We start from the raw sequence: 115,343 nt of genomic DNA, 5'->3' as shown, positions 1-115,343 counted from the left end.
GGGCACACAGACTAAATTTGACTTTGTTCCTGAGCAATCTACCGACTTTATTTTCTGTACGGTAGGTGAGGAGTGGGGTTTTGTCGGTGGTTTTGTCGTTCTGGCGATTTACCTGATACTGCTGACAAGGCTCCTGAACCTGGCTGAAAAACAGAAAAGCAAGTTTGCGAGGATTTACGGCTATTCTGTAGCCAGTATATTTTTCTTTCACCTGCTGGTTAACATCGGGATGACCATCGGGCTCATGCCCGTAATCGGGATTCCTCTGCCGTTTATCAGTTATGGAGGGTCTTCTTTATGGTCGTTTACCATTTTGCTGTTTATTTTCCTTAAACTCGACGCTCACAGAAGCTACAAAGTTTAGGTCAACGGAATCTGAAGGATCACTTTGGTGCCTTTGGGTTCGTTGTTCTGGTCGTAAAGGTCTTCAAAAGTCAGGCTGAACATGTTCCTGTAGTTCTTGGCAAAGTTGGTCAGCCTTTCCCTGGTCAGGTCAATGCCTATGGATTTTTGTTTCAGCACCTTTTTCTGCTTCAGTTCAGCTGATTTAGCCCTTCCCACGCCATTGTCGAGCACTTCAATATTGATGTATGAGCTACCGACGTTTTTGATGTTGATGTGGATGATCTTTTCTCCTTCTTTTGTAGACAGACCGTGCCAGATTGAGTTTTCCAGGAATGGCTGGAGAATGAGCGATGGGATCTTGATGTTGTTCAGATTCAGGTCTCTGTCAACAGTAACCCCATAGTTGATCTTGTTTGAAAACCGGAGGTTTTCAATGTTGATATACAACTCCATCGTTTCCAGTTCATCGGCCAGCGATATTTCTTTTTCCTGAGAGCTGGCCAGGATGGTACGGATCAGTTTGGAGAATTTATTGAGATAGTAAACCGCTTTCTCCTTGTCGTTGTTGATGATGTATAATTTGATGGAATTCAGGGAATTGAACAAAAAGTGAGGGTTCATCTGGGAACGCATCATCTGCTGCTCCACCAGTAAGAGCTTCCTTTCATTTCTTAGCTTGTATTGCCTGTAAATGATAAATAATAAGCCGACAAACAATAACATGGTCAACCCGATAAAGATAAGGATCTTGTTGTTCTGGGTCAGTTTTATCTTGACGATCTCATTCTCTTTTTCCAGCAGTTCTATCTGGTTTTTCTTTTTCTCCGTATCGTATTTGATGATGAGGTCGGAGGTATACTGAAGGTTTTTTTCGTTGAGTATTTTTTCGTCATACTCATGATATTTTTTCAGGTACTGAAGAGCATCATTATAATTCCCTTCCTTTTCCTTGAGATTGGAGAGCTGATTGTATGAATCTGCTATCGAAGCCTGGAGGTTGTGCTGTAAGGCCACTGAGAGGCCTTGTTTGAGGTATTTCTCGGCTTCCTTGTAGTCACCTAAAGTAGCGAGGGCCCACCCCGTGTTGATATTGGCCATGGCGATGTAAAAATTATCTCCGAATTCACCGGCTACTTCGATCGTGGGTTTGATCAGGGCGAGGCCTTGCTTGGGTTTATTTTGTTTCAGGTAGATCTGCCCGATGCTGTTATGGCAGATCATGATGCCTAATTTGGAATCAATTTCCTCATTGTATTTGAGTGATTTTTTGTAATTCTGAAGGGCTATGTCCAATGAATCCTTGCCTTCCATGACGTAGCCCAGGTTCTGGTAATTGATGGCCAGCCCCAATTTGTTGTTCAGTTGCTCTTCTATTTTAAGGGCCTTTCTGAATTGTTCTTCCGCGAGATCAAATTGCTTGAGCGTCAGGTAAATATTGCCAATACTATTGAGCGATACTGCCGTGCTTCTGAGGATACTCTCGTGCTTACTCGGCGTATTTTCTGCAATGCTGAGGGCCAGCTTATGATAATCCAGGGCCGACCTTACGGCATCCATCCGGCGGTAGGTAACCCCCATCATATTTAAGCTCATTACCCTGAGGTCAACGCTCTTGGCTTTTTCAGCCAGCGACAAGGCCATTCTGTGGTAGTTGATGGAGACATCGTAAGAAGACTTGTTCCTGGCCTGTACCCCAAGCATATTGTACGCAAAACTCTGCCCGGTATAGTAATGGTTTTTAGCACTTTCTTCGGCGAGGTACTTCATTTTAAGGGTGTCCCGCTTAAAATTGTTAAAGAGTTCATCCACTTCAGAAAATGAACTTGGTTTCTTTTCTACAACGACGCTGGTGAGCGAGTCAAAATTGACCGTCTGACAGACCGCAGTGTTTAGAAACAGGCATAGGAACAAAACAGCCGGCAAGCTGCCGGATCTGTATGCGTAATGCAGTAATGATGTAAATTTCAATAGGCTGAACATCAATAATAGCTATAGTTTGTCCATAAAAAATGATTTCTTCTGTCTCGATACCGGAATCTGCTTGTTGTTGGTCAGCACCAGGTATCCGTCTGTTTTCTGATATTCCCTTACCTTGTTTAAATTTACGACGTAGGAATTGTGAACCCTGTAAAAGATATCTTCCGGCAGTTTGTCTTCTATACTTTTGAGGATTTGCGTGATAAACAGCTTTTCGCCGTTTTCGAGGAATATCTTACAATAATTGCCGTCGCTTTCACAATACATGATCTCGTTCGGATCAAGGAATACGATTTTTCCGTCATAAGAAATACCGATTTTTTTGGGTGATCCGGAGTGCTTTGAGGTGATCCTCAGTAAGGTTTCTTCCAGCTTATCCTTCAGTGAATTCTGTTTTTTGAAATTCCTGATCCTCTCTACTGCCTGGATCAGGTCATCGGAGTCTATCGGTTTCAGCAGATAGTCGAGGGCCCGTTCTTTCAGGGCATGGATGGCATACTGGTCATATGCAGTGGTGATGATGACGGCAAACGCCCTGTCAGGAAAGAAGTCGAGGAAACGGAACCCATCCATCTGGGGCATCTCAATATCCAGGAAAATACAGTCGATATTGTCGTTTTTAGCCACATAGGTCTGAGCCTCGGTCGGGTTGGTAAAAGAAGCCACAATGGAGATATCCTTGCAGAAACTGCTCAGTTCCCATTCGAGACTTTGAATAGCTTTAGGCTCATCATCAATGATTATGACGTTCAACATACTTAATGGCTTTATTGAATTTAAATGTACAAAAAAGCTGATGAATATTTAAGGCGTATTGTGTAAGTGGTCAGAATTTGTAAATAATCGGTAGAGCCCGGAGGATTAAATGAACCGGACAGCGGAGTGGTGAACAGTATGACATTCCCGATTATTTGGAAAAACATTCAGTCTGTACAATACTACTAACCGTTTATTAAAATGTTTAAATTCTGATTTTTTTAATGATAATATTTGTACCGGCGAAAAACAGAATGATTGACCTATATAAATTTTGCATGAGAACCAGTAAATACATTTTAGCTGTTGCATTCATTTTTCTTTTTAAGGTCATGTTTGCACAAAGTACCGACATGACAGGCACCTGGGAGGCTGTGGGCGAAGAGAATTACGGAGATGCCGAAATTAAACTCATTCAGACCGGAGAAACGATTATCGGGGAATGCTATTACCCCAAAACAGGATTAAAAGGAAAAATAAGTGCGACGATGATCGGCCAGAACCAGGTCATAGGAGTGGAGAAGTTCCAGTCGGGCGTCAATAATGAGTTCAGATGGAACGTGAAGGGGAATTCTTTCCAGGGGGTCATTTCCCATGAAAAGAAACAAAACAAAACAGCGGTGAAAGGAAGTAAAAAGAGTTCTTCCATTCCAGTATTCAGCTATCTGTGATAGCTGAGATCCGGACTGACAGTTTAGGTTATTTGAGAAATAGATGGTTGAAAAGCAAAAATAGCTGCCGATGGCAGCTATTTTTTTTATTTCTTAGGCTTTGGAGCCAAAATTACTATCAGTCTTTTACCTTCAAGTTTAGGTGGTGCCTCAGGTTTTCCAAGGTCCTCAAGGGCCTTGACAAATCTTTCCAGCAACTCAAATCCCTGATTTTTAAATACGATCTGACGACCGATAAACTGAACGTAAGCTTTCACTTTCGAACCTTCTTTCATGAAGTTTTCAGCGTGTTTCAGTTTGAAGTCAAAATCATGATCATCTGTCTGAGGACCGAAGCGGATCTCTTTGATGACGGTTTTAGTTTGCTTGGCTTTGAGCTCTTTTTGTTTTTTCTTGAGCTCGTATTTAAACTTTGAATAATCAACAATTCTACAAACAGGCGGATTCGAATTAGGCACTATCTCAACTAAATCCAGATTCTGTTCCCGGGCTATTTGAAGGGCTTTGGCTGTTTCAAAAACGCCTTGTTCTACGTTATCTCCAACCAGTCTTATTTCAGGAACTCTGATTCTTTCATTAATTCTGTGCTCGTCTTCTTTTCTAACCGGCGGACGATAACTACCTCTTCTAAGATTTTTTGCCATTAAAAATTGCTATAAATTGTTTTTTTGTTTAACATTTTCCAAAATTATTATTTTGTTTTAATTATTTCCAAATTTTGGAATATTTTTATTTATTTCCTGCTGGGCGTAGGCTACGAACTCATCAATTGTGAAACTTCCAAGATCGCCCTCTCCCTTTTTACGAAGTGAGATTTTACCTTCCTCCTGCTCTTTTTCACCGATAATGATCATCAAAGGTATCTTATTTATTTCAGCATCCCTGATTTTTCTGCCTATTTTTTCAGCACGATGGTCAACATACCCCCTGATATCGTTTTCCTGAAGGGCCAGGAAAACATCATTGGCATACTCTTCATACTTCTCAGAAATCGGTAAAACGGCGATTTGCTCAGGTGAAAGCCACAACGGGAAGTTCCCGGCAGTGTTTTCGATCAGTATGGCGATGAATCTTTCCATTGACCCGAAAGGGGCACGGTGGATCATCACCGGTCTGTGTTTCTGATTGTCTGCACCTACATATTCCAGACTGAATCTATTAGGTAACTGATAATCAACCTGAATTGTTCCCAACTGCCATTTACGACCCAGGGCATCCTTCACCATGAAGTCAAGTTTTGGTCCGTAAAACGCGGCTTCGCCATATTCAATAACGGTATTCAGTCCTTTTTCCTTGGCTGCTTTCTGGATGGCAGATTCTGCTTTTTCCCAGTCCTCGTCCGATCCGATATATTTGCTGCGGTCTTCACGGCTTCTCAGTGAGATCTGGGCACTGTAATCCTCAAAACCAAGCGATTTGAATACATAAAGCACCAGGTCGATTACTTTTTTGAACTCATCTTCTACCTGGTCAGAGCTACAGAAAATATGGGCATCGTCTTGTGTAAAGCCCCTTACGCGGGTCAGACCGTGAAGTTCACCACTTTGTTCGTAACGGTAAACGGTCCCGAACTCAGCCAGACGCAAAGGCAGGTCCCTGTAACTTCTTGGTCTTGCCTTGAATATCTCACAGTGGTGAGGGCAGTTCATCGGCTTCAGCATAAATTCTTCGCCTTCTTCTGGAGTTCTGATCGGCTGGAACGAATCCGCTCCGTATTTTTCCCAGTGACCTGAGGTTTCATACAGGGCCTTGCTTCCGATATGAGGGGTTACCACCTGCTGATAACCTGATCTTACCTGGGCTTTTCTCAGGAAGTTTTCCAGTCTTTCTCTCAGCATGGCTCCTTTCGGTAACCATAACGGCAAACCTTTACCTACTTTATCAGAAAAAGTAAACAGGTCAAGCTCCTGGCCCAGTTTACGGTGGTCGCGGCGTTTGGCTTCTTCCAGTACAACCAGGTATTCTTCCAGTTCTTTTTGTTTAGGGAAAGTAATTCCGTAAACCCTGGTCAATACTTTATTGTTCTGATCGCCTTTGAAGTAAGCTCCGGCCACATTCATGATCTTGGCAGCTTTGATGTAGCTGGTGTTCGGAATATGCGGCCCACGGCAAAGGTCAGTGAAATTGCCTTGTTTATAGAAAGTTATCTGTCCGTCTTCCAATCCCTGCAGAAGGTCCAGTTTATATTCGTCCCCTTTTTCTTCGAAATACCTGATGGCATCACCTTTTGGCATCGGAATACGCTCAAAGGCATTCTTCTGTCTGGCCAGTTCCAGCATTTTATCTTCAATTTTCTTGAAGTCTTCGTGCGAGATCACCTGTCCGTTGGTGTCAATGTCATAATAAAAACCGTTCTCAACAGGAGGCCCTACCCAGAATTTAACGCCAGGGTAAATGGCTTCCAGGGCTTCAGCCATCAGGTGGGCAGAAGAGTGCCAAAAGGTAGATTTGCCGTCCGTATCATTCCACGTCAATAATTGAATTGAGGCATCTTCCTCAATCGGGGTGTTCAGGTCTCTGACCTGTCCGTTAATTTTTGCCGCGAGTACATTTCTTGCTAATCCCTCACTTATTGACAGGGCCACATCCATCGGAGTTGCTCCCTTCTCAAATTGCCTGCTGCTTCCATCCGGAAGTAAAATGTTGATCATAACTGGTTTAATTAATGATTGAATGTTTTTAACCTTTAAAAAGGCGTGATAACATTGAAGGTGCTTTGAATTTTTGCGTTGACACGAGCCAGGTCACTTTTGACCATGTAATCATCGGGCTTGTATTTGAGTGATTTCTCATAATATTCTCTGGCTCTGTCCAGATCACCCACACCTTCCTTGCATTTACCGGCCATGTGGTAGGCTGCTGCATTTTCAGGAGAGGCGGCGATCAGTTTCTCAAAGTTACTCAAAGCAGCCGGAAAATTCTTCTTTCTGAAGTAAATTGAGCCGATATTTGCTAAAACTTCTGTTTTTGAGGGGTTAACCTGCAGATATTGTTCATAAACAATCCGGGCACTGTCGAGCAGGCCGGTGTTTTCAAGGATCTGGGCTTTGTTAAAAATCATCTCTTTTTTGAGCGGAAATCTCCTGATCGCCATTTCGTTGATCACCAAAGCCGAATCTATGTACCTTTTCCTGTTGTAAATCTTAATGAGCTGATCATACGGTGTAAAAACCTGGGGTTTCAGGCTGATGGCCGAATAAAACAAACGTGTGGCATTGAGTGTATCTCCTCTTTTAGCAGCTAAAACCCCTTTATGATAATCCAGGTCGCCGTTTTTCGGATAGATGCTCTCGGCTCTTTTGAAGTATTCGTCGGCTTTACCGTAATTGCCGGCCTGGGTAAATAGCTCTCCCAGTAAAACGTACAGTCCGGGCTCCTCAAAATCCAGAGCTTCTGCATTCAGTGCAAACCCCAGGGCTTTTTTGTCTCCCAGGTTTTTCAGTACCTGGCTTTTAACAAAATAATACTGGGCTTTGTTGGGTCTGAGTTTGTCGGCACGGTTGATATCTGTCAGGGCATCTTCAAAAGCCTCTGCTTTCAGATTCAGTATCGCTCTTTTGTAGTAATTGTCTGCTACACTCGGATTGTTTTTAATGACCTCGCTCAGGGCCGAAATCGACGCGGCAAGTTTCACCGAGTCGGGTTGAGCAGGGGGCGAAGGTATGGTTTTCTGGTCCCTCGCATTTTTAACGCAAGCGAGGTGCACAAAACACAACATGAAAAAACAAAAAACAAGCCTCATCCGGATGGATTATTTGTGAAAATGCAAAATTCAGAATTTTTTAACAAAACATGAAGGGTTTTCCTAAAAAGCTTTGTAATAAGTGATAAAACAGGAAAACTTATCAGGAACCTGAGGCTATCTTAGTCAGATAAATGATCTTGCGGACCTGGGAGAAACTGGCGGGCGTTTTCTTCTTTTTTCTTGATTTGGCGGTACTTTCGTCCTGGTTGTCATTGACAGAAATGGCCTCGATCTTGTTCCTGGAGCCGTCGGCTATAAAGTAATTGTCGTACCAGAACCTCACTTCCTGATAAGCAGGGATATAGTTTCTGTTGGCAGCGGTCATTTCATCGTTTGACAACTTGTAAAGTATAGGCCTGTTTCCGATTTTGAAGTTTTTGGCGGCCAGGTTTCCTTTTACACAATAAGCCACCGCACCGTTGATGTTATAAGAAAGCGTCTGACGCAACTGCGGGGACACCTGGTTGATGTCTATCCGGTTATGTTCTTTGAGGCTGCCATCGAAATCAAACATGGCCACAAACCCGCTGAGGTAATTGTATCCCGAAAAAACCTGCCGGGTCTGGGTACGGCTTGAGTTGCGGCCAAACAAACCGTTGTTGCGGCCGTAAGGGTCACTGTAATAAGGATCGTTGTTATTTCGTTCTGAAACCGATTTGAATTCTGTTTTGTAGAAAACACCTCCGAATGTGATCGTACCGTCACTTTTGATAGGGTCGTTGGGTAAGAAGTTATAAGCAGCTGTTATTTTCCTGAGGTCAGAATCACTGTATTCGGGCTGACCAGCCAGAAGCTGTGCGAAGGAATAAAAAACGGGATCGGCTTCTTTACCTTCTCCGATTTTTGCAAAATAAATGCCTTTTTCGCCCGTGTTGGACTGGTAATTACCCATAACTACTTTCTGGCGGTCATTAAGGGTGACCATCTTGCCTGATACCGGGAACTTGCCTGTACGCTGGCTTATTTTTACTTCACGAAGTGTTTTTCCTGAAGTGTCTATTTCTGCATAAGTCACAAAAGAGTCCTTGATAAACTCACCTTTTTTCTTTTTTTCGTTGGAATATCCTACGGTTTTGATGGCCCAGACACTCTCAATCAGTTTTTTTGAAGGATTATATTCAAAGAGCTGGGTATTGGTTTTGCCTTCAAAACCTGACTGTACCAGGCGGCCTTCCTTGGTATCAAAATTATAAATGTAATAGGCTCCGCCTTTTTCGTTGGCTCCGGCCATCATCAGTGAGTTGTCCAGGAAAATATAATCCTGATCCACGAAATATTCCCTGAGCTCAAAACCATGTATTTTTACGTCTCCGGTAGTCAGGTTGACCTTAAAAAGCTGGTAATACATACCCTGAGATTCGCGAAACAGGAAAGTGACATGGGAATCACTGAAGGTGTAGGCGGTAGGTTTACGCTCAACGTCCAGGTAGATTTCGGTTTCCCAGAGTTTGGACAGCTGGTCGTCAAACATGAATAGTTTGGCTTTGGTCATGTCGGTTTTGGCAAACAGAAGCACCCCGTTGGGTCCCATCGGGATGATCATCTGCCATGAAGGCTTACCGACTATTTCAAACTCCACGTTCTTTTGTACCTGGGCTTCAGCCAGCTGACAAAAAAGCAGGAATAACCAAACGAGTTTTCTCATGGTAGCTTAATATGGAATTTTATTGACGAAGAAGACGGTCTTTTTGCGGCCTCCTGCATCCGCCACCTTCTGCACCCCCCAGTTGAGGAAGAAATTTCCAAACCAATATTCTGTATCTTCGTAATCTCCGTTTCGCGGTCTCTGTGTCTTTTCATTGGGCTCTTCTATAATCTGTCCGTCTTTCAGCTGGCCGGTTTCACTGAATTCATTCACCACTATCTTGTTGTCTCTTGAGTATGCCGCCAGTGTTGAACCTTGTTTTGTCGTGACCTTTATGTAGTTTTTGAGGTCATACATCTTGAGGTTTTTGTACGGAATAGAGTTATCCCATTTCAGTTTTCCTGATTTGTCAATGGAAATGATCAGTCCCTGAATGTACTTAAAGCCGTCGAGGATTTGTGAGCCCCTGTTGCCGTATCCCCACAGGTTGGGATAGTAGTTCCAGACATTGTTGTAAAACGGGTAACGTCCGTAGTAACTATAAGGATACATGAACGAGTTGCCGTACATCGGCGACATCATGTTGTTGTTCCTGAACTCGGGCATAAACACCTCTGAAGCGATGATGATTTCATTGTCACCTTCGATCAGGTCATGGATATGGGCCCGGTAAGAGGTCCTGAATTCGCCGCCTTTTTCTTTCTTTTTGGCGACCTGCTTTTCGATTTTATCCTGCTGCTTTTCGCTCATGAACTTAAAGAAGTTCTTGAAATCGGCGAAGCTGTAATAGTTGACCTGCGTAGCGTGGTTGTCCGTGATCCTGGCGACATAAATTCCCTGTGAATTGGTGCCTCCGTCGCGTTCTGTCATTTTATAACCATAATTTCCGATGATCAGGTTGCTTTCGGCAGTTCTGAAGAATTTCGACGAAAGAAAATCAAATTCGGGCTTTGGCGTAATGGTGGTGGTATATAATACCTTTCCGTTGCCACTGTAGGTCCTGAGTATGGCCTCCGATTTCTTCTTGACTTTGTTCAGGAAGCTGACGTGAACCATATCGTCTTCAAAATCAATGGTTTGTAAACCTGATTCTCCTTTGAGGTTGGTAGAAATGATCTTGGGGATCTGGTTTCCCAGCTCGTAAAAGAGCAGGATGGGCTCACCTTTCACACTTCCGCCCACACAGGCCACGTCATCTTTGACTTTGAAATGGGACATGTCAAACTGGGGGACGCTCCTCAGCGGGAAACGCTGGCTGGCCGCAAAGCTGACGGAAATCCTGAGGAGGTCAAACTCTTTGCTGGAGCGGTTTTCCATCAGGAGATAAAGGAATCCTCCGTCGGCATAATGCTCCAGGAAATCACTTTTCTGGCCTATTTCGGCATTGGATTCCCAAGCCAGGGCCAGGTCACTGTCATACTTTTTGATGTTCAGCCAACCTTGCGGGTCTTTTTGAAGGATAATCACACCTTTTTCATTCAGATTGATAAGGCGGAATGAATTGGCACCATTATCTGCCGGAATTTCCATCCGGGTTTGAGCCTGGGCTACAGAAAATAAAAACAGGGAAAATAATAGAACTAATGTGTTACGCATGTGCTAAGGCTAATATCCGGTCAAACTCCTCTTTCTTGACGGGTTGTACGGATAGTCTCGATAATTTTACCAGGGCTATGTCAGCTAACTGAGGATCTGCTTTGATCTCCTTTAGAGTGACTGGCCTGGGTAATTTTTCTACCGGACTGAGGTCCACTACCACCCATCTCGGATCATCTGAGGTCGGGTCAGGATAAGCTTCTCTGACTACTTTCGCGATCCCGACAATTTCCATTCCTTCGTTAGAGTGATAGAAAAATACGAGTTCGCCGAGTTTCATCGCAGCCAGGTTATTCCGGGCCTGATAGTTTCTGACACCATCCCAGTGATCTCTGCCTAAACCAACGAATTTATCCCACGAATATTTAAAAGGTTCTGATTTTACCAGCCAATAATTCATAGTTTATTTATTTTAAGGTGATGATCAAGGGAATTTAGGGAATTTCTTAAAGTCAGGTTTTCTCTTTTCCATGAATGCATTTTTACCTTCTTTGGCTTCATCCGACAGGTAGTAAAGCAAAGTAGCATTACCGGCCAGCTCCTGGATACCCGCTTGTCCGTCAAGCTCTGCATTGAATGAAGATTTCAGCATTCTGACAGCCAGGGGTGATTTTTCCTGTACTTTTTTCGCCCACTGGATGGTTACTTCTTCCAGCTGATCCAATGGTACCACTTTGTTGACCAATCCCATCTGAAGGGCATCGGCAGCGTCATACTGGTCACACAGGAACCAGATTTCACGGGCTTTTTTCTGACCTACAACCCTGGCCAGGTAAGAAGCACCGAAGCCACCATCAAAACTACCTACATTAGGGCCCGTCTGTCCGAATCTTGCGTTTTCAGCCGCGATAGACATGTCACAAACCACATGAAGCACATGGCCGCCGCCAATGGCCCAGCCCGCCACCTGGGCAATCACCACTTTAGGAATAGACCTGATCATTTTCTGAAGGTCAAGTACATTCAGTCTTGGTACATAATCGTCGCCTACGTAACCACCATGTCCTCTTACCGACTGGTCACCGCCCGAGCAGAAAGCTTTTCCGCCTTCGCCGGATAAGATGATCACGTCAATGGAGGCTTCGTCGCGGCAATAGTTCATGGCTTCGATCATTTCCTTGACGGTCAACGGCGTAAAAGCGTTGTGTTTTTCCGGGCGGTTAATGCTGATTTTGGCAATGCCTTCGAAATATAAAAATTTGATTTCTTTGTACTCTTTGATGGTTTCCCACGCAATGTTGCTCTGCATATAATAATTGTTTAATCTAAATCTATAAAATCTTCTCTTTCTTCTTCGTTCAGAAACTCCACTTTCCAGGTATGATCGGCTAGTAAAAATACCTTCGCCAGGAACTGGTTATAAGGGAATTTACGGCCCCATTCGCCCGGACTTACCATTGAAAGCACGTCCGATCCGTCACTTTTTTCGTATAAAAAATAAGTATGGTTAATGATGGGCTCAAAACTCATCTGGGCGTCATAAATTCTTTCAGACACTTCAATCCTGTTGTTGATTTCCCTGGCTTGTTGTCCCAGCAGTTCTATCTGTCTGTAAATTTTATGGAGCTGGTCCTGGGTCTGCTGCCTCATGGCCATCTGGGCCTTTCCTTTGGTCTTTCCGATGTCTTCCGGCTTAATGACGGCACTTCCGGCGGTATGGCCATATTCCAGGAGTCCCGGATTCATGGCTACATTGAGGTTATTTTTAGCGTTACTTTTCATTACTATCTCCTTTTCTGAAAAATCTTTTCTTTTCCCGGCCGCCGGGTTTTATTCTTTTACTATTTACGGTCAAATGAAAGCAATTAAAACATTTCAGGTTGCAAATTTAAGAAAAACTATCCTGAAGAAGTGCTTTCCTTTTACCCGATTAAACCGGAATACCTGTTCTTTTTCATGTCCGGCTTACATTGCCCCGGCATCTGTCAGTATTTTTTCAATGGCTTCGTGTTTCTTTAGTCTTGCCCAGTTTAACGGTGTCGCCCACGGAGCCCCGGCTTTACTGGGATCAGCTCCTTTGGATAGCAGGAATTCAACCATTCTGACGTGTCCCCACCTTGCCGCCAGGCCCAGCGGGGTAGATTGATATTCTTCCTCTACCGGATCGATAAATGCCCCGTGTTTTAAAAGCAAGTCAACTTTGGGGATATTGCCTTTCTGGGCCATATCGTGTAATATAGTAACATGATGCCAGCTCATTGTGTTCGGATTCATGCCTTTTTCTATCATATAAACAGCCCCGTCGTTATGCTCAAAGTAGTAGAACTGGGTCCATTTCAGGATGTCCGGGACTTTAGCCCCGTACTGCATCAGAAGATCAACCAACTCCCGGTTGTTTTCTTTAGCCGCAAAAGTTAAAATTCCTTCACCCCAGAAAAAAGTTTCATCCAGGGCAAATTCCGGATGTTCAGTCAGTATCTGTCTTATTTTTTCCAGGTCTTCCTGCTCAACAGCCTGCTCAAATTCTTCTTCTGATTCAGTTCTCGCATAATGGATTTGCCCGTTATCTCCTTTGTACAGGCAACGTTCAGGATGATCAAGGTATTCTCTCAGCATCGTGGCAATCTCTTCATGACCCCTGTCTTCTGCTATGGTCAGTAAAGTGTCTCTGAAAGGATAGGTGACATAAGAAGGGTCGAGTGCTCCTGAACCAAGCAGGAATTGAACCAGGGCCGTATGGCCTTCGCGAACTGCCAGATGAACAGGTGGCGTATAGTTGTATTGAGCATAAATCAGCTCAGGACACTCGTGCAGTAATTGTTTTACGGATTCCAGATCGCCGCTTCTGCTTGCCGACAGAATTTCCCAAACCTTTGTGGTAGTGGAAAAAACGTCGTTTGCCACTACCATCGGCAAATCCGTTTTTAATTCAATTGGCTGTATCATGATCCCGGTAGCTCAAGTTTGTGCCTGTTTAATGAGGCACAACGTTAAAATTTGCGTAAAAATAACAATTCGTTTTATAATAGCTGAATTTAAATCAGATAATCTGTTTGAATCCTATGACAACAATAGTATCTTGCAAAACGTTTTTCCCAAAAAAGAATTAATCATGGAGATAATTGAACCACAAAATGGCTCTGTTAAGCCTGTCAACACAATAGATAGAAAAGATTTCATGAAGCAGGTTGGTCTGGGTTTCGGGGCCATTATGCTTTTGAACTGTCTCCAGAGCTGTTCAGGTTCTGAGATTCCTGACCCTGATCCTGATCCGGGAACTACGGGGAAAGACTTCACAGTAGATTTCAGTTCGGGAACCAACGCCGCTCTCAAGACCAAAGGTGGGTTTGCCGTAGTTCAGGGGGTCATCATTGCCAGGACCCTCAGTGATACTTTCATTGCTGTGTCTGCTGTGTGTACCCATGAAGGATCTATCATCAATTACAGACCTTCATCAAACGATTTTCTTTGTCCTAATCATTTATCTGAATTTTCTGACACAGGTGCTGTTAAAAAGGGTCCTGCTACTACCGCATTGAAGAAATATAATCATTCTGTTGATCTCAATGCCAATACCATCAGGATATTTGAATAATAATGCTGTTTGTCTCAAATTATAATGAAATAATCAATACTGACAGTTCCAATCCCTATTATGCCAAGGTATTGAAGCTGATCAATGACTGGGAGTCGGGTACAGAAACTTTCTCTTTAATGACCTCGGGTTCTACCGGTGTGCCCAAAGAGTTTGTGATTACCCGTGAGCAAATTAAAGCTTCCATTCAACAGACCCGTAAGAAATTCAAACTGACGGACCAGGACCTGCTGTTCTGCTGTCTCAATGTGGAATATGTGGCCGGGATGCTTATGGTACTGAGGGCTTTGGAAATCGGTTGCGAGCTGCTGGTGTCGGAGCCCGTCTCCAATCCTTTTGCCTTGCTCAAAAACCAGGAATACCTACTCAGAATCAATCGCGGCAAAAACTTCTTTGCTTTTGTACCGATGCAGTTTCAGACGCTGCTCGGAAGTGAAAAAAACATAGAACTGCTCAATACCGCCAAGGCGATCATTGTCGGTGGGGCAGGACTGGATGAACAAAGCATCAAAAAGGCGAAAAATCTCAATGCCCCTGTTTATATGACTTACGGGATGACGGAAACCGTCACCCACGTAGCCCTGCAGAAGATCAACGGCATGAACAAGTCGAAGTACTTCAAGGTACTGGATGGCGTAGAAATAGAGACGGATGCTTATAACCGTCTCCGGATCAGGTCAGAAGTAACTTTGAATCAATGGATTCAGACCAATGATATCGTTAAACTTAAAAGTAAAAACGAGTTTACCCTGATAGGGCGTGCCGATAATATCATCAACAGTGGAGGTGTAAAGATCCAGCTGGAGAAAATAGAGGAAGAGGCCAGGAAATGGATGCCGCAACCGGCCCGTTTTTTTGCTTACGGACTACCTGACGGGGTTCTCGGACAAAAGCTTATCCTGGTCATTGAAAGTATCGACAAGGGGCTGTATGAAAATTTAAAGAAACGAATCCCCGAAATTTTCACTAAATTTGAGCGTCCGAAGGACATTTTTATCCTGTCAAAATTTAAAGATACACCGACAGGGAAAATAGACAAGATAAAAACAGTCAATGAATTCATTCTCCATAAAATACCAAACTTCTGACCTGGTTCCGCCGCCGTTTGCTCATGCCATTGAGATAAACGGCAAGATCGATAAAAACAGCACCCTGCTTTACGAGTTCGAAATCACTTACCTGGGCAGGGAAGACCTGACGGAAGATGAAATCCTGGGAGAGGGTTTTTCCTTGAATGATGATTTCTCCATCAAAGGCTCATTACCTAAAGTCTGGACCGATCATCTGTCCGATCTGCTTAAAGCTACCAACCCGCTTTATCTCAAAGAAATCAACGACACGCAGGATTACTGGCAGATAGAATCAGGCGACAAGCCGTTTTATCCGGCCAAAACCGAACGCTGGAAGACTTTCCTGGAAGAGTTTCAGCAGGCGGCTTATGAAGACAATCAGTGGGAAGCCCCCCTTAAGATCAAGATTCTGAGACTTGGTGATGGTGCTAAAGAAAGATTGACCATCAAAGGGTCGTTTCTTAACCGGAAACTTGAAACCGAAGTAGAAATAAACCAGGAGAAAAATCATAAGACCCTGAAGTTTACAGAACTCGATAATTTGCTGAGGAAAGTCTACGGAGGAGAATACCTGATGGAAAAAGCTGACAAAAAAGCCCCTTCAAAAATGGGTATTTATGTTAACCTCGGGGATGAAATCTGGTTTGAAGTTGGTAAATCGCTGATGATCCAGCCTAAAAAGCTGACCAGCCTTTTTGAAAATTAAGATCTAAGTCTGCTGATCTCTGATTTAAGTTCGTCTACCAGGCTCTCTACATTACTGAGCGAAACAACCGGCTTTGGCATCGAGAAACTCACATAAGCAACGGCTTTCCAGATTTCCAGAACCTCCCGCACGGGAATCTCCGAACTGGCTATTTCGTGTTTGTCGCTGCTGAGCAGTAAGCTGCCTTTTAATTCCGACTGATCATAAGCCCTTCTGTACAAAATGCCGTTTTTCCTGGTCACCAGGATATAGTTGTGCCCATTTTCAAGGGCCTCAACCTGCTTTACGTAAGAGCAGATGATGGTGCTTCCGGGGGTCACAAAATCTTCTGCGGATTCAAAAGCCCTGTATTCTCCTTTCGGAAGATTCGGGAACTGAAAGGAAGGAAGGTTCAGTAAAAAAGAAGCATCATTGTACTGGTTGACATACTGATGGAAAACATCACGGCTGACCAGTTTGAAATGATCTGCCTGCATACTGTCTGATAACTCACGGATCCGGCTTTCCACTTCTTCGTCACGGACTCCCGGCTTTAAGCTTTCCGATGTTACCGGTGGCTCCTTAGCCTGTTCTGCTTCATTTTTGAACAGCGAAGGGAAGGCATTCTCTTTGTAAAACGGCTGATTCAGCAACTGATCCAGGGTAATGTTACAGACTCTGGAGATTTTGAGGAGGTTCTCGGTCGGAGGGGTGGCCCGGCCTTCTTCGTAAGCCCCGATCAACGATCTTTTGACGCCCACGAGTTCAGCGAATTTTTCCTGGGTCAGACCCATTTTTCTTCGTAATATTCTGATATTTTCGTTTACTAGAGGCATTGATGCTGGAAGAGGACAAACTAATTTAAAATCTATCAAATTTATTAAATCATTTTGATAAATTGCTTAACAAACTCAGCAAAACCTTAAAATTATGGAGAATCAGGATTTAGAAAAACTCTTTAACCTTCAAAAGGAAAACCTGCACCAACTGGCTCAGACTACTACAAAGGAAAGAATCAGGAAAATCAAAAAAGTTAAAGAGTGGATACTGAGTCACCAGGAAGAACTGCACCAGAGTCTTTATCTAGATTTCAGAAAATCAATGATGGAAGTGAAGGTGGCAGAGGTTTTACCGGTCGTTGGTGAGGCCAACTATATCATCTCGAACCTCAAAAAATGGATGAGGCCCGAAGTAGTGGACACTCCTTTAAAACTGATCGGGACAAGTAGTAAAATTTACAGGGAGCCTAAAGGCAACTGCCTCATCATCAGTCCCTGGAACTACCCGGTCAATCTGAGCATCAAGCCACTTTTACAAGCCATCGCAGCCGGGAATGCCGTTATTCTGAAGCCTTCGGAAATGACGCCGAATACCTCCCTTTTTATGAAGAAGATGGTCAATGAATTGTTTGATCCTTCAGAAGTGGAAGTGGTTTTGGGTGACGCCAAAGTCGCCATGGAATTACAGAAACTGAAGTTCAACCATATATTTTTTACGGGAAGCCCTGCAGTAGGTAAACTGGTGATGCAGGCTGCTGCTAAAAACCTTTGTTCTGTTACACTGGAACTGGGTGGTAAATCGCCCTCTGTGGTAGATGAAAAGTGTGACATCAGGTCAACTGCTAAAAAACTGGCTTGCGGCAAGTTTCTTAACAATGCCCAGACCTGCATTGCCCCTGATTACCTGTTGGTGCATGAGTCCGTCAAAAATGAGTTTCTTACAGCACTTAAAGAGGCTTTTGAGGAGTTTGGTGGGGGTGATCTGGCGGCCTCTCCGGACTATTGCAGGATTGTCAACAATCAGCATTTTCAAAGGCTTGAAGGGATACTTGAAGATGCCAAAGGCAAAGGTGCCAAAGTGGCATTTGGAGGAAAGGTCAACGGTGAAGATAATTTTATAGAACCTACCGCCCTGGCTGATGTGACGGATGATATGAGAATCCTTCAGGAAGAGCTGTTCGGGCCGCTGATCCCGATCAAGACATTCAGCCATATCGATGAGTGTGTGGATTACATCAATGCCGGGGAAAAGCCCCTGGCTTTGTATTACTTTGGTAACAAGTCTGGCAATCTAGACAGGTTGATTCAGGGCACTTCTTCAGGAGCGGTCGTGGTCAACGATACGGCCATTCACTATTTACATTCAGGATTACCTTTCGGAGGAATCAATAACTCCGGCATCGGTAAAGCCTTCGGCTGGTATGGTTTTATGGAGTTCACGAACCTTAAGCCGGTCATGAAGAATCATTTTTACATGACCAACCTCATTTTTCCGCCTTATGATAAAACGCGGTCGAAAGTGATTGATTTGTTGATTAAGTATCTGGCTTGATACTGGAGAAAGGGAAGACAGAGAAAGCAGAAGGAGAACGCACATTATGCACTGAGATAGGGTTTACGAATTGAAGGTTATTGGGGTTTTATGTGGCTGCAAATGGCCTTTTTCCTTTCTCCATTTTTCCATCCTCCTCAGCCCAAAAAATATTACCTATGATTTTTGATTTCAGATTAAAAGTATTTTATACGGTGGCCGAGAAGCTGAGCTTTACGAAAGCGGCGGCTGAATTGTTTATTACCCAACCGGCTGTCACCAAGCACATTAACGAGCTTGAGTCACAACTGGAAACCCGTTTGTTTGCCAGGAACGGCAGCAGCATAGCTTTGACCCCCTCCGGTGAGATGCTGCTGAAATATGCCCGCAGGATTTTTAAACTGTATGTCGATTTTGAAAATGAACTTTCGCAACTGAAAGATGTTTCAAGCGGGGTGTTGAAAATAGGAGCAAGCACGACTCTGGCCCAATATGTTTTGCCCGGTATTCTGGCTGTTTTTAAGCGGACATATCCTGCCATCCATATCCACCTGATTATCGGGAATACTGCTTTTGTAGAGCAGCAGCTTATTGCCCAGCAAATAGACATGGCCCTGGTAGAAGGGATTTCAAGGCATCAGCAGCTGCACTATGAGCCGTTTGTCAAAGATGAGATCGTTCTGGTGGCCCGTACCGGCAATAAGATATTTCAGAAAAATGAAATCAGAGCGGATCATCTGCTTCAGATTCCCCTGGTGTTCAGAGAGCCGGGCTCGGGTACGCTCGACGTCATCCACAAAGCACTTCAGAAGTCCGGTATAAATCCCCAGGACTTATGGGTGGATATTCACCTCGATAGTACAGAAAGTATAAAGCAATACATCCTTAATGCTGAATGTGCTGCATTTCTTTCCATCCACGCCATTGAGAGAGAACTGCGTCAGAACGAATTAACGGTGATCGACATTAAGGGGGTTGATATCTTCAGGACTTTCCAGTTTATTCAGCTTCACGGGCAAGCCGAGACGCTTCCTGCTCTTTTTAAACGGTTTTGTCAAAATCATTATAACTTTAAGTAATAGGGTATAAGATTTTATGATTGGCGGCCAATGAGAGTTAAGGCTACCTTTGACCTATTAAATATTGGTTTGAGGCTTTCTATTAGCCATTTTATCAAATCTTATAAATTACAATAAGTTATGATCTCTACAGATATATGTATCATCGGAGCAGGCCCGGTCGGACTGTTTGCAGTATTTGAAGCCGGTTTGCTAAAAATGAGATGCCATTTGGTGGATGTTTTACCACAGGTAGGTGGCCAACTCTCTGAAATTTATCCGCAGAAACCCATTTATGATATTCCGGGATACCCGAGTGTCAAAGCCCAGGAGCTCGTCGATAACCTGATGGAGCAGATATCTCCTTTCAAACCTGGTTTTACCTTGGGTGAAAGGGTTGAGCGTATCGAAAGGCAGGTGGATGGCTCGTTGCTGGTCATTACTTCTGATCATACCGCGATTCTCTGCAAAGCCTTGGTGATAGCCGGAGGTCTGGGGTGTTTTGAGCCCAGGAAACCGGAAATTGAAGGTCTGGAGAACTTTGAGGGTAAAGGCGTGAATTATTGGGTCAAGAATCCTGAAAAATTCAGAGACCAGGAAATTGTTATCGCCGGAGGCGGCGATTCTGCCCTTGACTGGACGGTATTTTTGTCGGACGTAGCGGCTAAAACCACGCTTATTCACCGCGGCGATACTTTCAGAGGGGCTCCGGATTCTGCCGAAAAAGTATTCAGGCTTGCTGAGAAAGGGAAAATAGACCTCATTCTGCAATCCAATGTGCTGAGTCTGAGGGGCGTAGATCACCTGGAGGAGCTCGTGGTGCAGGGAAAAGATAAAATCAGTAATACCCTCAATGTCGATTATTTTATCCCGCTTTTCGGTTTGAGTCCGAAACTCGGGCCGATTGCCGACTGGGGGCTTAACATCAGCAGGTCGGCCATTGAAGTGGATACACTGGATTATTCCACCAATGTCGAAAGGATTTATGCCATTGGCGATATCAACACGTATCCCGGCAAGCTGAAACTGATCCTCACAGGATTTCATGAAGCGGCCATGATGTGTCAGAGTGCTTTTAAATATGTATATCCTGACCAGCACCTGAGTTTTAAATATACCACTGTAAACGGCGTCAACGCATTTTAAGATGATTGCAATAACCATAGAAGACCGGAAAGGAGAGAGGCAGGATATTGAAATTCCGGAAGGCATCGGGCTGAGTCTGATGGAAGTCATGAAGGCATCGGAATATCCTATTTTAGCCACTTGTGGCGGTATGGCCCTGTGTGCCACCTGTCATGTGGAGGTACTGGATGGCGGAGAACACCTGCCACACATCAGTGATGCCGAACTGGACATCCTGGACACCTTGCCGGATGCCGGCAGCAACAGCAGGCTCGCCTGCCAGTTAAGAGTAGATGAATCCATGCAACATACCGTATTCAGGATCAGAGGAGAGGAAGGTTGAGGAAAAGTGAATCCAATGAATAAACAAAAAGGGCTGAAAAGCCCTTTTTGCATGATATAATACGGTAAAGTCAGTTATCAGATACCGAAAGCTGCCTGTACTTTTTCTACATAATCCAGTTTCTCCCAGGTAAACAACTCCACTTCCGCGGTGACTTCTTTTCCTGAGTTGTTGAAAGTTTTGGTCACCACCTGAGACTCTCTGCCCATGTGACCATAAGCTGCGGTTTCAGCATAGATCGGCGTTCTGAGTTTCAGACGCTGCTCAATAGCGTAAGGACGCATATCGAATACCTTTTCAACGATCCTGGCGATTTCACCGTCCGTCAGTTTTTTGCCGTTAGCACCTTTTACTTTGGCTGTTCCGTAAGTATCTACAAAAATACCGCAAGGCTCAGCCACACCGATGGCGTAAGATACCTGTACCAGTACTTCATCTGCTACTCCGGCCGCAACCAGGTTTTTAGCGATGTGACGTGTTGCATAGGCTGCAGAACGGTCTACTTTGGATGGGTCTTTTCCTGAGAATGCTCCACCACCGTGTGCTCCTTTGCCACCGTAAGTATCTACGATAATCTTACGGCCTGTAAGGCCTGTGTCACCATGAGGACCGCCGATCACAAATTTGCCCGTAGGATTGATGTGATAAGTGATCTGGTCGTTGAAAAGCTTCTTAAGGCTTGGTTTCAGCTTGGCTTTTACACGCGGGATCACATAAGAGATCAGGTCACTTTTGATTTTGGCCAGCATGGCTTCGTCTTCATCAAAATCATCGTGTTGCGTTGAAATAACGATGGTGTCGATCCTGATCGGTTTGTTGTTATCTGAATATTCTATGGTTACCTGTGACTTGGCGTCAGGTCTCAGGTATTTTATTCTTTTGTTTTCTCTTCTGACATCAGCCAGCTCCTGCAGGATTTTATGCGATAAATCCAGGGCAAGCGGCATGTAGTTGTCTGTTTCTTTTGTAGCGTAACCAAACATCATCCCCTGGTCACCGGCTCCCTGTGCATTCGCTTTTTCTTCGAAATCGTCCGAAGCTTTTCTGTCTACACCCTGGTTGATGTCCTGAGACTGTTCGTGGATAGCTGAGATAATACCGCATGAATTGGCTTCAAACATGTATTCCGCTTTGGTATAACCGATTTTCCTGATGACATCTCTGGCGATGGATTGTACGTCAAGGTAAGTGTTGGTGTTCACTTCACCTGCCAGGACTACAAGACCGGTAGTTACCAGGGTTTCACAAGCCACCTTTGAATTGGGATCAAAAGCCAGGAAATGATCAATCAGGGCATCAGAGATCTGATCCGCTACTTTGTCGGGATGGCCTTCTGAAACGGATTCGGAAGTAAATAAATAAGGCATTTTATTTTAAATTAATCTTTTTGTGAAAAATCTGAAAAAGAGAAATGTCAGATAGGTAGATTGCCGAAACATTTTTGGCCTGGCGACCCACATCCATTTGACCACCGTGGTGTTTCCGCCCGGTTGGTTCCTGTTTTAAGAGGACTCTTGATGCATTACAAAATTGATGATTTTTTATTAAATTTAATAATTAAAGTGAAAATTTCTTTCAAATGTTATTTGGTTAGAGAATTTATCTATTTCCATTGATTTTTGCAGACTCCGGCAAAAAAAATATCTGCTACTTTTTCCGTCGGGACAGCCTCAATCTTAAAACCTCAAAGGCTGCGGCCATGAATTTGAATACGGGTGTGCTGTTCATGATCCTGATTTCCTGCCAGAATCCGGTTTCTCCATCCAGAAAACTAAAGATCATGGAGGCTTTATTTCTGCCGTAAAGTCTGTCGAAAACATCTCCTGCGGCATGCCTTTTTCTTTTGAGTACGTTGAGTATAATCGAAGCATACAAAGAGAACCGCCGGTCAGCCCAGCGGCTTTTCAGATAAGGACTGCCATGGATTTCAAGGGCCCTGACCATCTCTGCCAGTCTTTTCTGGGTGTAGCGGAAGGTGTAGCCGGTAGACGGGTTGGTGTAGCCTCCAGAAGTCCCGATCCGCACAATCCTTTTGCCCGGAAATTCCTCCGTGGGCTCATCTGACATCGGGATGACGCCGGATTCTTCTTCGACAATTCTGAATGACTGAATGCCTGATTTTTGAATGTAATCCAGCAGGGCTTCATCGTATTCTTTTTCATGAAGTAGGTGCTCAGAAAAGACGGTATATTCAATCAGTGCCTTGTGGTCTGAAAAGGGGAGGACATAAATAAAACGGCATTCCGAGTTGATCTGAGGGACACTGAAATTCATCATTTCAGGTTTTTCAGGATCAAAAGCAGGCTCAGCGGTTTCAATCACATAGCCTTTGAAATGCTGCAGCAGGTTGTGATTTTCAGGGCGATTGAGCGAAAGCCTGAAGGTGCTGTCAAAGACATAAGCAGCAGTGAAATCTGATCCTCCGGCGGTTGTGACAAGGGCTTTATCATCTCCGTCCTGAATTTTTTCGACGGCATCCTGCAGCCGGGTAATGTTGGGATTGTTCTTTATCTCATTCAGAACATGATGATAAAAATCGATGCCTCTTAATAATTTGTACCGGTAGGGATAAATGTCCAGCGTTCTTTTTTGCCCTGTTTCGTTAATAAAATCAAGATGATCCCAGGTCCTGGTTAATATTTCTTCAAACGGCCCGGTCTCTTTTTCCCAAAAAGCCCAGGTACGGTCGTTTTTGTTTTTATCATCAGGTTCAATGATAAGTATTTTCCTGTCTCTGAGGGCAGAGTGATTCAGATGCCAGGCCAGTGACAAGCCGGACATCCCGCCGCCGCAAATGACGAAATCGTAGTGCTCAGAAACCGGCATATTTCATGTTAAAAAATAAAGCCTTACAAATTTGATTTCGCAAGGCTTTAATTGATGGGGAAAGCCCGCCCGGCGTGACCGTCAGGTCGGACGGGGAGAATGAAAAAAGGCGTAAGCTGTAATAGGCTATTGTTCTTTTTTATTCTTCAATATCCACTTAATTGATATTAGTAAAATGTTATTTATCAAACATTTACGTGTCTTTCAGAGTGGTAGCTGGACCTTACCAGCGGTCCTGATTCCACATATTTCAAACCTGCCTTCATGCCCTCTTCTTTATACATCGCGAACATGTCCGGATGGATAAATTCGATCACTTCATGGTGCATTTTGGTGGGCTGAAGATACTGGCCTAAAGTAAGGATATCGCAACCGTTCTGAGCCAGGTCATGCATAGCTTTGATGACTTCGTCTTTGGTTTCGCCGAGGCCCAGCATGATGCCGGTTTTGGTGCGTTTTCCGTATTCCTTGGTCCTTCTGATCTGCTCCAGGCTTCTTTCGTATTTAGCCTGAGGTCTTACCGGGCGATAAAGTCTTTCCACCGTTTCCATGTTATGCGAAACCACTTCCTGGCCTGCAGAAATCATCCTGTATAAGGCCTCCCAGTTGTTTTTTGTATCCGGAATCAGGGTTTCAATCGTCGTTCCGGGGGAGAATTGTTTGGTCAGCACCACGGTCTGGTACCATATTTCCGCTCCGCGGTCTTTCAGTTCATCACGGTTCACAGAGGTAATCACCGCGTGTTTTACACCCATCGTACTGATGGCTTCCGCCACACGCAGGGGCTCATCTTTGTCATATTCGTTCGGACGTCCGGTGGCAACAGCACAGAAAGTACAGCTGCGGGTACAAACATTACCCAAAATCATGAAAGTGGCCGTTCCCTCTCCCCAGCATTCGCCCATGTTCGGGCAGTTGCCGGATTGACAGATCGTATGAAGCTTATTTTTATCTACAATTTCTCTGACTTTCTTGAAGTTCTCACCGATGGGCAGTTTTACCCTGAGCCAATCGGGTCTTTTGACACGTTGTTCAGCCGGAGCCACAACAGGCAATTCAATCATCTTATTTCTTCTTTTTTAAAAGTTTCTTGTTTCCGAAATACAAAGTTAAGTAGGCAGAAACAAATACCTGAGGATTTGAGGTAAATTTAGAGGCAAGTATTTCAGGCTTTCGGGCAAAAAACTCTATGGTTGTACCCATTTCGAAACCTGTAACATTGTCTCCGAACGTGCTCATATCCAGATTGGCGGCGGCTTTGACGTGAGCTCCCGGATTGACTTTTATGCCTGTAAACAGCCCTTGGAGAATTCCTGCAGAACCCGCGATATTGTTGATATCCGTATGAATGTCAGGATTATAAGCCACAGCCTGGGGCGTATCGGAATTCTTGCTGGCGTATTTGATATAGTAAGGTTTTTCAAGACCTAGTGAAGGGCCGAAGGCGAGAATTCCGCTTAAACCGATGCTGTTTTCGCCGGTTTTAGGGAAAAAGTACCATTCACGTCCGTACTCCGGTCTTACAGAGAAAAAATAGTTGGTCTTACCATATACAAACCGGGTACCGTAAGCTCCGATGATGCTTTTTTCCTTGGGATGTTTGATGTTAACGGCTTCAATGGCCAGGTAACGGTGTACCGCCTTGTATTTGTTATTGATCTTAATCGGTGTAGAACTTCTGACCACCACACCTCCTAATAAACCACTGTTCGTATTGGTAGTTACTCCATACCCTAGTGTTTTGGTATCCTCAATTTCCTTTGGTTCCTCTTTACTTTTTCGCTGTGAAAATGAAAGATGCCCCATCAATAAAAATGCAATTATTAGCAGCCTCACTTGAATAGTATTTCGTTTATTTTTTAAATATAACAGATTTAATATATCAATGTTACACTTTCCTAACAAATTAATGTCAGAATTGTTCAGATGGATAACGCCTGATTTTTATTAATAATTTATGCCGCAGGCGATTTAATTATATTTTTATTTGGGAATTATCCGATTTTGCCAAAGTTTTCTGTGATCAGATTGCAATTATTTGATTTTTTTTTGATATTTGGACCTGATTAATACCCACAGCAAACGGGAATCGAAAAGCAATTTTTTGGTTAATTGCAACCGTGGTTCTGTTGATGCAATGAATTCGATTAAACAACAGGCTGTTTTTAATTTTTATTTTAGACTCCACTCATCAGACTCTACCAATATTTTCCTTTGTTCGAAACGATCAGTTTAATTCCGCGGAAAGCGATCTGAACATGTGCCCATAGCGTTCCCAATAAGCCGAAATGGTTTTTCAGAACGATGAATCTGTCGGCCAGTGATTTCTTTAAATGTTTGTTCGAAATGCCGCCTTCCAGGTATCTGGCAATGACCCCGTCAAAGAAAAAGGCTTCTCTTGCATTTTTCAGGCACTTGATTTCCCAATCGATATCGGCACTCAGGTTATCAGTCAGAAATGGCGGTGCCACGCTTCTGCGGGCGATAAACGACTGGTGACAAACCAGCATACCCAGCCTCATGTTCTTCCAGTGGAGGTTCTGCGGGAGTTTATGAGGGGTGATGGCCGATCTCAGCCCCCGGATTTTGCCTTGCTCATTGACAAAAAAAGTATCGCCGTAAATGACATCCGTTTCAGGGTTGATGCCCTCCAGTATTCTTTTGATTACATCGGGGCGGGCTATTTCGTCGCCGGCATTCATAAACCATACAAAATCACCGGTGGCAAGAGCCATGCCTTTGTTCATGGCATCATACAGGCCCTCGTCTTTTTCAGAAATAATGCGGTCAATGTGTGTTTTGTATTTTTCGGCAATGGCCAGGGTGCCGTCTTTGGAACCTCCGTCAATCACCAGGTATTCATAATCATCAGAAGTCTGGGATATGATGCTCTGAATGGTCCTTTCCAGGTACTTCTCCGCGTTATAAGTAATGGTAATGATCGATAATGAAGGCATTTCTGACGTATTGTTAAGGTAATGGCTTGCTTTTCCGGTGACAAATTTAAGGGAATTATCCCATATGCCGTCAGCCGGACGGACGTTTGTGTTCAAATGCTGTTTTGAGTGCCCTGAACGCCTGTTTTAACAATTTGTTCGGAGGATATAAATGTAACAAATCTTAATGTATTATCTTTGAAGCCATCATTAAAGGATCGGATTCCAGGACGTGGAGATGCGTCATCAGTCTAAAACAGCAAAGTAATGCATGACCTTGTCTTAAAGTTTACAGATTTTGTACTTGATTTGTTTAATTCGGCCCTGTCGTTTGCGAAGATCCTGGTGCTGTCCAGGCCGACAGGCAATACAAACTCCGGAAATAAAAAGGAAACAGCGGTTATTTTAGGAAACGGGCCTTCGCTGAACACCGACCTGCCGGAATTGATCAGGATAAGAGAACAGGTAGAGTTGGTTTGTGTCAATATGTTCAGTAATTCGCCTTTGTATGAGCAGTTGCAACCTGAAAATTATATCATGCTGGACGATGCTTTTGCCGATGAAAACCATGCCGGGGCCAGTTTATCGGTTAAAAACATCGTAGAAAAGACCCAATGGCCTTTGAAATTGTATGTCCCGGTCAGGTTCAGGAAAAAGGAGCGTTTCAGAAATATCACCAATTCAAATATCAGGATATATTACTTCAATTATACGATTTTTGAAGGATTTGAAGGTTTGAAATTCTGGTTGTTTGATCGTGGCATAGCCATGCCGCAGTGCCAGAACGTTTTGAACGCCACGGTGTTTTTATGTGTCAGGAAAGCCTATGAGAGGATTATATTGCTGGGGGCCGATCATACCTGGCATGAAGACATCAGGCTGAACGAAAACAATGAACTGAGGGTGTATGATACCCATTTTTATGAAACACAGGCCAAAGATATTTCCGGGATGTTTTTGTATACCGCCGGGTCGTATCTGAAAAATGCCTTTCTGAACCTGCACAAGGTGTACAGAAGTTATGAGATCATCGCCCGTTATGCGGCGTACCGTAAAGTGTTGATTATTAATTCCAGCAGCAAAAGTTATATAGACGTATTCAGAAAAGTAAAATTGGAAAATGAATTTAAAGGATAAAAAAGTATTGGTTACCGGTGCTGACGGGTTTATCGGCAGCCACCTGACGGAAAGGTTATTGGCAGAAGGGTGCCTTGTAAAAGCATTTGTGTACTATAACTCGTTTAATTCGTGGGGATGGCTGGATACGCTGGCTCCTGAAGTCAAGGAAAAAATAGAGATATTTTCAGGCGATGTCAGAGACCCTTTTGGTATCAGGAAAGCCATGGAAGGCATCGATGTCGTTTTTCACCTGGGGGCCCTGATCGCGATTCCTTACAGCTATCATTCGCCGGGATCTTATGTTGACACCAACGTGACTGGAACACTGAATGTGCTGCAGGCGGCCAAAGAATTGAAAACCGAAAGGATTTTGGTGACTTCTACCTCAGAAGTCTACGGTACAGCCAGATACGTCCCAATCGACGAAAACCATCCGAAACAAGGCCAGTCGCCTTATTCAGCTACCAAAATAGGGGCAGATGCCCTGGCTGATTCGTTTTTCAGGAGCTTTGATCTCCCGGTTACGATCGTCAGACCGTTTAACACTTATGGACCTAGACAGTCGGCCCGTGCGGTAATCCCGACCATCATTACCCAGCTGCTTAACGGCAAAACGGAGATCAAACTGGGAGCGGTTCACCCGACGAGGGACTTGCTTTTTGTGAAAGATACGGTAAAAGGTTTTCTCGAAATTGCGAAGTCGGAGAAGACGATCGGAGAGGAGGTCAATATTGCGATGATGGAAGAAATCAGCATTGGCGATTTAGCTCAGAACATCATCAACCTGATCAACCCGGCGGCAAAAGTCATTACCGATGAAGAGCGTCTGAGACCCGGCAAGAGTGAAGTGGAACGCCTTTTCGGCAGCAATATCAAAATAAAAGAGCTGACCAGCTGGCAGCCGGATTATTCACTGACTTCAGGATTGGCTGAAACGATAGCCTGGTTTGAAAACAAGGAAAATCTGAAACAATACAAAGCAGACATTTACAATATATAAGCACAATGATACCATTATCAGTACCCAACCTGGACGGAAATGAATGGAAGTACATCAAAGACTGCCTGGATACCAATTGGGTGTCTTCGGTAGGTTCTTATGTGAACAGGTTTGAGGAAATGATTGCAGAGTATTCGGGAGCTAAATACGCGATCGCTATTTCGAATGGTACCTCTGCTCTGCACATTTCGCTGATGCTGGCCGGGGTGGTCAGAAATGACCTGGTGATTGTGCCGAACATTACTTTTATAGCTTCGGTCAACGCCATTACGTATTGCGGAGCAGACCCGGTTCTGATGGATGTCAAAGGCGATACCTGGCAGATGGACCTTGATTTGCTGGAAGAATTTCTATCGGAACAAACGGCGGTCGTTGATGGGCAGTGTATTCATAAAGCTTCAGGAAGGACCATCAGGACCATTATGCCCGTGCATGTTTTGGGCAATATGTGTGACATGGACAGGCTGACGGAGCTGGCTTCAGAATACGGTCTGAACATCGTGGAAGATTCAACCGAGGCTCTGGGTTCTTTCTATAAAGGTAAAAGTGCCGGAACCTTCGGGTTGCTGGGTACTTTCAGTTTTAACGGCAACAAGATCATCAGTACAGGCGGCGGAGGAATGGTCGTGACGAATGACGATGTGCTGGGCAAAAAGGCCAAGCACCTGACTACCCAGGCCAAAGCCGATCCACTTGAATATTATCATGACGAGATCGGTTATAACTACCGCCTTGTCAATATACTGGCAGCTATGGGTGTGGCCCAGATGGAGCAATTGCCCGGGTTTGTCAACAGAAAACATGAGATCAGCAAATTATACAATGACCAGCTCTCCGGATTGGAAGGTGTAGCTGCCCAGAAGATGGGCGAACATGTGGAGGCCAACCACTGGCTTTACACAGCTACTTTTCCTCAGCAAAGGGACCTGCTCAATTACCTGATTGCCGCCGGCGTGCAGGCCAGGCCTTTCTGGGTGCCGATGAACCAGCTGCCGATGTTCAGGGATCAGCTGTATTTTACGAAGGAAAATGTGTCTGATAAAGTATATGGTTCGTGTATCAGTCTGCCGTGTTCAACTTCTATTACTGACGATGAAATCATGACGGTGACAAACCTTATAAAGGACTTTTATCACAAAAAAGGATGAAAAAAATAATACTGATCGGCGGCGGCGGGCATTGCAAATCCTGCATTGAGGTCATCCATTCCCAGGGCCTCTATGAGATTGCCGGGATACTGGACGGAGCCCTGGTGGCGGGCAATGTGCTCGGATACCCCGTGATCGGTGATGATGATATGATTGAGGCTCTGGCAGCTGATGGACATTGTTTCCTGATTACTGTGGGCCAGATAAAAAACAGCGGCATCAGACGCAAACTGTTTGAAAAGGTGAAAGCCTGTTATGGTGAATTTGCTGTGGTAAAAGCCTCAACGGCCTATGTTTCTGAATATGCTTCTGTGGGTGAAGGCACTATACTGATGCACGGTGTTTTTGTGAATGCCGGGGTCAGCATTGGCGTCAACGGGATTATCAACACAAAAGCCCTTGTTGAACATGATGTAGTTATCGGCAATCATTGTCATATCTCGACCGGAAGTATTATCAACGGGGATTGTGTCGTTGAAGATAATTGTTTTATCGGTTCCGGAGCGGTCATCAGGCAGGGGATAGTTATTGCTGAGAAAACAGTGGCCGGAGCTGGGGCAGTGGTGGTCAGAAATACGGAATATGAGGGAGTGTATGCCGGTAATCCGGCAGTTTTAATGAATAAATAATGGAGAAGAAGGTTTTAATCATCGCTGAGGCAGGTGTCAATCACAACGGGAGTATGGACAACGCCCGCAAGCTCATTGATGCGGCAGTGGTGGCAGGTGTGGATTACATTAAGTTTCAGACTTTTAAAGCGGATAAACTGGTTTCAAAAAAAGCTGAGAAAGCGGAATACCAGAAAAAGAATGCTTTCAATGATGAAACCCAGTTTGAAATGCTCAAAAAACTGGAGCTTTCGCATGAGCAGCATCTTGAACTGATAGCCTACGCCAATCAGCAGAAAATCAGGTTCCTTTCGACGCCGTTTGATTTGGAAAGTATAGATTTATTGGTTTCTTTGGGTATCAAAACAGGGAAAGTCCCTTCCGGAGACATTACCAACCGACCCTATCTGAAAAAGATGGCGGAGAGTTTTGAGGACATCATCATCTCTACCGGGATGGCCAGCCTGGAAGAAATCGGGGAAGCCCTGGATGTGTTACTAAGCAGTGGTCAGACGAAGGAAACGATTACGGTTTTGCATTGCAACACAGAGTACCCGACGCCCATGAGGGATGTTAACCTGAAAGCCATGCTGCAGATAGGCTCAGTTTTTGACGTAAAAACAGGGTACTCGGATCATACGCTGGGCATTGAGGTACCGATAGCCGCAGTGGCACTGGGAGCGGAGGTGATTGAGAAGCATTTTACGCTGGATAAAGACATGGAAGGGCCTGACCACAAGGCCTCGCTTGAACCCGGTGAACTGACTGAAATGGTCAGAACTATCCGGAACATTGAGGTGGCTTTGGGCTCAGGAGAAAAAAAAGTAACCGAATCAGAAGCAAAAAATAAGGATATTGCAAGAAAGAGCATTGTCGCTTCCCGCAGAATAGAAAAAGGAGAGGTTTTCAGTGATGAGAATCTGACGACCAAAAGACCGGGAGACGGCATCAACCCGATGAGGTGGCTTGAGGTGACCGGGAAAGTGGCGGAAAGGGATTTTGCAGAAGATGAGAAAATAGAGATATGAAGAAAATTTGTGTTTTTACCGGAACGAGGGCTGAATACGGCATTCTGCTGCCATTGCTGAAGGCATTGCGGGCAGAGCCTGCCGTAAAGTTACAGCTGCTTGTTTCAGGAACACATTTGTTGGTGGAGTTCGGCGAAACCTACCAGGCCATTGAAGCAGATGGTTTTGAGATCAGTGAGAAAGTGGATATGTTGCTGGCGTCAGACTCCGGCGTGGGAATGGCGAAGTCTACAGGACTTGGATTTATATCCTATGCCGACTCATTTGACCGCCTGAAACCAGATTATGTGGTGATCCTGGGTGACCGGTTTGAGGCCTTTGCAGCGGCAGGGGCTGCTTTTATGTCGGGTATTCCGGTCATTCATATTTCAGGAGGCGATAGCACCGAAGGAGCCCTGGATGATGCCTTCAGGCATTCTATCACCAAGATGTCCTATCTCCATTTTGTAACTACGGAAGCCTATAAAAACCGGGTGATACAGCTGGGCGAATCTCCTGAAATGGTGCACAATTTCGGCTCACTGAGCATTGACAACATCAAAAGCATTGCCTTGCAAAGTCTTGAAGAACTGGAAACTTCTGTAGGATTCAAGCTGACGGATAAATTCTTCCTGGTGACTTATCATCCTGAAACACTGGGAGACGGTGATGTTGAAACCCTGCTGGGTGATTTTTTGAAAGCACTGGATGTATTTACGGATTATAAAATATTGATCACCCTCCCTAATGCTGATGCCAACGGAAGGAAAATGATCGGTATTTTTAAAGAATATGAGAGGAACCAGCCGGAAAGGGTAAAAGTAGTAGCCAGTCTTGGGCAACTGAGGTATTTGTCGGCTATCAGACACGCTGCGGCTGTGATCGGTAATTCATCAAGCGGTATTATTGAAGTACCGTCGTTCCAGGTACCGACGGTGAACATCGGTGACCGGCAGAAAGGCAGGCTCGGAGCTGAGAGTATCATTCATACGGGTTCTTCTTTTGAAGCCGTGGTGGAAGGAATCAGGCTGGCGGTTTCGGATGAATTTAAAGAAAAATGCGGAGAGGTTAAGAATATTTACGGAGACGGAAACGCCGCAGAACAGATGATGAAGGTCATCATGGACTTGCCTGAAAAGGTAAGTCTCAGGAAAAAATTTTACGATTTAAAATGAAGCAATTTCTGAAGTTTGTGTTACCCGCTGCCGCGACAGGCAGGGATGCCCTCAAAATGCTGGACAGTAACAGTGCGGGCATTACCGCCCCGGTGTTGTTTGTAGTGGATGAAAACAGTAAAATAGTGGGTTCATTGTCTGACGGGGATATCCGCCGCGGACTATTGAGCGGCAAGAACATAGACGATAACGTACAGGAGTTTATCAGGAAAGAATTCAGATATGTGCCAGAAGGCGAGTTTAACCGGGCCGAACTGAGGAAGTTGAAAGACCTCAATATACGTTTTGTGCCGGTACTTAATGCTGACAGGGAGCTGGTAGATGTTATTGACAATCATTTTCTGAAGTCGGTGGTGCCGTTGTCGGCCCTGCTGATGGCCGGTGGAAAAGGGGAACGTCTGCGACCGCTTACACTGACCACACCGAAGCCTTTGCTTAAAGTAGGGGATAAACCTATTATCCAGTACAATATTGAGTTGCTTTCCAGTTTCGGCATCAAGGAGATTTTTATTTCAGTCAATTACCTCGGAGACCAGATCAGGGAGTTCCTGGGAGATGGCAGCCGGTTTAATGTCAATATACAGTACATCGGGGAGGATTTCCCGATGGGAACGATCGGACCGGCCAGGAAGATTGAAGGTTTGTCAAACAAGCACCTGCTGCTGATGAACTCCGACTTGCTGACCAACATAGATATCGAAAGCTTTTTTGATAGTTTTATAGAGCAGGACGCCGATCTGGCCGTGGCCAGCATTCCTTATCCTGTCAATATTCCTTACGCGGTGCTGGAGCTGGATGAAGACAAGCGGGTGACCAGTTTTAAGGAAAAACCCAAGTATGTGTTTTATTCCAACGGAGGGATTTACATCTTCAAAAAGGAACTGATTGACCAGATTCCTGAAAATGAAAAATACGATGCCACAGAGTTTATGGATAAACTGCTGGAAGGTGGACATAAGATCATTTCAGACGCCATTCGTGGTTATTGGCTGGATATCGGTAAGCCTGAGGACTTTTACAGGGCACAGGAAGATATTAAACACCTGAGATTCTGATGGATACATTATTTGTGATACCGGCCCGCGGAGGCTCCAAGGGCATTCCCGGAAAGAACATCAAACTGCTTAACGGTAAGCCCCTGATTCAGTATTCGATTGATTATGCCCTGCAGTTTGTGCCGGCCAGCCAGATATGTGTCTCTACTGACAGCACGGACATCGTCGAAGTGGCGGAAGCATGTGGTGTTCCGGTCAATTTTATCCGTCCGGGCCAGCTGGCTTCTGACCATTCAGGCACCTATGAGGTGCTGATGCATGCTCTGGAGCATCACCAGCCGGGCAAAGAATGGAAAAAGCTTGTTTTACTTCAACCCACTTCCCCCTTCAGGGAAAGGAGACACCTGGAAGAAGCTATGGCTGAAATGTCGGACGATCTGGACATGGTGGTGTCGGTAAGTTTATCCAAAAATAACCCGTATTTTAACCTTTTTGAGGAAGATAAAGAAGGGTTTCTGCAGGTCTCCAAAAAAACAGAAGGGATCACCAGACGGCAGGATGCTCCTGAGGTCTACGCCTACAACGGCTCCATTTATGTGATACGGGTGGGTGCTTTCTTTGAATACCCCGGATTTGCTTCTTTCCAGAAGATCAGGAAATATGTTATGGAGCCGGAATATTCCGTTGATCTGGACACCCCTCGGGACTGGGCTTTTGCCGAATTTTTATTTACCCAGGAGTTTCTTCACTGATTGCAGTCCTGAATCAAAGGTTTCGTTCAGGTCTTTCGAGATTCTGAAGTAGATAAGAATACCTGAAAATACAGCCAGGATTACGCCTGATTTTATACAGACATCTGCAAGTCTGATCAGCACATGTCCGTGCATCACAGGGATCTGTAAGCCTGCCAGAAGAACAAGGATTCCGATGGCCAGTATTTTGATTTGTTCAGAGCTGAAAGGATGAATGCCGAAAAACTTCCAGACCAGGAAAGTCCTCAGTCCGTTATAATAAACAATCGCTAAAATGGTGGCGAAGGCGGCTCCGTTCATGCCATATTCCGGGATCAGCAGCTTATTAAACAGGTACAGGATCAAAATAAAGCTGATGATGATGGCTGAATCAATTTTGTAGTATTTGGAGTTGCTGAGAATGAGCCCGTTAATGCTGTTGACTAAATCGAAAAGTTTACCGACGCCGATCAGGATCAGGGCGGTTTTGCCCAGGGCATATTCCGGTTTTATAAAAGAATAAATATTGTCGATATTCACCCACACGATGATCAGGATTCCGAAACCGAACGTAAACAGAAAGACACTGCTTTTTTTGTAAATGGATTCAATCCTGAAATATTCCTGTTTGTCAATGGCATCGACCACTATGGCAGAGGAGGCTTTGATCACCGCCATATAGGACATGGCCATCACGCTGCCGAATAACAGACAAAATCCATAAATACCGCTTTGACTCATGCCGAGCAGCTTATATACCATGATCCGGTCGATCTGGGAAATAATGATGGTCGACATGCCTGTGATGGCACTGTAGCCTGCAAATCTGAAAAACTGATTTCTGAAACTGGTCGATTCAAAAAAGAGGGGGTTGTATCGCAAAGAAAAATGACCCAGCTGATAACTTCTGTAAACCATGAAGATACTGGGTATCGAGATGGCTGCTACCCAGTAGTAGATGAATTCATTAAATTCCACCCAGGCAAATATGATCAGCAGGACAGCAATCAGGACGAGGAATCTTTGGAGAAACTGGCTTAGAAAACTTCCCCAGACGGTATCATAAAGATTTTTGGCGTAGTTGTCAAATAGATTGAATACCAGTGTCGCAAACGCAATAGGCAGGATAAAAGAATAGTAATTGCCAAAAAGCTCGGTGTCTGCCTTTTTTCCGGGAAGGTCAACGCCACTGCTGGAGATGATCCAGTCCTTAAAAACGATGAAAATTATAGTAGCAGCCGCGAAACCCGCCAGGTTGATGACCATTCCGTTAAATAGAAAGCCATTGTGCCCGTTGGAAGGATTTTTAAAAAAGGGGAAGTATTTAACCCCCGCAGAATTAAACCCTAAACTGGCAAGCTGACAGAAGATGAACATATAGGCCATTAAAAGCCCCAGAAGCCCGTTTTCTGCCGGTGTGAAATAGCTTGGGATCAGAAAACCCTGAGTAAGTGTGCCGATGGCGACACCCATGTACGAAAAAACAGTATTAAGAATAGATTGTTTTTTGATAATGCTCATCCAGGAGAAAAATTGAATTGGGGTCAAAGATAGTACTTTTCAATGAAAAAGCCGGAGCAGGTTAGCTGCTCCGGCCTGATCAGTCATATTTTATTATTTTCTGTGAGAATCCACCACGGCTATCGCTACCATGTTGACGATTTCACGGACTGAAGCTCCTAATTGCAATACCTGTACCGGTTTTTTAAGACCTAGTACGATTGGTCCGATCTTCTCGATACCTGCTACCTCTTTTACGATGTTATAAGCGATGTTGGCAGAAGAAAGGTTCGGGAAAATAAGGGTATTGGCACCGCCGTCCACCAGTTCGCTGAACGGATGGTTTTCACGCAGCAGGTCTGTATCAAAGGCCAGGTGAGCCTGCATTTCTCCGTCTACGATCATGCCCGGATGTTTTTCTTTCAGGATTTCTACGGCCTTTCTCATTTTGATGGCAGCAGGTCCGTCGGGCACTGATCCGAAGTTGGAATAGGTCAGCAAGGCGATACGCGGCTTGATGTTGAATTTCTCCACTTCTTTGGCAGCCAGTTCGGTGATTTCAACCAGTTCTTCGATGGTCGGGTCAAAATTGATGGTGGTATCTGCCAGGAACAAAGGACCGAAACGGCTCATCAGGATGTACATACCCGAAACTTTTTTGATACCGGGCATGGGTCCGATGATCTGAAGGGCAGGACGGATCGTGTCAGGATAGTTCCTGGTCAAACCACCGATCATGGTGTCGGCATTGCCGGTTTCCACCATCATCGCTCCGTAATAACTCCTTCTTTTCATCAAGGTATGAGCCTCAGGCCGGGTATATCCTTTTCTTTTTCTTTTTTCAAAGAACAGGTCACCGTACTGATTCAGTTTTTCTTTCTCATCCTCATTCTTGGGATTCATCGGATCGATCATTATGACGTCATCCGGTAATTCGATAGAGTTCTGAGACAGCAGTGATTTGATGCTTTCGATGTTACCCAGTAAGATCGGTGTAGCGATTTTATCATCAATAACCTGCTGAGCAGCTTTCAACACCGAAAGATTTTCTGCATCGGCAAACACCACTCTTTTCGGAGATTGTTTCGCTTTGGTGATGATGACTTTCGTCAGGGTGTTGTCGAGTCCTAATCTTTTTGAAAGCTGGGTTTCGTAAGCGTCCCAGTCTGTGATCGGAAATTTAGCCACGCCCGAATCCATCGCCGCTTTAGCAACCGCGGGAGCTACCGAAGTAAGCAAACGCGGATCCACCGGCTTGGGAATGATATAAGTTTTGCTGAAAGTCAGGTTATTTTCGCCGTAGGCCATGTTCACGATGTCCGGAACAGGTTTCTTGGCCAGTTCGGCCAGGGCCCTTACGGCCGCCAGCTTCATTTCTTCGTTGATTACCTTTGATCTGACGTCAAGAGCTCCCCTGAAGATATAAGGGAATCCCAGTACGTTGTTGACCTGGTTAGGATAGTCAGAACGGCCTGTGGCCATGATGATGTCTTCACGGGCTTCTATGGCGTCTTCGTAAGCAATTTCAGGTGTTGGATTGGCCATCGCAAATACGATGCAATCTTTAGCCATCGGCTTGATCATTTCCTTGGTCAGTACATTGCCTTTCGACAAACCGATAAAGACATCTGCATCCACAAGGGCCTCACTCAGGGTGGTTTCTGCCGGAAGGGTATCATTGGCAAATTCAATCTTTTTGCCGTCGAGGTTGGTTCTTGAAGGGTGTATAAGCCCCTTGCTGTCAAACATGTAGATGTTTTTCTTGTCAGCTCCCAGAGAGTTATACAGCCTGGTGCACGAGATAGCCGAGGCTCCGGCACCGTTGATGATGATCTTGATCTTCGAAATATCTTTCTCTACCAGTTCCAGGGCATTCAGCAATGCGGCTGCACTGATGATGGCCGTGCCGTGCTGGTCGTCGTGCATGACCGGGATATTCAGTTCTTTTTTGAGTCTTTCTTCAATTTCGAAACACTCGGGAGCAGAAATATCTTCCAGGTTTACCCCGCCGAAAGTCGGTTCCATGATCTTGACGGTCCTGACAAACTCGTCTACATCCTTGGTATTCAGTTCTATATCGAAAACGTCGATGTCTGCATAAATTTTAAAAAGGAGGCCTTTTCCTTCCATGACAGGCTTGCCTGCTTCCGGACCGATATCTCCCAAACCTAAAACCGCTGTACCATTACTGATCACGGCTACCAGGTTACCTTTGGCCGTATATTTATAAACATCATCAGGATTTTCTGCAATGGCCAGGCATGGTTCTGCGACGCCCGGAGAATAGGCAAGTGATAAATCTCGCTGGTTGGCATATTCTTTCGAAGGTATAACTTCTATTTTACCAGGTCTTCCTTTCGCGTGGTAATAAAGAGCATCTTCTTTAAGATTTTTTTTATTGCTCATAAATGGGTTTAATAATTTGGATACGAAGGTAAACAAGAATATTTTTTTTATACAGCCATTTTTCTAAATATTTTAGTTTTTCTTTATTTTTAAATTAATAAAATATTTGGTTTTATGCCTATGTATTGATAAAATTTAGTGATTTTATCCTGTGTTTTAAGATTATTTCAAATGATTATATTGTTTTTTTGAGATCCTGCCATATTAATTTCAGATATGGCTTTTCAAGTCCTCAACCCTTAAATCCGGCTGAGAAAATCATTTTTCTTAGAAATACTTTTACTTTTAGCTGAGAACCAGCGGTTTTTCAGGGTTGATTTTAAACCATAAAAGAGCCGAAACCAGTAGACAACCCGAAATGATGTAAAGCGGGATATTGAAGTCATTGGTCTGGTGCACGATGGTTCCGAAAAGAATGGTAATGAAAAATCCTCCCAGTTGCCCGGCAAAGTTCATAGAACCCGCCACAATCCCTGAATTGTTTTTACCGATGTCGACACAGGTTGCAAAAGCCACCGGTAAAGCCAGGTCTTTCGATAGTACACAAGCTGCCAGTAAATAACCGGCTATCTGGTTGTCTTTGACAATGGCGGAGAGTAAAAACAAGACGCTGCTGATGCCGAGTCCTGAAATGGCCACTACACGTCTGCCGAAAGTCAGGTTGGTCTTTTTGACCAGGTAATCGCTCAGAAAGCCCCCGATAACGCAGCCGATAGCCCCCAGGAAATAAGAAAGGGATACGAATTTTTTGGTGTCGTCTTCCGTCATTCCCCTGCCTTCTTCAAAATAAGTGGCTGACCAGTTGGTAAAGAAGTAGGCGGCATAAAAGAACAAATGGCACATCAGCATCAGGTAAATGATGTTGGGTTGTTTCATGATTTTATGCCATGGGATATGTACATGGGCCTGGAAATCCTTCCGGCTGTGTTTGATTTCTTCAAGTTCCTGAGCACTTATTCCTTCTTTTTGTGAAGGGTCGTCTCTGAACCAGAAATACCAGGCGGCAGCCCAGACGGCTCCGATGCCTCCGAGTACAAAAAACGCCATCCTCCAGCCTACAGAATGCACCAGCGGAATCACGATCAACGGCGTAAGGGCTCCGCCGATCCTGGCTGCAGCCCAGATCAGGGATTGTGCCCGGCCGGTTTCATAGACCGGAAACCACCTGGATATGACAATGGAAGTGTTCGGGTAGGCCCCGGCTTCACCGATCCCGAATAAAAACCTGGTGATGAGTAACTGAATAAAGTTAAAAGCAGAGCCTGTCAAGGCGGTAAACGCAGACCACCAGAGTACCACCCTCGTCAGTACTTTTCTGGCTCCGAGGCGATCGCCCATAGCCCCGGTGGGCACTTCAAACAAGGCATAAGCCAGTGAAAAAGCCCCCAAAATGTATCCGAACTGCTGATTGTTGATATCCAGGTCTTCTTTGACATATTTGCTCACCACATTCATACAAACCCTGTCCAGGAAGGTGATGATAGAGAGAAGAAAGAGGAATATCAGGACTTTGTTTCTGGTTTTCATGGGCAGGGGTTCAGGGTATTTCAGGGTTTATCTCTCTCGAACTTAAGAATTTTAGATTCAAAAACGCTTCCCACAAGAATGGTTTTTCCCTGTTTCCGGTCATAAACAGCGGCCACGCTTGATCCTGAAAGCGGATCACCATCATTGAGGTACTGAAGGTTCTGGGAAAACTTGCCGCTGTACTGAGGTTGATAAATAACTTCTAATACGGCCGAAGGAGATCTCTCAGACGCCTTTTTGACGTGTTTCAGAAACCTCAGGGTTTTCGGATGACAGGCTATCCATAAATGTCCTTTTGAGTCCACATCGATGTTGTCCGGCGAATATCCCAGGTCATAGCTATAGACCGGTTTCAATTCATAGGTTTCCATAGCAGGCTCGTAGGCCAGAATTTTGTTGGTTGTGGTGGACGTGACAAAAATCGTTGTCTTATCCAGCGAAATATTGATACCGTTGGCATAAGGAATCCCTTCTGAAACCTGCTTGGCCCGTGTTCCGTCATAATAAAGTACATTGCCGCTCGGAAACTGTATAAAGTCACCCAGGGTTCTGAGAAGGTCTTTCTTCCGGGTATGGTCATTGGTGATATAAAACTGGTCCTGCCCGATGGCCAGCAGGTCGTTAGGGCTGATAAACTGTGAGCTGGAGTAGTTTTTGATATGCTTCAGAGAATCGCCTTTGATTTCAAACTGTTCCACCACATTCTTGTTGTCTCCATGACTGATCACAAAAAGCAGTTTTTTGCCCTCCGGAGTTTTCAAAAACGATATACCGTGTGGCCTGAAATCCTTCTTAGGGAAACCGGCTGTCAGGTTTACCATTTTACCTGTAGAATCATTGAGGTTCATCAGGTAAATATCTCCCCTGGAGCCGGGCTTTCTCCGGTCTTCGGAGGAAAGGTAGGCAAACCCCGTTTCGTTGTCAATGGCGATGTCTTCAATACCCGGCGGACTGGCAATGACGGCTTCTTTTCCGGCATTAACAGGCTCAATGCTGGTGAAAACACCCGCCTGGTCCAGTATCCTGATGGTATTATAAGTAATGATGATGATAAAAATCAATCCGATGATCTTGAGTCTTTTCATTTCCGGCCAAAATTGTCTTTTAAAATATCTTCTGTTTCATGAACGGTGCGGAAAGCAATTTTCATTTTATTCCTGTCAAATTCTTTTTCGTTGTTGGCGATCCAGATCGTCGCTACGCCGTTACCGATAAAGTTGGTGATCGCCCTGGCTTCGGACATAAACCTGTCGACCCCCAGTAACAAAGCCAGTCCTTCCACAGGGATCACCTTGATGGCTGAAAGGGTGGAGGCCAGCACCACAAACCCGCTTCCGGTAACCCCTGCGGCTCCTTTGGAAGTGATCATCAGTATGCCGATGACGGTCAGTATTTGCTCCATGGATAGTTGAACTCCATAAACCTGCCCCAGGAATATGGTAGCCATAGATAAATAGATGGTCGTGCCATCCAGATTGAAAGAATATCCTGCCGGAACCACCAACCCTACGACAGGCTTGGAACAGCCCATTCTCTCCAGTTTTTCCATCAGCGACGGCAGCCCCGCTTCTGAAGAGGAGGTGCCGAGTACCACCAGCAGTTCTTCCCTGATGTACTTCAGGAAGCCCCAGATGCTTATTTTGTAATACCTGAGGATGAAGTTCAACACCACGAAGATGAACAAAGCCATCGTGGCATAAACAGAGACCATGAGCTTGCCTAAAGGCAGCAGCGTGTCTATTCCGAACTTGCCCACCGTAAAAGCCATGCCGCCCAAGGCACCGACCGGGGCAAAGAACATCACAAGGTGCAGGGCTTTGAAAACATATTTGGAAACAGGTTGCAAAACATTCAATATGCGTTGTTTGCCACCGTATTTGCTTAGAAATATCCCGAAAAGAATGGAAATGATCAACACCTGTATAGTCAGGTTATCTTTAAGGAATTTCAGCCAGCTGAATTCAGCCGATCCTTTGGTGTAGGCAGAGATATCTCCGCCCTGGATGTTATTAGTCACTACGCCGTCACCAGGTCTGATCAGGTTGGCCACGATGATACCGATGAGTAAGGCCAGGGTAGTGACCACTTCAAAATAGATCAGGGCTTTGCCACCCACTTTACCTACTTTTTTGAGGTCGCCCATACCGCTGATACCCATACTGATGGTCAGGAAAATGATGGGGTTGATGAATAATTTGACAACATCAATAAAGGTGCTGCCCAGTATTTTAAGTTTGACGGCATTGTCAGGGGAGTAATGCCCCAGCAATGCACCGGCTGTAATGGCAGTTAAAACCCAGAAAGTGAGGTTTGTAAATATTTTTTTCATTAAGCAGGTTTAGGGGTAAAAAAAATGCCTTGCATGGCTACAAGGCATTTCAGATGATATCAGGCAAATTTAAATGACTTCATATAATCAGCGTCCGCTTTTGCTGCGGCCAGAGGGGTAGTATTGTCGAAACGCTCCTGTTCAACGATAAAATACTCGGCACCGTTTTCTTTCGCGGTTTTAAGGATTTGCGGGAAATTGATCTTGCCCTGGCCTACGATGGTTGAAGCTCCGATCGGCCAGAACGGATCCGGTGACTTTTCGGTTTTTTCCAGTTCAGCTACTTTCGTATCGCTGTAAAGGTCTTTCACATGGCAAAGTCTGATCCTGCCTGAGTATTTTTTCATCCAGGCTTCAGGGTCTTCCTTCGCTTTTACGGCCCAGTACAGATCCAGTTCAAAATCAACCAGTTCAGGATTGGTGCCATCAAAAAGTATTTGCTCAGGAGAGATGCCGTTCGGGAACTTGACGAACTCAAAATGGTGGTTGTGGTAAGCGGTTCTCAAACCTGCTTTTTTACAGATTTCGCCTTGTCTGTTCAGTCCTTCAGCCGCTTTTTTCCATTCATCTTCTGTTTTCAGGCTGCCCAGGAAGGGGTTGATCAGGTATTTCATGCCCACACTAGCTGCGTCGTCCACCAGTTTTTTATACTCGTCTTCCGTTTCAGGCTTCATGGTATAATCCGGGTTACAGTGGCTGCTGAAAATGTTCATGCCCAGATCGTCCATGTATTTCTTGAAATCGGCCGGAGTCAGACCCCAGAAAATGCCCTTTTCCCCCTGGAAACTTTCAATTTGTTTATAACCATATTCAGACAATGCCTTTAACGTTCCTTTGGTATCTTTAGCCAGGTCTTCTTTAACGGTCCAGAGCTGTATTCCGAATTTATCTAGGGAAGTTCCGGAAAGTTTGTCAGTGACTGTTTTTTCGGTGCTTGTACCTGAGCTGCAGGCTACGAGTTGGTTAAACAATAGGGGAGTAGCAGCGGCAACGCCGGCATTTCTTAAAAACAAACGTCTGTTAAGTCTCATGTTTATAATTGGTATTAAGGTATTTAGATAATTACCCGCTTCAGAGATATGAAATGTCCTGGCAGGCCTTTCACAGGTGATTAAACAAAGATATTAAAAATATTGAATGTGAGACCCAGGTATCTGTCGATTTCGTTTTTAAACAGGTATGTTTTCTGTCCTCTTTTGACTATTCCGATTGCTTTAAGGCGGACTATGAAATTCGGATTTCTCTGAACCTGCCCTTCAACACCTCCGATAAAGGAATTCTGCAGATCTGTGATTCTATCCAGGCGGTGAAGTCGAAAGACTTTAGGAGCTGGTTTTCAAAGATGTCTCCCCTGATTTCTGTCAATTCCGGTTCGGTTTTCTTCCAGGTTTTTTCCCGTTCCCTGGGCAGGCTTATTCTTTTTTCCTTGCCCAGGAAACTCAGCATCATCCTTTCTGAACGATAGGCTTTTTCTACTTTGGATATCTCTCTTCTGATGGACCGGCTTTCAAACTGAATTACGTCATAATTACCTAATTCATAATGGATAATAAGGTTGACAAGCCGGATGGTCCGGTAAAGCGGGAGCATGTAAATCTTATTTCCACGGATGATTTCATTCAGCAGGGTCTTCTGGGCTGCCCTGAAATTTTTGAACCCGATGTGGGTAATGGAAATATTGAGCGAGATTTCAGCCCTGAGTGTCAGGCTGAGGCTGTCCATTTTGGAGAGCAGCGTGTCTTTATGTTGATCAATCAGTTTCCTGGAAGATATAAAGTCCCCGGTATCGATAAAAGGGTACAATTCGTACAGAAAAATAAGGGCCGCCACCTGGTTCTGGAACCCTTCTGTAGATGGCTGTATTTTTCTCAGGCGGTCAATGAAATAGGGCATTTCGTCATAACTCTTTATGCTTCTCAGGTTGTCAAGGATGCCTTCCAATACCGATACATAATAAAACGGCTGCGATGCCCAGTACATCTGGTCGCTTTCAAACAGCGTATTGAGTTCTTTAAACGACTGCAGTGCTGATTTGTAATCACCTACCCCGATCAGGTAATTGGACTGGAAAAGCAGGTGCTGTTTCTTGATCTCAAAACTGTCCCTGTGCGAAGAGGTAATGCTCATTTCACTGATTACCAGGTCATTTAAAGCGTTTTTCTGTTGCTGCGAACGGATGTTTCCTTTATAAATGATCCTGTGCTTCAGCAGTTCATAGAGAGACGAGTGTTCATTTATTTTCCGGATATTCTTCAGGATTTCGTTGACCTGGAAATGTTTGTTAAGCAAGGCAGTCTCTGAAATATCCGGCAGATTCAGGAACAGCAAATATTCCAGTTCGAGACGTGAAGCATAAAGCAGGGCAATGTGATTTTCATGTTTGACCGCTTTCTTTTTGATCAGCTCGAGGTTTTGAAAAGCTTCTTCATACAGCGATTTTTCAAACAATATCCGGGTCTTCAGGATCTGGTTAAACAGCGAATAGTGACTGTCCTGGTTTTCACGCAGGCTCAGAAGTGTGTCAAGCAGCAATTTGTAGAGATATGAAACCGTCACGTTAAAATTGGCGTCGCTGCGTTTTTTTTCAAAGGCGGTTTTCAGGTCCTGTGAAGAAACGGAACCTGATTTTTCAATAAGATCGTACAAGACCCCATAGTCGGTTTCCTTTTCCTTTCTGTTCGATCTGAATTTCTTTTTTTCCGGTTTTGTAAGCGAATTTATCAACAAAACCAGGGCATCTGCTTGTATCATAAGTCTTCCTGAATTCCTTTTGTCAGGCTAAAGTACGATTTATAGTACTTTTTTGTTTATTTTTTGCACTCTGAAATTCATTTTAAATTATTTTATTGTGTATTGTATCTTATTTTAATTTATTGATAATAAGTGTATTAGTTTAATATAATGTCATTTTGTAATTATTATTTTATCTTATTTATTGTCAATTTGCTATTTCTCCCTGCTTTAAGTTTGCTAAAAATTTAATACTAATTATCAATTTAATACAATTGTGAAGAAAATAGTTGTAATAGGAAGTTCTAACACGGATATGGTGATCAAGGCAGACAGGTTGCCGGTTCCAGGAGAAACGATCATCGGCCACCAGTTTATGATGAATCCGGGAGGTAAAGGGGCAAATCAGGCAGTAGCCGTGGCCCGGATGGGGGGAAAGGTTTCTTTTATTACCAAAACAGGCAATGATCTTTTCGGCAGACAATCCATCGAATTATATAAGTCTGAAGACATTGGCACAGAGCATGTTTTTTCTGATTCGGACCATCCCTCGGGAGTGGCCTTGATTTCGGTGGATGCCAATGGTGAAAACTGTATTCTCGTGGCTCCCGGAGCCAATGCTTACCTTACCGTAAAGGACATTGAGAAGTCAAGAGAAGAAATTGAGAAGGCAGATATCCTGCTGATGCAACTGGAAATACCGATGGAAACCGTAGAATATGCCGCTGAAATTGCCGCTTTAAACCAGGTAAAAGTGGTGCTGAATCCGGCACCTGCCCAGACCCTCCCGAATGAACTGCTGAAACGCCTGTATGTCATCACCCCCAATAAAAACGAGGCCGAAATCCTTTCGGGAGTGAGGGTGACAGACTGGGAGTCAGCCAGGAAAGCGGCCGACAGAATCAGCGAAAAGGGCGTGGAGGTAGTGGTGATCACCCTGGGCTCACTGGGAGCTCTCATCAAAGACGGCAATCAATACCATGAAGTGGAAGCCGAGAGCGTAGCGGCGATGGATACCACGGCGGCAGGTGATACTTTCTGCGGTACCCTGTGTGTGGGTCTGTCAGAAGGCCGGGATATTGTTGAGGCGGTTAAACTGGCCTGCAAGGCTTCGGCCATTACCGTGACCAGGATGGGGGCACAGGCCGCCATACCTTATCGACGCGAAATAGTATAAAATCTGATTCAACCTTAATTATTAATACGTATGAAAAATTCTATCATTTTTGTTACACTGCTGTTGTTTTTGGGAGGTAGTCAGGTGTTTGGCCAGAAGGGCAGCACCCGCACCGGACAGGTACCGACCATTATTTTCGAGACTGATATCGGGAATGATGTGGATGACGCCCTGGCCCTGGATATGATCTATAAATACCTGGATGCCGGTAAAATAAAGCTTCTGGCAGTATCATCCAATAAACAAAGCCGGTATTCCACGGAATATGTACACCTGATGAATCACTGGTACGGTTATCCGAAAGTTCCTGTCGCTAAAGTCGTAAACGGGATTGACAGCGAAAACGACGCCCGGAAATATGCGGAGCATGTCAGCCTGATGAAGGACGATAAAGGGAAAGAGTTGTTTAAAAGACCGAAGTTTAATTATGAGGCCGTTCCTGAAGCCGTCGCTTTATACCGCCGGATTTTGTCGAAACAGCCGGACAACTCGGTGACCATCGTTTCTGTGGGTTTTTCTACCAACATTTTCAGACTTTTGCAGTCGCCTCCTGATAAATACTCCAAACTGAGTGGAAAAGAGCTCATCGCTAAAAAAGTAAAGATGCTTTCCATGATGGCCGGGAGTTTCGGCGAGAAGAGGCTGGCCGAATACAACGTCGTCAAGGACATCCCGGCAGCCCAGCTGATTGTCAACGAATGGCCTACGCCCATTGTTTTTACTCCTTTTGAGGCCGGAATAGCCGTGAAATATCCCGCAAAAAGTATAGAGAACGATTTTAAGTGGACGCAGCACCATCCGGTGGTGGAAGCCTACAAATATTACCTCGACATGCCCTACGACCGCCCGACCTGGGACCTGATCGCGTTGCTGTATGTGGTCGAAAACTCTCCGGAATATTTCACGATAAGTCCCTGGGGGCAGATTCGCGTAGACGACAAAGGCTTCACTTCCTTTACTTCCGATGGAAAAGGCAGGCAGGCGTACCTGGAACTCGACAGCAAGCAAGCCGACACCGTGAAAGAGAGGTTCGTCGAACTGATTACGGCAAAGCCCGGGAAACGATAATCCTATTTACTAACCATTAAAATCAGAGTGTTATGTTTACAGTCAACAGTTATTCACTGGCCGTTTTGTTCTGCATTATCACGATGCTTTGCTGGGGTTCATGGGGCAACACCCAGAAGCTGGCCGGGAAGTCGTGGCGATATGAGCTATTCTACTGGGATTATGTGATCGGCATTTTGCTGTTTTCGCTTATCTCCGCTTTTACCTTAGGAAGTTTCGGTGAAACAGGCCGCAGTTTTATCCCTGATCTGCAGCAGGCAGAGTGGGACAACATAAAGAGTGCTTTCCTGGGAGGGGTGATTTTCAATGCCGCCAATATTCTCCTGGCAGCGGCCATTTCTATAGCCGGGCTTTCGGTGGCTTTTCCGGTAGGTATCGGCCTTGCCCTGGTTCTGGGTGTTATCATCAACTACATGGGTTCGGAAAAAGGAAATCCGACGCTCCTGTTTGGGGGTGTTGCCCTCATCACCCTGGCCATTATATTGAACGCCATTGCTTACAGCAAACAGGCAAAACAGGCCAGCAAAGTGTCATCAAAAGGACTTTTACTCTCGTTAGGAGCCGGCTTTCTGATGTCATTTTTCTATCGCTTTGTGGCTGCTTCGATGGACCTGGACAATTTTGTGGATCCGGCAGCAGGTAAAATGACGCCCTATACGGCGATGTTTATTTTTGCAACAGGCATTTTCGTCAGCAACTTCATTTTTAATACCCTGGTGATGAAACGCCCTTTCGAAGGATTACCTGTCAGCTACGGCGAGTATTTCAAAGGAGGTTTCAGCATTCACCTGGTGGGTGTTTTTGGGGGATTGATCTGGGGGCTTGGCAATGCTTTTAACCTTATTGCTGCCGGTAAGGCCGGAGCTGCCGTTTCCTACGGTTTAGGGCAGGGGGCTACACTGGTTTCGGCTTTCTGGGGGGTATTTATCTGGAAGGAATTCAAGGATGCTCCCAAAGATACAGGCCGTTATCTTTTCCTGATGTTCGTACTTTTTATCATCGGCATAGGGCTGATCATCGCCGCTGGATCTAACTGACTTTATGATTATGAATTAACCTTAAATTAAAAATATATGAAAAACGGGTTGTTTTTTTTAGAGAAAACAAGGTGGAGGAACCTTGTGCTTATGTTATGCGTCTTCGGATGTTCGCTTACCGTTCTGGCACAGCGAAAAGTGAGCGGTACTGTAACAGATATGCAGGGTGAACCCATCGTAGGGGCCAGTGTACACGAAAAAGGTACGGCTAATGCAGCAGCCACAGACCTGGAAGGGAAGTTCACCCTGAATGTGGCTTCAGGGGCTGTTTTAGGGGTGTCGTATATAGGATATGTTATGCAGGAAGTGACGGTTGGAAACCAGACCAGTCTGGTGATCAGGCTGGAGCAGGACAACAAGACACTGGATGAAGTAGTGGTGATCGGTTATGGTACGGTGAAGAAAAAAGACCTTACCGGAGCTGTTTCGGTGATTAAATCCGAGACCTTGCGTGATCGTAATTCGCAGGATATCATAGGGGCTATGCAGGGACTTACTTCCGGCGTGAAGGTCACTTCAAGCGGTTTGCCGGGTCAGCAGGCGTCGATCGTTATCCGTGGTTTGGGTAGCCTTACCAATAACTCACCCCTGTTTGTCGTAGACGGGATGATCGGCGGGGAAGCCCACCTTAACCCTGCAGATGTGGAATCCATCCAGATTCTGAAAGACGCGTCGTCAGCTGCGATCTACGGTTCTAGGGCGGCCAATGGTGTGGTCATTATCACGACAAAAAATGGAAAGGAAGGGCCGATGAAGGTGCAACTGGATGCAAATTTCACCACCACCAGGTTGCCGCAATATGACCTTATGGATGCAGAAACCTGGAAAAGATATGATGATATGGCCTACGACGAGGCCATTAAAAGAGGTGTGGCCGGCGTGGTAAGAAGACAAAACCACTATGACGCCAACACAGACTGGCAAAAGGAAATGCTGAGCACCGGAATCCTGCAGAATTATAATTTGTCGTTTTCAGGAGGTTCCAAATCAGGAAAGTATTTTGTGTCGCTGAACCGCCTCGAAGATAAAGGAGCACTTTATAACACCGGCTATGACAGATACGGATTCCGTGTCAATACAAGCGGACAAAAAGGTATTTTTTCGTACGGTGAGAATATTTCTTACACGAAAACCAACCGGAAAAACCTGAACGGGAACCCGTGGGCAGATTTTATTGCCATTTCTCCTACTATTCCTGTAAAAGATCCGGCCAATCCCGGAGGATACGGGTATGGAAACCCGGACAGGGCCAACAATTACGGACGAAACCTGGTGGCCATGCAGGATCTGCTTTCTCAGAAAAATCCTGAAAATATCCTCAAAGCCAATATTTTCGGCCAGGTGTCATTGTTCAATGCCTTGTTTGCAAAGCTTAACTTTGCTTATACCAATTATTCGGGTGTGACCAACACACTCAGGAAGTCAGGTAACTGGACGATGGGGCAGGGCAGTGATGCCGCCAGCATCGGGGTTCAGAATTACAGAAGTGATGATGTGTTGATTGAGCAAACGCTTAATTACAAGAAGACCATCAGTAAACATGACATAGACCTTATAGGTGGTGTCACCTATAATACTTTCAACGGAGAATCGGGTTGGGCTACAAAGCTGAATCCACTGGTGGTGGGAGATAAATACATTACTTCCCTGGATGCTGCCACGGGCAATACCACCGCGGGTGGAGGATACCAGAAAGCCGCTATCCTGTCTTACCTGGGGCGTATCAATTATGCCTATGCCGACAAGTACCTGCTGCAGGTTACTACGCGTAGAGACGGTACTTCCCGCCTGCCTTCAGACACCCGGTGGGGTACCTTTACTTCCTTCTCACTGGGTTGGAGGATCAGCGGCGAAGAATTTTTTGATGTGCCTTTTATCAACGACCTGAAACTGAGGGCCAACCAGGGTACACTCGGTAACAGCAGCATCGGCTACTGGGACTACCAGGCGGTGATCAACACGGCTCCGCGTGCTGTTTTCGGTTCACCGGAACATAAGGTTATCGGTATGACCCAGTCTCAGCTGACCAACACCGACCTGGTCTGGGAAAGAAAAACCACGACCAACATTGGGCTTGATGCGGCCATGCTTAATAACCGTTTGACCTTTACCGCAGAATATTTCCGTTCAAAAAGCAAGGACCTGCTCGTTTATCTGCCCATCCTGATGTCTTCGGGCAATGAAGGCGGCAACCCGGCGGTGAATGCGGGAAGCCTATCCAACACCGGGATTGAAATAGAAACAGGCTGGAAGGACAGGGTCGGGAAGGACTTTTCTTACTCGGCTTCACTGAACCTCTCTAGGATAAGAAACAAGGTGCTGGACCTGGGCTACGGACGTGTGGAATATTATGAATTCCTGTCGAAAGCACAGATCGGCCAGCCGCTGGGAGCATTTTACCTGTACAAAACCCTGGGAGTCTTCCAATCGGAGGAAGAAGTCAAAGCCCATGTCAATTCGAAGGGGAAAGTTATTCAGCCCAATGCTTTGCCTGGGGATCTCAAATATGACGATTACAACGGTGACGGTATCATTTCTTCAGAAGACAGGCAGCTGGTGGGCAGCCCGTGGCCTAAATTCGAAATGGGTGTTTCACTGGGTGCTGCCTACAAAGGTTTTGACCTGAGTATGAACGGCTACGGACGTTTTGGTCAGGATGTCTGGAACGGGGCTGCGGCTGCCGCCGGTGATTTTGCCAACAATCAGAATAATTTCAACGGCATTGTACCCTGGACAGCCGCTAATCCTGTGAATGACCGTCCGAGGGTGGTGTTCGGAGATACCCGCAACAGCCGCGGAGATCAGAGCAGGTGGCTGGAGAAAGGCTCGTTTTTCAGGTTCAGCCAGGTGGCACTGGGTTATACACTGCCGGCGGGTATTTCTCAGAAAGCCGGGATGGAGCGGATCCGTGCAGGCGTTACGCTGCAAAACCTGATCACCATCACGAAATACTCCGGACTGGATCCTGAATTCAGGGACTCGGGCATCTTTACCATGGGGGCTGACAATACCTCTTTTCCCAATCCGCGTTCTGTGATGTTTTCTTTATCATTGGCATTCTAAATTTAATCAGATCATGAAAAAATACATTTATTTTTTGACTTGCGTATTCTCCCTGACCTTTGCTTCGTGTGATGAGTCTGTGCTGGATATCAACAATGAGAATACGATTTCTACCGGGAACTTCTGGAAAACGGAAGCGGATATTGAAAGTGGCGTGGTATCGGTATACAACATGTTTTACAGGCAAGGCACCTGGACCCGTAATATCTATACTCAAATGCATGGGATGGCTGATGACGGCGTCAGCCTGGCAGGATGGACGGAGCTGAATGAGTATTCGAAGTTTATTTATACCAACTATAACTTCGGAGAGGTAAATACCAAAATCTGGAAGGAGCATTATGTGGCCATTTTCAGGGCCAACCAGGTGCTGGATAATGTTGACAAGGTGACATTTACAAGCGAAAGCCGTAAAGCAGACCTGGTAGGGCAGACCAAGTTCCTGAGGTCTTTTTACTACTTCTATCTGACGGCCCTGTGGGATAACCTTCCGTTCGTATTAAAAACATCTTCGGCCTCTGACATGCCCGCACAAAAAACGCCGGACGAGATATTCACGCAGCTGGAAGAAGACCTGAAAGACGCCGTGGCCAAACTCCCGGCCACAAGGACGGCGGCCGACCAGGGACGTGCCACCAAGGGGGCGGCTTATGCCCTGCTGGCCAAAGTGTATATGCAGCATCACAAGTGGGAGGAGGCGATCAAGTGTTTTGAATGGCTGGTGGACGGTGAAGGCAAAAACTATTATGACCTGATGCCTGATTATGGTGATAATTTCAGGAATACGACTGAAAACAACAAAGAGTCGCTTTTCGAAATCCAGTTTTCCCTGATCAACAACGTAGGTTTTGACCAGACGGATAATTACCGTGACCCTAATGCCCAGATGGGCTCGCAGATAGAAATGAACCAGGCCCCGGCAGGGATAGGCTGGAACAACGTGGAGGCCCGCCGCTGGCTGGTGGATTACTACAAACGGGAAAAAACAGTGGAGGGAAAAAACGACATCCGTCTTTTCTACAGTGTCTGGTACAATGACTCGGCTAAGGATTTTCCGGAAAGGGCTGATAGTCTGATTTACGGAAACAAATGGAGAGCAGAGTGGGGCAACAGGGTATTTATTAAGAAATACAGTACCCCCGCCAATCCTCTTTTTTACTGGAACGATAATAACTTCAGGTCTTTGCGGTACTCAGACATGCTGTTGCTTTATGCCGAAGCATTGAATGAAGTAAGCGGCCCTACTGCCAAAGCGATTGGGTATCTGAACCGCGTAAGGCAAAGGGCAAAATTGCCAGCTCTGGAGAGCAGTTCTTATTATAACGGAGCCCAGATTGCCAGCAATAAAAACACATTCAGAGACCACCTGAAAATCGAAAGAGGGTTGGAGCTGAGCCTGGAATGTGTCCGCTGGATTGACCTGAAACGCTGGGGTTTAAATGACCAGGCTTCAATAGATCAGCTGAAAGTCCGCGACAGCGACTTCAATAATTTTATAGTAGGGAAGTCACACAGCATGCCGATCCCGCAGAGTGAGGTGGATAATAATCCTAACCTTAAGCAAAATCCAAATTATTAAGAAAAACTGCCCGTACCGCATGAGGTACGGGCAGTTTAAATATCACGGAACTATGAAAAAAAACGGATTATACGGTATTTTGATCACGGGGGCTTTGTCTTTACTGATGTATTCTTTTACCGGTAAAGGAGAGGATAAAGGTCCCGTTATCCCTGAAGTTAACTATGAGTTCAGTGGAGGGGCTGGTTTTTACAATTATGCTCCGAGTGTGATACAGGATGAGTACGGTATCAGGTACGCCTTTGTTTGTCAGAACCTGGAGCCCTTCAAAATTGTAGATTATATTTACCTCTACAAAGGTATTCCTACAAAAAACGGTTACAAATGGCAGCCGGGAACAAGGATACTGAATCCTTCAGACAGCGGCTGGGACATCAACCATATTTGTGACCCCGACGTGCGGAAATTTAAGACGACTTATAACGGCCAGACTTATGACTACATCATGACCTACCTGGGCACCGACCAGTGGGATAATCACCACAACCAGATAGGGCTGGCCATCTCGAAAAACATAGAAGGGCCGTACATCAAATTTGACAGGAATCCCATCGTCGGTTCAGAAGACAAGAACACCTGGGGAGTAGGGCAGAGTACCTCCATTGTTTTAAATGACTCCACGGTCCGGCTTTTTTATTCCAACTCCAAAGGAGGTTTTACTTACCGGGATGTGGTCCTGAACAATCTGAACAACATCAAATTCGGAGAAGAAAAAAAGATTACCGGTATGGGAAGTAACAATTACCCGGCATTTTCGAAGAAGAATGTGTACATGGTTTCGGAACGAAGAATAAACATGGACAAGCAGATTCCGACCTGGGTGGGCAATGTGTCAGAGCTTACCTGTCTTCCGTTGGGCAGGGACCTGAGTACTCCCGGAGACCAGTGGATAAAAATAGGAACGGTGACGCCTGCAGAGTCCAGGTTTCCGAGAAATCATAATCCGGGCATTTTAACCGATGAAAGAGGTTATGTGTTTAATGACGATGAACTCGTGATGTATTTTACCCCGGCCATGACAGGTTCAAACTGGCTCTGGTCATACGATATGTATTCGGCCACATTTGATCTCAGGAAGTTCTTTAAATCATCAAAATAAGATATGTTCAGGATTCTCATTGTATTGTTGTTATGCTCTATGACAGGCTTTACGCAGGAAAAGAAGAAACCGGTAGTCGTCATTACAGATTGTTATCATCCTTACCAGGATCCCGGAGACAACCTGGACCTGATGCAGGGTTTTGCCCTGCCGGATGTGAACCTGCTGGGGGTAATTCTGGACATCACAGATGCCTTCCGCAAAGATACGGCCGATCATCCTACCTTGTGGAAAGACCCGAGAGGGCCGAGGGAAGCCGGCATTATCCCCGTGGAACAGCTGAATTACATCTTTAACCGGAAGGTGCCTTACGCCGTCGGGCCTATGAGCCTGATGAAAAGCGAAACTGATAAAATGACAGATGCCCCTGAATACGGGCAGGAGGGTATCAGGCTGTTTCTTAGTCTGCTGGAAAAAAGCAAGGAGCCTGTGGAAGTACTGTCATTCGGAAGTGCCAGGGTGCTGGCGGTGGCTTTTAACAGGAACCCTGAGCTGCTGAAAAGGAAAGTAAGCCGCATTTTCCTTAGCGGAGGCACTGCCAGTAAAAATCATGAGCTGGGTGCTGACAAAGGGGCTAATATGATTCCGGGAGGAGAATGGAATGTAGCCCTGGATGTGTATGCATTTACCCGGATTTTACGATCCGGTTTGCCGGTCGCCCTGTATCCCTGTGCCGGTAAAGACGGCGGGTTTGTAAAGGATGTCAACAGCAGCTATTACAAACTTCATGATATGTCGTTTCTCAGGGACATGGACCCGAAACTTCAACGCTACCTGGCTTATGCTTTTGATAAAAAACTGCAGCATGATTTTCTGAAAGCAATGGAGGTTGGAAACACTTATGCAGAGGGTAAAAAGTTATCGTTTGAAGAATTCCACGTATGGGAATCTGCCATCTGGCTGAATGCGACAGGAAGGGAAATAGTAAAGCAACCACAAGGCGGATATATATTGAAAAGAAAGAAACAGCTTACCGCTTCTGACTTGATTGTTGAAAGCAGGTTAAGGCCTTGCAAGTTGACAGAAATAAGGGATGACGGCCGTTTCCAGTTCGAATACAGTCAAAATTCCAATATCAGCATCTATTTCCGCCCGGATGTGGAGGAAAATGAAAGAGCTTTGAACGCCGTTATTCCTGAATTATATAAATCATTTAAGCCATAAGAATCCATTCAGAATGATAAAAAATAAATATAGTGTATTTTGTAAGTGTTTGATTATCATGGTATTGTTATTGTCCTGCGGAAAAGAAAGCGGGGGAGCGAATGAAATCATCACCCCGGATCCTCCCGGACAGACGAGGTATGATTTTGTGAATAAGAAAGAAATTTTCGGCTTTTATAACCAGAGCCGTTATTCCTATTGCCCGAGCGTGGTCAAGGAGACTGACGGCACCGTACACCTGTTTTTTTGCGGAAACCCGGAGCAACTGATCATGGTAGATAACATCTATCATGTGAAAATCAGGCCGGACGGCACACAAACAACGGCTAAGAGCATCGTTCAGCCGGGAGCATCCGGCAGCTGGGACGATCACCACATCTGCGACCCTTCGGTGATAGGCGGAGCGTTTAAAATGAACGGGACGAGCTACCAATATGCCATGTTCTATCTCACCAACCGATACGGGGTTTATTATAATGAGATCGGCGTGGCATTCAGCAACAGCCTGGAAGCCGACAACTGGGTGAAATATCCCAAACAACTGATCGGTAAGCCGTGGAACCACGAAGGAGATGAACTGCTGTCAGGCGGAGGGAAATCCTGGGGTGTGGGACAGCCTTCAGCCGTGTCTTTAAACAGGAAAGGAGAGGTACTGTTAACTTACACCATCGGTGATATCAACGGAACAAGGATTGAATATGCTCAACTGGACCTTAGTAACCTGGACACATACAGTCCCGTAAAATCCGCAAGAATGGCAGAATCAGGCCTTGTCAATATGAGTTACACCGGAAATGATTATACCTGTAATTCGGACTTTGCCATCGATCAGCAAAACAACAGGATTGTGATGGTGAGGCCCGTTCAGCCGCATCCCGTCACTTATCCAGCTTATCTGAATGAGAGCCTTGAAGTGAATAATATGCCCCTGGATGCGTTTCTGAAATCTTCCGGGAAGTGGGAGTCTGTGATCAGGATCGCTCCTTACATGACCGGATATCCGCGAAACCATAATGCCGGAATAGAGCGGAACGTTTACGGAGAAATTGAAAAATGGAATGAACCGGTTATTTATTATACCGTCAGTAAAGCCGCTCCCGATGTCAGTCCAGCCGGGACCTCACACGCAGAATGGACCTATCATATCTGGAAGGGAGAAGTCGTAAAAACAAAATAACGCCGTTGTCAGGAAGAAAAACGTAGGGTTGTCGTAAGAGACAATAAACACAAGATACCGGTGAGTTGCCTCACCGGTATTTATTTTTTTAAAAATCGGATGCTTAAGCAGGAATGCCTTTTCTTTCAACCGGCTGCCCGGCTTTTCCGTAAGCAGGACACTGTTGCTTGCGGCATGAGGCAAACACGAAAGAGGCGAGAAATAATGCAATGATAAGCTTTGCTTTCATATTGAATTACAGGAATTTATTATTCATAAATAAAATCTATCAAAAAACGAACCACTTATTCGTTTATTATCAAATCACCTTTAAAGGTTAATTGGTTTCAACATCCACTTCCTCGTCCGTCGGGGTTTCAACCTGGTATAAAGGCTCTTTTTCCTTTCTTTTTGAGCGATATCCCAATATCCTCAGCATCGACTCACTGTCCTGTTCTTCTGCAAACAACTCTGTGGTCAGATTGCCGTTTTCATCGCGGTCAATGATGACGTGCTTGGGGGCAGGGATCAGACAGTGCTGAATTCCGCCGTAGCCACCCAGCGACTCCTGGTATGCCCCGGTATGGAAAAAGCCGATGTATTGCTCGTCTTTCTGACCTTCTTCCAGCATAGGCATATAAAGGTCTTCGGAATGGGCTTCTGTATTGTAATAATCTGCCGAGTCGCAGGTCAGCCCGCCCAGGTTCACTTTAGTATAGGGAGCATCCCAGTTGTTGACCGGAAGCATGATGTATTTTTGTCCGATACCCCATGAATCTGGTAGCTGGGTAATGAACGAACCGTCTACCATGTACCATAACTCCCTGTCATTCTGTTGTTTCTGATCAATGACCTTGTATAAAGTGGCACCGCTTTCGCCCACGGTATAGCTGCCGAATTCGGTCAGGATATTAGGTACCGGTACATTGTTTTTATTACAGATCCACTGAACGTTCTCGATGATTTCGTCGACCATGGACTGGTAATCATAGTTGAACACGACTGAAGTCTGGATAGGCATGCCACCCCCGATATCGATAGAGTCAAGTTCAGGACAGATTTTTTTCATTTCGCAATACTTAAACATAAAGCGGGTCAGTTCAGACCAGTAGTAAGCTGTGTCTTTGATTCCCGAATTGATGAAAAAGTGAAGCATTTTAAGCTTGAATCTCGGATTCGGCTTGATTTTAGTCAGATAAAGCTCATCTATGTCTTTATATCTGATGCCCAGTCTTGAGGTATAAAACGCAAAATTAGGTTCTTCATCAGTAGCGATTCTGATACCCAGATTTACATTTTCGGCCGTGACATTGTCCAGATAATGATCTATTTCTCCGAGGTTGTCCAGCACCGGCACACAATTCACAAATCCGTCGTTCAGGAATTTGGAGATGTAATCGAGGTACTGGGGACGCTTGTGTCCGTTACAGATAATAAAGGTGTCTTTGGTGACTTTCCCCTCATCATAAAGGGAACGGATGATCGGCATATCAAATGCCGATGAAGTTTCGAGGTGGATGTTGTTTTTTAAAGCTTCTTCAAGTACAAACTTGAAGTGTGATGATTTGGTACAATAACAATAGGTGTATGAACCCTTGTAGTTGTATTTTTTCATGGCGTTTTTAAAAAGCAGCCTCGAGTGTTCAATATGCTCACTTATCTTTGGTAAGTAGGTGATTTTCAACGGAGTGCCGTACTTGTTGATGATGTCCATCAGGGGCACATTGTTAAACAATAGATTGTGGTTGTTGTCTACCCCGAATTCTCTTGTTGGGAACTCAAAAGTCTGCTGAATTAAATCAATGTATCTTTTCATTTATCTAAGTAAAATGCATAAAAATTTAATTAATTATGTAATCGTAAAACGAGAAAAAATTACAAGCTTAAAATATGATGCAAAAGTGCCATAAAATTCAGAACTTTGCAATAATAATATTTCATTAGTTCGAGATTTTATCTGTGGATAATAACGTTCGTTCCCGGTAAAAAATTAATTTATCAGCTTAAAAAATGAGTAAACCTAAGAAGAGAGTACACTTTATCGCAATTGGCGGGGCCGTGATGCACAATCTGGCCATGGCTTTATGTCAGAAGGGATATCAGGTAACCGGATCCGACGACGAAATTTACGAGCCTGCCAAATCACGTCTTGATAAATTCGGAATCCTGCCTGAAGCTTTCGGGTGGTTTCCTGAGAAAATCACCAAAGACATAGATGAGGTTATATTAGGAATGCACGCGAGAAAAGATAACCCTGAATTGCTCAAAGCACAGGAACTGGGACTTAAAGTGTATTCTTTTCCTGAATATATATATCAGCAGTCGGTCCACAAACAAAGGGTGGTGATTGCGGGAAGTCACGGAAAGACCTCTATCACCAGCATGATCCTTCACGTGCTGAATTATTATAAACGTAATTTTGACTACCTTGTGGGAGCACAGATCGAGGGTTTTGACCTGATGGTGAAGCTGACCGACGACGCCCCGACGATCATCATAGAAGGAGACGAATACCTTTCGTCGGCGATAGAAATGAAGTCCAAATTCCTTTTCTATCATCCGCACATTGCCCTGATCAGCGGTGTGGCCTGGGATCACTTCAATGTATTCCCGACTTTTGACGGTTATGTGAATGCCTTTGAAGAACTGGCCGACGGATTGGATAAGGCCGGGGTGATCGTGTTTGATGAGACCGATGATATTGTGAAGGTCATCGGAGAGAAGGACAGGGTAGATGTGGTGAAATGCCCGTATAAAGCTCATCCGTATTTTGTTAAATCCGGTAAAGTTTACCTGAAAACACCTAACGGAGAAGTGCCTCTGCTGATTTTCGGCGAGCATAATATGAAAAACCTTAACGGTGCTAAAATTATCCTCGATCGTCTGGGCATCACCGATGAGCAGTTTTATGAAGCGATACAATCCTTCAAGGGAGCTTCAAAAAGACTGGAAACATTGGGAGAGAATAAGAACACGCTGGTGCTGAGAGACTTTGCCCATGCTCCTTCAAAAGTGGGTGCCACCACCCATGCCACCAAAGAGCTGTATGAAAGCCGCAGGCTGATTGCCTGTTATGAATTGCATACGTTCAGCAGTCTGAACAAGGCGTTTTTGCCTCAGTACGACCAGAAGCTGGATCATGCCGATGTGGCTGTCGTGTTTTACAGCCCGCATACCCTGGAAATGAAGAAAATGCCGCCGATCTCGAATGAAGAAATCAAAGACGCGTTCGGCAGGGATGACCTGAAAATATTTACGGATAACCGTTACCTGCTGGCTTATCTGAAGGAACAGAACTGGTACAAAACCAACCTGTTGCTGATGTCATCGGGTACATTCAACGGCCTTAACCTCAGCGAAGTAGCCCAGGAAATACTGAGTCTGCCTGTGGTAGCCGAAGAGCCTGAAATAAAGAGCAGGAAAGAAAAAAGAAAAGAGAAGTGGGATGGTTTGCTGAAGAACATCAAGAACTCTTTGAAGAAGGATTAATAAGAAGGACAAAGGAGGAAAAAAAAAGGAGAAACGGTCGGTTTTTCCGGGTCTTTCAACAGATATAAAAGTAAAAAGCAAGTCGCGGTTTCCCGGACTTGCTTTTTTTTGGTCGATTTAGACTGGGCTTGCCATGAGGGAGGAGGCAGCACCACCGCGTTTTCTCTGGTGGACAATGCTTTCTTGATCAAAAGGGTGGCATTGATCTAAATTCTAAATGAGTGAACAGTTGTTTTATTATAGTGAGTCTTTCTGGTATGCTGAACACATCAAAAAGTGGCAGCACCGTTGAGTGCTTACCACTTTCCTTATTCTTCTGAAGACAATTATTTCGGCATCAGCACCGTATCAATTACATGGATCACTCCATTGCTTTGATTCACATCCGCTATCGTCACTTTTGCCATGCCGCCTTTTTCGTCGGTCAGAATAATGTTTTTACCTTTCATAGAAGCTTTAAGAGTGCCTCCCTGAACGGTTTTGATCTCAGCCCAGCCATTGCCGTCTTTGATCATTTTCGCCAGATCCGTCGCGTTCCATTTTCCTGAAACCACGTGGTAAGTAAGGACAGTGGTCAGCGTGCCTTTGTTTTCAGGCTTAACCAATGTTTCAACAGTGCCTTTTGGTAATTTATCAAAAGCCTTGTTGGTAGGAGCAAACACGGTAAACGGACCAGGGCTCTGAAGGGTTTCAACCAATCCGGCGGCTTTTACTGCTGCCACAAGTGTGGTATGATCTTTAGAGTTTACGGCGTTTTCTACAATGTTTTTAGTCGGATACATCGGGGCACCACCTACCATCACTGTCTGAGCATTTACAAGGGTGAAGCTGAAAAATCCTAGGATAACTGTGGCGATTTTTAAAAAGTTAGTTTTCATGTTATAAAATGTTTTGATGTTATGCTTCACATACGGGCATCCCTTTGATTTTGGATCAGAGAGGATTGAAAAAAAAGTAAATTTTTTATTTATTTGTATTTAATGTGTTGTAAATGAGTATTTTATGCTCTGTTAAGTTTCTGTGAATACTTACAGGACAAGTCAAAACATAAAGGCAGATCCTGAGAGTATTGAATGGAGAAGACCGCTGAGAGAGTCAGATATTGAGTTCAGAGACGCGATTGAAGAAGGTGCGGGTACTCTTATTTATTAAAGAAGAATTTTTTGTGGAAAGTTTCCAGCCCGTTGTTCAGCCGGTAGTAATAAAGCCCTGTTTTAACAAAGTGGGAGGGATTGATTTCCAGGCGGAGTTTTCCGAGGTTACCTGACAGACCTGCATACCGGTAAACCACTTTCCCGGTTTCATCAAAGACGTCCAGGTGCACCATTTTATCCATGGCAGCGGAGTGGAATACGATGTTGACTTTTTCATTGACGGCAGGGTTGGGAAACACCAGGGAACTCCTGGCGTCCAGGTCAGTGTAGTCGTCCATCCCGACACCGCATAAGCTGCCTCCCGGGTTCGGCCTGATATCCCGGTCGTTGTGAACAACAACATACTTGGTAGGATATGCCGCTCCGAGAATACTTGTTAATGTTCTGATGCTTATTGAATTTACCCGGTCAGAATAAGAACCCATGATCAAATCGGGTGTCACAGACAAACTGAACGTTTCATTATTCAGACGATCCTTTAATCTCATATAAGCGGATTTCGCTCTGTAAGCAATGGCTTCCGGCGAATTATTCTGGTGAACAAATCCGGGAGCAAAAATATTGGAGTCTTCAAACGTCAGATTCCTGGACGGAATACCGGTTCCCACCAGCTCAAACCGGACATATTTCAACGTAACAATTTTGTCATGAAGCTCCTCTGCATTGTCAAACACAAAAACCTTGTATTTTAGTAATTTCTCATCTAAAGCCTCTTTTATCTCCGATGGAAAATCAGTCAGCTCATTGGCTTTTACAACCACTGCTTCCTGCCCGAAAGCATACTGACAAAGGCAGAAACAAAGCAAAACAGATAAAGCTGATTTCATGGTATTGCAGGGTTATAGTTCGTAAAGAGTTGATTAATAGTTATATCTAGAGGTCTTTTTCGTAAGAAAAGATGACCTCGTTCGCAGTGACAACTGTGATTTTATAATTCGATATAATTTCCTCTCCGAGTACAACTCTTTTGATAAGCATCCGGTTGTTTTCCTGCCGCCATTCGCCTTCATATGTGGCAAAAGTGATATGAGGAAACAGGCAGACCATTGATTCCAAACGGGCCGTCAATTGACCATTTTCTTTGAAACTGAAGCCGTAGTTTTCATCTGGAAGCGTAGTAGCTCTTCTTAATACCATCCCTCCGTTGGGAAGACCTTTTGAAGAGCTTTTCTTACCTGCCATCTCCCAGATTCCCGTAAAATCCACATGCTGCGGCTCAACTTCCGCCTTTTTGCAGGAAGTCAGCAGAATCAGGAGAAGAAGGAAATGTATTTTCATAACTGATTGATAGTGAATTCGTATTTCAATGTATGAATATACAAAATCTCAATAAATATAAGAAATCGTCAGCTCCTTATTGTCAAGACGCACAATTTTAAAGGTACGGACTTCGTCACCACCCCAGTATTTTTTGCGGAGTGTCAGAATGTCGTTGTCTACCGACCATGTTCCGGTAAAAGTGCCGTAAGTCATAGGTGTGCCGCACCAGCCGGCACTTTCTATGGATATCAGTTTGCCGTTGGCTTTGAATTCGTAACCGTAATTCCGTTCGGGCAGGCGGTTGGATCTTTTCAGCAAAGCACCACCATTGGGTAATTCCGTGGAGATATTCTGAAAGGCCACATTTTCCCACTTGCCCACCAGGCCGGAGCTCTGAGGATCCGCGGCATTGTCTTTACAGGAAAGCGTAGCAAAGAAGAGGATGGCTAAAATAAAAATATTTTTCATGGTGTTAACAGTTTATAGTTGATAACCATAAGACCCGAAAACAGCAGAAAACGTTGGAATGGTAATCAGATGAGCTGTGTTGTTCTTGCAGCAGCCATCTCCGGTGTAATCCGGTTCAGACAGGCGTAGTCGCCTCTGAAACAAGGTTTGTTGCCGTACACAGAACACGGACGGCAGGTAAGTTCCGAGACGGGAATCTCCAGGACGTGGCCTGCTCCCTGGCCCAGCGGGCCAAATCCCGCGTCGGTGTGGGTGGCTCCCCAGATCGACAGCACTTTGACGCCGTTCAGCGTTGCCAGGTGCATGTTGGAAGAATCGCCGCAAATCATCAGCTGAAGGCTGGAAATCAAGGTAATTTCATCTTCGAGGCTGAACAAACCCACCATGTTGACGATTCTTTTGTCTTTTGCTGCTATTTCATCCAGGATTGATTTCTCTTTGTCTCCACCTCCGAAAAGCAGGAATGTGTACTCAGGATATGGTATAAGCAGCTGATCAAGCAAGGTCTTGTATTTATCAACAGGCCACATTTTAGCCTGGTGCTGGGCAAACGGAGCTATCCCGATCAGCTTTCCCGGATTGATACGTTCCTGTTTTAGCCATTTGTCCACACGATTGGCAGATTCCTCTGAATGAACGAAATATTTAACCGGATGGTCAGGCAGTGTATATGAAGGAATAATGCCCGCTTTTCTGAAAACCTCGAGGTATCGTGCCACAGAATGGGGGAGGGTTTCCCTGATTTTATTATCTTTTCTTGTCAGTGCTTTTTTGGCTGCCCGGCCTTTGTCGAGCGTCCGTACCCCGGTTCCGATAAGAGCGAAAAACGTTTTCAGTACACTGGTCCTGAGATTTTGGTGAAGGTCAATCACGTGGCTGATATTCAGTTTTTTAAGCTCCCTGAAAAGCCTGAATAAACCCGTGAAACCTTTGTGGATGCCTTCAAAATCAGCAGGAAAGACTTCAATCTGCGGATATCCCTGGAAAAAGACGCCGAATTTTTTTCGTGTCACCAGAGTGATCTTAATGTCAGGATGCTGATCCATTACAATTTTGAGGGCAGGCAAAACCAGGGCCACGTCACCCATGGCCGAAAACCTGAAAACCAGTATGTGCTTTGAATTGCTCAAGCCTTGCTTTGATTGTATAAAACAGGATTCAGGTTCGGGTCGTTGTACATTTTCATTTGCTTGTAGAGTTTCATGTACTTGTCGCCACTTTGAAGATCACCCGTCAGTTCGTCGTAACATTGCACCAGGTCCTGTTCCTGTACCAGCAATACCGCCAGTTTGTGACTTACAGAAGCCTTTTGTGTTTCGGAAATTTCCGGCCTGTTGATCTGCTCCCTGAAGTGATAAATTTTCAGCTGCAGGATAGACATTCTGTCGAGCAGCCACGCAGGGGTTTCAGAATTGAGTCTGGCCCCGGCTTTCGGAGTCACCCCGCTGAGGTTGTTATAAAGGAATTCATCAATCTGCTCCACCGTGTCAGTACGGTGCTGATTGGAAGCATCTATTCTGCGTTTGATGGCTACCAGTTCAGAAGGATTGATTTCCGGACTTCTGATGATGTCTTCCAAATGCCACTGAACAGTGTCGATCCAGTTTTTCTGATATAGCAGAAATTCCAGACTCCCTTTTTCGAATTTCAGTGGCATTTGGGCATCCACGTGGTCCTGAATATGATAATCGTTGATACTCTGATTAAAAATACTATTGATGTAAGTAGCGTTCATCCCGTTTTTGTTTTGAAAACGCAAATGTACGCATCAAACAGGATATGTCCACGGACTTCTGTACTGTCTTGTCAATAATTTGTTCGCTTCAGGGTCATTCAGTACCATGTCTTTTTCGTGATCCCAGACAATACTGCGACCTACTCTGCTCGAAACCATGCCCAGCATGCACATGTTGGTCGCCTGGCGGCCATGTTCAATATCCGCATGTGGCAACTTGCCGCTTTTGATTGATTTCAGCAAATCCTCCCACACCAGGTTGATGTTTTGCTGATCCGGTTCGTTCAGGCTCGGGGCCTGGGTGATGATTTCTTTTTTCCTGTCGGCAGGATAAAACGTCCAGCCTTTCTGCCATCCCATATGAAAAGTACCTTCCGTGCCGTGGAAATACACCCCGACGTTTTCGCCTTGCTGTACTTTTCTCTGGTTGAGCAAACTGTGTTCCCAGGTGCAGTTAAAGCCTTCGAACTCAAATACCACGATCTGGCTTTCCGGCGAATCCTGGTTGGTGGTCCTGGTTTTTTCGGTTACCGAAGAATAGATCTTTTTAGGGGCTTTTTCTTCTGTCCACCATAATATCTGGTCAAACCAGTGGGGTCCCCAGTCGCCCAGGTTGCCGTTGCCAAACTGCATAAACTGTCTGAAACCTCTCGGGTGAATGCCCGGATTGTAGGCCGTTTGCGGAGCTGGGCCCACATACATGTCCCAGTCGAGCCCTTTGGGCGGCTCAGCATCGGGGATGATGTTGCCTTTGCCCCAGGCATAATTTACAAAAGCCCTTACTTCTTTAATGGTCCCGACTTTTCCTGATTTAAGGAATTCCATGCCGCTGACATTGTGTGGCGAATACCTCCTGTGAAAATCGACAATACAGATTCTCTGGGTATCGCGGGCAGTTTTCTGGATCGCCGTACCTTCTTTGAGGGTATGGGCTATGGGTTTTTCAAGGAACACGTGAGCACCGTTTTTCATGGCCTCGATCGCAATCAGGGCATGCCAGTGGTCGGGTGTCGCGTTAATCACAATCTCCGGTTTTTCTTTTTTGATGCATTCCCTGAAATCCTTATAATGCTTCGGGCGGTCATCACACAACTTGTTGATTTCTTCCGACGCTTTTTTCAACTGGGCATCATCCACATCACAAATGGCCACCACCTGCACTTCGCCTGACCTGATGGCTTCCCGCAGGATATTCGTGCCCCACCAGCCTGAGCCGATCAGGACGGTCTTGTATTTGGCCTGTTTGCCATAGGTAATAAACGGCCTGGCCAGGATGCCTGCACCGGCCAGGGCAGAGGTTGTTAAGAATTGTTTACGGTTCATAAAAAAAACTTGTCTTTTAAATAATATTTTAATTCAATCTTATTCCCAGGGCCTAAAGGCCCGGGCTAGAAAAGCGGGGCTTGGCCTGAAGGCGTTTGCCCGAAAAAGAAAGCTCCGCTTTCTTTTTCGGGCCGCTTATCGCTTACTCAAACTTCAATGTCTTAAATTTCAGAATCTTACCTGTATGTTTTTCTTTTTTATTGGCTACAAAATAAAGGTCGGCAAATTCGTTAACCGGTGTATCAAGAGGACACTCCACCCACTGCATCTTGCCCCATCCTCCTGTTTTGGTAAATTTAACACTGCCTATGACCGGCCCGGCCACCGAGTTCTTATGGATTTCGATTTCTCCGTCCTGGTCATGCGAGGCATATTCAAAACTGATCTTTTTGATGTTGGTCAGGTCAATGTTTCTGAAAAGCAGATACGCTTTTGCCGCTCCTTCTTTCAATTCGCCCCATTCAAAAATAAAGCCGGGGTGCATATCGGCATCCATCGCACGAAGCTGGTTGTTTCTTAAACGTACCAGTCCGGTCCCGGTTTTAGGGGTAGCTCCTTTGGCTCCGTTGTCTTTATATTCTGCTTTTACCGTATAAAAACCCTTCGGATTATCATTAATATGGTCTTTCAGCGTCAGGTTACCTTTGGCAGGAATCGCTTTGAATTCTTTCTTGGGATCACTCAATGAGAAAATATAGTGTACCATTTCCATCACATCCTGACGGGCCAGTTGCGGGTGTGCACTCATCACATGGGTAGTGCCCCAGGTGCCGCCGCCACCTTCTATGATCTTTTTGGTCAGCAGATTCAATGAGCCTTCTCTGCCGTTGTATTTCTTTGAGATGGCCAGGAATGACGGTCCGACAGCGGGTTTATCAACCGTGTGACAGGCTTTACAGTCACTTCCTTCTATCAGCGTTTTTCCGACAGAGCCGGTTTCTACCGTCGAAACGGCCTTTCCGGCCGTTTCTTCCACAGGTCTGTAGGGTTGGGGAACATAATTGTAGGTGACCTTCAGTTTTTTAAGGTCTGTTACTTTGTCTTCCGTATCTTTTACTTCTGTAGTGTAAGCAAAAGGCTTGTTGTCCCAATAGAATGAGCGGTTTTGGGTTGATTTGATAGCTACCTGGGGAACATCATTCCCTGCAGATACTATCAGGGTGTCGGTGCCCGACATACCGCCCTGATCCAAAGCCCTGAAAACAATTTTATATTTACCCGGTTTGTCAAAAGTATAATCGAGCGAAGGCAGGTTAGAAATAACCTTTCCGGCCTGGTCTACCCACTGGTAGCTTATTTTATCATCAAAATCAGGGTCAATTCCCCTTCCTGTCGCTTTGACAGTCAGTGGTGTCTTGCCGCTTATTTCCTTTGGTTTAGGGAAGACTCTTGATTCAGAAGTGATGAATGATTGTGCCTGCACTTTTGAAACCAGGGCCTGATCTACAAAATAAGCATTTGCTTTTGGTGCCCTGTTGGCCGAATTGTATTCGATCTTTACCAGGCGGGCGTCGGTATTATCAGCACCGTACACTGAGCCGTATTCAAGAACATATAAAACACCATCATGAGAGAATGTCAGATCTATCGGTCTTCTGAAGTCACCCGCAGTAGGCATAAACTTCTCATTTCTGACATAATTTTCGTTTTCGTCCAACCTGACAGCCAGCATCCAGTTTCTCATCCAGTCAAAGACAAACAAGGCTCCGTCATAATATTCAGGCAATTTTGAAGGATTAGCCGAGTTCTTGTTGAAAGTGTAAAACTGCCCTGCCATGGCACTTCGTCCGCCCTGACCCAGTTCCGGGAAGTCGTTTGACAGACTATAAGGATACCAGATCATCGGTGGCGTGGCAGGGGGTAATTCTGTCAGACCGGTATTATTCGGTGAATTGTTGATGGGTTTTTTAGGGTCATAATTCGGGCCGGGCGTAGAGGTTTCAAAATCCCATTCAGAATAAGCATAATTATTACCTACAAAATACGGCCATCCGTAATATCCGGGTTTTTTAGCCTGGTTAAACTCATCATAGCCCCGCGGCCCCCTGGTCTTGTCCTCCCCGGCATCCGGGCCGATTTCACCCCAGTAAAGAGTGGATGTTTTAGGATTGATCGCGATCCTGTAAGGGTTCCTTGTGCCCATCACAAAAATTTCAGGAAGCGTTTTAGAGGTGCCTTTCGGGAACATATTGCCTTCAGGAATGGTGTATGTGCCGTCTTTTTCAGGATGTATCCTCAGTACTTTGCCTTTGAAATCATTGGTGTTGGCCGCCGATCGCTGGGCATCCATAGAATAATACTTTTCCTCTTTTCTTTCATCCAGCGGGGCATAGCCGTCTGAAGGGAAGGGCGTAGTGCCGTCGCCTGTCGACAGGAAAAGGTTTTTGTCTTTGTCAAAAGCCAGGGAGCCGCCGTGGTGCGAACCACTGTTGATCTGTACCGGCACCCTCAGTAATATTTTCTCAGATTCAAGGTCCAGGGTGTTGTTATCCCTTACCTTAAACCTGGACAGGTTAAAGTAGATCGGTTCTCCTTCAATCGGTGGCGAATAATAAAGGTACATCCAGTGGTTCTGGTCAAAATCCGGATCGAGGGTAATACCTATTAATCCTGTCCCGCCTTTCATCACCACCGGGAAACGGTGCACCAGTTTGTGTTCGTTGGTTTTGCTGTTGAAAACCGACAGGTTACCGGATAATTCGGTAAAAAACACCCTGCCGTCTTTGGCCATTGCCAGTTCCATCGGGCTGTTGAGGTCATTGACCAGTACGGTTTTTTCAAAGCGGCTCTCGTCGGGAACGGCTTTGGAGTATGATTTGGAATAGTCGAGTGGCTTTTTATCCCCGATGGCATATTTGATACCCCCCAGCAGATGCCCTAAAAACAGGGGTTCTGAATAACTTTCATCGGTGTGTCCGTTGCCGGTATAAAAAGCCCGGCCGCCATCGTATTCATGATACCAGCTGATGGGGTGGTTGGCCCCGTTAGTCCCGCCGATGTAGGTATTTTCATCCAGATATGCCAGGGGTTTTATGCCGTGGTAAAGGTATTTGAAACTGTACCATTCATCGGTCCTTTCCCATCTGTCAGGCAGGTGCTGGGTCGAAATGTGCTGTTTGTCGGTAACATCCACGCTGGCTTTTCTGACATTCGAATTGTTTGGGTGACTGCCGAAATAAGCTCCGGCCAACTCTCCGTACCATGGCCAGCCGTATTCAGTGTCGGCGGCAGAGTGAATACCCACATACCCACCACCGGCCTGTATGTATCGCTCGAAAGCTGCCTGTTGTTCGTTGTTTAGTACATCGCCAGTGGTATTGTTGAAAATGACGGCATTGTACTTTTTAAGGTTTTCGTCCGTAAAAACATCCGAGTTTTTTGTCGTGTCCACAGCAAAACCATTTTTTGCTCCCAGGTCCTGTATGGCCTTGATGCTGAACGGAATGCAGCTGTGCTTCCATCCTTTCGTTTTGGAAAATACGAGCACCCTGGTGTCGGTCTGGGCAATAAGCGGAACAGAGATGAGCAGGAGTAAAGCAAAATGCAGGAGTCTACCTTTCAGGCAAGTAAAGGCTGAATTCATAAGTTATTGTTATAAAAGGTTGAATAAGTACTGGTTAACCGGGTGTCACCAACTTAAGTTATTGTAAAAATATTAAAAAATATCATTTAACGGTGTTGGTGGTTAAAATTATATTATTCCGGGTTAAAATAGAGCTACTTTTCCAGGTAGTTTATGTCTGCTTCAGATGAGAAAATCAGGGAAAAGAATAGGTGTCTTTCATAATTAATCCGCCGGGGATTCGTTTATGAAATTGTTCTGGTTTTTCATTAAGCACCCTTCCTGCATGAAATTAAAATTTACTTTTATTATTCTGTCTGCTTGTTTTTCCACTGCTTTTGCCCAGAAAAAATATACGATCAGCGGCTATATCCGCGAAAAAGGCACACTTGAAACCCTGCCCGGTGTCAATGTGTATGTAGAAGGTTCCACTTTCGGGACTTCCTCCAATAATTATGGTTTTTATTCCCTCACCGTGCCTGAAAACGGCAACCTCGTTTTCGTGTTTTCATTTTTAGGTTATCAGAGGGTTGAGAAAACGCTGAATATGCAGACCAGTCATGAGCTGGACATTGAACTGAACCCTGCCAATGAACTGAAGGAAGTGGTGGTGTCGGCCCAAAAGCAGAGCGACAGGGTCAGCGAATCCGTCCAGATGAGTACCATCGAACTGCCTGTGGCCCAGATCAAAAAAATACCGGCTTTCCTTGGTGAAAAAGATGTGCTCAAAGTACTCCAGCTGATGCCAGGGGTTCAGAAAGGAACGGAAGGACAGTCAGGTATTTATGTCAGGGGAGGAGGCCCGGACCAGAACCTCCTGATACTCGACGACGCCACAGTGTATAATGCCAGCCATTTGTTTGGATTTTTCTCTGTCTTTAACGGCGATGCTCTTAAAAGCGTTGAACTGACCAAGGGTGGTTTTCCGGCCCGGTTTGGGGGCAGGCTTTCTTCGGTCATTGAAATGCAGATGAAAGAGGGCAACAAAGAAAAACTTCACGGAGAGGGTGGAGTAGGGATTTTGTCGTCCAGGCTTACACTTGACGGCCCTTTGCTCAATAAAAAGGCCTCTTTCCTGGTGTCTGCCCGCAGGACTTATATTGACGTCCTGGCTCAGCCTTTTATCAGGCAGGCAGCAGGGGCATCAGGTGACGACGTGAAAGTGGGCTACTATTTTTATGACCTCAATGCCAAAATGAACTACGAACTGGACCGGAAAAATAAGATATATCTGAGCGGCTATTTCGGACAGGACAGGTTCTATTCTGATGTAGCTACCAAATCGGACCGCGAGATACAGACTGATAAAGGCGGACTGAGCTGGGGCAATACGACTGCAACACTCAGATGGAATCACCAGTTTACCCAGCGTTTGTTCGCCAATACCTCGCTGATATTCAGCAATTTCAAATTCGGCGTGGCTGTGGGGTCTAAAAACGAAAAATTGCCGGACAGAAATGTCAGCAGCGATTTTAACCTGGATTATTATTCCGGTATCCGGGATTTCAGCCTGAAAGCAGACTTTGATTACTTTCCGGATACCAGGCATGCGATCAGGTTCGGGGTCTTTGCCACTGCCCATAAATTTACGCCGTCTGCTATTGTGGTTTCCGGAACATTTGAGAATGAAATCAACAGCAAGCCAGCTCCTTACAATTCGCTGGAAACGGCCGTTTACGCAGAAGATGTCTGGCAGCCGTTTGAAAAGCTGAAAGTAAACGGAGGGATGAGGATCAGTCATTTCCAGTCGGGCAGAAGGAATTATATCAGACCCGAACCCCGCATTTCTACGGCCTGGAAATTATCAAAAGATCTTTCGGCCAAGGCATCTTATGCCATCATGAATCAATATGTCCATTTGCTGAGCAACACGGGCATAGGCTTACCCACCGACCTTTGGGTACCAACCACCTCAAAAGTGGCACCGCAGCAATCGAAACAGGTGGCTGCCGGGCTGGCCCGTGACTTTGAAAAACAAGGACTTTCCTTTACCGTCGAGGGATATTACAAGACCATGAACAACATCATTAACTATAAAGAGGGGGCTTCGTTTCTGCAGCTGGACGGACAGGGTGCCGGCGAATCTTTATGGGAAGACAATGTGACGTCCGGCAGAGGGTGGTCATACGGAGCGGAGTTTTTGTTACAGAAAAAAGCCGGGAGATTTTCGGGATGGGCCGGGTACACGCTCTCATGGACCCAGTGGCAGTTTGAAGAGCTTAATTTCGGTAAGAAGTTCTTTCCCAAGTACGATCGCCGGCATGACATCAGCCTGGTCGGTATCTACGAACTCAGCCCGCGGATGACTTTCTCGGCTACCTGGGTATATGGCACCGGAAATGCCATTACGCTGCCTGTGGCTGATTATAATGCTTTTGAGGACCCTTACGATTACGGACGGGTAGGGTCGAGGCAATTGCAGGAGTATGGCAACCGCAATTCTTTCAGGGCTGAGGCATACCATCGTCTTGATCTGGCCCTTCAGCTCCATAAGAAAAAGAAAAGACATGAAAGGACCTGGGAATTCGGGGTTTACAATGCTTATAACCGCAGGAACCCGTTCTTTTACCAGGTCGGTACCAAAGAAGTGTATGATTCTGAAACCGGAAGGCAGGTTTCAAAACCCATTCTGCAAAGGGTCACTTTATTCCCTGTTGTGCCGTCCATATCCTATAACTTTAAATTCTGAGACCATGAAAAAGAAGATAAAATACCCGGTTTTATTTATTACAGCGGTTTTTGTTGCCCTTTTCGGAGCATTTTCCTGCACCAGCCTGATCACCGAGGTTTCGCCGGAAAACCTGCCTGATGCACAACCCAAGCTGGTGGTTACGTCCTTTATTTCGCCGCAGGACAAAATGGTGAAGGTGCATGTAGGTAGCAGTTCGCCTATTTTTACCGATGTCCCGTTTGACAAAGACATTTACCGGGTCGTCAACGGTGATACGGTTTATTACAATTTCGGAGATTATATCAGTGACGCCAAAGTGGTGATGTCTTCGGATCAGGGTAAAGTAGAGCTTGCCTATGATCATCAGAACAACTGGTATTCATTTATTCCCGGAGAAAATACCCTGAGAATAGAGGCCGGTAAAAAATACTGGCTGGAAGTAAGCCGCAAAGAAAAAAAGGTTACTGCAGAATGTACCGTGCCACTCATCGCCACGCCCGTCGGAAAAGTAGAAGTGGATACGATCACCAGGAATTATATGAACACTGAAGAAATCAGGGTGATAACAGACCTGGACTGGAATCCTGAAAATAACGGCAAAGTATATTATAAACTCAGGGGAGCCAGCCATATCGAAATCAGGGGTTATTCTTCGGTCCATTCGAGGGTCGTTGTTCCTTTCAGATTTGAAAATACCGGTCTTCAGAAAAATGAGAGTGGTGTCCGGCGGTCTTTCAGGGCCAGGGGAGACCTGACTTTCAGCTCTGCCTATGCCCCGGATGTGAAGGTATCATTTACCGTCAAACTCGTTCAGCTTGATCTGATGAGTGTCGACGAGAATTATTACAAGTTTCATGAGTCTGTCTATAAATTTGACAGGAGCAATGATAACCCGTTTGCAGAGCCTACCCAGGTGTACAACAACATTTCCGGTGGACTGGGATGCTTCGGAGCTGCCAATCATTATGTGCTGGATTACCGGATGAACCTTGACGGAACCGCTGCTGCTCTGCCGGTTTTGCCCTGAAAATCATCTTTCAGACATTATTTTTCTGACTTTTTACGCAATCGTTCCCGGCAACGATTGCGGCACTTATTTTAAGTCTTTTTTGCACTATTTTAAGCCTTTATATGACCTTTTTCGTTTAAGGCACCCTGAAAATTCCCGCTTAAATATTTTACTAAATCGATTTATCTATTTATGTTTGTCTTAAGATATTTATTTAGCCAGAAAAAGTAGTGTTATTTTGCTATCAAAAGCATCCCTGACAAAATTCAGATGATTATGCAGAAATTCAGGATAAAAGTTAACCCGGTTTTGATGTTCGGCTGATACAAAGCCCTTATTTTTTGAATTTTTGCTAAATCGATTTACTAAAAAATATCTGACCATGTAAAAGCAGTTTTATTCCAATTATAATTCGCTGTTATTTTCTGCGTAAGCGGGAGACGGCAAAAAAAATATCGGTGTTGAAGCCACCGATATTCTTAAAAAACTCTTGGGTACATTTCGATTTGGCGATCAGTATGTACCGGGAGCATTCTAATCTTATTATTAATAAAAATAACATTCAAAACTATGAGTAAAAATCGACATTTCAAACACTCGTTGTCCCGCTTGCCCGGGGTATTCTTAAAAGCGGTGATGTTGACAGCCTTCATTTCCCTCGCCAATGCAGGGAATATAGCCAGGGGGGCTGTTTCTGTTAGTCAGTCCACAGAGAGTACAGTAAGCGGGAAAGTCAGTGATGCCAAAGGCGAAGCCCTGCCCGGTGTAAGCGTGGTCATCAAAGGAACCACACGTGGGGCAATCACCGATGCTTCAGGGAAATTTTCCATCCAGGTGCCCGACAGCAAAAGCATCCTGATTTTTTCTTACGTAGGCTATGAAACCAAAGAAATCATTGCAGGAAATCAGAAAGAAATCAATATTGTACTGACCGACGACGCCAATACTTTGCAGGAGGTAGTGGTAGTGGGTTACGGAGAAAGAAAAAAAGAATCCCTTACCGGGGCCATCAAGCAGGTAGGTGAGGAGGTATTTAAAGACAGGCCGGTCAGCAATGCGGGTCTTGCCCTGCAGGGCCAGGTGGCTGGTCTGGCCATCACCAGGACCTCTTCCCGTCCTGGAAATGAAGGTCTGGCGATCAGACTTCGCGGAGAATCTTCCATCACAGGTGTTGATCCTTTGATTATAGTAGATGGGGTGCCTGTATTGGGCACCTGGGAGTTAAACCAGATCAATCCTTCTGATATTGAGTCTGTTAGTGTATTGAAAGACGCCTCTGCGGCCATTTACGGAGCCCGTGCCGCGGGTGGGGTAATCCTCGTAAAAACCAAAAGAGGAAAAGGCGATAAAATGCAGGTCAGCTACAACGGTAACTACAGATTGAATACCATCGGGATCACCGTTCCTTATGCCAACATGGCTGAATGGGCTAAAATGTACCAGGAGGGCTCGCTTCAGGATAAAGTGGATGCCAGCGGCAATGTGGTCGAATGGTATCCTCAGTGGGGCAAAGACAATGTGGCTAAAATGGCCCAGGGCCAGCCTTTTGATTTTATCAACCCGAGTGACCAGCGAGTGATCAGGTATGCAGACAATAACTGGGCAGATCAGTTATATGCCCCGGCGTTTTCACAACAGCAAAACCTGAGTCTGAGAGGTTCTTCTGCCAAAAGCTCCTATATGTTTTCGATCGGGTATGCGGATAATAAATCGGTTTTGAAAACGGCTTATGACGGGGAAGAAAAATACAACACGCGTTTTAATTATGACTACGAGCTTTCGAAAAACATAAAACTGGAAACCGGTATTTCCTACGACAGCCGGCTGGTATCTGCTCCGAAAAACGGAGTGGGTGCAGGTTTCTTTGATGCCCCGGTTTTTCCGACGTACAATAATGTAGGTGAGTATTATGACGATTACGGATATAGAAATCCGGTAGCTTCTACAATGAGCGGCGGAAGGGACAATAACAAAGAAGGTATCCTGCGTCTGAACTCCAGGATTTCGGCCAAATTGTTTGATGGTTTTACCCTGAGTGCCAACGCTGCGGTGGTGAACCGCCAGGGCTGGAGAACACGCTACAACCAGACCTATAAACTCTATAACTGGCTGGGTTCACTGACCACTTCTGTTCAGAATCCTAATCCTGAGATCATCGAAAACATTGCGAATACCAACTATGAAACTTACGGCGGATTTGCGGATTATGTGAAAACCATCGCCAGGAATCATTCCATCTCGTTAATGGCCGGCATCACCTCAGAGTTGAGCGAATCCAAGAGTGTGGAGGCCAAAAGGACCAAGCTGGAATATGACGGATTGTATGATCTCAACACCGCGAATTCGGTTACACAAACCAACGCAGGCGGTGCCAGTCACTGGGGATTGATCTCTTATGTAGGGCGTTTTAACTATGCTTTCAAGGAAAAATACCTCTTCCAGGCCTCAGGTAGACGTGACGGTTCTTCCAAGTTTCACCCGGATTTCAGATGGTCTAATTTTGGTGAGACCTCGGTAGGCTGGAGAATTTCAGAAGAGAATTTCATAAAAGACCTGAGAATCTTTGATAACCTGAAACTGAGGGCAGGTTATGGCGAAACAGGCGGACAGGCGAATATCGGTAATTACGACTACGTTTCAGGCATTACCACGACCGGAACCATGCTGTTCGGTCAGGTGGCTTCACTGCAACAGACTTCGTGGTTGTCAGGACTGACCAGCTTAACACGGACCTGGGAAAGGATTGTCAATAAGAACATCGGCCTTGAGTTTACGATCCTGAACAACAGGTTGTCAGGTACGGCAGAAGTATTCGAAAAAAGGAATAAAGGCATGCTGATCGACATCACGTATCCGCAGGTGTTGGGAGGAACAGCCCCAAAATCAAACAGCGGTGAGCTGAAAGTAAGTGGTTGGGAAATTGAACTGAACTGGCGGGATAAAATCGGTAACCTTCGTTATCATGCAGGTGTGCAGCTGAGCGACAACGTCAACAGGCTGGTGTCTATGCAGGGTAAAGACTCGTGGGCAGCGGGCATCGTGGCCCAGAGACAAGGGTATCCGCTCAATTCTATATTTGTTTATAAAACAGACGGTTATTTCAAGTCTGCTGAAGAAGTGAATGCTTATTACGCCCAATATACCGCCACCTCGGCCGGAGAACTGGGAAGAATGACAGGAGAAACCAAGAGGTTGCGTCCCGGTGACCTGAAAAGGGTGGACCTTGACGGAAACGGTTTTCTTGACCCTGTAGGCGGAGGAAAAGCAGGTGACGGAGATGTTTATTACTATGGCGATGCCAATCCTCATTACCTGTTCGGCATCAACCTTGGGGCAGAATGGAAGGGATTCAGTGTGTCGGCTTTTGTGCAGGGGGTGGCTAAGCAAAACCTGCTGAGAAGTGGTAATGCCAGGGCTCCGTTTTTCAGGAATTATCTGAATGTCAATAACTCTTACCTGGGCAAAACCTGGACTCCTGAGAATCAGGAAGCTGAATACCCGAGGATTTCGTTTGACAACGACAGGAACAACTGGAACTGGCAGAACAACGATGTGAATGTGCAGAACCTGAGTTACGCCCGTCTGAAATCGCTGGTGATCGGTTACTCATTGCCGAAATCATGGAGTGCGAAGATCAAATCGGACAACATTCGGTTCTATTTCTCAGGCAATGACCTGTTTGAAGTGACCTCCATCAAAGACGGTTTTGACCCTGAACGGGGAGAGAGTTCTGACAGCACCTACCCGTTCCTGAGGACCTGGTCATTAGGCCTGGATCTGTCATTCTGATCAAATAACCTTAATAATTATTCAAATGAAAAAGATACTCTATAGCCTCGTGGTGGCGGCATTGATGATAACCACAATTTCCTGTGAGGACAAGTTCCTGAACCTGGATCCGCTGGATTCGCCTACCGAGGCGATTTATTTCAAGACGCCCGACCACTTTAAGGCAGCAACCAATGATTTCTATAACAAAATGGTGGGTTTCAAGAGAATTGACGACGCTACGATCTTTGATTTTGTAGATACCGGTTCGGATCTGGCGGGTTCTCTGAGTGATTACGGCAGAGGGGCCATCGGGGTGCCTTCTACGGATATTTACTGGAGAAATTCATACCGGTACATCAGGTCAAACAATTATGTGATCCAGAAAGGTGAGGAATATACCGGGAACAAAGCAGAGATTCAGCAGTATGTAGCTGCGGCCCACTTTTTCAGGGCATGGCATCACTTTTTCCTGGTGAAGCGTTTCGGTGGGGTGCCGGTCGTCACCAAAGTACCTGACCTGACAGATCCGATACTGACAGCCCCGAGAAACACCCGCTATGAGGTGATTGAGCAGGTATTGAAAGACCTGGACGTGGCCATTGAAGGCTTGCCGCTGGAGTCAAACATTGTGGCAGCAGACAAGGGGCACTTGAGCAAACAGGCCGCCAAAAGCTTCAAAGCAAGGGTGTTGCTTTATGAAGGCACATGGGAAAAGTATGTGGGCGAAACCACGGATTTTGCCCAGGGACAAAAGAAAGCCGATAAGGTGACCGCTTACCTGACCGAAGCAGCCAGCCTGGCTAAAGATGTTATGAGCGACGGTACTTTCAAATTGTTCAATGAACTGGATTCTCTGAGTTATTATTACCTGTTTGTGCTGGAAGACAACAAATCAAACCCGAAAGGGCTGACAAAAGCGAATAACAACGAGTTTATCTTCAAAAATATGTATGACAAAAACCTCAACAGGGCAGCACTGAACATCAGTCATTCATGGGGAGGAGCGGGGCCTAACCGCAAGATGATGGACATGTATCTTTGTAAAGACGGCCTGCCTTATACCCATTCGCCGATGGCTAAGGGATACCATAAAATGACGGACGAGTTCCAGAACAGGGATGCCAGGCTGGCCAATTTTGTCAGAAAACCAGGGCAGAAATACTGGGGCTGGGGTGTGGGCACTAACGGGGGAGGAGCAGATTACACCAAAGCCAATTATACGACTTTGTCTAACTGGCCCGCCAATATTGCCACTTATTACCCTAACCTGGCCCAGGTTTCAACAAGCTTCGGTTATGGCAACAGGAAGTGGGTGACGGAAAATCCGGGCACCGAAACCGAATATGAGTCGTACGATTACCCGCAGATCAGGATGGCGGAACTGTACCTGATCTACGCCGAAGCCATGTGTGAGCTGGGCGGTGGTAAAATATCCGATGCTGATCTGAATATATCGATCAACAAAATCAGGGCCAGGGCTTATGTGGCTCCGCTGACCAACGCTCTGATCGCCCCTTACCCGGGACTGACCATGCTGGGCGAGATCAGAAGAGAGCGTGCTTTGGAAATGTACATGGAAAATACCCGTTTTGATGATTTGAAACGCTGGGGCATTGCCGAAGCAGAGCTCAACAAGCCGATTCTGGGTATTGTGGTGAAAAACCCGGACGGCTCGCCGACAGAGGTAGCTACCTTCAAAAACGGAACAACGGCCCTGTACAACCCTGCGGTTTATCCTTATGGTGTAGACGCCGCTACCGGAGCGTTGATCATCGACCAGGGATCCAACAGGAAGTTTACTAAAAAGAACTACCTGTGGCCTTTGCCAACCGATCAGAGACTCCTGAACCCGAACCTGGTGCAGAATCCGGGGTATTGATGGGCGGCCGGATACATGTATAGTGACATTTTTATTCCGGAGAAAGGACAAGGGAGAAAGATGAAAGCGAAGATTACTGGAGGAGCGGCCAAAAAGGGCCTTCAGGGCCTGGGAATAGGAAATGAAGCAGGATTATACTAAATTGGAAATATAGAATCAGATGGCAAGACGCTGTTTTAGCGTCTTCTATTTTCCATCATGAAATCAAATTTATTTATATGAAAATCAGTGTGTTGTTTTTGAGTTTGTTGATCTTATGGGGATGTTCTTCTGAGCCGGAGGCGGATGTGGCCTGGGTGGATACTCAGTTGCAATATTGTGCTGCCCAGGCTGAAAAAACATTGAAACTCGTTCCGGATTCCATTCCTGATATCCCGAGAAATGTTAATTCAGGCGGCAGCCAGTGGCGTTTTGTAGACTACAAAGACTGGACCAGCGGCTTCTGGCCGGGTGTGCTCTGGTATTTGTACGAAGACACCCAAAAGGAAGAATTCAGACAGCAGGCTGACCGGTTTTCGAGAGAACTGACCCCTTTGTCGGAGCAGCCGGCTTATGATCATGATCTTGGTTTTCAGATGTTTAACAGCTTTGGCAACGGCTACCGGCTGACGGGCAATCCTGAATACAAATCGGTGGTGCTGAAGTCGTCGGATGTGTTGGCTACTTTGTTTAATGCCAAGGCGGGAACGATATTGTCGTGGCCGAGGGAGGTACAGAAATTTGGTGGTCACAATACCATCATTGACAACATGATCAACCTGGAGATGCTGATGTGGGCCTCAAAAAACGGTGGGGAAAAGAAACTGGCTGACATTGCCTTATCACATGCTGAAACGACGATGAAGAACCAGTTCAACGAAGCATTTGTCACCGGCCACGTGGTGGTGTATGATACACTGACCGGGAAGAAAATTAAACGGGTAACTCACCAGGGGTTAAACGACAATTCCATGTGGGCGAGGGGACAATCCTGGGCGATTTACGGCTACACGATGATGTACCGGGAAACGCAAAAGCCTGAATTCCTTGTTTTTGCACAGAAAGTGACGGATGTTTATCTGAAAAGATTGCCTGAGGATCTGATCCCTTACTGGGATTTTGACGATACCCATATTCCGGATGCTCCCAGGGATGCTTCGGCAGCGGCTGTGACGGCTTCCGCTTTACTGGAATTGTCGGCTTATGTTAAAGACCAGGCCAAAGCAGCAGAATATAAAACCAAGGCCATCGGTATGCTGAAAGAACTATCTTCGGAGCGGTACCAGAGCAGGGATAAGAACACGGCGTTTCTGCTGCATTCTACCGGGCATCATCCGAATGGCACCGAAATAGACGCTTCGATCATCTATGCGGATTATTATTATATAGAGGCACTTTTGAGGTTAAAGAGACTTTTGGTAAAATAAAAGGTAAATGAACATTAGATTAACATGAATCAGAGTCCGGGGAGCACTGCTCCCCGCCACTTTCCCGGATAGGTGTTTCCGGTAGTGTTTATTAAGCTGAATTTTTCCTAGAACAAAGGGGTTTGAGGGCTTATCTTAATTTAACTTTTTATGGAAAAAAAATATCAAAATATTCACTAAATCGATTTATCTCTTTAAATTTGGTGTAACTATACCTAGGACCCCAAACAAGAAATTTTTTGAAAAAGAGAAAGTCAATTCACGATGTAGCCAAAGAGCTGCAGGTGTCAGCCACGACCTTATCCTTTGTGCTGAACAACAAAGGGAAGGAAAAAAGGATCAGCGATGAAGTGATCAGAAAAATAGAAGACTATGTGATCAAAACCGGGTATAAGCCCAGTTTTATCGGCAAAAGTCTCCGGACAGGTAAAACGAAGACCATCGGGTTGATTGTGGAGGACATTGCCGATCCGTTTTTTTCGGCGGTGGCGAGTGTGATTGAGCAGAAAGCTTTCGATTCGGGTTATAAAATGATCATCGCGAGTTGTAACAATATACCGGGAAAGATACGTGAGGTGGTCAATATCCTGGATGAGCGAAGTGTGGATGGTTTTATTATTGCCCCCACGATTGACATCGAAGACGTGATCCTGAAACTGAAAGAAGAGAAGAAGCCTTTCATTTTGTTTGACAGGTTTTTGCCGGACATTGACACTTTTAATGTGGTGGTAGAAAATGAGAACGGAGCCTATATGGCCACGCAGCATTTGTATGAGAACGGCTATCGTAATATCGCCATCATCACTTTGCTGTCGGAACAGATACAGATGGTAGAGCGTCTGAACGGCTACCTGAAGTTTATCAGGGAAAAAGGATTGAAAGAGGAGGTATTTAAGATAGAATATGATCTGCAATACAAGGAAATCACTAAAAAGATTGCCAGAATCATACAGGACAAACCACACATTGACGCCATACTTTTCGGGACCAACTACCTCACTATTGGTGGGTTGACGGCTCTGAAACAGCTTGGTAATGAAAGAAATAAGATCGGATTGGTGAGTTTTGACGATCATTTTCACTATGATCTTTTCACACCTTCCATCACGGCGATTGACCAGCCAGTGGACCTGCTGGCCACTACGATCATCACCCATTTACTGGAAATGCTGGATGACCAGACCAACGCCACCAAAAAGAACGAGACCATCCGGCTGCCCGTCAGCCTGCTGGCGAGAGAATCATCGAAAAGGTGATTTTTTTTAAAGGATTTGCTAAATCGATTTATTAAAACAGGTATTTTTTGAAATTATTGACCTTAAGCATGAAAAACAATTTAACCGGAAAGAGGAGGATTTTTAAGGTATTGATGATGATGGCTTTAAACCTCGGCGGACAGGCTTTTGCCCAGCAACTGGCCGGGGCCACGCTGGAATCCCCCGATAAAAATCTCGTACTGAATTTTTACCAGAAAAAGAATGAAGCGGGTGTCAACCAGATGTTTTACCAGGTAGCCTACAAAAACAAGCCGGTGATCCTGGAATCCAAACTGGACCTTGATCTCGACAATCACCTGACAGAACTGGCGATGGCCCTGAAAGTCGATAAGCAAAAGAAATGGTTTGATAACCTGGTGTTTAAGTCAAAAACAACGGGAGAAAAAGATACCGTCTGGAAACCTCTGTATGGTGAAAGATCATTGATAAAGGACAAGTACAACGAAACCACGATTACCTTCGAAAAAGCAGACAATAAAGACTACCAGCTGCAGGTGCAGCTGAGGGCCTACGACGAAGGTGTGGCTGTCCGCTACTATTTTCCGGAAAACCCGAAAGGCTCTTATTACCAGATCACAGCCGAAAACACCGAATTCAGCCTTCCTGATGATACCAGGGCTTATTATACCCAGTGGGCACAGGCTCCTTATTACTTGTTGCCGCTCAGCGACTGGCCAGATGAAAGCGAGCGTCCCCTGACGCTTCAGCTGAAAAACGGTCTGTTTGCCTGCCTTGCGGAGGCTCAGATGGTGGATTATGCCCGTGGCAAATTTATCCTGAGTAAAGAAAAAAAGAACACGGTAGTGACTAAGTTATACGGTGGAGTAGACGGTATCTCTTATTTTGCAACACCCTGGAGGGTCGTGATGGTGGCTGAATCGATGGGTAAGCTGCTGGAAAACAACGACATTATCCTGAATCTCAACGAAGCGAGCAAAATCGAAAACCCTTCCTGGATCAAACCCGGAAAGATCATCCGTGAAATGACCCTGACTACTGAAGGGGCGTTCAAAGCCATAGATTTTGCGGCAGCAAGAAACCTTCAATATGTGCTGTTCGACTGGAAATGGTACGGTCCGGCCCTGACCTGGGACTCGGACGCCACGCAGGTCAAAGCGAAAATGGACATGCCGGCTATTGTAGCTTACGGCAAAACTAAAAACGTGGGCATCTGGCTGTATGTCAACCAGCAGGCCCTGCTGAAACAATCGGATGAGATATTCCCGCTGTATAAAAAATGGGGAATCAAAGGTGTGAAATTCGGATTTGTGCAGATCGGCTCGCACCGCTGGACTACCTGGCTGCATGATGCCGTGAAGAAAGCCGCTGATAATGAACTGATGGTGAATATCCATGACGAGTTCCGCCAGACCGGTGAGCAGCGTACTTACCCGAACATGATGACGGCCGAGGGCATCAGGGGCAATGAAGAAATGCCAGATGCAACCCACAATACCATTTTGCCCTTCACCCGTTTCATTTCGGGAGCGGCAGATTACACCCTTTGTTACTTCAGTCCGAGAATCAAAACCACCCATGCCCACCAGCTGGCTTTGGCGGCGGTTTATTACAGCCCTATCCAGACCATGTACTGGTATGACGCCCCTTCAGCGTATAACAATGAGGCTGAACTGGAGTTCTGGGATAAAATTCCGGCTACCTGGGACGAAACCAGGGTCTTGAAAGATGACATCGGAAAAGTGGTTTCCATTGCCAGAAGAAGCGGTAACGACTGGTTTGTCGGTACGATCACCAATAATGACGCGAGGAATATTGAGCTGAAATTTGATTTCCTGCCGAAAGACAAAAAGTATGCGGCTAAAGTATATTCAGATGATCCTCAGGGTATTACTAAAACCAAAGTTAAAGTAGAGGAAATCAAAGCAGACCATACCACTGTTTTAAAAGCAGCTCTGCAGGCGTCCGGCGGCCAGGCCATCTGGATCAGGGCCCTGTAAGATATTTTGAATCCTAAATAGCACAAGAAATATGTACATCGGAGTTGACATAGGAGGCTCACACATCACCGTGGCAGAAGTGGATCTTACCGCCGGAAAACCTGACCTGACACAGATGATCAGAGCTAAAATCCACCCGCATGGTGGGGCAGAGGAAATCCTTTCGGCCTGGGTGAAAGCCATCAAACGGGTTGCAGAAGGAAAACAGACCTACTTTCTGGGGATTGCCATGCCCGGCCCTTTTGACTATGAAAAAGGCATTTGTCTCATGAAAGGTGTCAATAAATACGACCATCTGTATGGCATGAACATCCGGGAAGAACTGGCTCTGCGTTTGGATATTCCGGCTAAAAACATCCTTTTTCTGAATGATTCTGCCGCTTTTCTTGCCGGAGAAATGGTTTTTGGAACAGGTAAATCATATCAGAAAGGCATGGGCATCACCCTGGGGACCGGGCTGGGGACTGCCATTTACGAAAACGGAACTCCTAAAGACATGGGGTTGGGTATCGGGTATCCGCTGCATGACGGCGTGGCAGAAGATTTCATTTCCACCCGCTGGTTTATTGCCCGTTATAGTGAATTGACCGGAGAGTCTGTAGAGGGCGTGAAAGAACTGGCCGATAAATTTTATGATCATCCGGTGGTAAGAAGGGTGTTCAAAGAATTTTCTGACAACATGATCCTTTTCCTGGAAGGTTTCATTGAGCGGTTTCATCCTGAAATCATCGTAATCGGGGGCAACATCAGCCTTTCATCTGAACTGTTTTTTCCGAAGGTCAATGAATTTCTGCAAACCTGTTCGCCGGAAATAAGGCTTGAAAAGTCGCTGCTCAACGAGAACGCAGCCTTGCTGGGCTCCGCAGGTCAGTGGAAAAGTACTTCGCTGGGATTGATCAAAAGTAATACAAGATGAGAACTAACCTGCTCCTGTGGCTTCTCCTGGTTTCCGGTCTTGCTGAGGCTCAGGACAAGCCGCTGTACGATTTCAAACCCGCAGACGACCGCATCAGGGGTTGGGTTGACAAGGCTTATTATGAAGGAGCCGCCGTCAGGATTGTAAAGAATGACAGCGTTTTGTTTGAGAAATATTATGGAAATTATACACCTGAAACCGTGGCTTATATCGCTTCGGCCGGGAAGTGGCTTGCGGCAGCCACCATCGCGGCTGTGGTGGATGAAGGTAAAATTTCGTGGGACGACAAGGCAGAAAAATGGCTGCCTGAATTGAAAGATCAGAAAAGACAGGCTACCCTGGCTCAGTTGTTGTCGCACACGGCAGGTTATCCCGACTACCAGCCCAAAGGGGTACACCCGGATGACTACCAGACCTTGGCCGAATCAGTGAGACATATCGTTGATTTACCTGCATAACATGCACCCGGAGCTGTTTTTAGTTATGGAGGACTGGCCATGCAGGTGGCCGGAAGGATGACTGAACTGGCTGCGGGCAAGAGCTGGGAGAGTGTATTTCAGGAGAAAATCGCCGGACCTTTAAGGATGAAAAACACGCATTTTACACCTGTGGATATCACCCCTGGGCATAATCCGATGTTGGGAGGAGGGGCCAGGACCACTTTACCTGATTACGCCAATTTCCTGTCGATGATAATGAATAATGGCATTTTTGAAGGTAAAAGGGTTTTGTCTGAAGAAGCGATCCGGTACATGGAAGCGGATCATGTGAAAGATGCGGCTGTCAAACCCGGTGAATTTGTGGAAAAAGCCAGGGGGAGAAAGGGCAAAGATATTTATGGCTTGGGCCATTGGCGGGAAGAAACCGATGAATCAGGTAATCCGACGCTGCTGAGCAGTCCGGGCTGGGCCGGGGCTTACCCCTGGGTAGATCGTAAAAACAGGATTTATGGATTTATCCTAGTCAGGGTCAATACCGCAAACGCAGGCAAAGATGGGTTCTCTTCTTTTTATGCCAGTCCGGAGCTGCCCCTGATGGTCAGAGCCATTGTGGCGGAAAAGAAATAAAAAATATTATTCCAATTGCCCGTAAAACAACGGGTTATATCTTAAAATGATGAAGAAAGTACTTAAAACAGGATGGCTTATCCTGGGTTTTGCAGGCAGTGTATGTTTCTTTTCCGAAGCCCAGGTGGCCCTGCCCGTGCAATTCCCCGCCCATCATCCCCGGATGATTGACGACACGCTCGTTACTACCCAGAAGCTTAAAAACGAGGTGGAGGAACTGGTTGACCGGCACCGGACTGATCCTCAGTGGATCGTTTCCCGTTTGCAGATGTACTGGAAAACTAAATCAACCAAGGTGTTTATCAAAGGTGGCGTGTATGACCACGCTGAGGGCGAAGCCCCTGTGCCGACCGTCCGTTTCCCGGGAGCCCGCGACCATACGACGATTTATGGCATTCCAAAACTGGAAGACATCCAGCCGTACATGGATGACCCGAGGGGCATACTGATGGTGAACAGGTCCAAACCTGATCAGCCGTTGGAATGGGCCGACATCTCAAAAACCGGGAGAAGCATCGAATCCATGAACACCAATATTCTCGGCCTGGCGGCCAAAGCCGGGGTTTTGTTCCGCAGAACCGGAGAAGAAAAATACGCAAAATTCGCCATGGATATTTTTGATACCTACATGAGCGGGATGCAATACCGCAGTGAACCGGTTGACCTCACCAACGGCCACCACCAGACCATCGCCGGACTTTCTACGTTTGAGGTGATCCAGGAAGGAGCCATTCTGAAGCACATCACGTCTGTTTACGACAATCTGTATCAATATATTCAGCAGAAAAAAGCAGATAAATACCCGGTCTATGTTCAGGTATTGAAAAAATGGGCCGACCAGCAGATCAAAAACGGGGTGGCTTTTAACAACTGGGACCTCATGCAGGCCAGGCACATCCTGGAAATCGGCTTTGTGCTTGAAGACGACAAAACTTATCCGGACGGCAAAGGAAACCGGTACTACACCAACCAGGTGCTCAATGTTGATTCAGAAAGACAATGGTCGCTGTCAAAAGTCCTGAACGAAGGATTCAGCCCGGAGACCGGATTCTGGAATGAAAGTCCGGGTTATTCGTCCGGTGTGCTGGGCGATTTTGTCGGATATGTCAACTGGTTTGACCAGAACTATAATGATGACCTTCTGCCGCAGTTTCCCGTGCTCGAAAAAGCGACGCTGAACCAGGCCCAGTACCTTTTTCCGAACGGCTACATGACTGCTTTCGGTGATGCCTACTATACAAAACTGAACACTGCTTCAGCGATGAAACTGGTTTACAATGCCCGTAAAAATGGGAAAAAGGCACAGGAGGAGCGATTCAGCCGCTACATCAAAACCATTAATCTGCATAGTGGGTCGGCCGCAGAAAATGACCTGGATAAAAACATCCTGACTGGGAAAATAGAAGATTACACCAGTCCGGTTTTTTCAGCCCCGTCTGTCAGTTATTTTGCCCAACGCAACGGCATGCACCCCAATCACGGACTGATGGTGGCCATGATCGGCTCCAAAGGAAACCACATGCATGCCAACGGCATTTCCATGGAGATATTCGGAAAGGGCATCGTCCTTGGTCCCGACGCAGGCATTGGCACCAGCTATTTTCAGCAAGATTATGCGGAATACTACTCACAGTTTCCGGCCCACAACACTGTGGCGGTCGACGGCATTTCTGCTTACCCGGTCATGAAAAGCAACCATGGTTTTGAGGTACTCAGCACTTATCCGGCCAGCGATCAGAAGTCGGGTTATTTTGCCCCGGTGACGTTCGGCGAGTTATACTTTCCTGAGCCCGAAACACAGTCAGACCAGAACAGGCTGACTTCCATCATCAGAACCTCGGACACCACAGGCTACTATGTCGATATTTTCAGGTCGAAAAAGAACAGGGGAGGGGATAAAATGCACGATTATTTTTACCACAACCTGGGCCAGGAACTCATATTGACCTCTCCTGAAAACCAGCCGCTTGATCTGCAGCCTACGCCAAAATTGTCTTTTGCGGGAGGCCATCTCTTTGCCTATGATTATTTCTGGGACAAGAAATCGACGGTAACGGACAAGGATTTCAAAGGTAAATTCAGGCTGAGTGTACCGGGTAAAGACGACGTATTCATGAATATCTGGATGAAAGGCTCGTCTGACAGGGAAATATTTTCGGTAAAAGCCCCGTCTTCGAAATCCTTCCGCAATAACGTCATGATCCCGGACAGCATCGCCAAACTGCCCATGCCCACCCTCGTGGCCCGTCAGAGCGGTGAGGCCTGGACCAAACCTTTTGTGGCCGTTTTCGAACCTTCCACCAGTAAAGAACCCCAGTCGGTGAAAACCATCCGGTCTTTCAACCCACCCAAAGCCCCGGCTGATTTTGTCGGATTGGTGGTAGAAAGTACTTCCGGTAGCCGGGAACTGATCTTTTCTTCCCCGGTGGCAGCCGTCGTGCAGGCAGAAAACAGTAAAGTCAATGCTTCCTACGCCGTCATCAGTCAGAACGGCACAAAGCTGCATTACCTCTTTTTAGGAAAAGGGAAGCTCATAGAACAGGGCCTTTACAGCATCTCTGCCAGGGAAGAAACTTCTGCCGCTTTGCATCTGAAGCCGGAAGGCCTGTTTTTCTTTTCTGATAAACCTGTGGAATTGACCCTGCCTGATGTTTACGCTCCCGGTAAAAAGGTCTCATTACTGACCGGAGGCAAGCGGGAAACGGTACCCGGAAAAAGGGTAGTGGTTGGCGGCCGGAAGAAAGTCGTTTTTAATCTTCCGGCAGTGGCTTATGGTCAGTTAGAAATACAGAACTGATCAACGGGTATTTTACAATGTGGGTCAGACTTATGCCCTCTACATCTTATTAATTTTTATTCCAATGAAAACATTAAAATGCTTTGTTTTGATGCTTCTCTGTGCCTGGAACACTGTTTCCGCCCAGAAGCACTCTACCGATGAAATGACTTTCGGGAACCCTGTTTCTGAAAAACAACACCAGTTGAAATCACGCTACGATGAGGTCGTTAAAGGCGGACTCGGGCAAACGGCCAGGCGGCTTTTGCCTTCCGAACCTGTCAGCTACCAGGGAGGAAGCCTCGCTTTCGTCATGAAAACGGATCCCGAAAAACAAAACTATTTCACCGTCAAACTCTGGGGAGAAGACCAGGACAAGTCCATGACCCTCCTTTTTTCAGAAGGCGAGCAGGTGGGCTACCGGCACCTCGGCGACATCGATTTTATCACCCTCGGAAACGGCGAAAAACCACTTCCGGGAAGGTTTTATTATGTGACCATCCCCATTCCCCTGAAGCACACAAAGGGAAAGAAATCTGTTAATCTTGAGATCCGGTCATACGGCGAGATCTGGGGATATGGCGAGACTTTTGAACGCTACCAGAAAAACCTGGACAAACCTACGCTCGGGTTTTATAAAGCCTACGTCCATATCAATCCTGCTTTTATTCCTTCAAAAGGGGAAGTTCATGGCAATGCACCCCTTAACACGCCCCTTCGTCAGCAACCCGGAGAAGAAGTCCTGGTGAAACTCAAGGAAAGGGTCAACACAGAATTGAAAGCTGTACTGGCACTGAACCGCCCGCTGAACCAGCTGGAACTGATGTTTGTTTCGGCCGCTTCCAAAGTGACCTGGACGTTCGCTTATAAAAATCCGGAGGTCCCGGTGAAAGTCGTGGAGGCCATTGACGCCCACTACGCCAAATTCCTTCAAAATCCTGATATCGTTTTTACCGACCCGAATATCTACAACTATGAGTGGCTCATCACGGGTCCGATAGCCCGGAGCATCCTGCAGCACCATGACGAACTTCAGGACAGGTGGGAAGAAAAACTGGCAGACGAAAAATCCAGGAAAGATGCCTGGGCGGCCATGCTCAAAGCCAGTCTGAACTACAGCACCACCCACAGACGGCATTATACCAACCAGTCGATGATTATCGATATGTTTATGTACGACGTCAATAAAGCCCTTACCCGGCTGAGGCCTGATCTTGCCCTGCCCGAAAGCCAGACGCTGAATTATCTCTATGAATCGGTGGGGCTGCGGCCCTGGCTGGGAAAGGAAACGCCCGAAGGACCGGAGAAACCCCTCGGAGACAATTACTGGCAACTGACAGCAAAAGGACTTACCAAGGAACTGGGTTTTGTAGGGTATTACGGTGAAGTGCTCGACTGGGTCGTGGATATTTACAAATCAACTTCTGATCCGGACATACCCGGTAGCGGTGACCCTAAAATCAGGGAACAAGTGCTGAAAATGTTCCGTGCCAGGCTGCCTTTCCGTTATCCTGCCCTGGACAACGACGGTAACAAAGCCGTGAGAATAGAGGCTGTGGTGGGCTGGAGAGATGCCGGGCATTATCCGGGTAATGTGCTGTATGGCGACCGTGGAATGGCCTGGGATGCCAGTCCTCTGATGACTCCCGCCGTTACGATGGATCCGCAGGCCATCGGTGTGGCCCAGCAGATGATGGCAGATAACCAGTTGTTTAAAAGCATTGAAGACAAACTGAAATTAGGCGGCATAAGGGTAACGAAAAGCCTGATCCACATTCCCGACGAATATGAATGGATTAAAAAACGACCAGCCACCGGCATCCGCCTGCCCATGGACAAAAGCATGCCTGATTTTGTGTTTTCAGACGAAGAAGATGGGGTTGTCGCAGTGAAGAACGGGGAGGAGATACTCTACGCGTCGCTGTACTGGAGGGCCAGGAACTCTGTCAATAAACTCGCTAAAGTGCATTACATCACCCCTTCGATGGACCGCATTGCCAATATCTATATACAATCGGAATTCGACGATTCAGGCATGAAATATACCCGCCCTAACTGGGTCAACCTGGCTTTTAATGGCTCGAGGGAGTTTTATCCGGGTATAGTCTCTGCCCACGCCGGGGAGCAGGAACCTATCGCCAGTATTCCGGAGGGCGTCAGGTTCAAACCTGGCGACGAGAGTGTTTTTGCAGGAAAGGCCAATTACTATGTCATGGAGTATGGTCAATACTGGGTGGCGATGAACACCACGAAAGACCGGACTTTTGAACTGCAGGTTCCTGCTGCTTTCTCAAAAGTCGTCAATCTCGTTGACAGAAAGGTGCTGGGATCGCGAAGCCTGAAGCTGTTACCCGGAACAACGGTGGTTTTGTACAGATAAAAGTTCAGAAAAAGGTAGTTTCCCGCCAGAAACCGGTTTCTAAAAGGAATAGACTAACTTATATAAACTATTACGGTTCTTATTTTGTAATAATGGCAAGGGAAAGAGAAAACAGCATCTCAGTTGAATTCCGGCGTTTAAACCGGGTGCTGCTGAGGGCTGTTTTTCTTCATAACAAAAAAAGGACAAATCATGGAATTAGGAATAAGTAGTTTCGGTGAGATCATCCCCGACAAAGTCAGCGGGAAAGCCGTCAATGCTCACAAACGCATGCAGGAATTGCTTGCGGAAATAAAACTGGCAGATGAAGTAGGTTTGGATGTGTTTGCTTTGGGTGAACACCACCGCCCCGACTTCATGGTTTCAGCCCCGGAAGTTATACTGGCAGCCGGAGCAGCCATCACAAAAAACATCAAATTATCGAGTTCTGTAACCGTATTAAGTTCGGCAGACCCGGTCAGAACTTATCAGAACTTTGCATCACTCGATCTCATCTCCAACGGACGTGCCGAGATCATGGCCGGCCGCGGATCATTCATTGAGTCGTTCCCCTTATTCGGCTACGACCTGCAGGATTATGATGAATTGTTTACCGAGAAACTGGATCTGCTGATCAATATCAATAAAAACGAGATCGTCAACTGGAAAGGCAAACACCGGGCTGCCATCAGGAACCTCGGCGTTTATCCCCGTCCTATCCAGGAAGAATTACCGATCTGGCTGGCAGTAGGAGGAACCCCCGCCTCAGCCATCCGGGCCGGAAAAATGAACCTGCCGATGACCCTCGCCATCCTGGGCGGAACACCCGACAGGTTTGTACCTTTCACTGATCTGTACCGCAAGTCCTATAAAGATGCCGGACATGATCCTGAACAATTTAAACTGGCTATTAACTCGCACTTCTACCTGGCTGAAGATTCAGAACAGGCTGCTGACGAGTTTTATCCGGCTTATGAATTGCTGATGAACAGGGTAGGGAAAGAAAGAGGCTGGTCACCGATGGAAAGACATTATTTTGAATTCCTCAGAACCCAGGGCCCGCTGATGGTAGGTAGTCCGCAAGAGGTCATAGACAAAATCCTGATGTTCCATGGACTGTTTAAAAACACGAGGTACCTGGCACAGATGATGGGCGGGCACGAGTTGCCGCATTCAAAAATCCTGAAGTCGGTTGAACTCTTCGGCAAGGTTGTCGCCCCTGCAGTTCGGGAGGCCTTGAGGCAATGATTGAATAGAATTAAGCTCTCCAACGTCTCCGGACGTAAGGAGGGTGTAACCCGGTCTCTGACCGGAGAAAAGAAGAATCCTTATCATATCTGTGTTCAACGCGGTAGATACGCACGCGGTTGAGCCTCACTTCGGTAATGGCCGATAGGTTTTATCCAGCCAGACTACCAGCCTCTCCCAGCTTTCCACCGGGAAAACCGCGTGTGTGGTGTTCTTTAAGACCACAAATTCCTTTTGATTACCAGGGATAAGGTCATACAGTTCTTTCACCTTTTCCACCTCAAAGAGCTCGTCACTGTCACCCGTGCCGACGAGTACGGGAATGTTCATGTTCTTCGGTAATCGTAGTGTTTTAACATCCAGCATGGTCATGTATCTTGGCGTATATCTGAAGGTAAATAAGGTATCTTTGGTTACCTTCATCCCTTCTCTGTAGTATTCAAAAGCAGGGTAGGAGGGTCTGAAAACCGAACTGGAAATAAGCCGGGCCATCTTAAGGAACGGGGTCGGTTTGTTAAGTCCTTTTCTGCCTTCATACGCTCCTGAGAGCAATATTAAGCCTGAAAGATCATCCGGGATGGCGTTGGCGGTGCAGATGGCTGAAGCCACGCCAAGGCTATGCCCCAACACGACCACTTTCGGGAAACCGAGGCTTTTTACATATTTGACGGACTCGGCTAAATCCGCAATCCAGCGGTCTTTTCCCGGACTGTCACCGCGGGCACCTCCTGATAAACCATGCCCCCGGCAGTCCATTCCGAAGGTGGTATAGCCGCCCTTTGAAATCGGAACACCCGCCATATCATAGGCTCCCGAATGTGCCGTAATGCCATGGAATATTAAAACGGCGATATCTTTTTTGGCCGTGCTCAAGGTGTCCGGATTCCATCTTCTGAGGAATATCGTTTCACCGTCTGTGGTGGTAAACTGGTGATGCGGACCTTTAAATTCTTTTCTCATTTCAGCCGCCCGTTCGGGCGTAATGCCCTTGTTGGCATTATCGGAATGAACAGGAAGATAAGCGAGGATCAACCCGGCGGCAAGGACAACCACCACCAGGATCAGCAGGCCCTTTAAGATATTTTTTAGTGTTTTGTTCATATCAAGGTTTGGTTTTTTGTTTGATTTTAAGGTATTGATTGATCATGTTTTCTGCGAACTTTCACACCTGGTCCACAAACTTCTGCAGAGCCTCATCAAAAAGCTCTTTGAAATAATCCTGGTCATCTATCGGGATACGGTTGTTCTTTTTAATGGATATGAAACCATGCAGCAGGCAATGCAGGCCATTGTAAACTTTATAGGCTTCCTCATCTGTCGTAATGGCCGGGTTAACTTCCTTCACGATGTTCTGGATGGTGGCGATGTTGGTAAATATCCGCTCTTTATCCAGCTTTTTCTGTCTGACATGAAACATCAGGTCGTAAAGTTCCCCATGCTCCACAGAGAAGTCCCAGTACGCCACACCGATCTGCCTCAGTTTTTCCCTGGGGGCAAAAGAATTGCTCTCTGCCACCGCCGTAAATTTCGAAACCAGGATGGCAGACCCCCTGGAACCCAGCTGAAACAAGATGTCGTCCTTACTCTTAAAATAATGATAAATATTGGGCGGTGTATAACGCATCAGGGAAGCAATCTTATTCACCGAAACCATCCCCCAGTCGTTTTCCTCCCGCATCAGCAGGATCGCAGTGTCCAGCACCGTCTTCTTAAAATGCTCAATATCCTCCTCTCTCCTGATCCTGTTCTGACTCATATTGAATAGCTATAAATTATTTAATACTATTAAATAATAAAACAAAACTAACAGGAATATCGGATTATTTATTCATTTGCTCATATTTTTTTAGATTTAAATCAGAAATCGATTCTTTGATCTGTCATGAATATCGAAGATAATTCACCCGGTCAATTTGTAGAGACGTTGCATGCAACGTCTGATGCCCCAAAGTGCTAATCGCTAAAAGCTAACCGCTAATAGCCGTAGATACAATTATCAAATAAACGATATCCCCGGTAAATACAAATCTCCTGAAATAAAAAAGTAAACCGTCTAAAATGAAAAAGAGACGTTGCATGCAACGTCTCTACTATATTTTTATAACATTCATCAAATCCAAAACTGCTAAAAGCTAACCGCTAATAGCTAGCCCCCTTGCTCGAGCATCTTCGGGCCTACCTCATTAATCCCCGACACAAACAAATTCGCCACAATCCCTTCTTTTTCGAATTGTTTCTTCATCACAGCACCCACTTTCTGAGCGGTCTCCAGTCCTTTGCTGAACGCAAACACTGAGGGTCCGGCACCTGAAATGCTGCAACCCAGGGCTCCGTTGTCCATCGCGGCCATCTTCACTTCAAAAAACTGAGGAATCAATATCGAACGGATCGGCTCAATGATATAATCCACCATCGAGCGGCCGATCAGCTCATAATCAGAAGTGATCAGACCCGTAATCATCCCTGCCACATTACCCATCTGAGAAATCGTCTTTTTCATCGAGACCTCATTCCTCAGGATATGGCGGGCATCTTTCGTGTTTACTTCTATATCAGGATGGACGATCGTCACATAAAGATCATCCGGCGTTTTGATTTTAAAGACATCCAGCGGCGAATACGACCTCACCACCACAAAGCCACCCAGCAGGGCAGGGGCCACATTGTCCGCATGGGCAGATCCGCAGGCTACACGCTCGCCTTCCATCGCAAAGGGGAGGAGGTCACGCACCGGCATCGGTTTGCCCAGCAATTCATTCACCGCAAACACCCCCGCCACAGAACTGGCCGAGCTGCTTCCCAAACCACTGCCCAGCGGCATTTGTTTGTGAAGTTCGATGTCAAAACCATGGTTGCGGTTCAGTTGGTGTAAGTATTTGAAAATCGGCACAGAAACCGCATTTCTTAACGGGTCAAGCGTCAGCTTACCTTCATCGCCGGTAATCTGCGTGATCACAATCTTATCATCCTTACGCTTTCTGACAATCACCTCGTCGCCGGGGTTGTCGACAGCCAGACCGAAAATGTCAAATCCACATGAAACATTGGCTACAGTAGCCGGGGCAAAAACTCTTATAGAATCCACGTTATATTGTTTGAGAGCTATTAGCTGTTAACTTTTTAGCTGTTGGGTTTTTTATTCTTGCTGTAAGCTCCAGGCTATAAGCCATAAGCTGTTAGCTTTTTATGCGTTGGGGGCAACGCTTTTTTGACTTTAATAGCCATTTGTCTGTTCGACTTTTATCCTTTGTCAGCTTGAGTTCTCCCTCTTTTGTCAGTTCGAGCACAAATGAGAACACGAGTTTGAAGTTTGCCAGCGTAGCTGTCGAGAACCTGTTACCAAACATGTACTCATTCCCTCAAATTATACAAATCACAACTCACAAATACTCATTCATTCACTCTATCCCGCCCGGGCAAAGCTCAGGTCTGGCAGGCATTCAATCACTGAAAATTGCTACTCAAACTAATGATATCCGCAAAAACCCCCATCGCCGTCACTTCAGCTCCGGCACCGGGGCCTTTTACCACCAGCGGGTTGTTTTTATATCTTTCTGTCGTGAACGACACGATGTTTTCAGAACCCGAAAGGTTATAAAATGGATGCGATTTGCTCACAGATTTCAGTCCGATGGAGGCCTTGCCGTCTTCCAGCGTAGCTATGAATCTCAGGGCCTGGTCTTTGCCTTCAGCTTCCAGCAGCAATTGTTCAAAACGGCTGTTGTCGGCATCCAATGCCTTGTAAAAATCTTCTACCGACGGAGCTGCCAGGCAGGCTTCGTTCAGCAGTTTGTTGATTTCCACGTCTTTGAACTCCAGCTGATGTCCCGCTTCCCTGGCCAGGATCAGGATCTTGCGGGCCACGTCCGTGCCGCTCAGGTCATCCCTCGGATCCGGTTCGGTGTAACCCTTCGCTTTGGCGTCTTTTACGACATCCACAAACTTCTGACCCACCGAAAAACTGTTAAATATAAAGGCCAGCGTACCCGAAAGCACCGCTTCGATCTTATGAATTTCGTCACCACTGTTGATCAGCCCCTGCAGCGTGTTGATGATCGGCAGACCCGCACCCACGTTTGTTTCATACAAAAACTTCACGTTGCGTTTCTGGGTGATCTGCTGCAAAGCCTGGTATTGGGCATAAGTGCCCGAATTGGCCACCTTGTTAGGCGTCACAATCGAAATATTGCTGTCCAGCAAAGGATAATAATGCTGCACAATGTCTTTATCGGCCGAACAATCCACAAAAATGCTGTACGGAAGGTTCAGTACCTGTATGTCTTCAATAAACTCGCTCAGGTTCACCAGCTCGCCATGCTCATCCAGGTTTTTCTTCCAGTGGGCCATGTCGATGCCGTTCGGGTCCAGCAACATCTTCTTCGTGTTCGCTATCCCCGCTATCTTGAGGTTGAGGTTTTTATTCTTTTTCAGATAAGCCTTCTGATCGTTGATCTGCTGAAGCAAGGTCTTGCCGATCAGCCCCGACGGCCCCAGTACAAAGATGTTCAATGTCAGTCCGTCTATCTGGAAAAAAGCCTCATGAATCGCGTTCAGGGCTTTGCTGATGTCTTTTTTCCTGATCACCACCGAGATGTTCAGCTCTGAAGACCCCTGGGCTGTGGCAATCACGTTGATACCGTTTTTACCTAACACAGAGAACAACTTGCCCGAGGTACCCGAGCTCGCTTTCATGCCTTCACCCACTACCGCCACAATCGACAGGTTGTGTTGGATGCTGATGTTCTCGATGTCGCCGCAGCCGATCTCGATCGAAAACCCTTCCTCCAGGATGCTCTGCACCTTGTTGGCCGACTTCGGATCTACCGCAAAACAGATCGAGTGTTCTGAAGAAGCCTGTGAAATCAGGATCACAGAAATCTGGTTGGCCGCCAGCAGGCTGAAAAGCTTGGCAGAAACCCCCGCCACACCGATCATGCCGTTGCCCTGCAGGTTCACCAGCGATATATCGTCTATAGAAGAAATACCCGTAATCGAATATTCCTTTTTAATGATCTCTTTTGAAACCGTCGTGCCCGGATTCGAGCTGTCGAAGGTGTTGAGTACCTTCACCGGGATGTTCTTCTGAAACGCAGGTGTCAGACTCGGCGGATAAATCACCTTGGCACCGAAGTGCGACAATTCCATCGCCTCAGCATACGAGATGCTCGGTATCGTAAAGGCATTCTTCACCTTTCTCGGGTCAGCCGTCATCATCCCGTTCACATCTGTCCATATTTCGATCACCTCGGCATTCAGGGCCGCACCGAAAATAGAGGCGGTATAGTCAGAGCCGCCACGTCCGAGTGTCGTCGTGATGTTCTCTTCGTTCGAAGACACAAAACCCGTGATGCACTGCACCGCAGTATGGTTTTCGAAGTACGTTTGTATGAGTTCGTTCGTTACTTTGAAGTTGACTTCCGCGTGGCCGAAATGGCTGTTCGTTTTGATCACCTCGCGGGCGTCCAGGTATTCGGCCTGAGTACCCCTGGCGTTGAGGGTTACGGTAATGATGGTTGTGGAAAGACGCTCGCCGAAACTCACCAGGAAATCCAGCGTACGCGGGCTCAGTTCCCTGATCAGCGAAATACCCCTGAGCAGGTCTTCGATTTCGTTAAAAAGCCCTTTGATTTTGGCGATGATGGCACTCTGGCTTTTGATGTCGATCAGCCCGCGGATCACATTAAAGTGGCGTTCTTCCACCGAATGCAGGTGTTCCATGTACTGATTGCTGCCTTCAGAGGCCAGTTTGCCTATTTCAATGAGGCGGTTGGTGACGCCCCCCAGGGCCGAATATACTACTGCGATGTCTTCTCCTTTGTGCAGGTTGGACTGAATGATATCAATAACCAGATTAATGCTTTCAACCGTCCCGACCGACGTTCCTCCGAATTTTAAAACCTTCATTAAGTTGACCTTATATTATTTATCCCTAAAAGTACGAACCGAAAGGCCACCCTCAAAAAAGCAGACCGATCCGTCGCAAATATAACAATTTTAATACTACAGCCGAATTAAAATTGGGTTTTTCTAAGAATTTGGGGGGAGCAGTTAATACTGGTACTTTATAAATTATGATATCGAATGTTCTAGTAAATTTATTCTGTCCAAAAAATATCCGATACTTAACTCTGATAATCGACTATCGTTAAGATAAGTGAATTTTTTCATCAATTCTTTATTTTCCTCGCTGGTGTCAAATTTAGATTTGAAAGTTAATTGACTTTTAGACCCCTTTAGAAAAATAGATTGACTAAAGTCAGATGCTCTTTCATGAATAAATTTTGAATAATACAATACTAATTGAGCCTCTATAAAAATCAGTTGCCTTGTCCTTGGATCATCAGCTTTGTCAATAAAAGTGTTGATATTAAAATTCTTAGGTATAAAATCGAAATAAGAATCACTTAATTCTTGCATCGAGAGTTCCTTATTTTGAATTTTTCTATAAAATTCTGGAGAAATGATTTTAATACAAATTAAAATGAAAATAAAAGAAAAATACTCCTCTGTATCATTGTTGAGGCTTCTTAAAACTATTCTGGTGTGAGCGAATACTTTTTCTTGCTGTCTTAATGAGAAGTTTGATTTCTCAAATAAAGATGAAGCAAGATTAAGAAATGAGTCACTGTATCTGGAGGAACTTGGACTGTTAATAAAGGCAAAATACTTATAGAGATATTTGCAAAAGGATAGAGTATCAGGATTCGGAAGGGAATACTCAATATCAATGAATCTTCGTAAATATTCATCGGCATCAATCAAATCACTGCCGTAGTAACCTCTAATGGCATTGCCAAGTTGTTTCTTATCTATTGCTAGGACAAAAACAATCCCAGGAATGTTAAAAAAGTGCTTTATGTTTTCTAAGAGCTCTACCGCATAATCTGGTCTGCATCTATCAAGTTCGTCAATTATGAAAACCAAAGGTTTTGAACCAGAATTAACATCTTTAATAAATTTAGTAAGTTCTTCTCGGAACTCAATCAAACCTTTTTTTTTCTCTGCGTATTCTGTAATTTCATTTTCAAAGAGCTCAAATCCGGCATCGGCGGTTTTTTCTAAAACATCGTTAAATTCCTTAAGATCAAAATATTTTGCTAATATGGCTTTAATAAGTGCTGGAGCAATTTTTGATTGAAGTAATGCTGCTTTCTTTGCAATAGATTTGAAGGTAGCTTCATTCTTTCCTACGTTGAATAAAGTTTTAAGTTCTGACATTATTGCTACAAGCGGGCTCTTGTCGAAGTCATTTTCCCATGCATTAAAATATAATGTTTTAAATGCTTTATTCTGCATAGATTGCTGCCACATTTTTACAAAGGTAGTTTTTCCAGTGCCCCACTCATTATTTATTGCCAAAACAAAACCATCAGAATATGACTGAATTAAGCCTGTAAGTATGTTGGCATAGTTTTCTCTGCCAAGGACACAATTTTCAAATGGCTTATCATTTGATATTTCAAGTTCGGAATGTTTAATTTTCATTAATTCTTATTTCTTTTAAATAATTCTTTACTTTATTTTCCAAAAATCTTCATCACTTCACCCGGCATAGTAGGAGACGAGTCTTCCTTTAATAATCCAGTATCCGATCGGCTGAATAATGATTGAATGATTAGTTTTCGATCCTCATCCTGAATACTGTCATCTTTTTTCAAAGCGAGATAGAAGTAGGCGAGTGAATGCCGTTCTTCTGCGTCTCGGGCCAGGTGAAAACTGCTAAACATGACTTTCGAAACGGCTTTAATGCAAAAAGCGAGGAAAGAAATAAAAACAACAAATACGATTGACCATCTGATTGCGGCACTTTTGTCATCGCCCAAAAAACTGGCGTAAATAGTTTCAGGAGCGTTTACCAATATTTCCCATAGTAAATAAGAAGTAAATGCTGTTAGTAAAACCAATATCCATATTGAAATCCAACCTTGTTGTTTTAGTGCTTTGCCACGATCAGACCAATACTTTGCGGGCTCTTCCAGTTTTAGTTTTTCATTATAAGTTTCCTCTAATTGTTTTATCTCAGATTTTGAAGAATCCCTGAAATGGTTATGTTCAACTATTCTCTCTTCAAACCATTCTGTGAACATTGATTCCTTTTCACCTTTAAGGCTGTCAATTTTTTCAACATAGTTGTCAAATTCCTGATTTGCTTTGAGTAAGTGATCTACCAATTGATTTTCAGTTTGAGAAAGATATTTTTGAAAATCAGTCCGAATGTTGGAAATGGATTTCTTTTCAGCATCTCTTCTTTCGATAATATGCGAATAATCTTTTAATTGAAATTCATATGCAAGTAAGTACCCAATTGCGGCGTCTTTGCCAGAAAAATTCAAAGAGTCTTTTTTGAAAATAAAATTATAGGCTCCACTGAAACTCTCATTGTAATTTTTAAAAATACTTAAAAGAAATTCTATCTCTGGAATGTCATAACGTAAGACTGCTTGTTGCTTGTTTCGGATTGAGTTAGATATATTATTATTCCAGTAAATTTCAAGATCATGTGTCTGTGATCTTTCAATGACAAAGGATTCTATACTATTTTTTAAGTCAAGAAAGAATTTTTGCGAATTTTTAAATTGATCTGGAATGGGTTCAGTTATTTTTCTCCAGCCTTCCGCTTGCTGTGAAACAAATTCATAGATAGAGCTTACTCCTTTTAGCTCAATCAACTTGTCAGAATTTGGAAATTGAAAGGCTTCTGTCTTTTCGCTAAACCAATTCGGGTTTGTCGATTTCACAATGAGTTGATTAAATTCATTTTTGGTCATTTTACTTTTGGGATATTTTAGGTCTCGTATATGATGAGAATTCAAAGTTATTGAAAAAATAATAACATTGATAAATTTAAGGGATTATTGCTAATTCATTGAAATGTAGACTGTTGACGATAGATGGGTATTATGATTTTTCAAACAAGATCAAAACTTCCTAAAAGTAATAATTATAAAAAAACTGTTGCATATTCTCCACAAATCCCACAAATTTGCTGGAAATAACCTACAAAACGATGAGAACGAAAAAGCATATTCTACTGCCGAGATTCCAGGAAATGATGGAGGTTGTTGGCGAAAACATCCGACTGGCCCGCAAAAGAAGAAGACTCACCACCATGCAGGTAGCTGAAAGAGCCGGTATCGACCGGAGTACCTTATACCAGATCGAGAAGGGTAACCCCAAGGTTTCTTTGGGAGGCTATTTTAATGTACTCAGGGTATTCGGGATGCAGGATGATTTCCTCAAACTTGCAGCTGACGATCCTTTAGGAAGAAAGCTACAGGATTTGGAGTTGATAAGTAAATCATAACAACTGCACTTAAGCAGGAATTTAAGAGGTTTGTGATTTCCCAGAATCAAATTACCGGCACTATTTTACATTTGCTGCCGAAATATAGTTTTTGTAACATCCTCACCCCACCCCCGCAACCCCCTCATAAACCAACAACCTCAAAACATTCGAATCCCGCAAAAACCAGCTGGCCCAGGAGATGGGCGTGTCGCCGTTGGCGTCTTTGGCGGTGATGTCTGCTCCGGCATCGATGAGGGCTTTTACAATTTCGGCACTGGCGTAGGCTGCGGCCCGGTGCAGGGGCGTTTCGGCTTTCAGGCGGGCATCCCGCATAAAACACAGGGTTTCCAGGCCTTTGATCGTCGTTTTGTTGACGTCCGTGCCTGCGGCTATCAGGGCTTTCACGATCTCTGTCCTTTCGGGCATGTGGTTGGTGTTGCTGAGGGTATAGTGCAGGGCGTTTTCGCCGGTAGAGAAAACGTGATTGGGGTTGGCCCCTTTGCTCAGAAGCCATTTGACCGACTCCGCCTTGCCGTTGTAGGCCGCGTTGCACAGTGGGTTGTTGTCGTTCAGGTCCAGGTGGGCTCCCAGGCGATGATACAGCTCCAGGGCTTCTACGTTACCTTCCCAGGCAGCGGTGAAAATCGCACAGTTGTTATAAAAATCGCTGTAGTTGATGTCCGCACCTTCCGACACCAGCCTTTCCACTTCGGCGAGGTCTTCTTCCACCACCGCCCTGATCAGTTGCTCATTCAGGTCCTGCATGTTCTTGAATTTTAAAGGTTACCCACATTGATCAAAATTAGCAAGGATTCCGGAATGAACCCACATTTAATCCCCGAATTTCAGCCCCAGCTTATCCATCACGTTGTTCCAGTATACCTCCACCTCGTCTCTCTGGGTGCGGTCCAGCAGGTTTTCGTGGTGTATGGCTATTGTGGCCTTGCCTTTGTTGTCCAGCACCCTCACCTGCAGTATCGTGCTATTTCGCCACGCAGGCTTTTTCCAGCTCATCCTGAAGTGCGAGTAAGGCTTAAACGTCGTCAGTTTGCCTTCTATGCCTTCTTCCGTGCGGTATGTTTCATTCAGTTTAACCTCTTCGGGATCACCCACGTGACCCAGCCAGATGCTAAGTCCTTCTTTGGTAAAGAGGTAGTCCCACGCCACCCCCGGCGACACCAGGAAGGTCTTCCTCAGTCCGAACTGGTAGCTGCCGTCTTTCGTCAGCCCCACCGTTTTTGTTTCTTCAGTTTCCATGGTTTATTGTTTGTTTTTTTTGACAGGATTTCAGGATTTACAGGATTCTCCGACGTTGTCATTTCGGGCCCGACTTCTGCCCGTAATACTTCCAATCGTAAATAATCGTTCCACTACGACCGATATGCTCCGCCTGATAGTTCATCACTAAATAGTTTTTAACATCATTTTTTTGAATGCCCGGTCAATACGGATCACCAAATTGATTGACTTCTATACTCCCCTCAAACTCATTAGAAAAAATATCGTAAAAGTGTGACCTGAACCGCAATCTCATTTTAGTGTTGAAAGGTCCCCTGAAAACTTTCACGGCAGTCACCGCTATCTCACCGGGAAATAAAAGCCTTCCTTTTGCTCCTATTCCACACATCATACCATAATATATCTGAATAGGTTTCCATTCCTGATTTGGTGTTTTGGCTTCAAGTATCAAAGGGATGTCTGAGTTTGAACCTATAATTACCGGATGAAAAAGCGTATTGATTATATAAACAGGATATCTCTTAATTAGAGTGTCTTTCCGGATGGATTCATAAGGTATTATTGTGGAGGTATCAATTTTCAGAGAAATAGAAAGGGGAGTCGGGAGTGAGTACCATTCTTTTCCATTTTCTACACTATCATAAGAAAAGGAATTCTTTTGATAGGCATATTTATCAGTGTACAGCGTGTCTGCTTTCATGCCAATATACAGCAATTCATAATCACTCAATGATATCCATGGAGAATGAGCAGGTATTATTTTTTTACTCCCCGCCGTTTCGTAATTGTCATGAATAAAAACCGGGAAAATAAATGGCGTAGCCGGGTAATATGGCGGAATTGTAACCAGGGGAAACTTATATTTCTCCATTTCTTCTTCTTCCGTTTCTTCTTCGGCTCTTCTCTCTTCACCGCAGCTTAAACATCCAAACGCCAATGCTACCACAAACCCATAAAACAATAACCTTAACTTCATATCCTTAATAATTTTCCTTAAACTGACTCAGATGAATGCTCCCCTCAAATTCATTGGAGTAAATGTGTCTTGGGGTAAAACCCACATCAGGCAGTTTTATTCTCATTTTTGTTTTGAATGAACCTTTAAACACCGGTACTGTTGTTGCGGCTATTTCACCAGGTAATAAGACGGTATAAAATAGCCCTCCGTCACCTAATAAATGACTCTCAATGGGTTTCCATATGCCTTTTTCGTTCTGAGCCTCCAGAATCAGATAAAAGCTTCCTGGCCTTGTTACGATTTCGACAGCACAAGTGTAGATGTTTATCAGGTATACCGGATGACTTTGGAATAATTTATCACTATGAATAAAAGTTGGTTCATAGCTGATAATCGTCGAGGTATCAACTACTATAGAAAGGTTAAAAGGGATGGGGCCACTCGAATTGTATGACCTCTTGCCGTTCTTGAAAAGAGTATAATTCTCTAAGTCATATTTTTTATTCGGAAAAATAGATTCTTTGTTTTCAGGATCTTGATAGGCAAGAATGCTGTCTTTATACCTTCCTCTGTAAAGAATAGAATAGTCACCGGTTGCCATTCCGTTCACTTCAAGAGGAAGCAGGGCGTTAGTATCTCTTTTACCAAATGTAATAGACGGCATTATAAACGGCGGTGCCGGATTATATGGGAAAATATAAGAGCTGTCAAATTTTGTCGGCTCCTTTTCCAGCTCATCCCTGAATAGCACCCAACCGAGCCCCATAGCCATTACCAAACTGAAGAATATTGTTTTTATTGACATACTCTACTACTTTTTACAAACCAAGTTCATTTTTAAACTGACTGAGTTCAATACTTCCTTCGAATTCATTGGAGTAAATATTCAGTGGTTCAGAATCCATCCGTAATCTCATTTTGGTTTTGAATGGCCCTGAATAAACCGTCACTACCGTGATACCTATTTCCCCGGGGAAAATGAGCATGCCGACATCTCCCGTTCCACACGGGTGAAATTTGAACTCAATCGGTTTCCATTGTCCACTTGGGTCTTTGGCTTCCAATATGAAAAGAAATGAATAAGATATTCCGATAAAGACAGGCTTCAGACCTTTACTGAAAACATAAACGGGATGTGTTTTGTAAACCAAATCTTCAAATGCCGCCGAGGTGTAAGGAACAAAAGCAGACGTATCTACCTGTATGACCATTGTGAGCGGAGAAGCCCTTTCGTAGCTCACTTTAGTTTTTACATCATCCTGGTAGTCTAAGTGTTTATTGTATTGGAAATAATAAAATTCCGGGGTGATGGTATCTTTATTCGGGCCGAGGTACTGCAGTGGATAACTCCTCATCTGCATTTTTTCGGTATGAACCACTTCAGGCTCCTTATCAACAGGCTCTGCTATAAACACCGGAAACTTAAACGCCGGGGCAGGCTGATACGGAAAAACAAACGGCACGTCCGACGGTTCATCCGGCACCGACCAGTGTTTTTTCTTTTCGCCCTTCATCCACATAAAGCCCAGAGCGATCAGCATACCCAAAAAGCCGTTTTTAATAGTCATAGTCAGGAGATATGATTTTCAAATTACATTCTTTTTTTGATACTATTGGTTAGCCCCCGCAGAAATAATTACTCCAAACGGTCACACATATGTTCCACCACTCACTTCTAAATAAAAGAATAGTACCCTTGTGGCGATCCTGCAACGAATTTTAGCCACTAAGAATCAAAGGCAAGAAGAAGATACGATAAACCTCGAATGACCATTTAGGAATTAAGCTCATTAAGAAGTCATTAAGCTATTCGACTTCAAACGAAATAACGTTCTAAGTAAGAACCATCCAAACCAAAAATTCTCTGTCTGAGCAAAGCCTCAAATTCCCATTGCTAAAATTTAAGCACCTAATTTGAGGATTTGTGAGTTAGAATTTTTAATGTTTTTTTTGTTACTTTTTTTTCAAAAAAAAAGTAAGGCAGAGAAAAAGGATTTCTAGTCCCAAAAAAAAGTAAGGCGAGAAGAAAGAAAGCGAAGTAAAAGAAAAGTAAAATGCTAAATTACATAGCCTAATTTATAATCGATAATTGCTAAATTGCATTCAATTTCATACCTTGGACGAAAAAAAACAACTTAAAAACATGCAATCTAAAACAAAACCCTCCCGCATTCATGAAGGCCGTAATATCAAGCGTTTCCGTGAGATGCTCGGGATCAAACAGGAGGCCCTGGCCTTTGAATTGGGCGAGGATTGGAACCAAAAAAAGATCTCTATCCTCGAACAACGCGAAACCGTCGACGACCGCATTATGAAACAGGTCTCCGACGTACTCAAAATACCGGTAGACGCCATTAAGAACTTTGACGAAGAACAGGTGATTAATATTATTTCAAATACTTTTGACAATGGTGCTGTTCTGAGCACAGGCTATAATTCTACTTTCAACATTAACCCCGTTGAAAAATGGCTCGAAGCCCTCGAAGAAAACAAACGACTTACTGACGAACTTTTGAAAGCGAAGGATGAGAAGATTGAGTTGCTGGAGAGGTTGTTGGGGGAGAAGTAGTAAGAAACTAAAATGTGTAATATGATTAAAAAAGAGCTTTTGAGCTCTTTTTTGCTATTCGATAACCTTTGCCCTCAAATAGCATAGAAGAATTAGATCAATGGCTGGATTAAGCTACAATTAAGACCTTTCTTTTTATAATTGCACTAGTAATACAAAAATGGAGAAGATGGGATTTTTAATGGTTATCAATATTCTTTTGATAAACTCTTGATAAACTCTCGTTACAAAATACGCATTCGATTTTGGGAATTTCTTTTTCGTAATTCTTAATAATTTTTCTGTTATACGTAGCCATTAATTAATAAGTTACTATATTTACTACATGATGCTAAAGCGTTAGGTATAAGTTCTTTTGAAGATTTTGTTTTAAGTGTGATCAAAAAGTTATTGGTATTCTTTACGGGTTAATAAATTAGTTTTAATATTACTGATTATGTTTTCGAAAGTTTTCAATACGAAGAAGGTAGCTGTTGTCATCGCGATTCTTTTATTAGCAATATTTTTTCAGGGTATGCTAATTGTTTATTTTTCTAAGAGTAATTTATTGGCGTCTAGTTACACCATTCGTAATTTGGAGTCAGGTTTAATTATGCCATCAGATCCATTAATTCGAACACTTTTTGAAAAAGCTAGCAAGCAAAGTTTCTATAGTGGTAGTAATGTTAATTCCAAAAAAGTTGAAAGTGTACTCATCAAATTTCCAAAAATAGTTTCGGTTTTGCGAGGTCGCCAATTTGAGAGTTTATATGATTTATTGATTTATCTCAGAATAAATGGTAGATATAAGGATGAAGTTGAAGTACTAAAGTATTATTTGAGAGAACTTATGGGTAACAGCGTCGACGAAAGAAAAGCCTATTTATCCTATGTCGAAGATACCTATATCAAGCCATCCGAAGAGGCCATTAAAGATATGCAGTTTGGTCGTGGACAGTGGATGATGAGAGAGGGTTTACTTAGATTGATGCTCTTGGATACTAATCCTTTAAATAGTGAGGATAAGGATATTAATTATAGAATCAATAGAATTTATTTGGCGTCAATAGCTTCAAGCGATATTGTTGACTTATTAGCTGATGGAGAGTCTTTTGAAAACCTCGTGCCATTAGATTTTAACGAAAAATCTAGTAAAAATTTGGCAGAAGCAGAATATTTGACATCAAATGAGAAGCGGTATGATTCATCTTCTAAGGTCTCAATTGATTTTAATCAAAGGGCATTTTCAGATACGACTAGTTTTAAAGCTTTAAAGTATTACTGGAATGGATTACGATATTTTTGGGATCAAGATTATAGCAAAGCTCTTTCCCACTTTATAACGGCTTCTTTTTTTACTAAGGATAAGTTATTTTTTGATCTAATATTGAATATGAAGATTCGATGTCTTTTTTGGAACTGTATTCAAAATAATTTGAAGAATAAAAATGCAGTAATAAGTGAAATTATACTTCAGAAAGAAAAGCTCCATTATCCGAATTTTAAAACTGATTTTCAGTACTATATTAGTTATCTTGAGAATCCAGTAAAAGATGAGGGGAAAGTAATTGAACCGTTGCTGCCAGAAAATAAAATTATCGATTTAGAAATTGAAAGAATTAATAAGCTATTAAATAAATGATTGATAATAGTAGTAAGGGAAATAAGGAAAGGTTATTCTCAAAACTGGAGAAATTAAAAATACCAGTTTTTGTCACAACTTTATGGGCTATTATTCAAACACTAGAACCTTCTAAAATAGATTCATTGAATTTAAGTTTTGTTTTGTGGTTTTTAAAAAATACGTGGTTTGAATTTTTTGTTTTGATTTCTATTGGCTGTTGCTGGATTTATTGGGTTGAATTGAACGAACTTAGAAAAAGATTTTTTCAATGGTTAAAATTGAAAAGGCTACCGACTCAAGCATTCATATATTTATTGCTGTCAGTGAATCTCTTTACTGCATTTTTATTAATAGTAGAAAGAACCGATTATTATTCTAATTTTTATCATTTATATAGTTATTCGATGCACAAGAAATTGGAAGAGAGCATCAATAAAGGAGAGTATTTAAAAGCTATAGATTTGTGTAAAACAATAAATGAAAAATTTCCTTATGAGGATGCAGAGTCAATTAATAAGGTTAAAACCAATATCAGTGATAGATATTATTATGGGAGTAAATATTACAGCATTGCTTTGTTCAACATTAACGATACTTTGGAAGTTTCTCGAATAGCTTACTTTAATCTGCTTTCTGCTTTCTGCTTACATCCTAATGATAATTATCGCAATAGAATTATGATTGTTTCAAAACGATTGAAATCATTAGATCAAGTGCCGAATGTTTTTTACGACGCTGTTAAAGCAAAAAATATGCAAGTGGTAGACGATATCCTTAATAATTATCAGTGGTTTCTGTTTGAAGATGAAGCTATCAATAGAATAAAAAGTAAAAAAGGAACATGGGATTACGGAACTTTGGAAAGTTTGTTTTTTAGAATCAAAAGAGAGCAATATCGTGATTATGTCCTTAAAAGTTGGAGGCAAAATGAAGCGTTGGGGTTGGTAAATTATCATAATAATGCGTCATTAGTAGCAGGGGATAATTAGATTGGTATTACTACTACTTAGATGTTTTTCGCGATTTTATCTTTCCGGAAACAAATACGAGTTATAATTCTATCCACTTAATTTCTCTGAATATTGTATTTACTCTTCAGTAAATTAACGAAGGATAGTAATAGTGTCTACCGTGCATGCTTGTTCGTATATCAGGCACGGAATTTGCTTAACGTTGATGAATAATTGATGTTGAAGAGTATTTACTACAAAATTCGAATTCCATTTAAACCCTACTACTATGGACTTTAAAGACCAGATTAAAATTCTTGGAGAGAGAGTTGTTAAGCTGAAAGATCAGGTTAACACTGAGGAAGCAACAAAGAATGCTTTCATTATGCCCTTTATTAATGCCTTAGGTTATGACATTTTTAACCCTTCAGAAGTTGTTCCAGAGTTTGTGGCAGACGTGGGTATTAAACAGGGAGAGAAAATAGATTATGCTATCATGAAAGATGGTGCTCCCATCATCTTAATAGAATGTAAATGGCATGGACAGCCTTTGAATGTTCATAATGCTTCACAGTTGTTTCGGTATTTTCATACCACAAAAGCAAAGTTTTCTATTTTATCAAATGGGCTGGAATATCGTTTTTATACCGATCTCGTGGAACCCAATAAAATGGATGAAAAACCTTTCTTTGTGTTTAATATCAATGAGATAAAAGACAACCAAGTAGATGAACTGAAGAAATTTCATAAGGCATATTTTGACTTTGAGAATATTGTTAATACTGCCTCCGAGTTGAAGTTTACCAATGAGCTGAAGACTTTGATCTCAAATGAAATGGCCAATCCAAATCCGGAGTTTGTGAAATACTTTGCTAAACAAGTGTATCCCGGAATGGTTACTCAGAAAGTGCTTGACCTTTTTACCAACCTTACCAAAAAATCTTTTGCACAGATTATCAATGATCTCATTACAGAGAGACTAAAATCTGCTTTAAGTAAGGAAACGGAAGTGCAGGCCAGTGATGCATCTGAATCTATATCTGAAGAGTCAAAGATTGTGACGACACAAGAGGAAATGGATTCGTATTACATAATCAGGGCGATTCTGTCTTCGGTAGTGAAACCAGCAAGAGTACATTTCAGAGATGCACAAACTTACTTTGCGGTTTTGTTAGACGACAATAACAGGAAAACAATATGCAGGTTTTATCTAACAGAAAAGAGAAAGCAGATCGGCTTGTTTGACGAAGCAAAGAAGGAAACTAAATACGAGATCAATGATCTTGATGAAATTCATCAGTTTGACAGTCAGTTGAAGAAAGCTATTCAATATCTGGAGTCTGGGAGGAATTGAGGAAATATCAAATCTAATTTTCAAGAGTTTTAAATTTAGAAGTTATTTAGTTAGTTTAGGGTGCAAGAGTTCTCAAAAATTAAATGAATATATAAAGTGAAAAAATCTTTTAAAATTATCCTGACTGCTTTAAATACAATAATACTGATAATAGCTGCTTGGTGGTTTTTTGATGATATGGCCCCAGAACCTTTGATAATTGTTTTAGGACAATTTACAACATTGCTTGTGCTTTTTTTTGAAAAAGAAGTGTCTAATATCTTTACAATAGATGTAACAAACAGTAAAATAAGAATTAGAAGTAAAAGCGGTGATAGTATTTATACCAAAAGAATAAAAGATTCCGATATTGATATAGAATGAAAGCTATGATTGGGAAAATAATAAATATATTCAGTGCTTTCAAGGATACAAAAAAGGATAGATACTATTTTAAGAACATAGTAAATTCGGTCATTACAATAGTAAATAGACCTTCATTTGAAGTTACCGCGAAATGGTTCGACGATTTACTTTTTATCTCATATGATGATGAGATAAAAAGTAAATATATACACGACTTATATCTCAGTAACGTATTTGAGAGACAGTCATTAAAAAGTATTCTCAAATTTAGTGAATGGAGGAGGTCCATTAGCGAAGAAGTAAGTACATGTAAGAGTTCTGTAGTGGGTTTTAAACACGCTTTAAAAGACTTTTATCAAGTGGCTGATATAGAAGATGAAGTGGACCATGTTTTTTCGAATTCTTTTCTTACAAGAATAAAAGAGCTCGAAAACAATATAGATAAGATTGAAAGGGAGCTAGACGACCTAAAGAGTTCGTTTGAGTTAGAAGGCTATGGAGTGTTGTTCTTAAAAAGTCAGATTACACAGATTTCGATTCCCATTAAGGAGATAATAGGTTTACCTGCTCCAAAATGGTCTGAATTTCTTGACAGGCATGCTGAGGTTTTTGACGTTTTTCATCAGGTATCTCAATTTTTTAATGATGTTTATTATGATCTGAGTAAACTAAATAAAGTAATTGAAAATTTTAGAAATGAATGTTCTAATAAAATAATTACGGGAAAGGCTGGTACCGGAAAAACTTATATTGCTGCTCATGTAGTAAATAAGGCTAAAGAAAATGGAGATCATGTTTTGTTTTTTAAACCGAGACAGTTTAATGGGGATAATATTAACTTGAATGAAAGGTTGTTACAGCTCTTACAAGTTCCTCTCGGGTATACAATTAATGAGGTTTTGGAAAAGTTGAACAATTTTGCGTCCTCAAATGATAAAAGATGTTTTTTTATTATAGATGCACTGAATGAAACAACGAAGTCAAATATTGGTTTTAGTTCTATTTGGAGGAATCAGTTGCAAGATTTTATTAACCAAGTTAGTCTTTTTTCTCACCTTTTTATTATCTGTACGCTAAGAAGTTCCTATATTTCTCAAATATGGAATACCCCTCCCAGTTCGTTGGTCGAAACGAGGGGATTTGAAAAGCAAGAAGATTTAATAAACTTATGTAATCTGTATTTTAACCATTATAAGATCAAAGTTCAGAATTTTGCAACTGCTGATTTAGATATTTTTAAGATCCCACTTTTATTAGATTTGTACTGTAGACTCATTAATGAACCCAGAATCAATGAAAAGAAAATTACACTTGATATGAAAACATATCTTCAGATTTTTGAAGATTATGTTGGACGAGTAATTTCTGAAGTGAAGTTTAAATTGAATTTGTTTGCAGATAAATGGATAGTAAAAGGTTTTTTCAATAGTTCTGAAATGTTTTTTTTCAACAATCAAGGCGTTATTTCTATTAGTGATTTTAGCGATGCTTTTGATTTAGAAGAGAATGTGACAAATGACAACTCTATTGCCAGAGCAGTTTTGGAAGGCTATTTGATTTTTATAAAAGATGCAATTGATCAAAGGCTCGAAGTTGTAAAACATACTCAGCAAGAGGTCGGGGGGTATCTATTAGCTAAGTATCTTTCAGAGAAGCATAAATCTATTCATGATTTATTAAATGATAAGATTTTTAGTGAAAAAGTAATTGGTAGTAAATCAAGTGATCATCATCAGCTTCGATTGGATATTCTCAAGTTTATTATCGCATTGAGACCAGAGATTAATCTAAATTTAAGCACTCGTGAAAGTTTAGCGTCTTCATGGTGGTATTTATATAATGGATTTGATTATAAGAAGGATGGGGATTTGCCACAACATTTGTTGAAACACGTTTCCGACTATGATCTTCAGGAAATCTTAAGTCTTACTTCAAGTCACTGGCTTAAGCATGAAATCAAGTACAATTTTCATTTTGTAGCACTAATTTTGGAAGAATTGGATTTATGGAAATTTGATCTTTCGTGGACTTTTTTCATCTATAAAGAATCTGGGTCGTTTTTTGAATTCATAGCAGATAGTATTCAAAAAATTAAGAAAGATAATCGGAATGATTTGGAATATCATAAATTAGTAGCCAAACTCACCACTTATGTTACTGCAACAAATATTAGAGAATTACGAGATAATGCAACGATTTATTTAATTGAATTTGGGAAGAGACATCCCTTGGAGTTGATAGAATTGGCAGAATATTCTGTGTTGTTAGCTGACAAATATATTTACGAGCGTCTTGCTAGTTGTTGTTATGGAGTAGCATTAACGCTCCAAAATGATGAAGATTTTGTTCGGAGAATTCTACCTGAGATGACGAATAGGTTATATAATCTTCAATTTTCTTCGAGTTCAACTTGCCAAGTTTTTAATTATATAGTGATTGATTCTATCAAACATTTGGTTGATTTAGCAATTTACAAGCAAGTATTTTCATTAAGTGAGTTTGAGGTTCAAAAACTAGAAAAATTTGAATTTGAGGTCCCTCACGAATGGGTCGATCCAAATGAACAGCAAATTGAACTAATTGACGAAAGTGATGAAATGTCTTGGCCGGAGCCGATAGGTATGGATTTTGGAATCTATACTATTCCCAGATTAATTGATGAAGATTACAGTAGAAGGAGACACGCAATTTCTAATGTATACAAAAGGATTTTTGAACTTGGATTTAGAACGAGTGACAAGTTAAGTTTTAAAGATGAAAACTTTAGAGATTTTTATTTTGGAAATAATATTTCACGAGTAAAGGGAAAGGTAGATAGATTAGGCAAGAAGTATTCTTGGAAGGGTTTTTTTGACTTTGCAGGTTTTCTGCTAAAGAATGGGAAGTTAGATGTGTACGAGACTTATTCAGGGAAGAAAAACTACACAAGGTTGAGTGATGTAGATATAGACGTGAGCATGCCGTTTAAAGATTATATATTACCTATGAGATTATACTCCGAAGATCTCATCGTTGATAGAATAGGTAATCCTTCATGGTACAATGAAATCAAGATAGATTCTGTTTTTGAGTTATTTGAGCATTCTTTTGAAAATGAAAAGTATTCTATGCTACATGGGATGGTCGAACAACGAGTTAATGAAGAATATAAAATTAGGTCTTATTTAATGATAGAGACTTTTTTTATAAAAAAGAACGAAAATTTGCCCAAAGCTAAGGAAATAAGCTTGAAGACTCTTTTCGATTGGTCTTCAGACAATCACTTTTCGCCAGACCATTTATATAGGAAGTATTTTGGAGAGCTTTATTGGGCAGTTAAAGAGATTGAACGGCTTGAAACGGATAAGGTCTTAATTCCAACTGGAGAATATATTGACTTTAAAAGAATCGTTACTTCTCGAAATTTGTTTGAAAATGGATATAGACACAAAGATATCGGTAAAGAAGTAATAGAGAAACAAGCGATAAAAATGTCCTTTGATTCGGAGCCAACATTGGTTGAATTTTCATGGGAGTCTAAAAGTATTGTTTTAAGCGGTAGCAATGAGTATTACCCATCGATAAAGATGGGCAAGACTCTAGGGTTAAAGGCAGAGCCTGAAAAAGGCCTAATATTGGATAGCGACTTGAATAAATGTTTTTATTGCGTTGGATTTAAAGATGCTTATTTTGAAAACGACTTTCACTATTTTAGAAAAGATTTGCTTTTTAAATATATGAATGATAATAACCTTGCTTTATTATATCAAGTTAAACAGCACTCGTATGATGAAAGTGGTCCACATAATAGAGCGTTGAAATTTATTATCGTTGAATAACGCCGATGCTAGTTATATAAATAATACTTGTTTAACAAAAGACATCATTACTTTCGACAGTTCTTTTCTTAGACGTTTTTCTTTACCAATCAATCTCTCCCTTCTGCCTTTTATTCTCAGCAATTGCACCAAACTGATAACCTAAAGAAAAAACATCAGACAATTCGAATTTTGAAGCTGATATGACGGCAAAAACCACCTCATCATTTATAAATCTCTCCACTTTAAAATCGGTGTGGTAATATTTATTGTAATATTCAACAGAGTTAAGTATCAATTTATCATCAGAACTGATGATGGTAAACTCTGTTCTTTGCTCACTACTATCGTTTGAAGGCATAGATTAAATTAAATAAAGGCAAGTACTATATAAAGATAATGTGAATGTCTTGAATTTCAAACTTTACACTTCCATCACCCCATGTGTTTGTTTAAGTTCTTAATTGCGATAGGGGACGATATTGAACCCTTATCGCAAAGCCAAACTATAATTGAAAAAGAAGAGCATCATCCTCCCATTAAATTTCCCTTAAAAAAACAAAATTCCCCATATCTCCCCACAATTTTAAAACACCTCCCCCCGTTTATTCCTACAAGATTCAAAATCCCAACTTTAATAGTTAGTTGAATCGCACACTTTGACGAGAATTTATATTTTTTTCATAACAACCAACAAATAAATTAACATGAGTTCACCAGAAACCGGGCATGCCAAAAACATTGCCAACTTCGAATCCCTGATTAACTTTTGTGCCGGCTACGGCCCCACCTACAACCCCGGCAGAGCCAGCCTTTCGCTCGACGCCCTCCGGACCAAACTCGAAGCCTCAAAGGCCGCTTTTGCCGACACCATCAACAAAGAGATCCTTTACGACAACGCCGTCAATGCCCGTCTCGACGCCTTCAAAGACTTCAAGGGCCTCTCTACCAAAATCAGCAACGCCCTGGCCGCCTCAGGCGTAGGCCCGAACATCATCGATGCCGCCCGCACCCTCAACCGCAAGATGCAGGGAGGAAGGGCCACCCCCAAACCCGAGGCCACGGTCGACGCCGTCGAAACCCGCACCATCTCCGCCTCACAACAAGGCTTTGACACCCGCCTCGAGCACCTGCAGGGACTTATCCAATTGGTCTCTTCCCAGCCCGAGTACACCCCCAATGAAGAAGAACTGAAGCCCGAGTCGCTGAAAGCCCTCATCGCCAGCCTCTACGCCATCAATAACCGCGTCAGGGAAGCCGAAGTCGTATGGAGCAACGCCCGCCTGGCCCGCACCAAAACCATGTATGCCGAAGGCGACGGCCTCGCCCACATCGCCCTCGATGTTAAAAAATACGTCAAGTCAGTTTTCGGAGCATCGAGCCTGGAATATAGTCAGATTAAAGGCATTACCTTTAGAAAGCAGTCCTGAATCAATACAGCCCTCGTCAGAGGGCTCGTTCTTTCCCTATTTTCGCTACAACTCCCCGTCGCTGCCCTTCCCCCAGCTTGCTTCCTGTTTTTTTACTTCCTGTTTCCTGGTTTCCGTTCAGTCATCCATATGTAGGTCTTTGTAATTCTGCGTTGGGCCGGTGTAATTCTGCGTTGGGCCGGTGTAAGTTTACGTTGGGCCGGTGTAAGTTTACGTTGGAGCGGTGTAAGTTTACGTTGGGCCGGTGTAAGTTTACGTTGGAGCGGTGTAAGTTTACGTTGGGCCGGTGTAAGTTTACGTTGG

General features: G+C 44.3%; 92 protein-coding genes, 1 pseudogene and 1 riboswitch (1 of these 94 running past the window's edge). Of the genes and pseudogenes, 46 read left to right on the top strand and 47 right to left on the bottom strand.

The window, feature by feature from the left end; translation table 11 throughout:
* Window positions 1–364, top strand: the 3' portion of a protein-coding gene (rodA, locus tag GVN16_RS22270) for a rod shape-determining protein RodA (RefSeq protein ID WP_166566162.1). It extends 914 nt beyond the left edge of the window; only the last 364 of its 1,278 coding nucleotides appear in the window; its start codon lies beyond the left edge, outside the window; its stop codon occupies window positions 362–364.
* Here the strand turns inward: rodA and GVN16_RS22265 are convergent.
* Window positions 361–2,325: a tetratricopeptide repeat protein gene (locus tag GVN16_RS22265; protein WP_166566161.1), complete on the bottom strand. Its 1,965-nt coding sequence runs from the start codon at window positions 2,323–2,325 to the stop codon at window positions 361–363. The genes rodA and GVN16_RS22265 overlap by 4 nt on opposite strands.
* A gap of 9 nt (window positions 2,326–2,334) precedes the next feature.
* Window positions 2,335–3,078 (bottom strand): LytTR family DNA-binding domain-containing protein, encoded by a 744-nt coding sequence (locus GVN16_RS22260; RefSeq protein ID WP_166566160.1) that lies wholly within the window; start codon window positions 3,076–3,078, stop codon window positions 2,335–2,337.
* Between the two features lie 278 nt (window positions 3,079–3,356).
* Here GVN16_RS22260 and GVN16_RS22255 point away from each other — a divergent pair, with 278 nt between their 5' ends.
* On the top strand, window positions 3,357–3,749 hold the full coding sequence (locus GVN16_RS22255; RefSeq protein WP_166566159.1) for a hypothetical protein: 393 nt from the start codon (window positions 3,357–3,359) through the stop codon (window positions 3,747–3,749).
* An 86-nt stretch (window positions 3,750–3,835) separates the two neighbouring features.
* Here GVN16_RS22255 and infC read toward each other — a convergent pair whose 3' ends face one another.
* The 9 genes from infC to GVN16_RS22210 all read right to left on the bottom strand — a co-directional run bounded on the left by infC (window position 3,836) and on the right by GVN16_RS22210 (window position 13,561).
* Entirely contained in the window at window positions 3,836–4,393 is a 558-nt protein-coding gene (infC, locus tag GVN16_RS22250; RefSeq protein WP_166566158.1) for a translation initiation factor IF-3, read from the bottom strand.
* Between the two features lie 57 nt (window positions 4,394–4,450).
* A complete protein-coding gene (thrS, locus tag GVN16_RS22245) occupies window positions 4,451–6,400 on the bottom strand; it encodes a threonine--tRNA ligase (RefSeq protein ID WP_205748951.1) in 1,950 nt (649 codons plus the stop codon).
* 35 nt (window positions 6,401–6,435) lie between these two features.
* Window positions 6,436–7,491, bottom strand: coding sequence for a tetratricopeptide repeat protein (locus GVN16_RS22240; protein ID WP_166566157.1), 1,056 nt, complete (start codon window positions 7,489–7,491; stop codon window positions 6,436–6,438).
* A 103-nt stretch (window positions 7,492–7,594) separates the two neighbouring features.
* Window positions 7,595–9,139: a hypothetical protein gene (locus GVN16_RS22235; protein WP_166566156.1), complete on the bottom strand. Its 1,545-nt coding sequence runs from the start codon at window positions 9,137–9,139 to the stop codon at window positions 7,595–7,597.
* Window positions 9,140–9,145: 6 nt separating this feature from the next.
* Window positions 9,146–10,675 carry a hypothetical protein gene (locus GVN16_RS22230; RefSeq protein WP_166566155.1) on the bottom strand — a complete coding sequence of 510 codons (1,530 nt, stop codon included), beginning with the start codon at window positions 10,673–10,675 and terminating at the stop codon, window positions 9,146–9,148.
* Window positions 10,668–11,075 (bottom strand): EVE domain-containing protein, encoded by a 408-nt coding sequence (locus GVN16_RS22225; RefSeq protein ID WP_166566154.1) that lies wholly within the window; start codon window positions 11,073–11,075, stop codon window positions 10,668–10,670. Before GVN16_RS22225 ends, GVN16_RS22230 begins: the two co-directional genes overlap by 8 nt.
* 24 nt (window positions 11,076–11,099) lie before the next feature.
* Window positions 11,100–11,924, bottom strand: coding sequence for a 1,4-dihydroxy-2-naphthoyl-CoA synthase (menB, locus tag GVN16_RS22220; RefSeq protein ID WP_166566153.1), 825 nt, complete (start codon window positions 11,922–11,924; stop codon window positions 11,100–11,102).
* 11 nt (window positions 11,925–11,935) lie between these two features.
* Window positions 11,936–12,397, bottom strand: coding sequence for a DUF2452 domain-containing protein (locus GVN16_RS22215; RefSeq protein ID WP_166566152.1), 462 nt, complete (start codon window positions 12,395–12,397; stop codon window positions 11,936–11,938).
* Between the two features lie 183 nt (window positions 12,398–12,580).
* The gene (locus GVN16_RS22210; protein WP_166566151.1) at window positions 12,581–13,561 is read right to left on the bottom strand and encodes an ankyrin repeat domain-containing protein; all 981 of its coding nucleotides are present in this window, start codon (window positions 13,559–13,561) and stop codon (window positions 12,581–12,583) included.
* A 166-nt stretch (window positions 13,562–13,727) separates the two neighbouring features.
* Here GVN16_RS22210 and GVN16_RS22205 point away from each other — a divergent pair, with 166 nt between their 5' ends.
* The 3 genes from GVN16_RS22205 to GVN16_RS22195 are packed head-to-tail and all read left to right on the top strand — an operon-like array spanning window position 13,728 to window position 15,986.
* Window positions 13,728–14,210, top strand: a complete 483-nt coding sequence (locus GVN16_RS22205) for a ubiquinol-cytochrome c reductase iron-sulfur subunit (RefSeq protein ID WP_166566150.1) — start codon at window positions 13,728–13,730, stop codon at window positions 14,208–14,210.
* Between the two features lie 2 nt (window positions 14,211–14,212).
* Window positions 14,213–15,298 (top strand): AMP-binding protein, encoded by a 1,086-nt coding sequence (locus GVN16_RS22200; protein ID WP_166566149.1) that lies wholly within the window; start codon window positions 14,213–14,215, stop codon window positions 15,296–15,298.
* Window positions 15,264–15,986: a hypothetical protein gene (locus GVN16_RS22195; protein ID WP_166566148.1), complete on the top strand. Its 723-nt coding sequence runs from the start codon at window positions 15,264–15,266 to the stop codon at window positions 15,984–15,986. Before GVN16_RS22200 ends, GVN16_RS22195 begins: the two co-directional genes overlap by 35 nt.
* Here GVN16_RS22195 and GVN16_RS22190 read toward each other — a convergent pair.
* Complete coding sequence (locus GVN16_RS22190; protein ID WP_166566147.1) at window positions 15,983–16,801, bottom strand: helix-turn-helix transcriptional regulator; 819 nt, start codon at window positions 16,799–16,801, stop codon at window positions 15,983–15,985. The genes GVN16_RS22195 and GVN16_RS22190 overlap by 4 nt on opposite strands.
* 94 nt (window positions 16,802–16,895) lie before the next feature.
* Between GVN16_RS22190 and GVN16_RS22185 the strand changes: the two genes are divergently transcribed.
* The 4 genes from GVN16_RS22185 (at window position 16,896) to GVN16_RS22170 (ending at window position 20,801) form a co-directional block, all read left to right on the top strand.
* Complete coding sequence (locus tag GVN16_RS22185; RefSeq protein ID WP_166566146.1) at window positions 16,896–18,296, top strand: aldehyde dehydrogenase family protein; 1,401 nt, start codon at window positions 16,896–16,898, stop codon at window positions 18,294–18,296.
* A 158-nt stretch (window positions 18,297–18,454) separates the two neighbouring features.
* Window positions 18,455–19,354, top strand: a complete 900-nt coding sequence (locus GVN16_RS22180) for a LysR family transcriptional regulator (RefSeq protein ID WP_205748950.1) — start codon at window positions 18,455–18,457, stop codon at window positions 19,352–19,354.
* 120 nt (window positions 19,355–19,474) lie between these two features.
* The gene (locus GVN16_RS22175; RefSeq protein ID WP_166566145.1) at window positions 19,475–20,479 is read left to right on the top strand and encodes an NAD(P)/FAD-dependent oxidoreductase; all 1,005 of its coding nucleotides are present in this window, start codon (window positions 19,475–19,477) and stop codon (window positions 20,477–20,479) included.
* Between the two features lies 1 nt (window position 20,480).
* Window positions 20,481–20,801: a 2Fe-2S iron-sulfur cluster-binding protein gene (locus tag GVN16_RS22170; protein ID WP_166566144.1), complete on the top strand. Its 321-nt coding sequence runs from the start codon at window positions 20,481–20,483 to the stop codon at window positions 20,799–20,801.
* 77 nt (window positions 20,802–20,878) lie between these two features.
* On the opposite strand, the gene metK is transcribed toward GVN16_RS22170, so the two are convergent.
* From metK to GVN16_RS22145, 5 genes are all read right to left on the bottom strand, one after another.
* Window positions 20,879–22,168: a methionine adenosyltransferase gene (gene metK / locus GVN16_RS22165; RefSeq protein ID WP_166566143.1), complete on the bottom strand. Its 1,290-nt coding sequence runs from the start codon at window positions 22,166–22,168 to the stop codon at window positions 20,879–20,881.
* A 60-nt stretch (window positions 22,169–22,228) separates the two neighbouring features.
* A riboswitch (SAM-I-IV-variant riboswitch) is annotated at window positions 22,229–22,327 on the bottom strand.
* A gap of 121 nt (window positions 22,328–22,448) precedes the next feature.
* Window positions 22,449–23,627 (bottom strand): lycopene cyclase family protein, encoded by a 1,179-nt coding sequence (locus tag GVN16_RS22160; RefSeq protein WP_166566142.1) that lies wholly within the window; start codon window positions 23,625–23,627, stop codon window positions 22,449–22,451.
* A gap of 185 nt (window positions 23,628–23,812) precedes the next feature.
* Window positions 23,813–24,691, bottom strand: coding sequence for a lipoyl synthase (gene lipA / locus GVN16_RS22155; RefSeq protein WP_166566141.1), 879 nt, complete (start codon window positions 24,689–24,691; stop codon window positions 23,813–23,815).
* Window position 24,692: 1 nt separating this feature from the next.
* Window positions 24,693–25,433, bottom strand: a complete 741-nt coding sequence (locus GVN16_RS22150) for a hypothetical protein (protein ID WP_166566140.1) — start codon at window positions 25,431–25,433, stop codon at window positions 24,693–24,695.
* A 392-nt stretch (window positions 25,434–25,825) separates the two neighbouring features.
* Window positions 25,826–26,680 carry a glycosyltransferase family 2 protein gene (locus GVN16_RS22145; RefSeq protein ID WP_310587459.1) on the bottom strand — a complete coding sequence of 285 codons (855 nt, stop codon included), beginning with the start codon at window positions 26,678–26,680 and terminating at the stop codon, window positions 25,826–25,828.
* Between the two features lie 150 nt (window positions 26,681–26,830).
* Between GVN16_RS22145 and GVN16_RS22140 the strand changes: the two genes are divergently transcribed.
* From GVN16_RS22140 to GVN16_RS22105, 8 genes are read left to right on the top strand one after another with little or no spacing between them, the layout of a single operon-like run.
* Complete coding sequence (locus GVN16_RS22140) at window positions 26,831–27,700, top strand: 6-hydroxymethylpterin diphosphokinase MptE-like protein (RefSeq protein ID WP_166566139.1); 870 nt, start codon at window positions 26,831–26,833, stop codon at window positions 27,698–27,700.
* Window positions 27,684–28,682 carry an NAD-dependent 4,6-dehydratase LegB gene (locus GVN16_RS22135; RefSeq protein WP_166566138.1) on the top strand — a complete coding sequence of 333 codons (999 nt, stop codon included), beginning with the start codon at window positions 27,684–27,686 and terminating at the stop codon, window positions 28,680–28,682. Before GVN16_RS22140 ends, GVN16_RS22135 begins: the two co-directional genes overlap by 17 nt.
* 5 nt (window positions 28,683–28,687) lie before the next feature.
* Window positions 28,688–29,830 carry a LegC family aminotransferase gene (locus tag GVN16_RS22130; RefSeq protein ID WP_166566137.1) on the top strand — a complete coding sequence of 381 codons (1,143 nt, stop codon included), beginning with the start codon at window positions 28,688–28,690 and terminating at the stop codon, window positions 29,828–29,830.
* On the top strand, window positions 29,827–30,459 hold the full coding sequence (locus GVN16_RS22125; protein ID WP_166566136.1) for an acetyltransferase: 633 nt from the start codon (window positions 29,827–29,829) through the stop codon (window positions 30,457–30,459). The genes GVN16_RS22130 and GVN16_RS22125 overlap by 4 nt, the downstream gene beginning before the upstream one ends.
* Entirely contained in the window at window positions 30,459–31,466 is a 1,008-nt protein-coding gene (gene neuB / locus GVN16_RS22120; protein ID WP_166566135.1) for an N-acetylneuraminate synthase, read from the top strand. The genes GVN16_RS22125 and neuB overlap by 1 nt, the downstream gene beginning before the upstream one ends.
* Window positions 31,463–32,620: a UDP-N-acetylglucosamine 2-epimerase gene (gene neuC / locus GVN16_RS22115; RefSeq protein WP_166566134.1), complete on the top strand. Its 1,158-nt coding sequence runs from the start codon at window positions 31,463–31,465 to the stop codon at window positions 32,618–32,620. Before neuB ends, neuC begins: the two co-directional genes overlap by 4 nt.
* Window positions 32,617–33,675, top strand: coding sequence for a nucleotidyltransferase family protein (locus tag GVN16_RS22110; RefSeq protein ID WP_229244308.1), 1,059 nt, complete (start codon window positions 32,617–32,619; stop codon window positions 33,673–33,675). The genes neuC and GVN16_RS22110 overlap by 4 nt, the downstream gene beginning before the upstream one ends.
* The gene (locus tag GVN16_RS22105) at window positions 33,675–34,367 is read left to right on the top strand and encodes a cytidylyltransferase domain-containing protein (RefSeq protein ID WP_166566133.1); all 693 of its coding nucleotides are present in this window, start codon (window positions 33,675–33,677) and stop codon (window positions 34,365–34,367) included. The genes GVN16_RS22110 and GVN16_RS22105 overlap by 1 nt, the downstream gene beginning before the upstream one ends.
* Here the strand turns inward: GVN16_RS22105 and GVN16_RS22100 are convergent.
* The 7 genes from GVN16_RS22100 to GVN16_RS22070 all read right to left on the bottom strand — a co-directional run bounded on the left by GVN16_RS22100 (window position 34,341) and on the right by GVN16_RS22070 (window position 44,859).
* Window positions 34,341–35,867: a lipopolysaccharide biosynthesis protein gene (locus GVN16_RS22100; RefSeq protein WP_166566132.1), complete on the bottom strand. Its 1,527-nt coding sequence runs from the start codon at window positions 35,865–35,867 to the stop codon at window positions 34,341–34,343. The genes GVN16_RS22105 and GVN16_RS22100 overlap by 27 nt on opposite strands.
* Window positions 35,868–35,960: 93 nt before the next feature.
* A complete protein-coding gene (locus GVN16_RS22095) occupies window positions 35,961–38,252 on the bottom strand; it encodes an NADP-dependent malic enzyme (protein WP_166566131.1) in 2,292 nt (763 codons plus the stop codon).
* Between the two features lie 285 nt (window positions 38,253–38,537).
* Window positions 38,538–39,779 carry an MFS transporter gene (locus tag GVN16_RS22090; RefSeq protein WP_166566130.1) on the bottom strand — a complete coding sequence of 414 codons (1,242 nt, stop codon included), beginning with the start codon at window positions 39,777–39,779 and terminating at the stop codon, window positions 38,538–38,540.
* Window positions 39,780–39,799: 20 nt separating this feature from the next.
* Complete coding sequence (locus tag GVN16_RS22085; protein ID WP_166566129.1) at window positions 39,800–40,864, bottom strand: SMP-30/gluconolactonase/LRE family protein; 1,065 nt, start codon at window positions 40,862–40,864, stop codon at window positions 39,800–39,802.
* Complete coding sequence (dctA, locus tag GVN16_RS22080) at window positions 40,861–42,108, bottom strand: C4-dicarboxylate transporter DctA (RefSeq protein ID WP_166566128.1); 1,248 nt, start codon at window positions 42,106–42,108, stop codon at window positions 40,861–40,863. The genes GVN16_RS22085 and dctA overlap by 4 nt, the downstream gene beginning before the upstream one ends.
* Window positions 42,109–42,167: 59 nt before the next feature.
* Window positions 42,168–43,139 carry a sugar phosphate isomerase/epimerase gene (locus GVN16_RS22075; RefSeq protein WP_166566127.1) on the bottom strand — a complete coding sequence of 324 codons (972 nt, stop codon included), beginning with the start codon at window positions 43,137–43,139 and terminating at the stop codon, window positions 42,168–42,170.
* A 193-nt stretch (window positions 43,140–43,332) separates the two neighbouring features.
* Window positions 43,333–44,859 carry a hypothetical protein gene (locus GVN16_RS22070; RefSeq protein ID WP_166566126.1) on the bottom strand — a complete coding sequence of 509 codons (1,527 nt, stop codon included), beginning with the start codon at window positions 44,857–44,859 and terminating at the stop codon, window positions 43,333–43,335.
* A 256-nt stretch (window positions 44,860–45,115) separates the two neighbouring features.
* On the opposite strand from GVN16_RS22070, the gene rbsK reads away from it, so the two are divergent.
* Genes rbsK through GVN16_RS22030 form a run of 8 tightly spaced genes read left to right on the top strand, consistent with a single transcriptional unit; the run spans window position 45,116 to window position 56,202 of the window.
* Window positions 45,116–46,015 carry a ribokinase gene (gene rbsK / locus GVN16_RS22065; RefSeq protein WP_310587458.1) on the top strand — a complete coding sequence of 300 codons (900 nt, stop codon included), beginning with the start codon at window positions 45,116–45,118 and terminating at the stop codon, window positions 46,013–46,015.
* Between the two features lie 30 nt (window positions 46,016–46,045).
* On the top strand, window positions 46,046–47,083 hold the full coding sequence (locus GVN16_RS22060) for a nucleoside hydrolase (RefSeq protein ID WP_166566125.1): 1,038 nt from the start codon (window positions 46,046–46,048) through the stop codon (window positions 47,081–47,083).
* A gap of 32 nt (window positions 47,084–47,115) precedes the next feature.
* The gene (locus GVN16_RS22055) at window positions 47,116–48,120 is read left to right on the top strand and encodes a GRP family sugar transporter (protein WP_166566124.1); all 1,005 of its coding nucleotides are present in this window, start codon (window positions 47,116–47,118) and stop codon (window positions 48,118–48,120) included.
* Window positions 48,121–48,156: 36 nt separating this feature from the next.
* Window positions 48,157–51,183, top strand: coding sequence for a TonB-dependent receptor (locus tag GVN16_RS22050; RefSeq protein WP_166566123.1), 3,027 nt, complete (start codon window positions 48,157–48,159; stop codon window positions 51,181–51,183).
* Between the two features lie 13 nt (window positions 51,184–51,196).
* Window positions 51,197–52,762 carry a RagB/SusD family nutrient uptake outer membrane protein gene (locus GVN16_RS22045; protein ID WP_166566122.1) on the top strand — a complete coding sequence of 522 codons (1,566 nt, stop codon included), beginning with the start codon at window positions 51,197–51,199 and terminating at the stop codon, window positions 52,760–52,762.
* Window positions 52,763–52,814: 52 nt separating this feature from the next.
* Complete coding sequence (locus tag GVN16_RS22040) at window positions 52,815–53,861, top strand: hypothetical protein (RefSeq protein WP_229244306.1); 1,047 nt, start codon at window positions 52,815–52,817, stop codon at window positions 53,859–53,861.
* Window positions 53,862–53,864: 3 nt separating this feature from the next.
* Entirely contained in the window at window positions 53,865–55,025 is a 1,161-nt protein-coding gene (locus tag GVN16_RS22035) for a hypothetical protein (protein ID WP_229244304.1), read from the top strand.
* 13 nt (window positions 55,026–55,038) lie between these two features.
* Window positions 55,039–56,202: a sugar-binding protein gene (locus GVN16_RS22030; protein ID WP_166566121.1), complete on the top strand. Its 1,164-nt coding sequence runs from the start codon at window positions 55,039–55,041 to the stop codon at window positions 56,200–56,202.
* Window positions 56,203–56,305: 103 nt separating this feature from the next.
* On the opposite strand, the gene GVN16_RS26230 is transcribed toward GVN16_RS22030, so the two are convergent.
* Both GVN16_RS26230 and GVN16_RS22025 read right to left on the bottom strand, forming a co-directional pair.
* On the bottom strand, window positions 56,306–56,431 hold the full coding sequence (locus GVN16_RS26230) for a hypothetical protein (RefSeq protein ID WP_255490331.1): 126 nt from the start codon (window positions 56,429–56,431) through the stop codon (window positions 56,306–56,308).
* 87 nt (window positions 56,432–56,518) lie between these two features.
* The gene (locus GVN16_RS22025; protein WP_166566120.1) at window positions 56,519–57,997 is read right to left on the bottom strand and encodes an arginine decarboxylase; all 1,479 of its coding nucleotides are present in this window, start codon (window positions 57,995–57,997) and stop codon (window positions 56,519–56,521) included.
* 194 nt (window positions 57,998–58,191) lie between these two features.
* Here GVN16_RS22025 and murC point away from each other — a divergent pair, with 194 nt between their 5' ends.
* A complete protein-coding gene (gene murC / locus GVN16_RS22020; protein WP_166566119.1) occupies window positions 58,192–59,670 on the top strand; it encodes a UDP-N-acetylmuramate--L-alanine ligase in 1,479 nt (492 codons plus the stop codon).
* Window positions 59,671–59,996: 326 nt separating this feature from the next.
* Here the strand turns inward: murC and GVN16_RS22015 are convergent, their stop codons facing one another.
* The 8 genes from GVN16_RS22015 to GVN16_RS21980 all read right to left on the bottom strand — a co-directional run bounded on the left by GVN16_RS22015 (window position 59,997) and on the right by GVN16_RS21980 (window position 69,193).
* Window positions 59,997–60,548 carry a fasciclin domain-containing protein gene (locus GVN16_RS22015; protein WP_166566118.1) on the bottom strand — a complete coding sequence of 184 codons (552 nt, stop codon included), beginning with the start codon at window positions 60,546–60,548 and terminating at the stop codon, window positions 59,997–59,999.
* A gap of 263 nt (window positions 60,549–60,811) precedes the next feature.
* Complete coding sequence (locus GVN16_RS22010) at window positions 60,812–61,651, bottom strand: T9SS type A sorting domain-containing protein (RefSeq protein WP_166566117.1); 840 nt, start codon at window positions 61,649–61,651, stop codon at window positions 60,812–60,814.
* A 46-nt stretch (window positions 61,652–61,697) separates the two neighbouring features.
* Window positions 61,698–62,102 (bottom strand): hypothetical protein, encoded by a 405-nt coding sequence (locus tag GVN16_RS22005; protein ID WP_166566116.1) that lies wholly within the window; start codon window positions 62,100–62,102, stop codon window positions 61,698–61,700.
* Between the two features lie 48 nt (window positions 62,103–62,150).
* Window positions 62,151–62,552 carry a lipocalin family protein gene (locus GVN16_RS22000; protein WP_166566115.1) on the bottom strand — a complete coding sequence of 134 codons (402 nt, stop codon included), beginning with the start codon at window positions 62,550–62,552 and terminating at the stop codon, window positions 62,151–62,153.
* Between the two features lie 65 nt (window positions 62,553–62,617).
* Window positions 62,618–63,682, bottom strand: a complete 1,065-nt coding sequence (locus GVN16_RS21995) for a glycosyltransferase family 9 protein (RefSeq protein WP_229244302.1) — start codon at window positions 63,680–63,682, stop codon at window positions 62,618–62,620.
* Window positions 63,679–64,287, bottom strand: coding sequence for a DUF4254 domain-containing protein (locus GVN16_RS21990; RefSeq protein WP_166566114.1), 609 nt, complete (start codon window positions 64,285–64,287; stop codon window positions 63,679–63,681). The genes GVN16_RS21995 and GVN16_RS21990 overlap by 4 nt, the downstream gene beginning before the upstream one ends.
* Window positions 64,288–64,320: 33 nt before the next feature.
* On the bottom strand, window positions 64,321–65,610 hold the full coding sequence (locus GVN16_RS21985; RefSeq protein ID WP_166566113.1) for a Gfo/Idh/MocA family protein: 1,290 nt from the start codon (window positions 65,608–65,610) through the stop codon (window positions 64,321–64,323).
* A 142-nt stretch (window positions 65,611–65,752) separates the two neighbouring features.
* Entirely contained in the window at window positions 65,753–69,193 is a 3,441-nt protein-coding gene (locus tag GVN16_RS21980; protein ID WP_166566112.1) for a ThuA domain-containing protein, read from the bottom strand.
* Between the two features lie 265 nt (window positions 69,194–69,458).
* Here GVN16_RS21980 and GVN16_RS21975 point away from each other — a divergent pair, with 265 nt between their 5' ends.
* The 12 genes and pseudogenes from GVN16_RS21975 to GVN16_RS21920 all read left to right on the top strand — a co-directional run bounded on the left by GVN16_RS21975 (window position 69,459) and on the right by GVN16_RS21920 (window position 91,509).
* Window positions 69,459–71,861, top strand: a complete 2,403-nt coding sequence (locus GVN16_RS21975; RefSeq protein ID WP_166566111.1) for a TonB-dependent receptor — start codon at window positions 69,459–69,461, stop codon at window positions 71,859–71,861.
* A 4-nt stretch (window positions 71,862–71,865) separates the two neighbouring features.
* A complete protein-coding gene (locus GVN16_RS21970; RefSeq protein ID WP_166566110.1) occupies window positions 71,866–72,870 on the top strand; it encodes a DUF4249 domain-containing protein in 1,005 nt (334 codons plus the stop codon).
* 552 nt (window positions 72,871–73,422) lie between these two features.
* Window positions 73,423–76,641 carry a TonB-dependent receptor gene (locus GVN16_RS21965; RefSeq protein ID WP_166566109.1) on the top strand — a complete coding sequence of 1,073 codons (3,219 nt, stop codon included), beginning with the start codon at window positions 73,423–73,425 and terminating at the stop codon, window positions 76,639–76,641.
* Between the two features lie 25 nt (window positions 76,642–76,666).
* Complete coding sequence (locus GVN16_RS21960; protein ID WP_166566108.1) at window positions 76,667–78,502, top strand: RagB/SusD family nutrient uptake outer membrane protein; 1,836 nt, start codon at window positions 76,667–76,669, stop codon at window positions 78,500–78,502.
* 218 nt (window positions 78,503–78,720) lie between these two features.
* On the top strand, window positions 78,721–79,908 hold the full coding sequence (locus tag GVN16_RS21955; RefSeq protein ID WP_166566107.1) for a glycoside hydrolase family 88 protein: 1,188 nt from the start codon (window positions 78,721–78,723) through the stop codon (window positions 79,906–79,908).
* Window positions 79,909–80,147: 239 nt separating this feature from the next.
* Entirely contained in the window at window positions 80,148–81,164 is a 1,017-nt protein-coding gene (locus GVN16_RS21950) for a LacI family DNA-binding transcriptional regulator (RefSeq protein ID WP_166566106.1), read from the top strand.
* A gap of 68 nt (window positions 81,165–81,232) precedes the next feature.
* Window positions 81,233–83,143: a glycoside hydrolase family 97 protein gene (locus GVN16_RS21945; RefSeq protein WP_229244300.1), complete on the top strand. Its 1,911-nt coding sequence runs from the start codon at window positions 81,233–81,235 to the stop codon at window positions 83,141–83,143.
* Between the two features lie 31 nt (window positions 83,144–83,174).
* Window positions 83,175–84,059: an ROK family protein gene (locus GVN16_RS21940; protein ID WP_166566105.1), complete on the top strand. Its 885-nt coding sequence runs from the start codon at window positions 83,175–83,177 to the stop codon at window positions 84,057–84,059.
* Window positions 84,056–85,126, top strand: a pseudogene (locus GVN16_RS26150) (serine hydrolase domain-containing protein). Before GVN16_RS21940 ends, GVN16_RS26150 begins: the two are co-directional and overlap by 4 nt.
* 46 nt (window positions 85,127–85,172) lie before the next feature.
* Entirely contained in the window at window positions 85,173–87,923 is a 2,751-nt protein-coding gene (locus GVN16_RS21930; protein WP_166566104.1) for a heparinase II/III family protein, read from the top strand.
* A gap of 64 nt (window positions 87,924–87,987) precedes the next feature.
* Window positions 87,988–90,282, top strand: a complete 2,295-nt coding sequence (locus GVN16_RS21925; RefSeq protein WP_166566103.1) for a hypothetical protein — start codon at window positions 87,988–87,990, stop codon at window positions 90,280–90,282.
* Between the two features lie 192 nt (window positions 90,283–90,474).
* Window positions 90,475–91,509: an Atu2307/SP_0267 family LLM class monooxygenase gene (locus GVN16_RS21920; RefSeq protein WP_166566102.1), complete on the top strand. Its 1,035-nt coding sequence runs from the start codon at window positions 90,475–90,477 to the stop codon at window positions 91,507–91,509.
* 126 nt (window positions 91,510–91,635) lie between these two features.
* On the opposite strand, the gene GVN16_RS21915 is transcribed toward GVN16_RS21920, so the two are convergent.
* From GVN16_RS21915 to GVN16_RS21890, 6 genes are all read right to left on the bottom strand, one after another.
* Window positions 91,636–92,610 carry an alpha/beta hydrolase gene (locus GVN16_RS21915; RefSeq protein ID WP_166566101.1) on the bottom strand — a complete coding sequence of 325 codons (975 nt, stop codon included), beginning with the start codon at window positions 92,608–92,610 and terminating at the stop codon, window positions 91,636–91,638.
* Between the two features lie 61 nt (window positions 92,611–92,671).
* A complete protein-coding gene (locus tag GVN16_RS21910) occupies window positions 92,672–93,265 on the bottom strand; it encodes a TetR/AcrR family transcriptional regulator (protein ID WP_166566100.1) in 594 nt (197 codons plus the stop codon).
* A gap of 390 nt (window positions 93,266–93,655) precedes the next feature.
* Entirely contained in the window at window positions 93,656–94,594 is a 939-nt protein-coding gene (locus GVN16_RS21905; RefSeq protein WP_166566099.1) for a homoserine kinase, read from the bottom strand.
* Between the two features lie 359 nt (window positions 94,595–94,953).
* Complete coding sequence (gene thrA / locus GVN16_RS21900) at window positions 94,954–97,413, bottom strand: bifunctional aspartate kinase/homoserine dehydrogenase I (RefSeq protein ID WP_166566098.1); 2,460 nt, start codon at window positions 97,411–97,413, stop codon at window positions 94,954–94,956.
* Window positions 97,414–97,578: 165 nt separating this feature from the next.
* Entirely contained in the window at window positions 97,579–98,994 is a 1,416-nt protein-coding gene (locus tag GVN16_RS21895; protein WP_166566097.1) for a P-loop NTPase fold protein, read from the bottom strand.
* A 32-nt stretch (window positions 98,995–99,026) separates the two neighbouring features.
* The gene (locus GVN16_RS21890; RefSeq protein WP_166566096.1) at window positions 99,027–100,277 is read right to left on the bottom strand and encodes a DUF6161 domain-containing protein; all 1,251 of its coding nucleotides are present in this window, start codon (window positions 100,275–100,277) and stop codon (window positions 99,027–99,029) included.
* Window positions 100,278–100,516: 239 nt separating this feature from the next.
* On the opposite strand from GVN16_RS21890, the gene GVN16_RS21885 reads away from it, so the two are divergent.
* Complete coding sequence (locus tag GVN16_RS21885) at window positions 100,517–100,813, top strand: helix-turn-helix transcriptional regulator (RefSeq protein ID WP_166566095.1); 297 nt, start codon at window positions 100,517–100,519, stop codon at window positions 100,811–100,813.
* A gap of 102 nt (window positions 100,814–100,915) precedes the next feature.
* Here the strand turns inward: GVN16_RS21885 and GVN16_RS21880 are convergent, their stop codons facing one another.
* The 5 genes from GVN16_RS21880 to GVN16_RS21860 form a co-directional block, all read right to left on the bottom strand.
* On the bottom strand, window positions 100,916–101,560 hold the full coding sequence (locus GVN16_RS21880; protein WP_166566094.1) for an ankyrin repeat domain-containing protein: 645 nt from the start codon (window positions 101,558–101,560) through the stop codon (window positions 100,916–100,918).
* A gap of 66 nt (window positions 101,561–101,626) precedes the next feature.
* The gene (locus GVN16_RS21875; RefSeq protein WP_166566093.1) at window positions 101,627–102,052 is read right to left on the bottom strand and encodes an ATPase; all 426 of its coding nucleotides are present in this window, start codon (window positions 102,050–102,052) and stop codon (window positions 101,627–101,629) included.
* Window positions 102,053–102,236: 184 nt separating this feature from the next.
* Window positions 102,237–103,010, bottom strand: a complete 774-nt coding sequence (locus GVN16_RS21870) for a hypothetical protein (protein WP_166566092.1) — start codon at window positions 103,008–103,010, stop codon at window positions 102,237–102,239.
* 4 nt (window positions 103,011–103,014) lie between these two features.
* Window positions 103,015–103,797 (bottom strand): hypothetical protein, encoded by a 783-nt coding sequence (locus tag GVN16_RS21865; RefSeq protein ID WP_166566091.1) that lies wholly within the window; start codon window positions 103,795–103,797, stop codon window positions 103,015–103,017.
* A 13-nt stretch (window positions 103,798–103,810) separates the two neighbouring features.
* The gene (locus GVN16_RS21860) at window positions 103,811–104,560 is read right to left on the bottom strand and encodes a hypothetical protein (protein ID WP_166566090.1); all 750 of its coding nucleotides are present in this window, start codon (window positions 104,558–104,560) and stop codon (window positions 103,811–103,813) included.
* A gap of 575 nt (window positions 104,561–105,135) precedes the next feature.
* Between GVN16_RS21860 and GVN16_RS21855 the strand changes: the two genes are divergently transcribed.
* The 6 genes from GVN16_RS21855 (at window position 105,136) to GVN16_RS21830 (ending at window position 113,631) form a co-directional block, all read left to right on the top strand.
* Window positions 105,136–105,561, top strand: a complete 426-nt coding sequence (locus GVN16_RS21855; RefSeq protein WP_166566089.1) for a helix-turn-helix transcriptional regulator — start codon at window positions 105,136–105,138, stop codon at window positions 105,559–105,561.
* Between the two features lie 436 nt (window positions 105,562–105,997).
* Entirely contained in the window at window positions 105,998–107,182 is a 1,185-nt protein-coding gene (locus tag GVN16_RS21850) for a hypothetical protein (protein ID WP_166566088.1), read from the top strand.
* On the top strand, window positions 107,179–108,153 hold the full coding sequence (locus tag GVN16_RS21845) for a hypothetical protein (RefSeq protein WP_166566087.1): 975 nt from the start codon (window positions 107,179–107,181) through the stop codon (window positions 108,151–108,153). Before GVN16_RS21850 ends, GVN16_RS21845 begins: the two co-directional genes overlap by 4 nt.
* Before the next feature lie 250 nt (window positions 108,154–108,403).
* The gene (locus tag GVN16_RS21840) at window positions 108,404–109,468 is read left to right on the top strand and encodes a type I restriction endonuclease (protein WP_166566086.1); all 1,065 of its coding nucleotides are present in this window, start codon (window positions 108,404–108,406) and stop codon (window positions 109,466–109,468) included.
* 96 nt (window positions 109,469–109,564) lie between these two features.
* Window positions 109,565–109,831, top strand: coding sequence for a hypothetical protein (locus GVN16_RS21835; protein WP_166566085.1), 267 nt, complete (start codon window positions 109,565–109,567; stop codon window positions 109,829–109,831).
* The gene (locus tag GVN16_RS21830; protein WP_166566084.1) at window positions 109,828–113,631 is read left to right on the top strand and encodes an ATP-binding protein; all 3,804 of its coding nucleotides are present in this window, start codon (window positions 109,828–109,830) and stop codon (window positions 113,629–113,631) included. Before GVN16_RS21835 ends, GVN16_RS21830 begins: the two co-directional genes overlap by 4 nt.
* 82 nt (window positions 113,632–113,713) lie before the next feature.
* Here the strand turns inward: GVN16_RS21830 and GVN16_RS21825 are convergent, their stop codons facing one another.
* Complete coding sequence (locus tag GVN16_RS21825) at window positions 113,714–113,971, bottom strand: hypothetical protein (protein ID WP_166566083.1); 258 nt, start codon at window positions 113,969–113,971, stop codon at window positions 113,714–113,716.
* A gap of 346 nt (window positions 113,972–114,317) precedes the next feature.
* On the opposite strand from GVN16_RS21825, the gene GVN16_RS21820 reads away from it, so the two are divergent.
* The gene (locus GVN16_RS21820; protein WP_166566082.1) at window positions 114,318–115,040 is read left to right on the top strand and encodes a hypothetical protein; all 723 of its coding nucleotides are present in this window, start codon (window positions 114,318–114,320) and stop codon (window positions 115,038–115,040) included.
* Between the two features lie 92 nt (window positions 115,041–115,132).
* On the opposite strand, the gene GVN16_RS26015 is transcribed toward GVN16_RS21820, so the two are convergent.
* Window positions 115,133–115,343, bottom strand: a 211-nt coding sequence (locus tag GVN16_RS26015; protein WP_205748947.1) for a hypothetical protein, incomplete at its 5' end; no start/stop codon positions are given.

This window comes from Emticicia sp. CRIBPO, assembly GCF_009905725.1.
GTDB lineage: Bacteria > Bacteroidota > Bacteroidia > Cytophagales > Spirosomataceae > Leadbetterella.
Note: the sequence above shows the minus strand (reverse complement) of the source record. Positions and strands in the feature narration are given on the sequence as shown.

Bases quoted from the DNA above. Each gene is read 5' to 3' on its own strand.
- GVN16_RS22125 (WP_166566136.1), top strand. From the start codon at position 29,827: ATGAAAAAAATAATACTGATCGGCGGCGGCGGGCATTGCAAATCCTGC.
- thrA (WP_166566098.1), bottom strand. From the start codon at position 97,413: ATGAAGGTTTTAAAATTCGGAGGAACGTCGGTCGGGACGGTTGAAAGC.
- GVN16_RS21940 (WP_166566105.1), top strand. From the start codon at position 83,175: ATGTACATCGGAGTTGACATAGGAGGCTCACACATCACCGTGGCAGAA.
- murC (WP_166566119.1), top strand. From the start codon at position 58,192: ATGAGTAAACCTAAGAAGAGAGTACACTTTATCGCAATTGGCGGGGCC.
- GVN16_RS21875 (WP_166566093.1), bottom strand. From the start codon at position 102,052: ATGGAAACTGAAGAAACAAAAACGGTGGGGCTGACGAAAGACGGCAGC.
- GVN16_RS21960 (WP_166566108.1), top strand. From the start codon at position 76,667: ATGAAAAAGATACTCTATAGCCTCGTGGTGGCGGCATTGATGATAACC.
- GVN16_RS22185 (WP_166566146.1), top strand. From the start codon at position 16,896: ATGGAGAATCAGGATTTAGAAAAACTCTTTAACCTTCAAAAGGAAAAC.
- GVN16_RS21855 (WP_166566089.1), top strand. From the start codon at position 105,136: ATGCAATCTAAAACAAAACCCTCCCGCATTCATGAAGGCCGTAATATC.
- GVN16_RS22040 (WP_229244306.1), top strand. From the start codon at position 52,815: ATGAAAAAAAACGGATTATACGGTATTTTGATCACGGGGGCTTTGTCT.
- GVN16_RS21885 (WP_166566095.1), top strand. From the start codon at position 100,517: ATGAGAACGAAAAAGCATATTCTACTGCCGAGATTCCAGGAAATGATG.
- GVN16_RS22240 (WP_166566157.1), bottom strand. From the start codon at position 7,491: ATGAGGCTTGTTTTTTGTTTTTTCATGTTGTGTTTTGTGCACCTCGCT.
- GVN16_RS22060 (WP_166566125.1), top strand. From the start codon at position 46,046: ATGAAAAATTCTATCATTTTTGTTACACTGCTGTTGTTTTTGGGAGGT.
- GVN16_RS21915 (WP_166566101.1), bottom strand. From the start codon at position 92,610: ATGAACAAAACACTAAAAAATATCTTAAAGGGCCTGCTGATCCTGGTG.
- GVN16_RS21910 (WP_166566100.1), bottom strand. From the start codon at position 93,265: ATGAGTCAGAACAGGATCAGGAGAGAGGAGGATATTGAGCATTTTAAG.
- GVN16_RS21985 (WP_166566113.1), bottom strand. From the start codon at position 65,610: ATGAACCGTAAACAATTCTTAACAACCTCTGCCCTGGCCGGTGCAGGC.
- thrS (WP_205748951.1), bottom strand. From the start codon at position 6,400: ATGATCAACATTTTACTTCCGGATGGAAGCAGCAGGCAATTTGAGAAG.
- metK (WP_166566143.1), bottom strand. From the start codon at position 22,168: ATGCCTTATTTATTTACTTCCGAATCCGTTTCAGAAGGCCATCCCGAC.
- GVN16_RS21990 (WP_166566114.1), bottom strand. From the start codon at position 64,287: ATGAACGCTACTTACATCAATAGTATTTTTAATCAGAGTATCAACGAT.
- GVN16_RS22100 (WP_166566132.1), bottom strand. From the start codon at position 35,867: ATGAGCATTATCAAAAAACAATCTATTCTTAATACTGTTTTTTCGTAC.
- GVN16_RS21980 (WP_166566112.1), bottom strand. From the start codon at position 69,193: ATGAATTCAGCCTTTACTTGCCTGAAAGGTAGACTCCTGCATTTTGCT.
- GVN16_RS22015 (WP_166566118.1), bottom strand. From the start codon at position 60,548: ATGAAAACTAACTTTTTAAAAATCGCCACAGTTATCCTAGGATTTTTC.
- GVN16_RS22095 (WP_166566131.1), bottom strand. From the start codon at position 38,252: ATGAGCAATAAAAAAAATCTTAAAGAAGATGCTCTTTATTACCACGCG.
- GVN16_RS22010 (WP_166566117.1), bottom strand. From the start codon at position 61,651: ATGAAATCAGCTTTATCTGTTTTGCTTTGTTTCTGCCTTTGTCAGTAT.
- lipA (WP_166566141.1), bottom strand. From the start codon at position 24,691: ATGATTGAATTGCCTGTTGTGGCTCCGGCTGAACAACGTGTCAAAAGA.
- GVN16_RS22075 (WP_166566127.1), bottom strand. From the start codon at position 43,139: ATGAGACTTAACAGACGTTTGTTTTTAAGAAATGCCGGCGTTGCCGCT.
- GVN16_RS22195 (WP_166566148.1), top strand. From the start codon at position 15,264: ATGAATTCATTCTCCATAAAATACCAAACTTCTGACCTGGTTCCGCCG.
- GVN16_RS22210 (WP_166566151.1), bottom strand. From the start codon at position 13,561: ATGATACAGCCAATTGAATTAAAAACGGATTTGCCGATGGTAGTGGCA.
- GVN16_RS22005 (WP_166566116.1), bottom strand. From the start codon at position 62,102: ATGAAAATACATTTCCTTCTTCTCCTGATTCTGCTGACTTCCTGCAAA.
- GVN16_RS22160 (WP_166566142.1), bottom strand. From the start codon at position 23,627: ATGCCGGTTTCTGAGCACTACGATTTCGTCATTTGCGGCGGCGGGATG.
- GVN16_RS22190 (WP_166566147.1), bottom strand. From the start codon at position 16,801: ATGCCTCTAGTAAACGAAAATATCAGAATATTACGAAGAAAAATGGGT.
- GVN16_RS22070 (WP_166566126.1), bottom strand. From the start codon at position 44,859: ATGATACAAGCAGATGCCCTGGTTTTGTTGATAAATTCGCTTACAAAA.
- GVN16_RS22050 (WP_166566123.1), top strand. From the start codon at position 48,157: ATGAAAAACGGGTTGTTTTTTTTAGAGAAAACAAGGTGGAGGAACCTT.
- GVN16_RS21830 (WP_166566084.1), top strand. From the start codon at position 109,828: ATGAAAGCTATGATTGGGAAAATAATAAATATATTCAGTGCTTTCAAG.
- GVN16_RS21865 (WP_166566091.1), bottom strand. From the start codon at position 103,797: ATGTCAATAAAAACAATATTCTTCAGTTTGGTAATGGCTATGGGGCTC.
- GVN16_RS22150 (WP_166566140.1), bottom strand. From the start codon at position 25,433: ATGGGGCATCTTTCATTTTCACAGCGAAAAAGTAAAGAGGAACCAAAG.
- GVN16_RS22230 (WP_166566155.1), bottom strand. From the start codon at position 10,675: ATGCGTAACACATTAGTTCTATTATTTTCCCTGTTTTTATTTTCTGTA.
- GVN16_RS21850 (WP_166566088.1), top strand. From the start codon at position 105,998: ATGTTTTCGAAAGTTTTCAATACGAAGAAGGTAGCTGTTGTCATCGCG.
- GVN16_RS22110 (WP_229244308.1), top strand. From the start codon at position 32,617: ATGAAGCAATTTCTGAAGTTTGTGTTACCCGCTGCCGCGACAGGCAGG.
- GVN16_RS22130 (WP_166566137.1), top strand. From the start codon at position 28,688: ATGATACCATTATCAGTACCCAACCTGGACGGAAATGAATGGAAGTAC.
- neuB (WP_166566135.1), top strand. From the start codon at position 30,459: ATGGAGAAGAAGGTTTTAATCATCGCTGAGGCAGGTGTCAATCACAAC.
- GVN16_RS21820 (WP_166566082.1), top strand. From the start codon at position 114,318: ATGAGTTCACCAGAAACCGGGCATGCCAAAAACATTGCCAACTTCGAA.
- GVN16_RS22025 (WP_166566120.1), bottom strand. From the start codon at position 57,997: ATGAAAAGATACATTGATTTAATTCAGCAGACTTTTGAGTTCCCAACA.
- GVN16_RS21845 (WP_166566087.1), top strand. From the start codon at position 107,179: ATGATTGATAATAGTAGTAAGGGAAATAAGGAAAGGTTATTCTCAAAA.
- GVN16_RS22235 (WP_166566156.1), bottom strand. From the start codon at position 9,139: ATGAGAAAACTCGTTTGGTTATTCCTGCTTTTTTGTCAGCTGGCTGAA.
- GVN16_RS22055 (WP_166566124.1), top strand. From the start codon at position 47,116: ATGTTTACAGTCAACAGTTATTCACTGGCCGTTTTGTTCTGCATTATC.
- GVN16_RS22225 (WP_166566154.1), bottom strand. From the start codon at position 11,075: ATGAATTATTGGCTGGTAAAATCAGAACCTTTTAAATATTCGTGGGAT.
- menB (WP_166566153.1), bottom strand. From the start codon at position 11,924: ATGCAGAGCAACATTGCGTGGGAAACCATCAAAGAGTACAAAGAAATC.
- GVN16_RS21965 (WP_166566109.1), top strand. From the start codon at position 73,423: ATGAGTAAAAATCGACATTTCAAACACTCGTTGTCCCGCTTGCCCGGG.
- GVN16_RS21930 (WP_166566104.1), top strand. From the start codon at position 85,173: ATGATGAAGAAAGTACTTAAAACAGGATGGCTTATCCTGGGTTTTGCA.
- GVN16_RS22205 (WP_166566150.1), top strand. From the start codon at position 13,728: ATGGAGATAATTGAACCACAAAATGGCTCTGTTAAGCCTGTCAACACA.
- GVN16_RS21970 (WP_166566110.1), top strand. From the start codon at position 71,866: ATGAAAAAGAAGATAAAATACCCGGTTTTATTTATTACAGCGGTTTTT.
- GVN16_RS22000 (WP_166566115.1), bottom strand. From the start codon at position 62,552: ATGAAAAATATTTTTATTTTAGCCATCCTCTTCTTTGCTACGCTTTCC.
- GVN16_RS21975 (WP_166566111.1), top strand. From the start codon at position 69,459: ATGAAATTAAAATTTACTTTTATTATTCTGTCTGCTTGTTTTTCCACT.
- GVN16_RS26230 (WP_255490331.1), bottom strand. From the start codon at position 56,431: ATGAAAGCAAAGCTTATCATTGCATTATTTCTCGCCTCTTTCGTGTTT.
- GVN16_RS21880 (WP_166566094.1), bottom strand. From the start codon at position 101,560: ATGCAGGACCTGAATGAGCAACTGATCAGGGCGGTGGTGGAAGAAGAC.
- GVN16_RS22085 (WP_166566129.1), bottom strand. From the start codon at position 40,864: ATGAAAAGACTCAAGATCATCGGATTGATTTTTATCATCATCATTACT.
- GVN16_RS22215 (WP_166566152.1), bottom strand. From the start codon at position 12,397: ATGAAAAGTAACGCTAAAAATAACCTCAATGTAGCCATGAATCCGGGA.
- GVN16_RS21870 (WP_166566092.1), bottom strand. From the start codon at position 103,010: ATGAAGTTAAGGTTATTGTTTTATGGGTTTGTGGTAGCATTGGCGTTT.
- GVN16_RS21920 (WP_166566102.1), top strand. From the start codon at position 90,475: ATGGAATTAGGAATAAGTAGTTTCGGTGAGATCATCCCCGACAAAGTC.
- GVN16_RS21945 (WP_229244300.1), top strand. From the start codon at position 81,233: ATGAAAAACAATTTAACCGGAAAGAGGAGGATTTTTAAGGTATTGATG.
- GVN16_RS22265 (WP_166566161.1), bottom strand. From the start codon at position 2,325: ATGTTCAGCCTATTGAAATTTACATCATTACTGCATTACGCATACAGA.
- GVN16_RS22175 (WP_166566145.1), top strand. From the start codon at position 19,475: ATGATCTCTACAGATATATGTATCATCGGAGCAGGCCCGGTCGGACTG.
- GVN16_RS21825 (WP_166566083.1), bottom strand. From the start codon at position 113,971: ATGCCTTCAAACGATAGTAGTGAGCAAAGAACAGAGTTTACCATCATC.
- GVN16_RS21895 (WP_166566097.1), bottom strand. From the start codon at position 98,994: ATGAAAATTAAACATTCCGAACTTGAAATATCAAATGATAAGCCATTT.
- infC (WP_166566158.1), bottom strand. From the start codon at position 4,393: ATGGCAAAAAATCTTAGAAGAGGTAGTTATCGTCCGCCGGTTAGAAAA.
- GVN16_RS21925 (WP_166566103.1), top strand. From the start codon at position 87,988: ATGAAAACATTAAAATGCTTTGTTTTGATGCTTCTCTGTGCCTGGAAC.
- GVN16_RS22200 (WP_166566149.1), top strand. From the start codon at position 14,213: ATGCTGTTTGTCTCAAATTATAATGAAATAATCAATACTGACAGTTCC.
- GVN16_RS22255 (WP_166566159.1), top strand. From the start codon at position 3,357: ATGAGAACCAGTAAATACATTTTAGCTGTTGCATTCATTTTTCTTTTT.
- GVN16_RS22260 (WP_166566160.1), bottom strand. From the start codon at position 3,078: ATGTTGAACGTCATAATCATTGATGATGAGCCTAAAGCTATTCAAAGT.
- neuC (WP_166566134.1), top strand. From the start codon at position 31,463: ATGAAGAAAATTTGTGTTTTTACCGGAACGAGGGCTGAATACGGCATT.
- GVN16_RS22170 (WP_166566144.1), top strand. From the start codon at position 20,481: ATGATTGCAATAACCATAGAAGACCGGAAAGGAGAGAGGCAGGATATT.
- GVN16_RS22030 (WP_166566121.1), top strand. From the start codon at position 55,039: ATGATAAAAAATAAATATAGTGTATTTTGTAAGTGTTTGATTATCATG.
- GVN16_RS22105 (WP_166566133.1), top strand. From the start codon at position 33,675: ATGGATACATTATTTGTGATACCGGCCCGCGGAGGCTCCAAGGGCATT.
- GVN16_RS21860 (WP_166566090.1), bottom strand. From the start codon at position 104,560: ATGACTATTAAAAACGGCTTTTTGGGTATGCTGATCGCTCTGGGCTTT.
- GVN16_RS21840 (WP_166566086.1), top strand. From the start codon at position 108,404: ATGGACTTTAAAGACCAGATTAAAATTCTTGGAGAGAGAGTTGTTAAG.
- GVN16_RS22135 (WP_166566138.1), top strand. From the start codon at position 27,684: ATGAATTTAAAGGATAAAAAAGTATTGGTTACCGGTGCTGACGGGTTT.
- GVN16_RS22035 (WP_229244304.1), top strand. From the start codon at position 53,865: ATGTTCAGGATTCTCATTGTATTGTTGTTATGCTCTATGACAGGCTTT.
- GVN16_RS22140 (WP_166566139.1), top strand. From the start codon at position 26,831: ATGCATGACCTTGTCTTAAAGTTTACAGATTTTGTACTTGATTTGTTT.
- GVN16_RS22045 (WP_166566122.1), top strand. From the start codon at position 51,197: ATGAAAAAATACATTTATTTTTTGACTTGCGTATTCTCCCTGACCTTT.
- GVN16_RS22180 (WP_205748950.1), top strand. From the start codon at position 18,455: ATGATTTTTGATTTCAGATTAAAAGTATTTTATACGGTGGCCGAGAAG.
- GVN16_RS21955 (WP_166566107.1), top strand. From the start codon at position 78,721: ATGAAAATCAGTGTGTTGTTTTTGAGTTTGTTGATCTTATGGGGATGT.
- GVN16_RS21890 (WP_166566096.1), bottom strand. From the start codon at position 100,277: ATGACCAAAAATGAATTTAATCAACTCATTGTGAAATCGACAAACCCG.
- GVN16_RS22090 (WP_166566130.1), bottom strand. From the start codon at position 39,779: ATGAAAACCAGAAACAAAGTCCTGATATTCCTCTTTCTTCTCTCTATC.
- dctA (WP_166566128.1), bottom strand. From the start codon at position 42,108: ATGAAAAAAATATTTACAAACCTCACTTTCTGGGTTTTAACTGCCATT.